This is a genomic window from Microbulbifer magnicolonia (assembly GCF_035117725.1).
GTDB lineage: Bacteria > Pseudomonadota > Gammaproteobacteria > Pseudomonadales > Cellvibrionaceae > Microbulbifer > Microbulbifer magnicolonia.
In genome coordinates this window covers 803,179-918,521 of record NZ_JAYEFD010000002.1, presented here as the reverse complement: position 1 = coordinate 918,521, position 115,343 = coordinate 803,179, and the positions used below count along the sequence as shown (strand labels likewise).

Annotated in this window: 104 protein-coding genes (2 of these 104 only partly in view); 45 read left to right on the top strand and 59 right to left on the bottom strand. The window is 62.1% G+C overall.

Annotation, left to right across the window (positions count from 1 at the left end):
• The 18 genes from RRF64_RS13340 to RRF64_RS13255 all read right to left on the bottom strand — a co-directional run.
• Positions 1 to 1,398: the 5' portion of a GumC family protein gene (locus RRF64_RS13340; protein WP_323846385.1), read on the bottom strand. Its footprint begins 1,095 nt before the window's first position; 1,398 of the gene's 2,493 nt are visible here — the first part of the coding sequence; the start codon lies at positions 1,396 to 1,398; its stop codon lies off the left edge, out of view.
• A complete protein-coding gene (locus RRF64_RS13335) occupies positions 1,398 to 1,973 on the bottom strand; it encodes a polysaccharide biosynthesis/export family protein (RefSeq protein ID WP_323846384.1) in 576 nt (191 codons plus the stop codon). Before RRF64_RS13335 ends, RRF64_RS13340 begins: the two co-directional genes overlap by 1 nt.
• Positions 1,974 to 2,030: 57 nt before the next feature.
• Positions 2,031 to 3,236, bottom strand: coding sequence for an outer membrane beta-barrel protein (locus tag RRF64_RS13330; protein WP_323846383.1), 1,206 nt, complete (start codon positions 3,234 to 3,236; stop codon positions 2,031 to 2,033).
• Positions 3,237 to 3,277: 41 nt separating this feature from the next.
• Positions 3,278 to 4,687 (bottom strand): undecaprenyl-phosphate glucose phosphotransferase, encoded by a 1,410-nt coding sequence (locus tag RRF64_RS13325; protein WP_323846382.1) that lies wholly within the window; start codon positions 4,685 to 4,687, stop codon positions 3,278 to 3,280.
• Between the two features lie 810 nt (positions 4,688 to 5,497).
• Positions 5,498 to 7,156, bottom strand: a complete 1,659-nt coding sequence (locus tag RRF64_RS13320) for an alkaline phosphatase family protein (RefSeq protein WP_323846381.1) — start codon at positions 7,154 to 7,156, stop codon at positions 5,498 to 5,500.
• Positions 7,157 to 7,460: 304 nt separating this feature from the next.
• On the bottom strand, positions 7,461 to 8,627 hold the full coding sequence (locus RRF64_RS13315; RefSeq protein WP_323846380.1) for a glycosyltransferase family 4 protein: 1,167 nt from the start codon (positions 8,625 to 8,627) through the stop codon (positions 7,461 to 7,463).
• Between the two features lie 37 nt (positions 8,628 to 8,664).
• On the bottom strand, positions 8,665 to 10,071 hold the full coding sequence (locus RRF64_RS13310) for an oligosaccharide flippase family protein (protein ID WP_323846379.1): 1,407 nt from the start codon (positions 10,069 to 10,071) through the stop codon (positions 8,665 to 8,667).
• Between the two features lie 19 nt (positions 10,072 to 10,090).
• Positions 10,091 to 12,163 carry a glycoside hydrolase 5 family protein gene (locus RRF64_RS13305; protein WP_323846378.1) on the bottom strand — a complete coding sequence of 691 codons (2,073 nt, stop codon included), beginning with the start codon at positions 12,161 to 12,163 and terminating at the stop codon, positions 10,091 to 10,093.
• A gap of 42 nt (positions 12,164 to 12,205) precedes the next feature.
• Positions 12,206 to 13,600 (bottom strand): hypothetical protein, encoded by a 1,395-nt coding sequence (locus RRF64_RS13300; protein ID WP_323846377.1) that lies wholly within the window; start codon positions 13,598 to 13,600, stop codon positions 12,206 to 12,208.
• A gap of 52 nt (positions 13,601 to 13,652) precedes the next feature.
• Entirely contained in the window at positions 13,653 to 14,447 is a 795-nt protein-coding gene (locus RRF64_RS13295) for a WecB/TagA/CpsF family glycosyltransferase (RefSeq protein WP_323846376.1), read from the bottom strand.
• Between the two features lies 1 nt (position 14,448).
• The gene (locus tag RRF64_RS13290; RefSeq protein WP_323846375.1) at positions 14,449 to 15,642 is read right to left on the bottom strand and encodes a glycosyltransferase family 2 protein; all 1,194 of its coding nucleotides are present in this window, start codon (positions 15,640 to 15,642) and stop codon (positions 14,449 to 14,451) included.
• Between the two features lie 401 nt (positions 15,643 to 16,043).
• Positions 16,044 to 17,066 (bottom strand): glycosyltransferase family 2 protein, encoded by a 1,023-nt coding sequence (locus tag RRF64_RS13285; RefSeq protein WP_323846374.1) that lies wholly within the window; start codon positions 17,064 to 17,066, stop codon positions 16,044 to 16,046.
• 469 nt (positions 17,067 to 17,535) lie between these two features.
• Positions 17,536 to 18,657: a DUF3570 domain-containing protein gene (locus RRF64_RS13280; RefSeq protein ID WP_323846373.1), complete on the bottom strand. Its 1,122-nt coding sequence runs from the start codon at positions 18,655 to 18,657 to the stop codon at positions 17,536 to 17,538.
• A gap of 154 nt (positions 18,658 to 18,811) precedes the next feature.
• On the bottom strand, positions 18,812 to 19,030 hold the full coding sequence (locus tag RRF64_RS13275; RefSeq protein WP_323846372.1) for a DUF4266 domain-containing protein: 219 nt from the start codon (positions 19,028 to 19,030) through the stop codon (positions 18,812 to 18,814).
• Between the two features lie 171 nt (positions 19,031 to 19,201).
• On the bottom strand, positions 19,202 to 19,678 hold the full coding sequence (locus RRF64_RS13270) for a TlpA disulfide reductase family protein (protein WP_323846371.1): 477 nt from the start codon (positions 19,676 to 19,678) through the stop codon (positions 19,202 to 19,204).
• A gap of 22 nt (positions 19,679 to 19,700) precedes the next feature.
• Positions 19,701 to 20,324, bottom strand: coding sequence for an outer membrane beta-barrel domain-containing protein (locus RRF64_RS13265; protein WP_323846370.1), 624 nt, complete (start codon positions 20,322 to 20,324; stop codon positions 19,701 to 19,703).
• 128 nt (positions 20,325 to 20,452) lie between these two features.
• Positions 20,453 to 21,244 (bottom strand): outer membrane beta-barrel protein, encoded by a 792-nt coding sequence (locus RRF64_RS13260; protein ID WP_323846369.1) that lies wholly within the window; start codon positions 21,242 to 21,244, stop codon positions 20,453 to 20,455.
• Positions 21,245 to 21,247: 3 nt separating this feature from the next.
• Positions 21,248 to 23,899, bottom strand: a complete 2,652-nt coding sequence (locus RRF64_RS13255) for an HzsA-related protein (protein ID WP_323846368.1) — start codon at positions 23,897 to 23,899, stop codon at positions 21,248 to 21,250.
• A gap of 239 nt (positions 23,900 to 24,138) precedes the next feature.
• On the opposite strand from RRF64_RS13255, the gene RRF64_RS13250 reads away from it, so the two are divergent.
• From RRF64_RS13250 to RRF64_RS13190, 13 genes are all read left to right on the top strand, one after another.
• Positions 24,139 to 25,365 carry a hypothetical protein gene (locus RRF64_RS13250; protein ID WP_323846367.1) on the top strand — a complete coding sequence of 409 codons (1,227 nt, stop codon included), beginning with the start codon at positions 24,139 to 24,141 and terminating at the stop codon, positions 25,363 to 25,365.
• A 204-nt stretch (positions 25,366 to 25,569) separates the two neighbouring features.
• Positions 25,570 to 28,020, top strand: a complete 2,451-nt coding sequence (locus RRF64_RS13245; RefSeq protein ID WP_323846366.1) for a LamG domain-containing protein — start codon at positions 25,570 to 25,572, stop codon at positions 28,018 to 28,020.
• 278 nt (positions 28,021 to 28,298) lie between these two features.
• Positions 28,299 to 29,873, top strand: a complete 1,575-nt coding sequence (locus tag RRF64_RS13240; protein WP_323846365.1) for a hypothetical protein — start codon at positions 28,299 to 28,301, stop codon at positions 29,871 to 29,873.
• A gap of 50 nt (positions 29,874 to 29,923) precedes the next feature.
• Positions 29,924 to 30,946 carry an FAD:protein FMN transferase gene (locus RRF64_RS13235; protein WP_323846364.1) on the top strand — a complete coding sequence of 341 codons (1,023 nt, stop codon included), beginning with the start codon at positions 29,924 to 29,926 and terminating at the stop codon, positions 30,944 to 30,946.
• A 112-nt stretch (positions 30,947 to 31,058) separates the two neighbouring features.
• Positions 31,059 to 31,607: an AraC family transcriptional regulator gene (locus tag RRF64_RS13230; RefSeq protein WP_323846363.1), complete on the top strand. Its 549-nt coding sequence runs from the start codon at positions 31,059 to 31,061 to the stop codon at positions 31,605 to 31,607.
• Positions 31,608 to 31,613: 6 nt separating this feature from the next.
• Entirely contained in the window at positions 31,614 to 33,665 is a 2,052-nt protein-coding gene (locus RRF64_RS13225) for a hypothetical protein (protein WP_323846362.1), read from the top strand.
• Entirely contained in the window at positions 33,658 to 36,513 is a 2,856-nt protein-coding gene (locus tag RRF64_RS13220; RefSeq protein WP_323846361.1) for a tetratricopeptide repeat protein, read from the top strand. Before RRF64_RS13225 ends, RRF64_RS13220 begins: the two co-directional genes overlap by 8 nt.
• Positions 36,514 to 36,529: 16 nt before the next feature.
• On the top strand, positions 36,530 to 37,153 hold the full coding sequence (locus tag RRF64_RS13215; protein WP_323846360.1) for a tetratricopeptide repeat protein: 624 nt from the start codon (positions 36,530 to 36,532) through the stop codon (positions 37,151 to 37,153).
• The gene (locus tag RRF64_RS13210; RefSeq protein ID WP_323846359.1) at positions 37,153 to 37,416 is read left to right on the top strand and encodes a hypothetical protein; all 264 of its coding nucleotides are present in this window, start codon (positions 37,153 to 37,155) and stop codon (positions 37,414 to 37,416) included. The genes RRF64_RS13215 and RRF64_RS13210 overlap by 1 nt, the downstream gene beginning before the upstream one ends.
• Positions 37,417 to 37,508: 92 nt before the next feature.
• Positions 37,509 to 38,174: a MotA/TolQ/ExbB proton channel family protein gene (locus tag RRF64_RS13205; RefSeq protein ID WP_323846358.1), complete on the top strand. Its 666-nt coding sequence runs from the start codon at positions 37,509 to 37,511 to the stop codon at positions 38,172 to 38,174.
• Between the two features lie 12 nt (positions 38,175 to 38,186).
• A complete protein-coding gene (locus RRF64_RS13200) occupies positions 38,187 to 38,711 on the top strand; it encodes an ExbD/TolR family protein (RefSeq protein WP_323846700.1) in 525 nt (174 codons plus the stop codon).
• A gap of 1 nt (position 38,712) precedes the next feature.
• Complete coding sequence (locus RRF64_RS13195) at positions 38,713 to 39,243, top strand: ExbD/TolR family protein (protein WP_323846357.1); 531 nt, start codon at positions 38,713 to 38,715, stop codon at positions 39,241 to 39,243.
• 1 nt (position 39,244) lies between these two features.
• Positions 39,245 to 40,213, top strand: coding sequence for an AgmX/PglI C-terminal domain-containing protein (locus tag RRF64_RS13190; RefSeq protein WP_323846356.1), 969 nt, complete (start codon positions 39,245 to 39,247; stop codon positions 40,211 to 40,213).
• Between the two features lie 77 nt (positions 40,214 to 40,290).
• Here the strand turns inward: RRF64_RS13190 and RRF64_RS13185 are convergent, their stop codons facing one another.
• Together RRF64_RS13185 and RRF64_RS13180 are read right to left on the bottom strand one after the other, a co-directional pair.
• On the bottom strand, positions 40,291 to 40,662 hold the full coding sequence (locus RRF64_RS13185) for a DUF2237 family protein (RefSeq protein ID WP_479691297.1): 372 nt from the start codon (positions 40,660 to 40,662) through the stop codon (positions 40,291 to 40,293).
• A 13-nt stretch (positions 40,663 to 40,675) separates the two neighbouring features.
• A complete protein-coding gene (locus tag RRF64_RS13180; protein WP_323846354.1) occupies positions 40,676 to 41,278 on the bottom strand; it encodes a DUF2939 domain-containing protein in 603 nt (200 codons plus the stop codon).
• 185 nt (positions 41,279 to 41,463) lie between these two features.
• Here RRF64_RS13180 and RRF64_RS13175 point away from each other — a divergent pair, with 185 nt between their 5' ends.
• The 8 genes from RRF64_RS13175 to RRF64_RS13140 all read left to right on the top strand — a co-directional run bounded on the left by RRF64_RS13175 (position 41,464) and on the right by RRF64_RS13140 (position 50,051).
• Positions 41,464 to 42,210, top strand: coding sequence for a DUF2189 domain-containing protein (locus RRF64_RS13175; protein WP_323846353.1), 747 nt, complete (start codon positions 41,464 to 41,466; stop codon positions 42,208 to 42,210).
• Between the two features lie 33 nt (positions 42,211 to 42,243).
• Complete coding sequence (locus RRF64_RS13170) at positions 42,244 to 42,936, top strand: RDD family protein (RefSeq protein WP_323846352.1); 693 nt, start codon at positions 42,244 to 42,246, stop codon at positions 42,934 to 42,936.
• The gene (locus RRF64_RS13165) at positions 42,933 to 43,976 is read left to right on the top strand and encodes a stage II sporulation protein M (protein ID WP_323846351.1); all 1,044 of its coding nucleotides are present in this window, start codon (positions 42,933 to 42,935) and stop codon (positions 43,974 to 43,976) included. The genes RRF64_RS13170 and RRF64_RS13165 overlap by 4 nt, the downstream gene beginning before the upstream one ends.
• Positions 43,966 to 45,621 carry a hypothetical protein gene (locus RRF64_RS13160; RefSeq protein ID WP_323846350.1) on the top strand — a complete coding sequence of 552 codons (1,656 nt, stop codon included), beginning with the start codon at positions 43,966 to 43,968 and terminating at the stop codon, positions 45,619 to 45,621. The genes RRF64_RS13165 and RRF64_RS13160 overlap by 11 nt, the downstream gene beginning before the upstream one ends.
• The gene (locus RRF64_RS13155; protein ID WP_323846349.1) at positions 45,611 to 46,930 is read left to right on the top strand and encodes a DUF4350 domain-containing protein; all 1,320 of its coding nucleotides are present in this window, start codon (positions 45,611 to 45,613) and stop codon (positions 46,928 to 46,930) included. The genes RRF64_RS13160 and RRF64_RS13155 overlap by 11 nt, the downstream gene beginning before the upstream one ends.
• Positions 46,927 to 47,940, top strand: a complete 1,014-nt coding sequence (locus RRF64_RS13150) for an AAA family ATPase (RefSeq protein WP_323846348.1) — start codon at positions 46,927 to 46,929, stop codon at positions 47,938 to 47,940. The genes RRF64_RS13155 and RRF64_RS13150 overlap by 4 nt, the downstream gene beginning before the upstream one ends.
• The gene (locus tag RRF64_RS13145; protein WP_323846347.1) at positions 47,937 to 49,361 is read left to right on the top strand and encodes a DUF58 domain-containing protein; all 1,425 of its coding nucleotides are present in this window, start codon (positions 47,937 to 47,939) and stop codon (positions 49,359 to 49,361) included. The genes RRF64_RS13150 and RRF64_RS13145 overlap by 4 nt, the downstream gene beginning before the upstream one ends.
• Positions 49,362 to 49,433: 72 nt before the next feature.
• Positions 49,434 to 50,051 carry a 2OG-Fe(II) oxygenase gene (locus RRF64_RS13140; protein ID WP_323846346.1) on the top strand — a complete coding sequence of 206 codons (618 nt, stop codon included), beginning with the start codon at positions 49,434 to 49,436 and terminating at the stop codon, positions 50,049 to 50,051.
• Positions 50,052 to 50,611: 560 nt separating this feature from the next.
• Here the strand turns inward: RRF64_RS13140 and RRF64_RS13135 are convergent.
• The 5 genes from RRF64_RS13135 to cysK all read right to left on the bottom strand — a co-directional run bounded on the left by RRF64_RS13135 (position 50,612) and on the right by cysK (position 53,922).
• Entirely contained in the window at positions 50,612 to 51,172 is a 561-nt protein-coding gene (locus RRF64_RS13135) for an outer membrane beta-barrel protein (protein WP_323846345.1), read from the bottom strand.
• Positions 51,173 to 51,191: 19 nt separating this feature from the next.
• The gene (locus tag RRF64_RS13130; protein WP_323846344.1) at positions 51,192 to 51,485 is read right to left on the bottom strand and encodes a type II toxin-antitoxin system HicB family antitoxin; all 294 of its coding nucleotides are present in this window, start codon (positions 51,483 to 51,485) and stop codon (positions 51,192 to 51,194) included.
• Between the two features lie 148 nt (positions 51,486 to 51,633).
• Positions 51,634 to 51,840 carry a hypothetical protein gene (locus RRF64_RS13125; RefSeq protein ID WP_323846343.1) on the bottom strand — a complete coding sequence of 69 codons (207 nt, stop codon included), beginning with the start codon at positions 51,838 to 51,840 and terminating at the stop codon, positions 51,634 to 51,636.
• Between the two features lie 113 nt (positions 51,841 to 51,953).
• A complete protein-coding gene (cysQ, locus tag RRF64_RS13120; protein WP_323846342.1) occupies positions 51,954 to 52,793 on the bottom strand; it encodes a 3'(2'),5'-bisphosphate nucleotidase CysQ in 840 nt (279 codons plus the stop codon).
• A 211-nt stretch (positions 52,794 to 53,004) separates the two neighbouring features.
• The gene (cysK, locus tag RRF64_RS13115) at positions 53,005 to 53,922 is read right to left on the bottom strand and encodes a cysteine synthase A (protein WP_323846341.1); all 918 of its coding nucleotides are present in this window, start codon (positions 53,920 to 53,922) and stop codon (positions 53,005 to 53,007) included.
• A gap of 173 nt (positions 53,923 to 54,095) precedes the next feature.
• Between cysK and RRF64_RS13110 the strand changes: the two genes are divergently transcribed.
• The 10 genes from RRF64_RS13110 to RRF64_RS13065 all read left to right on the top strand — a co-directional run bounded on the left by RRF64_RS13110 (position 54,096) and on the right by RRF64_RS13065 (position 63,888).
• Positions 54,096 to 54,785: a lysoplasmalogenase family protein gene (locus RRF64_RS13110; protein ID WP_323846340.1), complete on the top strand. Its 690-nt coding sequence runs from the start codon at positions 54,096 to 54,098 to the stop codon at positions 54,783 to 54,785.
• 51 nt (positions 54,786 to 54,836) lie between these two features.
• Positions 54,837 to 55,490 (top strand): GMP/IMP nucleotidase, encoded by a 654-nt coding sequence (gene yrfG, locus RRF64_RS13105; RefSeq protein WP_323846339.1) that lies wholly within the window; start codon positions 54,837 to 54,839, stop codon positions 55,488 to 55,490.
• Between the two features lie 186 nt (positions 55,491 to 55,676).
• Positions 55,677 to 56,054, top strand: coding sequence for an RNA-binding S4 domain-containing protein (locus RRF64_RS13100; protein WP_323846338.1), 378 nt, complete (start codon positions 55,677 to 55,679; stop codon positions 56,052 to 56,054).
• Positions 56,055 to 56,226: 172 nt separating this feature from the next.
• Positions 56,227 to 57,717: a S1C family serine protease gene (locus tag RRF64_RS13095; protein ID WP_323846337.1), complete on the top strand. Its 1,491-nt coding sequence runs from the start codon at positions 56,227 to 56,229 to the stop codon at positions 57,715 to 57,717.
• A gap of 35 nt (positions 57,718 to 57,752) precedes the next feature.
• A complete protein-coding gene (locus RRF64_RS13090) occupies positions 57,753 to 58,196 on the top strand; it encodes a DUF4124 domain-containing protein (protein ID WP_323846336.1) in 444 nt (147 codons plus the stop codon).
• Positions 58,197 to 58,323: 127 nt separating this feature from the next.
• The gene (gene hslO / locus RRF64_RS13085) at positions 58,324 to 59,202 is read left to right on the top strand and encodes an Hsp33 family molecular chaperone HslO (RefSeq protein ID WP_323846335.1); all 879 of its coding nucleotides are present in this window, start codon (positions 58,324 to 58,326) and stop codon (positions 59,200 to 59,202) included.
• Between the two features lie 276 nt (positions 59,203 to 59,478).
• The gene (locus RRF64_RS13080; RefSeq protein WP_323846334.1) at positions 59,479 to 61,026 is read left to right on the top strand and encodes a phosphoenolpyruvate carboxykinase; all 1,548 of its coding nucleotides are present in this window, start codon (positions 59,479 to 59,481) and stop codon (positions 61,024 to 61,026) included.
• 246 nt (positions 61,027 to 61,272) lie between these two features.
• The gene (locus RRF64_RS13075) at positions 61,273 to 61,953 is read left to right on the top strand and encodes a D-Ala-D-Ala carboxypeptidase family metallohydrolase (protein WP_323846333.1); all 681 of its coding nucleotides are present in this window, start codon (positions 61,273 to 61,275) and stop codon (positions 61,951 to 61,953) included.
• A gap of 3 nt (positions 61,954 to 61,956) precedes the next feature.
• The gene (locus tag RRF64_RS13070) at positions 61,957 to 62,685 is read left to right on the top strand and encodes a D-Ala-D-Ala carboxypeptidase family metallohydrolase (RefSeq protein WP_323846332.1); all 729 of its coding nucleotides are present in this window, start codon (positions 61,957 to 61,959) and stop codon (positions 62,683 to 62,685) included.
• A gap of 138 nt (positions 62,686 to 62,823) precedes the next feature.
• A complete protein-coding gene (locus RRF64_RS13065) occupies positions 62,824 to 63,888 on the top strand; it encodes an AI-2E family transporter (RefSeq protein WP_323846331.1) in 1,065 nt (354 codons plus the stop codon).
• A gap of 24 nt (positions 63,889 to 63,912) precedes the next feature.
• Here the strand turns inward: RRF64_RS13065 and RRF64_RS13060 are convergent, their stop codons facing one another.
• On the bottom strand, positions 63,913 to 64,734 hold the full coding sequence (locus RRF64_RS13060) for a bestrophin-like domain (RefSeq protein WP_323846330.1): 822 nt from the start codon (positions 64,732 to 64,734) through the stop codon (positions 63,913 to 63,915).
• Positions 64,735 to 64,833: 99 nt separating this feature from the next.
• The gene (locus tag RRF64_RS13055; protein WP_323846329.1) at positions 64,834 to 65,637 is read right to left on the bottom strand and encodes a bestrophin-like domain; all 804 of its coding nucleotides are present in this window, start codon (positions 65,635 to 65,637) and stop codon (positions 64,834 to 64,836) included.
• A 128-nt stretch (positions 65,638 to 65,765) separates the two neighbouring features.
• Between RRF64_RS13055 and RRF64_RS13050 the strand changes: the two genes are divergently transcribed.
• Positions 65,766 to 66,284: a peroxiredoxin family protein gene (locus tag RRF64_RS13050; protein ID WP_323846328.1), complete on the top strand. Its 519-nt coding sequence runs from the start codon at positions 65,766 to 65,768 to the stop codon at positions 66,282 to 66,284.
• Between the two features lie 43 nt (positions 66,285 to 66,327).
• On the opposite strand, the gene RRF64_RS13045 is transcribed toward RRF64_RS13050, so the two are convergent.
• The 9 genes from RRF64_RS13045 to glnA form a co-directional block, all read right to left on the bottom strand.
• Complete coding sequence (locus RRF64_RS13045; protein WP_323846327.1) at positions 66,328 to 66,855, bottom strand: hypothetical protein; 528 nt, start codon at positions 66,853 to 66,855, stop codon at positions 66,328 to 66,330.
• A 3-nt stretch (positions 66,856 to 66,858) separates the two neighbouring features.
• A complete protein-coding gene (locus RRF64_RS13040; RefSeq protein ID WP_323846326.1) occupies positions 66,859 to 67,017 on the bottom strand; it encodes a hypothetical protein in 159 nt (52 codons plus the stop codon).
• Positions 67,018 to 67,181: 164 nt separating this feature from the next.
• On the bottom strand, positions 67,182 to 67,601 hold the full coding sequence (locus RRF64_RS13035; protein WP_323846325.1) for a hypothetical protein: 420 nt from the start codon (positions 67,599 to 67,601) through the stop codon (positions 67,182 to 67,184).
• 116 nt (positions 67,602 to 67,717) lie between these two features.
• Positions 67,718 to 68,119 carry a hypothetical protein gene (locus tag RRF64_RS13030; RefSeq protein WP_323846324.1) on the bottom strand — a complete coding sequence of 134 codons (402 nt, stop codon included), beginning with the start codon at positions 68,117 to 68,119 and terminating at the stop codon, positions 67,718 to 67,720.
• 41 nt (positions 68,120 to 68,160) lie between these two features.
• Positions 68,161 to 68,841, bottom strand: a complete 681-nt coding sequence (locus RRF64_RS13025) for a hypothetical protein (protein ID WP_323846323.1) — start codon at positions 68,839 to 68,841, stop codon at positions 68,161 to 68,163.
• 249 nt (positions 68,842 to 69,090) lie between these two features.
• Positions 69,091 to 70,503 carry a nitrogen regulation protein NR(I) gene (ntrC, locus tag RRF64_RS13020; RefSeq protein ID WP_323846322.1) on the bottom strand — a complete coding sequence of 471 codons (1,413 nt, stop codon included), beginning with the start codon at positions 70,501 to 70,503 and terminating at the stop codon, positions 69,091 to 69,093.
• A gap of 162 nt (positions 70,504 to 70,665) precedes the next feature.
• The gene (glnL, locus tag RRF64_RS13015; RefSeq protein ID WP_323846321.1) at positions 70,666 to 71,733 is read right to left on the bottom strand and encodes a nitrogen regulation protein NR(II); all 1,068 of its coding nucleotides are present in this window, start codon (positions 71,731 to 71,733) and stop codon (positions 70,666 to 70,668) included.
• A gap of 497 nt (positions 71,734 to 72,230) precedes the next feature.
• A complete protein-coding gene (locus tag RRF64_RS13010; protein WP_323846320.1) occupies positions 72,231 to 72,905 on the bottom strand; it encodes a DUF4124 domain-containing protein in 675 nt (224 codons plus the stop codon).
• 147 nt (positions 72,906 to 73,052) lie between these two features.
• On the bottom strand, positions 73,053 to 74,459 hold the full coding sequence (gene glnA, locus RRF64_RS13005) for a glutamate--ammonia ligase (protein ID WP_323846319.1): 1,407 nt from the start codon (positions 74,457 to 74,459) through the stop codon (positions 73,053 to 73,055).
• A gap of 327 nt (positions 74,460 to 74,786) precedes the next feature.
• On the opposite strand from glnA, the gene thiI reads away from it, so the two are divergent.
• From thiI to rrtA, 4 genes are all read left to right on the top strand, one after another.
• Positions 74,787 to 76,277, top strand: coding sequence for a tRNA uracil 4-sulfurtransferase ThiI (thiI, locus tag RRF64_RS13000; protein WP_323846318.1), 1,491 nt, complete (start codon positions 74,787 to 74,789; stop codon positions 76,275 to 76,277).
• Positions 76,278 to 76,567: 290 nt separating this feature from the next.
• Positions 76,568 to 76,942, top strand: coding sequence for a nucleoside diphosphate kinase regulator (gene rnk, locus RRF64_RS12995; RefSeq protein WP_323846317.1), 375 nt, complete (start codon positions 76,568 to 76,570; stop codon positions 76,940 to 76,942).
• A gap of 374 nt (positions 76,943 to 77,316) precedes the next feature.
• Positions 77,317 to 79,125 carry a translational GTPase TypA gene (typA, locus tag RRF64_RS12990; protein ID WP_323846316.1) on the top strand — a complete coding sequence of 603 codons (1,809 nt, stop codon included), beginning with the start codon at positions 77,317 to 77,319 and terminating at the stop codon, positions 79,123 to 79,125.
• Positions 79,126 to 79,402: 277 nt separating this feature from the next.
• On the top strand, positions 79,403 to 79,990 hold the full coding sequence (rrtA, locus tag RRF64_RS12985) for a rhombosortase (RefSeq protein WP_323846315.1): 588 nt from the start codon (positions 79,403 to 79,405) through the stop codon (positions 79,988 to 79,990).
• Between the two features lie 458 nt (positions 79,991 to 80,448).
• Here rrtA and RRF64_RS12980 read toward each other — a convergent pair whose 3' ends face one another.
• The 4 genes from RRF64_RS12980 to RRF64_RS12965 all read right to left on the bottom strand — a co-directional run bounded on the left by RRF64_RS12980 (position 80,449) and on the right by RRF64_RS12965 (position 90,979).
• On the bottom strand, positions 80,449 to 80,946 hold the full coding sequence (locus RRF64_RS12980; RefSeq protein ID WP_323846314.1) for an energy transducer TonB: 498 nt from the start codon (positions 80,944 to 80,946) through the stop codon (positions 80,449 to 80,451).
• Positions 80,939 to 83,029 (bottom strand): alpha/beta hydrolase family protein, encoded by a 2,091-nt coding sequence (locus tag RRF64_RS12975; protein ID WP_323846313.1) that lies wholly within the window; start codon positions 83,027 to 83,029, stop codon positions 80,939 to 80,941. The genes RRF64_RS12980 and RRF64_RS12975 overlap by 8 nt, the downstream gene beginning before the upstream one ends.
• A gap of 58 nt (positions 83,030 to 83,087) precedes the next feature.
• Positions 83,088 to 85,889 carry a TonB-dependent receptor domain-containing protein gene (locus RRF64_RS12970; protein WP_323846312.1) on the bottom strand — a complete coding sequence of 934 codons (2,802 nt, stop codon included), beginning with the start codon at positions 85,887 to 85,889 and terminating at the stop codon, positions 83,088 to 83,090.
• 77 nt (positions 85,890 to 85,966) lie between these two features.
• Complete coding sequence (locus RRF64_RS12965) at positions 85,967 to 90,979, bottom strand: hypothetical protein (RefSeq protein WP_323846311.1); 5,013 nt, start codon at positions 90,977 to 90,979, stop codon at positions 85,967 to 85,969.
• Between the two features lie 316 nt (positions 90,980 to 91,295).
• Between RRF64_RS12965 and RRF64_RS12960 the strand changes: the two genes are divergently transcribed.
• From RRF64_RS12960 to RRF64_RS12945, 4 genes are read left to right on the top strand one after another with little or no spacing between them, the layout of a single operon-like run.
• Complete coding sequence (locus tag RRF64_RS12960; RefSeq protein ID WP_323846310.1) at positions 91,296 to 92,132, top strand: MipA/OmpV family protein; 837 nt, start codon at positions 91,296 to 91,298, stop codon at positions 92,130 to 92,132.
• Positions 92,129 to 92,500, top strand: coding sequence for a DUF3019 domain-containing protein (locus RRF64_RS12955; RefSeq protein WP_323846309.1), 372 nt, complete (start codon positions 92,129 to 92,131; stop codon positions 92,498 to 92,500). Before RRF64_RS12960 ends, RRF64_RS12955 begins: the two co-directional genes overlap by 4 nt.
• Positions 92,497 to 93,201, top strand: coding sequence for a response regulator transcription factor (locus tag RRF64_RS12950; RefSeq protein WP_323846308.1), 705 nt, complete (start codon positions 92,497 to 92,499; stop codon positions 93,199 to 93,201). Before RRF64_RS12955 ends, RRF64_RS12950 begins: the two co-directional genes overlap by 4 nt.
• The gene (locus RRF64_RS12945) at positions 93,201 to 94,379 is read left to right on the top strand and encodes a sensor histidine kinase (protein ID WP_323846307.1); all 1,179 of its coding nucleotides are present in this window, start codon (positions 93,201 to 93,203) and stop codon (positions 94,377 to 94,379) included. Before RRF64_RS12950 ends, RRF64_RS12945 begins: the two co-directional genes overlap by 1 nt.
• 24 nt (positions 94,380 to 94,403) lie before the next feature.
• Here the strand turns inward: RRF64_RS12945 and RRF64_RS12940 are convergent, their stop codons facing one another.
• The 3 genes from RRF64_RS12940 to RRF64_RS12930 form a co-directional block, all read right to left on the bottom strand.
• Positions 94,404 to 95,696 (bottom strand): M14 family metallopeptidase, encoded by a 1,293-nt coding sequence (locus RRF64_RS12940; RefSeq protein ID WP_323846306.1) that lies wholly within the window; start codon positions 95,694 to 95,696, stop codon positions 94,404 to 94,406.
• 406 nt (positions 95,697 to 96,102) lie between these two features.
• On the bottom strand, positions 96,103 to 97,335 hold the full coding sequence (locus RRF64_RS12935; protein WP_323846305.1) for a TIGR03032 family protein: 1,233 nt from the start codon (positions 97,333 to 97,335) through the stop codon (positions 96,103 to 96,105).
• 256 nt (positions 97,336 to 97,591) lie between these two features.
• Positions 97,592 to 98,110: a macro domain-containing protein gene (locus RRF64_RS12930; protein WP_323846304.1), complete on the bottom strand. Its 519-nt coding sequence runs from the start codon at positions 98,108 to 98,110 to the stop codon at positions 97,592 to 97,594.
• Positions 98,111 to 98,333: 223 nt separating this feature from the next.
• On the opposite strand from RRF64_RS12930, the gene RRF64_RS12925 reads away from it, so the two are divergent.
• On the top strand, positions 98,334 to 99,416 hold the full coding sequence (locus RRF64_RS12925; RefSeq protein ID WP_323846303.1) for a GGDEF domain-containing protein: 1,083 nt from the start codon (positions 98,334 to 98,336) through the stop codon (positions 99,414 to 99,416).
• Between the two features lie 72 nt (positions 99,417 to 99,488).
• Here RRF64_RS12925 and RRF64_RS12920 read toward each other — a convergent pair whose 3' ends face one another.
• The 13 genes from RRF64_RS12920 to RRF64_RS12860 form a co-directional block, all read right to left on the bottom strand.
• On the bottom strand, positions 99,489 to 100,544 hold the full coding sequence (locus tag RRF64_RS12920; RefSeq protein ID WP_323846302.1) for an aldo/keto reductase: 1,056 nt from the start codon (positions 100,542 to 100,544) through the stop codon (positions 99,489 to 99,491).
• Positions 100,545 to 100,804: 260 nt separating this feature from the next.
• The gene (locus tag RRF64_RS12915) at positions 100,805 to 101,365 is read right to left on the bottom strand and encodes a TetR/AcrR family transcriptional regulator (RefSeq protein ID WP_323846301.1); all 561 of its coding nucleotides are present in this window, start codon (positions 101,363 to 101,365) and stop codon (positions 100,805 to 100,807) included.
• Positions 101,366 to 101,443: 78 nt separating this feature from the next.
• Positions 101,444 to 102,580, bottom strand: a complete 1,137-nt coding sequence (locus tag RRF64_RS12910) for a thiolase family protein (RefSeq protein WP_323846300.1) — start codon at positions 102,578 to 102,580, stop codon at positions 101,444 to 101,446.
• 190 nt (positions 102,581 to 102,770) lie between these two features.
• A complete protein-coding gene (locus RRF64_RS12905) occupies positions 102,771 to 103,532 on the bottom strand; it encodes a VIT1/CCC1 transporter family protein (RefSeq protein ID WP_323846299.1) in 762 nt (253 codons plus the stop codon).
• Between the two features lie 26 nt (positions 103,533 to 103,558).
• A complete protein-coding gene (locus tag RRF64_RS12900; RefSeq protein ID WP_323846298.1) occupies positions 103,559 to 103,972 on the bottom strand; it encodes a low affinity iron permease family protein in 414 nt (137 codons plus the stop codon).
• 136 nt (positions 103,973 to 104,108) lie between these two features.
• Entirely contained in the window at positions 104,109 to 104,594 is a 486-nt protein-coding gene (locus RRF64_RS12895) for a GNAT family N-acetyltransferase (RefSeq protein WP_323846297.1), read from the bottom strand.
• Positions 104,595 to 104,639: 45 nt separating this feature from the next.
• On the bottom strand, positions 104,640 to 105,476 hold the full coding sequence (locus RRF64_RS12890) for a hypothetical protein (RefSeq protein ID WP_323846296.1): 837 nt from the start codon (positions 105,474 to 105,476) through the stop codon (positions 104,640 to 104,642).
• A 103-nt stretch (positions 105,477 to 105,579) separates the two neighbouring features.
• Positions 105,580 to 105,945: a hypothetical protein gene (locus tag RRF64_RS12885; RefSeq protein WP_323846295.1), complete on the bottom strand. Its 366-nt coding sequence runs from the start codon at positions 105,943 to 105,945 to the stop codon at positions 105,580 to 105,582.
• A 159-nt stretch (positions 105,946 to 106,104) separates the two neighbouring features.
• Positions 106,105 to 108,015, bottom strand: coding sequence for a DUF885 domain-containing protein (locus tag RRF64_RS12880; protein ID WP_323846294.1), 1,911 nt, complete (start codon positions 108,013 to 108,015; stop codon positions 106,105 to 106,107).
• A gap of 162 nt (positions 108,016 to 108,177) precedes the next feature.
• Complete coding sequence (locus RRF64_RS12875; RefSeq protein ID WP_323846293.1) at positions 108,178 to 108,678, bottom strand: MgtC/SapB family protein; 501 nt, start codon at positions 108,676 to 108,678, stop codon at positions 108,178 to 108,180.
• A complete protein-coding gene (locus tag RRF64_RS12870) occupies positions 108,671 to 109,516 on the bottom strand; it encodes a mechanosensitive ion channel family protein (RefSeq protein WP_323846292.1) in 846 nt (281 codons plus the stop codon). Before RRF64_RS12870 ends, RRF64_RS12875 begins: the two co-directional genes overlap by 8 nt.
• Before the next feature lie 111 nt (positions 109,517 to 109,627).
• On the bottom strand, positions 109,628 to 110,221 hold the full coding sequence (locus RRF64_RS12865; protein ID WP_323846291.1) for a DNA-3-methyladenine glycosylase I: 594 nt from the start codon (positions 110,219 to 110,221) through the stop codon (positions 109,628 to 109,630).
• A 150-nt stretch (positions 110,222 to 110,371) separates the two neighbouring features.
• A complete protein-coding gene (locus RRF64_RS12860; protein ID WP_323846290.1) occupies positions 110,372 to 111,415 on the bottom strand; it encodes an NAD-dependent epimerase/dehydratase family protein in 1,044 nt (347 codons plus the stop codon).
• A 252-nt stretch (positions 111,416 to 111,667) separates the two neighbouring features.
• On the opposite strand from RRF64_RS12860, the gene dtd reads away from it, so the two are divergent.
• The gene (gene dtd / locus RRF64_RS12855; protein ID WP_323846289.1) at positions 111,668 to 112,105 is read left to right on the top strand and encodes a D-aminoacyl-tRNA deacylase; all 438 of its coding nucleotides are present in this window, start codon (positions 111,668 to 111,670) and stop codon (positions 112,103 to 112,105) included.
• On the opposite strand, the gene RRF64_RS12850 is transcribed toward dtd, so the two are convergent.
• Positions 112,012 to 113,112 carry an aminopeptidase gene (locus RRF64_RS12850; protein ID WP_323846699.1) on the bottom strand — a complete coding sequence of 367 codons (1,101 nt, stop codon included), beginning with the start codon at positions 113,110 to 113,112 and terminating at the stop codon, positions 112,012 to 112,014. The two genes, dtd and RRF64_RS12850, sit on opposite strands and share 94 nt — an antisense overlap.
• 118 nt (positions 113,113 to 113,230) lie before the next feature.
• On the opposite strand from RRF64_RS12850, the gene RRF64_RS12845 reads away from it, so the two are divergent.
• The 3 genes from RRF64_RS12845 to RRF64_RS12835 all read left to right on the top strand — a co-directional run bounded on the left by RRF64_RS12845 (position 113,231) and on the right by RRF64_RS12835 (position 114,317).
• Positions 113,231 to 113,488 carry a hypothetical protein gene (locus tag RRF64_RS12845; protein ID WP_323846288.1) on the top strand — a complete coding sequence of 86 codons (258 nt, stop codon included), beginning with the start codon at positions 113,231 to 113,233 and terminating at the stop codon, positions 113,486 to 113,488.
• Positions 113,489 to 113,629: 141 nt separating this feature from the next.
• Positions 113,630 to 113,758, top strand: a complete 129-nt coding sequence (locus tag RRF64_RS12840; protein ID WP_323846287.1) for a DUF3149 domain-containing protein — start codon at positions 113,630 to 113,632, stop codon at positions 113,756 to 113,758.
• Between the two features lie 169 nt (positions 113,759 to 113,927).
• On the top strand, positions 113,928 to 114,317 hold the full coding sequence (locus RRF64_RS12835) for an MliC family protein (protein ID WP_323846286.1): 390 nt from the start codon (positions 113,928 to 113,930) through the stop codon (positions 114,315 to 114,317).
• On the opposite strand, the gene RRF64_RS12830 is transcribed toward RRF64_RS12835, so the two are convergent.
• Both RRF64_RS12830 and tatC read right to left on the bottom strand, forming a co-directional pair.
• A complete protein-coding gene (locus RRF64_RS12830; protein ID WP_323846285.1) occupies positions 114,314 to 115,030 on the bottom strand; it encodes an esterase/lipase family protein in 717 nt (238 codons plus the stop codon). The genes RRF64_RS12835 and RRF64_RS12830 overlap by 4 nt on opposite strands.
• 46 nt (positions 115,031 to 115,076) lie before the next feature.
• Positions 115,077 to 115,343, bottom strand: the end of a protein-coding gene (tatC, locus tag RRF64_RS12825; protein ID WP_323846284.1) for a twin-arginine translocase subunit TatC. Its footprint extends 558 nt past the window's final position; the window shows 267 of its 825 coding nt (coding positions 559–825); the start codon falls outside the window, past its right edge — the gene reads right to left on this strand; it ends in the stop codon at positions 115,077 to 115,079.

Sequence of the window (115,343 nt, the reverse complement as noted above, 5' to 3'; positions counted from 1 at the left end):
AACCCCCTGATACTTCTGCTTTACGCTGTCGAGCTGTCGTTCCAGCGCCCTCACGTTGGCCTGGGCCGCGCGATACTCGCTGTCTACGCGGGCGACCAACTGCTGTGACTCAGATCTTAATTTCGAGCGAATGGTCTCCAGCTCACTCCTTGCTGCGATCATCTTCGGATGCTTTGGCCCGTAGCGAAGCGACAGTTCATCGCGCTTCACCAGTGCGCTGGCCTCGACTGCCTTGATACTTTGAATAACGTTGTTGTCCTGCATCTGCGGCAGAGCGGCAAGCACATTCACGCCCCCATCGCGCTGTCTCAACTCAGCCCGTACACTGGCGATCTCCTGTAACTGTTTGCGCGCCTGCAATAATTGCGTCGTGGTCTCATTCAGTTCCTGTGCGGACAGACTGCGGATGCCCTCCATGTCAACCAGATTCTCCTTCAAGTGAAACTGGTTCAGCTTTTTCTCCGATTCCTCGAGATTCGTCCGCAATCCCTCCAGGCGCTGGTTAAGCCAGTCACTTGCGCGCGCGACGACCGCGCTACCGGCCCGGTCCTGGCTCTCGAGGTAGACGCCCGCTACGGTATTTGCCACCAGCGCGGCAAGATCAGGGTCTCCTGCCGAAAAGGTAACCGCGATCAGTTGCGTATCAGATACCTGTTTGACCGTGAGGCTCTTGGATATCTTGGTTGCTACAATGTCCCGCAACACACGCGTGGCCTGTTGCTGCTTTAGTTCCGTAAGGGTCATCGGTGGCGCGTCACCGGCGGCTGTTGTCTGCGCAGTGCTCTCCGGTGATGCAGATGTCTGATTATCTGCAGCGACTACAGGATCCTGGGCACTCGCATTTTGCGCGATTTCCTCTTCGGCCACCGGTGCCGCATCCTCCATATAGAGATCTGGTTCGGCAAACACGTCGACCGTATCGAATTGTTCGATATCGATCTTCTCATCAGCAGACGATCGCGACTCTAAAAGTGCGTACAACCTGTCACGCATGCTGACTTTATCGGCAGTTAATTTATCTAACTCGATTCCCGCGATGAAATCCGGGTGCCGGGTCAAATCGAGCTTGTCGATAACGCCTTCAATAATCATCCGCGACTTGAGAAGTTCAACCTGGGTCTGCAGGTACTCTTCATTTCTCGAGCCGGACTCATACACCTGCTTTATATCGATAAGATTGGCCTGACCCGTATCGAAGCTGATAGTCGCGGTGGCCTCGTAGCTCGGTTTGGGTACTAGCACGACGACGGCCGCCACGGCACCGAAAACCAACGCGCAGAGTATTACTTTCCACTTATTGTTGTAGATAAGCTTCCAGTACCTGCGCAAATCGATCTCTTCGAGTACCAGCGCATTTTCTGTCGACGTTTCGACATCTTTTGTATTGACCATGCCCATTAGAAGAACCTTTGCTCTACGGTTACGATGTCACCAGGGAGTAGTTCGGTAGAGAGATCAGCCTTGATTTTCTCCCGCACACTTCTGTTACCACGTTCGATATAGATTTTGTTGCGCGATGCCCGCTCGGTGAATCCCTGCGCCAGGGCTGCGGCCTTGCTTATCGTCAAGCCGGGCTGGTAGGGATACCCACCCGGGACCTTCACTTCCCCATCGATAAAGAACGGACGGTATTGCAGAATGGAAATGTGAACGATCGGCTTGATCAGGTAGTCTCCCTTCAGCCCCTTGACAATCACCCCTTCCAGTTCCGACGTCGTAAGGCCGGAGACTTTCAGTTCGCCGAGGAACGGATAGTTGATAACGCCGCTGTCACTCAGCACGGCCTCAACCGTGAGGTCATCCTCACCGTAGACTCGGATATTGATCTTATCGCCAGAACCCAGCTCATAGTCGCCCTCGACCAATTTGCCAGCGGCTTGGAGTTGTACGGAAAAAGTCCAGCAGATCAGCAGAGTTATGTTTGCGAGCAGGCAGCGGAGCAGCACTGCATTGTCCATCGCGCGAAATTTCATGTCGCTCTCCATAGCGTCTTAACAGCGGGGGTTGGGAGTTCAGCCGGCGATCTCGATTTAAATCGATAACTTGAATCCGATATAACTTATATTCCGATCGTAGTTCAGCCTAGCATCTACCGCATCCTGCTGCTGTCTTTCGTAGCCGATACTTAGTGCCAGCCAGTAGCGCATTCTGTAACTGAGGCTGACTGTGCTGCGCTGATAGTCTTCGTCTCGCGGGATTCCCAGCTCCCCGCTGTACTCAGCCTGGTCGAGACTGTGGAGAATCTCGGAAGAAATCAGGTCGCTCCACTCGTGATTCCAGCTCAGCGAGTGGCTCACTATGTCGATATAATCGCCCTCTCCCTGAACCTCTTCGGTTCTTCTGTCCGAGGCAACTTCGATGGTGCTGTAAGTGCGCGGTTTCCAGGCGATGGATCCATCCCACCTGGCTCCGGAAAAGTCCGCTCGCTGGTCGCTGTCGAACTGCTTGCTGCGCACGCCGCCGCGAATGCGCACTACCGTTTTTGCGCCTTCCCAGTTCAGTCCGACAAGATAGTCGGATTCGGTGCTGTCGAGCGTCTGCTGACCGGGCGCCAGGAATTCATACTTGAAACTTCTGTGCGACACTTCGCCGACCAGCTCGGTCTTGGCACCGGTCTTGAAACGCAGCGTCAGAGCACCGAAAGCACTTCTCCTGTCGCGATCCTGGGTCCTGATTCCACCGTAGTAATCGAGCCTATCGGCACCTAGTGAGGTGTCGAGCCGCACCGGGCTGGTATCTGGTCCATAGCTCAGGCTTACCGAGACATCTGAGAGGAGGAAAGTGTCCGGCTCTTCAAGTTCGGCGCCTATGCCCTGGGAGAAATTGCTGCCGCGCCCTTCGTGGGCGCTCTGGTGGCGCCCGTCGACCGCCAATCGCACTGTGTCGCTGAGTTCCCACTTGGCACCGCCCAAGAGGTCGTGATCGAGATAATTGTCTATCTTGCTGTCGAGGTATGCACCCTTCTCTACAGCGTATTCGAGCCTGTAGCTGTCGGCATCGTGTTTGGCCTCGAACAGCATATTGGCTCTGCTGGTTACCACCCAGCTCTGTACGCGCTCGATACTGGCGTTGGTGATATTGTCGTCATGCCGAAACTCCACGAGGGCCGATGGTGAGAAGTCTATGCCGGCGGGCAAGTGGATCGCTGCACCCTGCTCCGTCTCCTCTGCGGACATGGCACTGATGGGAAGAAGCGCGCTCAAGCCACAGATTGTGGATAGGCCGATTTTATTCATGTCGATTTCCGTATTTTCTAATCCGCCTGGCGGATTGCCTTCTAATAAGCATTGGTGCTTACGAATCCTTTAGATAGAGTGAGCATTAGAATGCGCAAATCGAATAGAAACGACCAGTTTCTGATGTAGTGCAGATCGAATTCGACGCGTTTGCTCATCTTGTCCAGCGTATCTGTTTCTCCGCGCCAGCCGTTCACCTGCGCCCAACCGGTAATGCCGGGCTTTACCTTGTGGCGCAACATGTAGCCGCTAACCAGCCCCCGGTATTGCTCGTTGTGAGCGACGGCATGCGGACGGGGACCGACGATCGACATACTGCCCTGTAATACATTGATGAGCTGCGGCAGCTCGTCAAGCGAAGTGCGTCTAAGTAGGCGTCCAAAAGTGGTCACCCTGGAGTCATTTCGGTTGGCCTGCTGGATTTTGTCGCCGTCTTCCTGAACTCTCATCGTGCGAAATTTCCATACGTCGATCACCCTGCCATCCAGGCCGTAGCGGCGCTGCCTGAAAATAATTGGTCCCGGAGAGGTGAGACGGATTCCGAACGAAATCGCCAGCATCAGCGGTGCGAGCGCAATGAGCGCGAGAGAGGCCAGCACCAGGTCTTCCATGCGCTTGAGCCAGCTGTTAAGCCCAACTATCGGTGTGTCATAGACACTCAACAGGCTCGAGCTGCCCAGTTGATACCAGCGCGCATGCAGCATATTCGCGACAAAGAAATCCGGTAACAGGTGCACAGTTGCGGTCGTATCGGCAAATGCCGCCAGTATTTCGGCAATTTTGTCTTCCTCTCGCATCGGCAGTGCGACGTAGACGTAGTCCAGTTGACCCGCACGTGCCAACGCTACTGCGTCGCTCACATCTCCCAATACCTTGATCCGCTCCAGCTGTTCATTCGGCACGACGGAATCGGCGATCTGTGGCACCCGGTAAAAGCCTTCCACCCGAATGCCCAGTTGCGGGTTGGCGTCTATATCGCGGGCGACGCGCAGGCCGGAATTGGTGACACCGATGATGGCGACCCGGCGGATATTGCGGTCGCGCGCGCGGAAGTAACATAGAAACTGGCGCAGCAGCATCCGCCATGACAGCAGCAAGAGCAATGTCAGAAAGAACCAGCTGCCGACGACTAAACGGGAGTAATCCGTACCCAGCTTGCTGAAATAGCCAATCAACAACAGAAAGAGGCACACCGAAATCCACGCAAAGGAACAGGCGCCCAGGAGGCTGAGATAGCTATCGACGCGCCAGGATCGGTAGAGATCCACTGACTCGGCCAGGAACGTAAAGCTCGCGATGGCCAGCAAGGCAACAATGAGCCAGTCCTTACTGACGTCATGGCCCCATATGGTCAGACAGAAAACCAGAATCAAAAAAATAAGTAGGCCATCAAAAAGCCTGTAGAGAGCGGCGAGGCCCCTCTCATGCAGTCGCACCCATCCCTGTTGCATCTACCTCTCCATGTACCGCGCAATCACTTACTTCCACCCCCGCGAGTCTGGCCGGGCATCCCCCAATCTCTGAGAGGCCGTTTAGGCCGACGTGTGACCGGCTTGCCCTTGTCACGGGGTAAATCACCATCGAACGCCCTGCGGTTTATTGCCTTCCGATGGAATTATTCCGCGGGCTTACCTCACTGCACCTGCACTATAGTCCCAGATATTTGAATAGGCAGGTATAAATCTGCCTTTTTTTTGATCTTTAGAGGGAAGCCATGCTGCGCATTAATTGCTTCGGGAAACGCCAGCTGGCAGTAGCGGAACGAGCTGCAGAGGGACTCAAGGGTCGCGATGAACAGGGAAGGAAAATACGTTGCTGTGGAATCAAATTAGAAGACGAGGAAGGGTCTAATGAAAATGCGTGGTCGATTGTCGATGCCTGACCTGACGTCTCGCAACCCGACATGATGCCGATTGGAATTTTCATCCAAGGCTGCAGAGCCAGGACGTTAAATATTGACGACAGCGCTGCGGTGTAAGTTTATCCCACTCAGACGACGGAACTACCTCCGCTGCCGGTTGAGGCTGTTGCTTTCTGGTCACACTGTTGCGCCGCTTGATTTGAGGCATTATTTTGCCCGGCCTAATGACATCCGCTGCCGAGACTCGCCGCAATCCCGCTGCATCAATTCGCGAGTTGGCGCGCGAATGACGCAGAACATTTGTCGCTGCGTTTGCGGGTCAATATGACACGATCATCGACTACATCAGGGCCTCCGGCACGAGCATGACTTCACGAGCGCACAGGTGCTAAGCGAGTCTTCAAAGCGCGGGTGCGCCAACTGAAATCGGCATAACTTTCACAGGTTTTCCCTTCATGTAAGCGGGCGCCTGCCCCCCCATCATGGCAAGGATTGTCGGCGCTATGTCCAGCGCATGACCATTGACGATTTTCGCGTTCTGCGCGGTTCCCTGGCCCGCCATCAACATGAACCCCGTATGCCGGTGACTACCGGCCCTGAAGTGCGGCACCGGCCCTATGCGTCCATATTCGGGGTGACTTACCGCATCGGTGGCGAAGGTCTCCTGCCAGCTGATAACGATATCTGCGTCTGGCAGTTTTTTATCGACTTCGGTTGCGCTTTGCCTCGTCACCAGGACTTTTTTCACCATGGGAGTGCCGGTACGGGCACACTTCAGTAGTTTCAATTCGTTACAGATATCATTCACCACGGCCTGGAAATCAGCGGGTTCTACGATGCCCTCTTTCTCCCGTCCGCGAACGTTGAGGCGAATATAGCCCTCCGAGAAACTCATCAGCGCAAACGCCTTCATCTGTGGCCAGCAATTGCTGTACCACAGCGCCGGCTGCCAGGCTGGCAAATCCGGGTACCGTCGCTCGGCGATAACCGGATTCATTGGCTGACAATGCAATGCCGGCTCCAGATGGGGCGCGACCCGGTCGTAGAGACGCGATGGCAGATGCTTGCGGGCCAGTCTAATCAGAGAATCGCCCTGTGCATTGGTATTCCATACATGGCGGAACCAGGAACCCCACTCCTGTTCGGTAAATGGATCCACCAGGTCGTCAACTTGCCCCAATGCAGCGCGGCCGAAATTCCAGCGGTACATAAACTCCGGCAGAAAGAGCAGCGAGGGCAGATCCATCGTATTTGGGCCCATACCGTGGGGAGAGAAGAGCACGATATTGGCATCCTTGGGTGCGACCTTCAGAATCTCACCAAGCGCGGTGTCGATGGCTTGCATGATATTCCACATCGGTCTCTGCGGAAGCAGTTCGCGCCCCGGGATGGATTCGGTGCACAGGGGGTGCCCCGGCTCAAACTGCCAGAGATTATGTCCACCCCCGTGTGGCTCACCGAAAACCGTCAGAAAAAGATCCCACGGTTCCCTTCTCAGGAGGTCCACGCAGATCTTGCCGCGCCTCGCGATACCCGTCATCAGCCGCTCGTAGACCTTCTTCGTATTGTCCATGTCCAGTGCAACGGCATAGTCGTCATGCAATCCCGGGTGTTCGCCATACTTGGCGATCAGCTGGCGGAACACGTCCGGCACGTTGGACAGTTGCGGAACTTGCGGTGAGTGGGCGCCCCAGGCGTTGAACTGCATGCCGTTTAAAGACTTCTGCAACCGAACCTGCGGCACATCAAAACAACAGACCCGGCGCTTTCTGTCGAGGGCAAAAAACGGTGGATACTCATCGTACTCATAGGCGGCGCGGGTGTGCACTTTGTAATCCCGCGTGTACTTCAGCGGCGTCCAGTAGCCGGTTTCCTCCGGCGGCACCCCAGTCGCAAAAGTGGTCCAGGGCAGCTCGGCCGTGAATATGTCAAAATTCGCCAGCCTCCCGTAGGCACCTCTTTCTCTGACTTTGCGAAAGTTGGGCAACGCGCCTGCCGCCAGCATTTCCTCGAACAGGAATGGATCCGCAGAGTCGAGGCCAATTGCGATAGTGGTCATGTTGAAATTCCTTACTGTCCTTAAAGGTCACTGCATTCCATGAGCTTTCGCTTAAACAGTCTCGTGCATTAGTGGCAATCTACTTTCCAGCCGCCGATTTATACATAGATGACTGTGCACACGTCATATCATTCAAAGATCGAAATTACTCCTTTGAATATAGCCGTAATGCCTCAATACCATGTACAAAATACGCGCATCTTTTTATAGCAGTTTGCCAAGATTATTCCTTCCTGCGCCTCCTTCCTCACCCTGGCATCCCTGGATTGTGATAGGTGTAATGAACTGCTGCATGCGATCGCCGTCATTCTTCTGCCAGCGCTTCGCCCACCAGCAGCTGCGCTCTCGCGACCATGCCTCTGGCCCAGGCACCCCAGGTCAACTTTTCCTCATAAGTACGCCTGGATGACACGGAAAGCCGCTCGTATAGCGCCTGGCTGTGCCAGTAGTGGCGTATCACGTCGGCATATTTCTGCGGCACTGCCGCCACATCGAGCATGCAACCGTTGACGCCATCGGTAATCAGGGAGGGAATTCCACCGACGGCACTGGTCACTGCAGGTGTACCGAACGCATTGGCTTCGGCAATGACCATGGGTGTGCAATCTGCCCTGGTAGGCAAAAGGAGAAAATGGCTCTCCTTTAATAGGTCGTAGTATTGTCGCTGCTCGGAGGCGTCATTTTTATCGAGGAATGGGTATACACGCACCCAGTCAATATTGCGCGCCTCAACCGGATTGGCGCCGACAATTGTTAACGTCAGATCGACGCCGGCTGAACGCAATTGACGGGCGACTTCGAGCGCGGTGTCGCCACCTTTCCGGTGCCAGTCCTTGCCGACAAATAGGATTCGTAAATGGTTGTCGATGTGCTTTGCTGCCGCGCCCTCGACCACGTCCATATTCAGGCCAAACGGTATGAAATCGAATTTTCCGCGTCGACCATCGCCACAGCCGTCGAATTCCATTTTTGCCCTGTCCGCCATATATTGTGATGAATAGACCACCGCACTGGCATTTTTGACGGTCGCCACCTCATTTCTCCGATGGTCTTCCGTAAGCGGCCATTTGTACTCTTCACGCAGGAAGCCATGCGTGGCGTCAGTCACGAAGATAATTGGCGGCAGCTCATCACCGTTTCTAATGGTGCCGATAAGATCCGAAGCTACAGGGGCTACCAACACATCGTAGCGTGAACGCTCGCGGTAAAGGTGTCTGCGGAGGGCCCGCAGATGCTGCTGTTCGACCTTGTCCGCCAGCGTATCGAGCAGCCCGAATGATGGCAGTTGTTTGGACTGCAGTTTGCCCAGCAGCCGTGCGGCCACAGGGCGTCTTCTATGCACTTGCTCGGCAACCAGGCTGACCTCGACATCCGGCTGCTCACACAGGGCCCGAAACATATAGTGGATAGTTCCGCTAAAGCTATTGCGATCATACGGGCTTTCGATGGTCAGGAATCCGATGCTTAACATGTCGTCTGTCCGAAGTTTTCCCGGCTGCGCGAACGGCTCAGCCGAGCACTGCTGTCGAGAAAAATGCAATTACCACGAGTGTCATGAAATCCGTTTTCAAGCACGCAAATCCACCCCGGTATGCCAGCAGCAGGGACAGGGCATAGGATGCCAGCGAGCCTGCACACAAGCCGTAGAGCATGCCGTTGACGCCGGCCAGATAGAATCCTGTCACGGTCCCCAGCGTACGTGACACGGCCATCATGGCCATGACGCAGAAATGACCGCGGCTGTCGCCGCGGGCGAGCTGTACGCTCTGGTAGAGTCCCTGCATGAAATCAATGGCGCCGTTGACTGCGAGAATCGACAGGTAAACGCTGGCTTCGAGGTAGCGGGGATCATAAAGAAATTCGATAAGACCGCCAGCCAGCATGGCCAGCATAAGGAACGCAGTAACGCCGATGACGTTTGTGACCACGCGCAATTGCCTGACTGTGATGTGCAGCCGTTCCGGCTGCTCTCTGACTACGCGGGAAAGTGCCGGAAAGCCGACGCTGGTCAACAACTTGTCGGCCAGCTCGTCGATAGCGGAGACGAACGAAGTGGCAATGGTGAGAAGGCCCAGTGTCGCCATAGATACAAGGTATCCCTGCAACAACGGTTGTGCGTGGCTACCCAGAAAGCAGGCTACGGTCGCAAGCAGGATCCACTTGCCGAAGTGAATTATTTCCATGGCACAGCTGCGATCCAGCGCAAACCGATGGCGGTGGGATGGCAGCATCACATGACTGAGGATGGTGCGGATAATGCCGCCGGCAATCGCGCCGGCGGCCAGCGCCCACACGGACTTCAGCCATAGGGCCAAACCTATGGTGATCAGCGTCGCGATGATGGCCTGTAACAATTCCAGCAGGACGACGCGTTTGAACTGCAGCTGCCGGTTCAACGTGGAAATTGCCGTAGAGGCGAAGCCCTGCACAATCGCCGTGGTAGCGAGTGCGCAGATCAGCGGAAAGAGAACGGCTTCACTGTAGAGCCGCGAAACGGGCCAGGCCACAGCGCAGGCGACCAGCCAGATGGCGAAACCCCTGATTATTTTTATCGACCAGGCTGTGTTGAGGAACAGCTCCTCCTGGCCGCGCTTCTTCTGGACAATCGCCTGGTGGATACCCAGGTCGCTGAACAGCGATATGCCCAGCAAGAAGATGCTGGCGATTGCCATCAGACCGAAGGCCTCCGGAAACAGGATTCTGGTCAAGATCAGGTTAGAGGCGAGTTGCAGCAGCTTCTGGGCGCCGAATCCCGCTGTGGACAGAACGGTCCCTCTCAGCGAGGCCGCCCTTGTGCCGGAGCCCCGCAGGCCTTCCGCGAGTGCGCCGAGACCGGCTGCGAGACCCGCAGGCGACGGCCATCCGGCGCGATTTCTGGAGGATGTCTCTGTCACAGCAGCACCGAGATCTTGCACTGGCAAGTTTCCCTGTCGATCACGGCGACTTCACCAATAGCATCCAGGGGGTAGGCGACGGACCCGGTAGCGCTATTTTCAGCGCCGTCCCGTCGCCCCGAAGACGGATCTCCTGCTGTTTAGTGACGCTCAGTGGTGTGAAGCTGTAGTTACCGCTGGCGGAGATTTCAATGGTCCCATCGACCTTTTCGTTGATGTATTTTTCGCCTTTGTTTTCCGGCACCCGACTGCGGGCCACAGCTGTGATCAGTATCCGCTCACTCTGTGTCAGCGGCCGGTTGTCGAGTGACTGCACGGCGATGGTGGCCGAGTCGTTGCGGATATCGAATTTGACGATACCGACCTGAAGGTTCCGATTGTTGCCGAGGTTGCCGGAAACCACGACAGATTTGCCGGTGTCGATAATATGTAATCCCCGCTGCCAGTCGCGCAAGAGCTCGCCGGTGTCGGACCGTACGTAATTCTGCCCCGCCGGCAGATAATCGCGATCCACATCGGTGATGATCTCTGTGGCGCCATCGCTTTCGCGATCTTCATTGGGCACTTCACTAGCAGTTTCCGGGTGTGCCAGCCAGGGCAGGGTCGCTGAATAGGGCAGATCGATAGTCAGCTTGCTCTGTTCGATCAGCGTTCTGATACTGATCGCGCTCTCCGCATTGATCACCTGCTTAAAGAACTGCTTCTCCGGAACCCTCAGCCGATAGTGTCGCTTCGCCCCGGCCACATGCTGCTGCCGGTACAACAGTGAGGCCGCCGGCATCAGCGCCATCATCTCCGGATCCTTGAACGACGACCAGTTGTTCCCTATGGATTCACTGTGCAGTGGCACCTGCGCATAACCATAGAGCATGAGCGCATCCCAGCCCTGCAGTGAGGCAACGCCGGCCAGCATCATGGGCAGCTGATGGCGCGAGCCGGCGGGGAAATCCCGCAGGTTCCACTCGCTGACCGCAAGCGGCTTGCCGCTGACCTGTGCGCTGCCGATCCAATGCAGTAGGCCCGGACTTTCGCGCGGATTGCGCCCCAGATCGCCGTCGTCGCCGTAACTGTGTACATCGATGAGATCACCGACACTCAAGGCCGGCAGGCTGACAAGCCCCATACCACCCCAACTGTTGGTGGTGGCTATGGGCGCCTTGAATCCGAGGCGCCTTAAGTCTGCGATCATAAAATTATTGAACTGGTATTCCTGGTGATTCAGAAATATCTTGGAGTCGCCCATTTCCCAGGTCTTGGCGGCCCGCTTTTCGTTCAGACCGAGTTGCTCGGTGGCTGCGCTTACCGATCGGATGAATGCCTTGTGATGTTGCGGCACACCCTTGTCGCCGAGCAGCGCATTGCCAAAGTGGTAGGTCAGGTCGTTTTCGTTGGTGATGAGCGCCGCGATAATTGCCGGGTCATTGCGATATTCGATACCGGTATAGTGATTCTTGTGGCTGAGATACTGCCTGTTGAAATCCCGCATTGCCTGCAGGATGTCTCTGTTGTAATAGTTGAAACCTTTCAGTCGCGCGCGATCCTTGCCTTTCGCGGCATCGGCGAAGCCCCTGATGCCATCCCTGCTGGTAAAGGCTCGGCCAACATGCAGGTCCAGCCATATATAGATGCCCTCGTCCCGCAGGCACTTTATCCACAAATCCAACTGCCGCAGTGCCTTGTCATTGAGACGCAGCGTATTGTCTTCGGGAGCGGCAAAAATGTTTGGTTCCACCCATTTCGAGTCGTGGTGGTGAATGCGGACAAGATTGAAGCCCAGTCCGGCAAGTCGTCGCGCGTGCTGTCTGATGTCCTGCTCGCTCGAACTGAACAGCGCATAGGCCTGCATATTGGTACCCCAGAAGCGCGCGGGGGTACCGTCCTCGAATACCAGGGATTCGCCCTGCGCCCGCAGAAAACCACGGGTGCCGGCGGGTTTCTCGTTTAAATCCAGGCCCGCTATTTCCGGGTAGCCAATGCTACCAAGAGGGTCCGGATACCATCCCCGCTCCGGCGACTCTGTTTGGGCGGCGGACGAGACTGAGGCGCAAAGGAACCACACGGCAACAATGCCGCGCAGCGTGCGGTAAGAATTCCAGGATTCGGTATTTGTCATTTTTTCGGCATCATGTTAGTTGAGCATTTTCCCAATGCGGTTTCAGCGGGGCGATCGCGCCATCCTCGGGTAGGCGCTACTCTGTTGCAGTCGTTGGCGACGTGGCAGCGGTACCGCGAGCCGACGGCGGGGAATGCCCAAAGCGCCCCCGGCCAGCAGCCAGAAGTAAGGCGAAAGGGAGCTGTTGGGGACCTGGTCGACCATGAAAAGGGCACAGATCAACAGCAGGCCGGCGTATGCACCCCGCTCACCTCGATTGCTTATAGTCTTCAGTACGCCATAGCCGCGAGTGATGCTTGTCAGCAGTAGACCGGCCTTGGTGAGGTAACCGAGCATGCCGAAGCAGCCGATGATCTTCACCCAGTGTCCATCGGAAACGGAGTTATAGAATTGATTCCTGCCCCAACTGCCCCAGCCGAAACTCAGCTTGCGCGCGGCGTGGTCGAGCAGACGCTCCTCGTGGGAGAAGCGGTAGGCCAGCGACTGGGCCCGGTCCTGACCGAACAGTGCCGCGGTTTCGACAAGCATCTTCTCCGGAATCAGGCCGTTCATCGCCATGAGCGGATAGACGAAGGCGAGCAGGGCGATGAAGGTAGCGACACTGAGGAGCAAGCGGGGCGACAACATGAGCACACAGAGCATGCTGCCGAAGCCGAGCAGCCATGCACCCACCGATTTGCACAGCAACAGCACTATGGCGTAATAGAGCACAAACATACCCACGGGCAGTGACCCGAGCGTGTATTTCTGCTTGTAGAGGGTAGTGGCCGCACACAGGGATACCGAGGCAAACATCGCGACCAGCAGCCCGTGGCCGAGAAACACTACCGGCCGGAAACCGTCAAAGCGCATCTGCTGCGAAAAGTCGTGCGGGAAGAAGCCGTAGACCCACGTATGCAATTGCGGACTCATGCGGACCTCAAAGAGGATCAGCGGTGAGTAGGCGATTGCGGCGTAGAGCAGCAGCTTGAGCAGCCGGACGATATCGGCGGGACTTTTGACGAGCGATAGCCCGATCAGCATTGGCAGCAGTGTCAGGTACATCTGCAGTATGCCGGCCAGGGCATCGTACATTTCCAGCCCGCGTTTTGTTTGGCGGCCGTCAAAAAAGGGCTCCGGATTGGTAATCGTGGAAAGTAGCGGCGCTATGAGTAGCCCCAGGAACAGCCAGCGCTGAAGCCCGCTGTCCGGAAGCAGCTTTATGCGAACTTTTCGTATAAACACGCAGCCGAGCAGCGCACTGAGTGCCGGTATGGACGTCTGGTCCAGCGGCGGCAGCATTGGCAGATCTATTTCCATGGCCGCCGGAAGTAACAGATAGCCGCCAACGATCACCCAAAAGGCCGCACTCAACGTGCTGAGACGGCGGTAGTAGAAAATCAACACCGCGACCAGTGGCCAGCACAGGAGCATTGCGTAAGCGAAGGTGTTTGGCACTGTCTATCGCCTCTGTAAAATTGCGTCTGGATTTGCGACCCACTTGTGGACGCTATACATGGGCGCCTTTCCGTCCGTCGCCATGCACCTCCTTTCTTATCGCGTGTGCGATGAACGGCAGGTGCAACATGTTCAACAGGTAGCGCTTGGCCATGCGCCGAGGGCACTGCGACAGCCGGTACAGCCATTCACAGCGCAGGGTCTGCAGCCATTCCGGCGCGCGCTTTTCCTCCCCGGTGATGAACAGCAGCGAGGCGCCGATGCACAGCGCGACACCGGATTTAGCGGACGCCGCGAGTTTCCTGGCCAGTATTTCCTGCTGCGGTGAACCGACTGCGAGCAGTATGAATTCCGGCTTCGCGGCGCAAACGGCGTCGACAACGGAGCACACTTCAGCGCTTCTTTTTATAAAGCCCATCGACGGATTGACGTGCTCAATCTGCAGATAGGGATACAGATTTCGCAACCTATCGATCAGCGCTGCGCTTCCCCCGACAATAAACAGGCGGCTGCCGGGTTTCAGCACCTCGTCGAACATGCGCCTGGTCAGGTCGCTGCCAGTTACGACCTGCGGTACCCTGGCGCCCGACAGCTCCATCAATTTCTCCAGAATACGGCTGTCGCAAAGTGACAGGCTTGCATTGCGGTAGATGTCACATATTTCCGATTTGGCGCCGGCCTTATACAGGCGCTGCAGATGGTCGATATTAGGCGTGACCACATAGTGGAAGGCGCTGGACCTGGCCAGAGTGCGAATCTGCTCGATGGCTTCACTCATCTTGATCGCATCAATATGGCACAGATTCAGATCTATGCGCCGGTTGGTGAGTAGCTGTGACTGTTCCATGTCATTTTCTCGCGGTTCGAATCCATTCCCGCTGCCGTTGCGTGGTAAAGCGCACGTAGATGTTCACTTTTGCAATCACATGCAGCGCAACCCGGACTAGGTCTCTGGGCCCCAGCAGATCTCGCGCGCTGAGTGCCCAGGCGACGGTAATAACCGAGGCAAAGATCGAGAAAATGACGCAGGATAAGATCAGGGAAATCGGCAGTGGATCGATGAGCGAGAGTCCGAGGCTCAGCACGACATAGGCGCCGATCGCCAGCGCCAGCAAACTGAGCGGCGGGACCGACATATCCATCGCCATCGCCAGAAGGCGGTAGTCCCGCCGACGCAGGGCGTCGATAATCATTGCAGGTCCGGCGGTAAGAATCGTATGCAAGTGGCCGTGCTCCCAGCGCTCCCGCTGGCCCCTCGCCGCATTCGCCGCCAGGGGGAAGGTGCTCGTCACCTGGACGCTGGAACAATAGAAGGGGGGGTCTCCGCGGCTCGCCAGCTCTATACCGAGGGCGAGGTCTTCGACAATATTCGCGGTGGCCAGGCGGGCAGCGCGGATCTGGTGCCAGGGGAATGCCATGCCGGTACCCGCGAGTTGGCAGGGCAGATGCAGCTCGCCCAGGCCGGTGGGACGCAGGCCGTTCTTCATTCGCCATGCGAAATGAGCGATTCGCTGCGGGAGACCCTCTCCGTCGCGAAGCCGCATGGCGTAGTGGCTCTGGACCGGGCGCTGCAGCATCTGCGCGACGGCGGCAAGCCCGGCCGGATTGCCCCGGGTAAATTCGCAGTCCGCATCGAGAATGACGACCACGTCGGGTGGAGATTTTTCCAGTGCCGCCAGTCCGAAGCTCAACGCATAGCCCTTGCCGCGTTGCGCCGACGCGCTGCGCTCGACCACTTTAGCGCCGCACTGGCGTGCGCGCTCGGCGGTCTCGTCATCGCAGTTGTCGGCGATGACCAGCATGTCTCCATCGCCGGTCATGACCTGCTGCAGTTCGCAGATGGTTTTAGCGATATCTGCACTTTCATTGTGCGCGGGGATTAACACCGTGTAGGAAACAGCAACCGGCTCCGGCGTATCTGCCGAGCCAGTTCTGCGCCTCCGCAGCGCCTTGGCGGCTGCGCCCAACTCCACCAGAAGTACAAAACACCAAATAAGAAGCGGCGCACCAATAAGCGCCAGCAGAACGTCAAGCCAGTCCATAAGCTTGTTGGTCGGTTCGCGTCAGTTGTTTATCTCTGGGAACGACAGTTAATTGACCCGATGCGGGTCATCCCTGTCGTTGCGCTGTATAAGTTGCGCTGCTCGGTCGTTTTGTTTACACGCCTTTGCGGCGATAGCCTCGACAACAGGCAGTGGCAAACTTCCACGTAAAGATAGGAGATCGCGCGAAGGTGGGTCGGAAAACACCGCGCCATACTTAAAGATTGGCGCAGGACACAATGCGGATTCTAATTTTATTTTTTTGTGATCTTATTGCGGCTACTGCAGCGGACAGCCAATACCGCAGCGGGCCCGGTCACTGGACGGCAACCGGGCGTTTTTTGATTTTTTTGTGGGTGGCAAGGAGGACTGCTTCGAATCGGTTTGCTTCTTGTGATCGATTACTTGTACTCGATCAGCTGGAATTGCTTCTTCTTTATCAATTGCCGATAGAAGTCGGCCACACCGAGGAGTTGTGCAAATTTTCCGACGACGGTAAGGCCGCTGTGTATTGCCGCCACTTTTCCTGGAATGCGGCTCTCACGAAGACTCCTTCTGTAAATCCTCAGCCAGAGTATCGGGTACAGCAGTAGCAGGGCTGTCGAAACAGCGCCAGTGAACGGCGCTGACACAATAGCGGCGAGCGGCAACAGGGCACCCCAGAACAGAATGCTGAGAAGGTGCCGCTGCTTGAACGCCTTTGCAGCACCCCGGTGTAAATAGTGGCTATGCGCATAAGAGTGACCACACCGGCGGGCCCGGCGCAACAGCTGGGAGAATTTGTCGATATCCGATTCGTGGACTGCCATAGCACTGTCGATGCGCTCGATGGTCCAGCCCTGCTGCTGGAGACGGTAGCAGAGTTCGGGCTCCTCGCCCGCGATCATCATGTCGTTGAACAGGCCCACTTGCTGTAGGGCTTTGATGTTGGCAAAGGAGATACCCCCACAGGACTCGATGACTCCGACCGGCCCCTGCCATTCCAGCTCGCACAGCTGGGTAAAGACGGTCGATTGGGCGTGGCGCTCGTGCAGGTGACCGCACAGGACTGCCAGGCGATCCCTGCCCGCAACCCTATCGTCAAAATAGGCGCGCGCACTTTGCAGCCAGCCCGCTTCCAAGGTGCAATCGCCATCGATAAATTGCACATAACTGATATTCGGCGCTTGTCGCCTCAGCGCCGTCAATCCTTCGTTGCGCGCCCGCGCGGCCGAGAGCGGCTTTGCCGTGTCCAGCTCGAGAACCGGATAGCCGTAACTTTTTGCCAGTGCGACGCTGCCGTCACTGGATCCTGAATCGACATAGATTCTCGGGCAATCCCATGCCTGCAGGGAGATCAGGCAATTGCGCAGTCGCTCGCCCTCATTGCGGCCGATGACAACGATGCCGACATCCGATAGGTCCGGCTGTGGATGCAGATTCATATTTATCAATCAGTTCAGGCTATGGGCGTCGTAGTCGCCGAGCGCTTCAGTTCGCGGGGGAGTCACTGTCAGTGGTTGGCAGCTGATTTTATCTGGGAGCCAATGCATTGGACGCATTACCGGAGTCTCTGCGAAGTAGTGCGGTCGTTGAGGATGGCGCTTCTTCCTGTGCCTCGGGTCGTCGTAGTCGTCTTTACGGGTTCTACGACAGGACAAAAGAAGCATCGAAACGCCCCGTGGCGGCGGCTGCACATGCATTGCTTCGCCACAGGCCAAGGATAGTAGCCATAGCGAACTTGGGTAATGGCGATAGCGCAACTTGTCCTCGGAATAGACGCTGGCGCGCGTTCCAGTTGCGGGGTTTGGTTGGGGCGGGATGCGCGGTGGGCCTCTGCCGGCCGTATGTTGCGCCACGCATCGCCATCGCAAGCCGGAGCGGCGGGATGTCTCCCGCGCGCTCAGAACTTCCTTAGAACCACACGGACCAGAAGAGTCGAATCACATTCGCGCCGAAGCTGTAGGTGGGCTCCTCGCCCGGCGCGATATCGCCGCCATCACCGTGCACGGTGACATCGCGGAAATTGTCGTAGTCGAACAGGATATGGTCCCAGTAGAGATTGACGGTGTTCTTCCGCTCGAACAGTGACCAGCGCTCCGGCAGCAGGTAGCTGACGCCGATACCGAAGGAGATGTTGCTGAAATCGCTCAGCTCCTTGTCCCGGGCCCGGAAGCTGGTGGCATTCAGGTAGGGAAACAGGTCGCTGTAAAAGTCCGCCCCGCTCTGCTGGTAGAAACGCAGCTTGCCCTCGAGAATCCAGCGGTCCTTTTCCTCCAGTGGATGGGTGTAGCGGAACTCGACATTGTCGGCGCGAATTCCCCAGCTGTCAGCATAGTAGCGGTACTCGCCCTTGATCGCCGCCCGGTAGGGCAGGCGGTACTTAGCGCGCAGCGCTACCGCGTCGCTGTTGCGGGTGGTCGGATAGAGCTCCGGCTGGTAACAGAAGCCGAGCGCACAGTCCGCACTGAGGAAGCGCACACTGCGATAGGGGTTGTTGAGAAAACCCTCGTCGGCGACGGTTTCCACGCTCAGCTCGGCGATCAACTTCTGTGTCAATATCTGGTTCCAGCTCAGCGCATAGCGCCGGTGCTCCGCCGCGGCGGCGAAGCTGTCGTCACCGTTGCGGAAGACGTCGTCGCTGCCGTAGCTGACGCGCAGCCCCAGGGTGCTGAGATCGCCGAAAAATGTCTGACTGACACCGAAGGACACCGTCTCGGCCTGGTAGTCGTTCTCCGAACTACTGGTATAACCGACGCTCAGGATTGCCTTGTCCACCAGGTAGTCCGCGCCGAGCGAGTACTCGTCGCGCTGCTCGGAGTAGCGACTGGCGGTGGCCTCCACGTCGATGGAGGCCCCGGAGATCATGTCCACATAGTAGTTGGCAGATAGCGACAGGGAGCTGCCGACATTCTTGCGCACCAGTAGCGAGGGACCGTCGATGGTGACGCCGCCGCCGCTGTAGGAGTGGTACATGGAGTCGGCGCGCTCTTCCGGCAACACCGCGGCACTCGAAAACACCGGGGCGAAAAGCAATATCGCTATCGAGAAAAATTGCCACAAAGCGTCGCGAGCGAACACAGTTTGGTCGCCGCCGGAGCGCAGCAACCGGAGCGCACTTGCAGTGCGTGAGGATTGTGAGCACCGCCGGCGGCCGAAATGCGGAGCGCAGTAGCTTTGTGGTGATTTTTTAGTTACAGCCACAGCCGCCTCCACTGCCACCTTCCGCACCGCGCGCCGCCTCGCGCGCCTCGTAGACGTGGTTCATATATTTGGCCGCCACCGGATCCCGCTCGAACCCCATGATCGGGTCCGCCAGGTAGTGGCGCTCGTAGGGCGCGACCCAGGGCGTTGCCGTGCAGCCGGTAAACAGCGTTGCGGCACAGAGCAGGAACAGCGCGCGGATCATCCTAGAAACCGCAGTTGGGCGCAACAAAGACAGGTGAGATATTGGTGCGCATAGTGAATTTAAAAATCGCGTGGTCACCTTATTGGTGATGAGTCGATTTTTAAGTTTGCTAGGCGCGCCAAGAGCTTGCCTGGACTTTCGTGATCCAACTGTGGTTTCTAGGATCATGGCTTACTCCCGGATCAGTTCCTTGATGATGTTCTTGTAGGCGGCCTCGTCGCCGTCGCGGTAGCCGCGATGGATATGGCGCACATTGCCGTCGCGATCGATAAATACCGTACTGGGCATGGCGTCGATACCGTACAGCTTGCTGACGCTGCCGGTGCTGTCGAACAGAATCGGGAAGTCCACCGGGATCTTGACCAGCATTTTCTCCGCGTCGGCGCGCGCGGAGTCCACGTTTACGCCCCAGACCTGGAAGCCGGCGGCCTCGTAGCGCGCGTGCAGCTCGTCCAGCAGGGGCATTTCCTTGCGGCAGGGACCGCACCAGGAGGCCCAGAAATTCAGCATGATCACGTCGCCGCGCTGCTCTGCCAGGCGCAGGTTGTCGCCCTTGTTGGAGGCGAGCGTGAAATCCGCCGAGGGTTCGGCCGCCAGGGCCAGTTGCGAGGAGAGAATCAGTGCCAGGCCGGCGAAGAGACGAAACATCGCTATATCCTTTTATTGTCGATCAGAAAAACAGGGAGAAACCGAGCTGCGCGGACAGGTTGTTGGTGGTTTGCGCCTCGCCAAAAATCTCGTGTTCAAAGATGTGGTCGCGAAAGTCCAGCCGCAGCGCCAGCCAGTCGTTGGCCAGCACCCGCGCGCCGACCCCGAAGTTGTAGGTGAAGTGCTCCTCGTCGGCGAAGGAGGTATTGCCGACGCCGCCGATCAGGTAGAGGCTGCTGTTCAGCGCCCAGTCGTCAAAAATAAAGTACTCGCCGGGGAACAGGTTCCAGCCGAGGGACAGGTTGTAATAACTGAGCTGGCGCTGCTCGTCGGTCAGCAGGGGCGCGGAGCCGCTCAGGCGCTCAAAGCTGGATTCGCCCAGCTCCGTCTCGCCGTAGGCGGCCTCCATAAACACATCTTCGTTGATGTGGTAGGCCAGTGCGCCACCGTAGAGGGTGTTGGAGCCAAAGTCCTCGACATTGATGACGCCACCGAAAGTGGAGATTTCGATGTTCTCACTGTCGAGTTTCGCCTCGCGGATTTCACGGCGCTCCAGGTCCGGCGAAACGATATCCCCGAGTACATCGTCCTGCGCCTGTGCACCGGCGGCAAATAAAAAGGCCGCTGCTGCTAGAAACGGTTTCACAGCGTAGCGAGCGGGTGCCAGGTGGTGGTCGCCGGAGCGGAGGCGCCGGAGTGTACACTGACGTACATGAGGACGCCGAGCACCGCCGAACGCCGCCTGGCGCACGCGTAGTAGTTGTGAAATCGTTTCTAAAGGTAAACGTCGAAACCGAGCTTCCACTCGACTATCTCCTGATTGTTTTCCCGCGAGGTGAGCAGGTAGTGGTTGGCGTACTCCGCTCTGAGGGCAAAGCGGCGGGACAGATAGGTCTTCACCCCCAGGCCGGTCAGCATGGCCGTATCGCGGCGATCTTCGGTCGCGACGATGGTGGCATTGGGAGAGGTTATGTTGATACCGGTGCCGAGCATAAAGTAGGGCGACAGCTTCCAGCGCGGGAACGGCTGGTGCAGCACCGCCACCTGGTAGGTCTGGCTGTCGGAGAAATCGCCCACGGCCTGGGTCGCGCGCAATTCGACCGACAGATTCGGCGTAAAGCGGTAGCCGAGGGTCGCGCCCATGGAGCTGGCGCCGGCGAAATCACCGTAGGAAAAACCCAGATGGAAGTGCTGCGTATCCAAATCGCTGAAATCCGGCAGCGGCACCCGCACCAGCTCACCGTCCTCGCCGTAGATTTCCTGCAGGTCGGCGATACGCACCCAGCCGGTCTTGTCCCGGCGCGCGGTGACCTTGACCCAGTCGGTGCGGCGCTTCAGCAGCCACAGCTTTTCCCCGTACTCGGCCACATGGAAGATCGGGTAGCCGCGCCCGGGACCGGTATAAATGTTCACATAGGGGCTGCGGACGGTGACCAGCTCCGCGTCCACCGGTACGCCTTCCGGCGGCAGCGTCAGACCCGGCCCCGATGCGGCGGCCGCGGCAGACAGGCCCAACAGCAGCCCGGCACATAGAAAGTGCAAGAAAGTAGAACGAAGACTAAACATGCATCAGTTTACCGGTGCGGCAAAGGGGTCGTTGTAGTACTGCGCACCGATATCCAGCCACTCGGAGATCAGCCTCAGTTCCGCCGGCTCGAGGTAGTCCGCGTGTACCGCACCCGCTTCGAATATCTCGAAAAAGCGACTGCCGTTGGCGGAATCACCCATCAGTCGGTCGACATCGACGGTTACCATAACCGGAATCGGGTTGCCGTCGCTATCGAGTATCGGGTTGCCGTCCTCGTCGGTCTCGAACACCAGGTTGCCATTGTCGTCCCGCTCCTGCACCAGCACCGGGTTGAGCGCGCCGTTCATCAGCTCCTGGGTGGGATTGTCGAACAGCAGCTCGACATAGGAAGTCATCCAGTCCGCATTGGCCGCGGATGCGGCCGAGGTCAGTTCCAGCTGCCCGGCCGGCACCCGCAACATGCCGGCGGCATCGCGGGTGGAATGGCAGGCGGTGCAGGTGCGGTCTTCGATCACCGCGCCGCCCGCGTCGAGAACTTCCCGCGAGCGCTCCCACAACGGTTGTATATGTTCCGGGTAGTGGATCACGCTGCGGCAGCTTGCACTCCAGTCGTCCAGGCAGGTGGCGGCAATCGGAATCGGCGTGGTCAGGTCGGCGTAGGGAATGCTGCTGCTCGGATCCTTGGCGCGCAGCGCCGGGTCCGTCCACAGATCGCTGAAATTGATGTCGCCTTCGAGACCCGCCTCGCCGGCGATGCGCGCCAGCAGCTGCGCCATGGTCTCGCCCATTTCGGCGACCAGTGCAGGCTCGGTGTTCGGGAAGGGAATACCGGATGTGGAGCTGCCGCCCCAGGCGGGGGCCGGCTCCTTGTCCGGGCGGCCGTGGGGCACTTCGCTGTCACCGGTGTGGCAGCCATTGCAGGTGCGCACTTCGCCGGCACGCAGTTGCAGCCAGCTGCGGTGGCGGCCGACGATGCGGCGGCCGTCGGCGTCGACGACGGAGATGGCCAGCGGCATATCCGCCGGCAGCCTGACCCGCACCGAGCCGTCCGGCTGGATCGGCGTGTAGCCGAGAATCTCGCGCATGCCGTGGGCGCGGTTGCGGCCGAAGGCGGAGCGGTCGAAATCCAGTGTGTCGTCGTCGGGAATGCCCGCCGCCTTGACCACGCGCAGGTAGCGCGCCGGGCGCAACTCGGCGCTGGTGGCAGCCGGGTCGGCCAGGCTCGGGATACCCGCCCCGCCCTCGCCCGCAAGAATGTCCGCGCCGTCGAAATCGTAGACGCTGCGGATATCGAGGATGCCCGCGCCCTCCTGCACCAGCTTGTCGTCCAGGTCGACACCGGGCACCGGCGCGGGGATATAGGCGGGCTGGGTGCGCGGCTCCAGGGTGACGCCCTCGGAGATCATCTCGCCCTCGTCGGCGGTGACGATCGGCAGCTGGGTACCCTGCTGATAATCGTAAATCCACAGGCCGTAGAGCGGATCCGCCGGCGCCACTTCTTCCTGGTTCAGCCACTCCTCGGTGCAGGGCCGCGGCAGGTCGGTCTCCGCCTCCAGCACGCGGCACTCGCTCCAGCTGACCAGCAATCGGCTGGTGCCGTCGTAAAAAGGCCAGGCGGAGGCGAAGAGGCCGTGGGGGGACAGGCTGCCGTCGGTAACCACTTCCTCTACCGAAATGGATGACTGGCCCACCAGCTCGCCCTCACCCTCGGGTTCACTGAAAGCTTCCGTGTAATCGACGCTGTTGATGGTCACCAGATCGCCGCCGTAACTGATGCCTTCCGGCGAGCGCAGGTTGATCAGCAGGCGGCCATCGGGCATCTCGCGGGGCTTTACGAAGGCGGCCGCGGTCCTTTCACCATCGGCATTTTCCGTACCGGTCTGCTGGCTGTGGTAACCGTAGTGGAACGCCAGGTCGGTGCCGTCCGGCTCTATGGTGTAGAGACTCAGGTTGTCCACACCACCCATATTATCCCAGCGGTTGAAAAGTATACGGCCATCGTTCAGCACCGTCGGGTGCAGGTCGTGGCTCTGGTTGAAGGAGATCTGCTGTATATCGCTGCCGTCCGCTTCCATTACGTGCAGCACGAAGGCCTCGCTCTGCAGGTCTTCGGTGAGGGCGGAAAACTGTGGTTTGTTGTCGTCCAGCAGCAGCGCGCGGGAACGGCGCTGGCGACTTGAGGAGAAGACGATGCGGCCGTCCGGCAGAAATGCCGGGGCCACATCCTGCCCCTCTTCGGCGATCAGGTCCGACGCGATGACGCGCTTCAGTTCACTGGTTTCGCGATCGTAGAGCCAGATATTCCAGGTGGGCTGCTCGTCGTCATCCGCGTCCTCTATCTCTGGCGCGCGCATCGCGAATACCAGGCGCTGGCCGTCGGCCGAGGTGTTCAGATCCTTGACGTCGTAAGTGCCGTCGAACAATCCCTCGGTCAGCACGGTTTCCGGTGCGCTGGGTGTGGCTCGGTCTTTCAGCACCAGCTCGGCGCCGGGATTGAAATCGGCCGGGGAGTAGATGTCGTCCTGCACCAGGGCGCCATCGTCTTCGAAGGTGAGCTGGCGTCGCACGAAGGCGAGCGGATAGTCGACAACGACAGGATCTTCGGCCTGGTCCCCGCCAGAGGAGGATTCACCACCGCCGCCACTGCAAGCGGTTATCAACAGCAGCACCGGCAGTGCGCGCAATGATTTCATTTTTATTTCTACCCGCAGTCAGCCCAACCCGAATTCCGGAGAAGCTCAAAAAACAGCCAACAGATTGTCGAATTTCTCTATGCGCGACATTTTTCCCGCAAGGCGGAATTCTCTCAAGGCGCGCACAAAAAATTTGCCAACTGGAGCCCAAATATTGCAAGTGTCACAGACAATACCAGGAACCAGGAATTAGTATTTGATGTCACTTGGCTTAGTGCTCATTCCAATCAAATAATTCCATGAAAAATCTACTGCCTCGACTGAGCGGCACCCAACCAAAAGCTGGCTGCTTGCTGCTCGGCGCTTACTTCTGGGCCGGTGCAGCCATCGCCGCCCCCCAGGACCAGGCCCTGCAAATGCACAGTCGTCTGACCGGCGTCATACCCACGGAAAGCATACTGCTCGACATGGCCGAAGATATTGCCAACGGCGATCCACAGGCCGCCGCCTACACGGCGATGCAGAACGACGCCTTCTACAACGTGACGCTGAAAAATCTCGCCACCCCCTGGACCAACCGGGACCGCGATGTATTCGCGCCGTTGAACGATTACACCGCCACGGTCATCGGCATGGTGCGCGACGACGTGGATTTCCGCGAAGTGCTGTCCGGCAACATCCTTTATACGGGCGATGTCTCCGGCCTGCCCGCCTACAGCAACAGCGACAACGACCACTACGAGGCGCTGGAGGCCGGTGGCCATTCGCTCAAGGACAGCCTGGTACAGCGCAGCCAGTCGTCGGTCACCGGCCTGCCGGCGGAGGCGACCGCCGGCGTCATCACCACCCGCGGCGCGGCCAAGTCCTTCTTTATCGCCGGTACCAACCGAGCCATGTTCCGCTTCACCCTGGTGAACCATCTGTGCCGGGATATGGAGCAGGTGCAGGACACTTCCAGAGCTCCGGACCGCATCCGCCAGGATGTGAGCCGCAGCCCCGGCGGTGACAGTCGCGTGTTCCAGAACAACTGCATCGGCTGCCACAGCGGCATGGACCCCATGGCCCAGGCCTTCGCCTACTACGACTTTGCCTACGACGCGGACAATGACCCGGAGGGGGAAAACGGCGCGCTCGATTACAACAGCACCGGTGAATCAGACCCAGCCACTGGCAGCCGCGTGAAGGCGAAGAACCATATCAACAGCGCCAACTTCCCCCACGGCTTCATACTGCCGGACGACCGCTGGGACAACTACTGGCGCGAGGGACCGAATATGCACCTGGGCTGGAGCAGCGCCCTGCCCGGCAGCGGCAACGGCGCCAAGTCCCTGGGCGAGGAATTGGCCAACAGTCGCGCCTTCGCCGAGTGCCAGGTGACCAAGGTATTTCGCCAGGTGTGCCTGCGGGAGCCGGAGAATACGGCCGATCGCACGCGCATCGATGCCATCGCCGACGATTTCAGCAACAGCGGCTACAAGCTGAAGCAGGTCTATGCGGACGCTGCTGTTTACTGCGCGGGGGATTAATTTATGACGAATAGAAAAATCCCCGGCTCCTTTTTCAGTTCAGTGGCGGCCCTGCTACCGGTAGCGCCTTGCGGGACACGCCGTGAATCCATCCCTGGAGGCTTGTCTGCGAGATCCCTCTCGCAGACAGTCCCGCAAGGCGCTACCGGCATCAGGACCTTCGCATCGCGCTCTGCATTTCGTTCGACGGGCTCGTCCTTTGGTTTGATTCTCGCTGCGGCGATACTTTCCGCCTGTAGCGGCGGCAGCGGCCAGGACACCGAGGAACAGCCCAACACCAACCCCGGTAGCGGCGGCGCCAGCTATTCCGGTCCGGCGCCGGAGACCGAGGATGTGCAGCAGTACAAACGCTATATCTGGGACAACCTGGCGGCGGAGAACCGCTGCGGCGGCTGCCATGTGGAGAACAACCAGAGCCCGCAGTTCGTGCGCGGCGACGATATCAATATCGCCTACGACGCCGGCCGCGAACTGGTCAATCTGTCGCAGCCGGCAGAGTCGCGTCTGGTGACCAAGGTGGGCGGCGGCCACAACTGCTGGCTTTCCAGCGCCGACGCCTGTGCGGAAATCATCACCAACTATATCGAGGAGTGGGCCAGAGCCAGCGGCAGCCTGGCAAACACCATCACCCTGACCGCGCCGGTGGAGCGCACCGTGGGTGCGAGCAAGAGCTTCCCCGCCGCCAGCGGCAGCTTCGGCAGCACCGTCTATCCGCTGCTGAGCACTTACTGCGCCGGCTGCCACAGCGAGGACGCCGGCACCGCGCAGCAGCCCTATTTCGCCAGCGCCAATGTGGACCAGGCCTACGAGGCGGCCAAGGCCAGGATGAACCTGGACAACCCGGCCGACTCGCGATTCTCCGTGCGGCTCGGCAGTGAGTTCCACAACTGCTGGGACGACTGTGCGGAGAACGAAGACGAGATGACCGCGGCCATCCAGGCTTTCGCCGACAGCATCCCACTGACCGAAGTCGATCCCAACTGGGTAATCAGCAAGGCGCTGCTGCTGACCGACGGCATTGTCGCCAGCAGCGGCGGCCGCGTGGAGAACAACGCGATCGCGCTGTACGAGTTCAAAACCGGCAGCGGCACCACGGCCTTCGACACCTCCGGTGTCAACCCGGCCATCGACCTGACCCTGTCCGGCGACGTCGAGTGGCTCGGCTCATGGGGCATTCAACTGAAAGGCGGCAAGGCCCAGGGCGCGACGGCCACCAGCCGCAAGCTGCACGAGACACTGACCGCCACCGGCGAGTACACCATCGAGGCCTGGGTGGCGCCGGCGAATGTCTCCCAGGAGGGGCCGGCGCGTATCGTCAGCTACTCCGGTGGCAACGACATCCGCAACTTCACCCTCGGCCAGGCGATGTACAACTACACGTTCCAGAACCGCAGTGACAGCACCGACGCCGACGGCATGCCGGCACTGATCACCGACGATATGGCCGAGCGCGCCCAGGCCACACTGCAGCATGTCGTGGCCACCTACGACCCGATCGGCGGGCGCAAGCTGTACGTCAACGGCGAATTCACCGGCGACGCCGACCCGGCAGCGGCGGAACTGCTCAGCACCTGGGACGATACCTTCGCGCTGGTGCTCGGCAGCGAAGTGTCCAACGACAATAAATGGGAGGGCTCGGTGCGCCTGCTGGCGATCCACTCCCGCGCCCTGTCCGCCGAGGATATCGCCACCAACTACGAAGTCGGCGTCGGCGAGAAATACCTGCTGCTGTTCAAGGTGGAAGAGCAGACCAACGTGCCGCAGAGCTACGTGATGTTCACCGTGCAGCAGTTCGACAACTACGGCTACCTGTTCAGCGAGCCCACCTTCGTCAGTCTCGACGGCAGTGCAGCCCCGACTGGCATCGCCATCGAGGGCATGCGCATCGGCATCAACGGCCGCGAGGCGGAAGTGGGCCAGGCCTGGGCGAACCTGTCCGCGACCATCGACGGCAGCTATGTGCCCGGCGAGGGCCAGCCGCTCTCCAGGCTCGGCACCATCATCACCCTGGACAAGGGCCCCGAGTACGACGAATTCTTCCTGACCTTCGAGCGACTCGGCAGCGAGACCTACACCCGCGTCGAGCCGGTGCCGGCCGTACCCGCCGATCCGGCCGACCTGGAGCCGCAGCCGCGAATCGGCCTGCGCCGCTTCGAGCAGATACACGCGGCGCTGTCCCGCGCCACCGGTATCTCCAGCGCCCATCCGGACATCGTCGACACCTGGGAGAAGGTCAAGCGCCAGCTGCCGGTGGAGAGCGATATCCTGGGTTTCCTCGCCGCGCAGCAGATGGGCATAACCCAGCTGGCGGTGAAGTACTGCAGCACCCTGGTGGATTCACCAGCGCGCGGCAGCTACTTCCCCGGCTTCGATTTCGGTGCACCGATTGCCGACGCGTTTAACAGCCCGGCCAAGCGTGCGCAGGTAGTAGATCCGCTGATCAAGAACCTGCTCGGCCACGAGATGACCTGGCACGACAGCAGCGTCTCGCAGCTGGCCGTGGCGCCGGATCTGGCGGCAGTGGAGACGGAGCTGAACGATCTGATCGACACCATGGAAAACTGCAGCGGCAGCGCCTGTAACGGCCGCACCGCGACCACGGTCAAGGCGGTGTGCGCGGCGGCGATGGGCAGTGCGATGATTCTGATTCACTGAAGACTAGAGAGACCGATCGCGGCCATGGGCGGATGGCCGCCCCGCCGCTCCTACAAATTGTGCGCCCACCTCCTGTAGGAGCGGCCGTTGGCCGCGATCGATATCGAAAAGAACACCGGGCGCCGATGCGCAGGGCCTGATGCCGGGGGCCGTCCGGGAAAGGCGCCTGCGGCTGATGAACAGACCGATGAGGCTTTTTCCCGGACGGCCACCGGCAGCAGGGCCGCCCGACTACCGAAATAATTGCACCGCGGATTAGCAGAATCCGGACAGAAACTATGAGCAAGAAAAAACACTTCGACCTAGACCAGCCGCTGCGCCACCCGGACCACCACCGCCCGGTAACGAGGCGCGACTTCCTCGGCCAGGGCTTCCGCGCCGGCCTGGCCACGGTGCTCGGCGGATCCATGTTCAGCCTGTTCGCCAACCCGCGCATGGCCCACGCGGCGCTGTCCTCCGACCTGGAAGCGCTGCGCGGCCCCTGCGGCATCAGCGCCGCCGGCGGCGCCGGCAAGATTCCGTTTATCTGCTTCGACCTGGCCGGCGGCGCCAACATCGCCGGTTCCAATGTGCTGGTGGGCAAGCAGGGCGGCCAGCTGGATTTCCTCAGCACCGCCGGTTACGGCAAGCAGGGCCTGCCCGGTGACATGGTGCCGTCGCTGACCGACGCCGCCGGCAGCCCCTTTATCAACACCGACCTGGGCCTCGCCTTCCACAGTGACAGCGGCATGCTGCGCGGCATTCTCGACAAGATCGGCGCCGGCACCGCCTCCGCCATCAACGGCGCGGTGATCCCGGCCCGCTCGGAAAACGATACCGGCAACAACCCGCACAACCCCATGTACGGCATCAACCGCGCCGGCGCCAACGGCGAACTGCTGGCGCTGATCGGCTCCAGCTCCAGCGAGTCCGGGGGCAATTCCATGGCGCCCATGGCGATGATCAATCCGGAAGTGCGCCCCACCAAGGTGGACAGACCCACGGACGTCACCGGCCTGGTCGACGTCGGCGACCTGGTGGGACTGCTGAGCCAACAGGACACGGTTGCGGTAATGGAATCCATGTACCGCATCTCCGATGCCAAGCTGGGCAAAGTAAATACCCGGGTCACCGCCGACGCGGTGATCAAGGATATGATGCGCTGCGGCTATATGAAGAGTGCCGACCTGGCGGATCGCTTCGGCAATCCCGCCGACCTGGACCCGGTGGTGGACCCGGATATCGTCGGTCCCGCCGGCATCTTCACCAGTGCCGAATTCAACAACGACCGCGAATTCCAGAAGACCGCCTCGGTGATGAAACTGGTGGTCAACGGCTACGCCGGTGCCGGCACCGTCACCATGGGCGGCTACGACTACCACACCGGTGACCGCGCCACCGGCGAGATCCGTGACCTGCGCGCCGGCCGCTGTATCGGTGCCTGCCTGGAGTACGCCGCGCGCCGCAACCAGCCGCTGATGATCTACGTGTTCAGCGACGGCTCGGTTTTTTCCAATGGCATGATCGACGACTCGGTAGAGGGGCGCGGCAAGGGTGTCTGGACCGGCGACAACCAGCAGACGGCGGCCTCCTTCTTCCTCGTCTACAACCCGGCCGGACGTCCGCAATTGCTCGGCGGCACGATAGACGAACAGGCGCGGCACCAGCAGCTGGGCTATATGCGCCCGTCCGGCGATGTGGAAACCGCATCCAGCCCGGCGGCGAACAATGTTAACCTGCTGGTAGAAACCATCGTCCTGAATTACATGGCCCTGCACGGCGATCAGGGCAATTTTGCCAGCCTGTTCCCCAATCACGGCCTCGGCAATGCCAGCCTGATGGACAGCATGACCGCCTTTGCACCGATTATCTGATGTTTAAGACCCTGTTCCGTAGGGTGCGCCACGCGCACCAATCGATACCTATGAGCGTTCTCGGTGCGCAGGGCGCACCCTACGTGTTTCTATCGCTGCTGTTTGCTTCCTCCGCCAGCGCCGAATGGCACTACGAACAGCAGGCCATTATGGGCACCGAAGTAACGGTGCAGCTGTGGCACGAAGACGACAAACAAGCCGAGCAGCTGATCGGCCAGGTGATGGCGGAATTCCGCCGCCTGGACGACCAGCTGTCGCCCTACAAGGAAGACAGTGAACTGTCGCGGGTCAACCGCGAAGCCGCCAAGGGTCCGATAAAGCTCTCGGGAGAACTGGCGGCGCTGATCGACAAGTCCCTCTGGTACAGCCAGTTGACCGACGGCGCCTTCGATATCAGCTACGCCACGCTCGGCAAGCACTACGATTTCCGCAAGCACGAACAGGCTGACGAAGCGCTCACCGCATCGCTGCTGGAAGCATTGAACTACCGCCACCTCGAGTTCGACAAGCGCGCGCAGACCCTGCGCTTCGGCCACGAAATGACCAAGATCGACCTGGGCGGTATCGCCAAGGGTTATGCGGTGGACAGGGCCGTGGCGATACTGGAGGACGCCGGTGTCTGCTGCGCCAGTGTCAGCGCCGGCGGCGATGCGCGCATGCTGGGAGACAAGCGCGGCCAGCCTTGGCTGGTGGGTATCCGCCACCCGCGGGACAAAAGTAAGAGCGCTGCGGTGATTCCACTGACCGATACAGCCATCTCCACCTCCGGCGATTACGAGCGCTTTTTTATCGACGACCACAACGCGCGGGTGCACCATATTTTCAACCCGGCGACCGGCAAGCCGGCGGACACCGCGGCGGGAGACAGCGACAAACTGATCAGTGTCAGCATTATCGGCCCGCGCGGTTTCGATACGGATCCGCTGTCAACCAGTGTGTTTGTGCTGGGGAAAGAAAAGGGCCTGGCGTTGATTGACCGGCTGCCCGGCTTCGAGGCAGTGGTGATCGACAGCAATAAACGGCTCTACTTCAGTCGCGGCCTAAACAATCCACAAACTGACCTGTCGAAGTAACGTTGCGCTCATCATAAAAATTGCCAACCGGATCACAACAGTTACATGATCCCCTGAGATAATTCACGATAATCGGCATCTCCAGTGCTGAAGCTAATTGAAAGGCCGCCCCATGCGACGCTGTATCCGATCCCTGATTCTTTCACTCGCCCTTTTTTCGGGCACAGTTGCATGTGTTGTCGCTGGCGCGCCGGCTCTGGCCGAAAGCGAGGCCTTTCCCGCAGACAAACTGGAAGCCCTGAAGCGCGACGTTCTGAAACTGAACCGCGACCTGCTGATCCTGGAAGAGGATCTGCTGTACCCGGCACAGAGCCAGGTGGCGTTCTATGTATCCATGGACGTAGGCGAATACTTCACGCTGGACGCCGTCAAGCTGCATATCGACAACAAGCTCACCGCCAGCCACCTGTACACGGAACACCAGCGCGATGCGCTGATCCGCGGCGGCATACAGCCGCTGTTCAAGGGCAACCTCAAATCCGGCAACTACACCGTCTCCGCCTTCTTTACCGGTTTCGGTCCCGCGGGCCGCGAGTACAAGCGCGCGGCCACGCTGGAGCTGGAAAAAACTGACGAGCCGGCGGTGGTAGAACTGCGCATCTCCGACTCATCGGGCAAGCAGCAGCCGGAATTCGAACTGGTTGAGTGGCCGGCGCCCTGATCCGCGATGCTGTACCGCAACTTTCCCCGGACCTTTCCCCGCGCATTCTCCCTGACGGCAGCCCTGCTGGTTGCCGCGCCCACGCTCGCCGCTGACGAACCCGAAAAAGATGCGCCGCAGAAGTACCGCCAGGCACAGGATATGTCTTACGGTGCTGCGCTCTACGACTATTTCCAGGGCAATTACTTCGACTCCCTGAGCACACTGCTGGTGGCCGAGCAGCGCGGCGCAATCCAGACCCACCGCGACAATGCCGCCCTGATCGAGGGCGGCATCAGCCTCGGCTTCGGCCTGCACCAGCGTGCGGCGGAACTGTTTGAGCAGCAGCTGCAGCAGAGTGACGGCAACAGCGAAGTCCGGGCCAGGCACCGCAAAATTGCCTGGCTCAAACTGGCGGAGCTGAACTACCTGCAGGGCAACTGGCCGCTGGCCGAGGCACAGCTGCAGAAGTCCGGTGCCGCGCAGGAGTCCGCTCTGGACCTCAACCTGGCATTGCGTACCGGAGATTATTCGGCGGCGGTGACACTGCTCCAAGTGGAGGCACTGCCGCTCGAGCAGCGGGTGCTGGGCTATATCAACCTGGCCGCGGCGGTAGCGCGGGAGGGAGAACTGCCCGCGGCTGTATTGCACTACCGCAAAGCGGCCGACCTGGCGGCCGGGCAGGAAGACTCGTCAGTAGAGCTGCAGGTGCTCGCCGACAAGGCCCATATCGGTGCGGGTTACGTCTACACCCTGCAGCAGCGCTATACCGAGGCGATGGACGAATTCCGCCGGGTGCGCCTGCACACGCCATGGGCCAGCAGGGCCCTGCTGGGGCTCGGCTGGTCGGCCATCAACAGCGGCGACCACCAGTCAGCGGTAAACGCCTTGCAGTTCCTGGTGAACACCGATAGCGATTCGGCCGCCGCGCGCGAGGCGATGGTGGCGCTGCCCTACAGCTACGAAAAACTGCAGCGCCCGGGCGCTGCACTGGCCGCCTACCGCCGCGCCGAGGGGCACTATCACTCGGTCCTGATCCAGCTGGAACTGCTGCAGAAGGATATCGAGGCAGTGGAGTTTTCCCCCGCAGGTGACGCCACTGCGCAGCGCTATGGCTGGCTGCAGCTGGCAGAAGCGCCACAGCTGATGCACGACAACCAGCGCTACCTGCAGCCGATACTGCAGAGCGACAACTTCCAGCTGCGCCTCTCCGAACTGCGCGACCTGCGCCAGCTGGCGCAGGTCATAGAAAATTGGCAACAGAAACTGCCACAGCTGGCGCAGCTGATCGACGAGCGCAGGCTGCGCCGCAAGTCGATAGTGGAGAATTACCAGAGCGCCCAGTTCGACCAGCAGGTGGAGATCGCCGCGCAGCAGTACCGCGAACTGGAGGAATCCCTGGCGCGCATCCAACGGGAGCGCGACGCCCTGGCCCTGCTGGCCGCCGGCGCCGAGGAGGGTGAGAGCGCAGAAATGCTGTCGCTGCTGAAGCGCGCAGAAGGTCGCTACCAAATACTGGAAGACCTCGGCCAGGCGCGGGCATCGCAGCAGAAGACCCTGCAGCGCGCCCGCGGCCTGCTGCTGTGGCAGGCGAGCGAGCAGTACCACGACAAACTGTGGCAGCAGCGCGAGCAGCTGCAAGCGCTCGACGAGCAATTGAAGGACGCCGAGCGCCAGCGCCGCGAAACCGATCTCGTCGCCCTGCGCGCGCCGCAGCTGAACCAGCTGCGCGCTGAACTTACCGCGGCCGCGCCGGAACTTGCCGCACAGCAGAGCGCCATTTTCGGGGCCAGTAATCTTATCGAGGAATCCATTCGCAGGGATGTGATCGCCGAGCTGGGCCGCGAGCGCGACCAGGTCCGCCAGTATGTGGCACACAGCCGCCTGGCCATTGCGCGCCTGCAGGATGCGGCCATGCAAGGCGCCGTGGCGCCGGCGCAGAACCCGGCGGCGGGAACCCCGGACACAGAAAGCGCCGCCACTGAGAGTTCGGCCGCTCAGAATTCGGCCATAGAAAGTACCGAGGAGCGCACCGCCAATCGGACAGCCAGCGAAGGTACGGGCGGTGTCCATGAATAAGTTGATCCGCCGGCAGAATCTGGCCGGCAAAAAGGCGCTGGCACTGGCGATCTGCTGCATCGCCGCCTCCTGCAGCAACAATTCCCCCCAGACGCTGGCAGACCTGCCGACGGCGTCGCTGCCTCCGGAGTCCGCCGGCCCCGCGATCGAGGCGCCCAGGCCGGATATCGCCGCGCTGCAGCAGAGCTATCAGCAGGCGCTGGCGAGCAACGAGGATCCGCGAACCCGCCGGCAGATACGCCTGCGCCTGGCCGACCTGGAAATGGAGCGGCTGGAACAGCAGCAGGCGGACAGCCCGGATGTGGCCGTCTCCTATTCCAGCGCCGTGCGCCAGTATGAGAGCCTCGCCGGGGAGACGCCGGGCGACGACTATATTCTCTATCGGTTGGCGCGCGCGCGCGCGCTGGACGGCCGGCCGCAGGAGGCGTTGCAGGCACTCGAAGGCATTGCCGCATCCGCACCCGAATCGCCGTTTATCACCGAAGTGCTGTTCCGCCGCGGCGAGGCGGCCTTCAACCGCAAGGACTATACGACGGCGGCGCGTGATTTCCGCGCACTGTTGCAGCAGGGCGACAGTCCCTTTGCCGACAACGCGCGCTATATGCTCGCCTGGTCCGAGTTCAAGCTGGCCAGCTACCGCAACTCGATCCAGACCTTCCTGCAGCTGCTGGACCAGCTGCACCAGCGGGCGCCCTTCGAGGCACTGCCCCAGGGACAGAAGCGCCTGGCCGACGACAGCCTGCGCGGCCTGGCCCTGGGTTTCAGCTACCAGGGCGGTGCGGCGGTTATCGAATCGTTTAATGCGGAGGGTGAAGTCCGCCCTTACCAGCACCACCTGTACCGCGCCCTCGGCGACTGGTACCGGGAAAAGGAGCGCTTCCGGGACAGCGCCGATACCTACCTGACTTACGTCAAGCACTATCCGCAAAGCGTGGAAGCGCCCGCTCTGCACCTGAGTGCAATCGAAACACTGCAAAGCGCCGGCCTGCACGGCGAGGTGCTGCCGGCCAAGCGCGAATTCGTGCAGCGCTACGGCATCCGCAGCCAGTACTGGCAGCTGGCGGACGCGGCGCAGCGGCAAAAGCTCGGCGGCTGGTTGCGCCCCTGGCTGGCGGAGCTGGCCAAGTACGACCACGCCCGCGCCCACGCACTGGCGGCACAGTCTGAAAAGATTTCGACGAAAGAAGTCCGTAGTAAACGGCAGCTCGAAGCGGATTCCCGCAGCGCCTACCTGGCCGCGGCGGAACTCTACCGCCAGTACGCGGACACCTTTCCCGAGGATCCGAGCACACCGCCGCTGGTGTTCCTGATGGCGGAGTGTCTGGAACAGGCCGGCGACTACGCCGGCGCCTGGCACGCCTACAGTCAGGTGGCCTGGGAATACGGCGACAAAAACCACGGCGCCGAAGCCGCCTACGCGGCCGTGCTCACCTCGGCGCAGATGTACAAACAACTGGCCGACAGCGAAGACACAGAGCAGCAAGCCCTGTGGCAGGAGCGCAATATCGCCTCCAGCCTGAAATTTGCCGACGCCTGGCCCGGGGACAAGCGGGCGCTGCCGGCCTTGCTGAGCGCCGCCGACAAGCTGCTGCAACAGTCCCGCTACCCGGAAGCGGTTATCGCGGCAGAGCGCGCCGAAAAATGGCAACCGCCGCCCAGCCGCAGTCAGCAGCTGAACATCGCCATGATCCTCGGCCACAGCCAGTTCGAACTGCAGAATTACACCCTGGCAGAGCAGGCCTATGCCCGCGCGATCGCGCTGGCCGGCACCGATAGCGCTGCTCGCCCGGATATTTCAAAAGTCGCGCAACAGCGACTGCAGGCGGCCATCTACCGTCAGGCGGAACTGGCGCTGGCCCAGGGCCCGAGCGAAGAGGGCCTGCAGCATCTGCTGCGCATCCGCGACAGCGGCCGCACCGAGATCGCCGCCACCGCCCAGTACGATGCCATCAACTATCTGGTCGAACTGCAGCAGTGGCAGAAAGCCAGCGCCGAGCTGGCGGATTTCCGCCGCTATTATCCTGCCCACAAGCTGACGCCGACGCTGGCCGCCAAGGCGGTGGTCATCTTCCGCGCGCTGGAAATGCCCGGCGCCGCCGCCGGTGAACTGCTGCAGCTGTCCCTGAGCGACCCGGACAGCGAAGTGCGCCGCCAGTCGCTGTACATGGCCGCGGAGAGCTTCCAGCAGGCGGGCGACCACAATCAGGCCATCGATGCCTATCGCCGCTACAGCGAACAGTGGCAGCAACCGGCGGAGCAGCGCCTCGAGGCCCAGTACCAGCTGGTGCAGCTGTTTGCGGAAACCGAGCAGCAGCGCGAGCGCAACCGCTGGCTGCAGCAGCTGGCCGGAAACGCCGTGGCCGCGCCGCGCGGCCGCTATCTCGCCGCCTATTCCCAGAGCGAGCTGGCAGAGCAGAGCTACCGGTCGTTTGCGAGCCTGCCACTGCGGCTGCCGCTCAAGCAAAGCCTGGCCACCAAGAAACGCGCGCTGGACGCCACCGTGGCCGATTACCGCAAGGTGCTGAACTTCAATATTGCCGAATTCACCACCCAGGCGAATTTCCGCCTGGCGGAAGTCTACCGCCAGCTCAGCCGCGACCTGATGGAATCCCAGCGACCGAAGAACCTGAATGCGCTGGAGCTGGAACAGTACGAGATTCTGCTGGAAGAACAGGCCTACCCGTTCGAGGAGAAGGCGATCGAACTGCACGAGGCGAATATTCTGCGCACCAGCGACGGCATCTACGACAAGTGGGTCAGGCACAGCTTCGATTCCCTCGGCAAACTGCTGCCGGCACGCTACCTGAAACAGGAGAAGACCCTGGCGTGGAGCGAGGCACTGCACTGACATGATTGCGGAAAAAATGACAAACCGGGGCATTAAATATTTGCTGCTGACCGCGACGGTGGCACTCCTCAGCGCCTGCGCCGCTACCGGCGGACCGCAGCAACCCGCAGAAGGCGATGAAGGCGAGCGCGTGCTGACTGCCAATCCCTACCTGGCGCAGGCGGACGAGGCGCCGGCTGCGGCCCGCGCGGGAATGGAAATTGCAAAACAGGCCTTTGATGCCGGCGATCTCGCCACCGCTGAGGCGGAGTTAAAGAAACTGACAGAATCCTGGCCCAAACTGTCGGGCCCCTGGTTCAATCTTGGCATCGTTCAGCAACGGACTGGCAATACCGAAGCTGCGGAGCAGAGCCTGCGCCAGGCAATTATTGTCAACGACAGCAATGTGTTCGCCTGGAATCAGCTGGCGGCCCTGCTGCGCGATGCCGGTCGCTTTGACGAGGCACTGCAGTGTTATAAAGAGGCGCTGGCGCGCTGGCCGGACTATGGCGATGCGCACCGCAACCTGGGCATACTGTTCGACCTCTACCTGCACCAGCCGGAGAAGGCATTGCAACACTACCGCGCTGCGCAGGAAGTGGGCGGGGAACCGGACAAGCAGCTGGCCGGATGGATCGTCGACCTGGAGCGCAGACTGTGATGAAAAAAATTTTCCCGCTGCTGGCGGCCCTGTGCGTCGCCGCCCCCGCAGGGGCGGAAGAGGTTATCACCCTGGAGTCCACGGTGATCGGCAGCCAGGAACAGCCCAAGGTGCTGTATATCATTCCGTGGAAGCAGGCAGACAGCCTGCAGCGGCTGGACAGCGTGCTGCCGCAGACGGTCGGCGATGTGTTCAGGCACCAGGAATATTCGGAACTGCAGCGGGAAATCAAATTGCTGCAAAATGATCAGGAAAAACAATAGCAACTTTTTAAGCGATTCTGCTGAAGGGTGCGACGCACCTTACGGCACAACCCATTTAAGAGCACAATTATCTTTTCTGCGGAGATTGCATTATGGAATTCACCCAGGCGCTGCTGCGTTTCTTTCAAAACGGCGGTCCTTTCATGTACCCGATCGCGCTGGTACTGGTCATAGGCCTGGCGATGGTCGTTGAGCGCTGGATCTTCCTGTCCCGCGCCAAGAGCGCCAACCGCCGCGCCTACCAGCAGGTGCTGCCGATGTTGCAGAAACGCAACTACCAGGGCGTGCTGCAACTGGCCCGCGAAAACAAGGCGGCCATGGGCCGCATCGCCGCCGCCGGTATAGGCACACTGCAGTATGCCAAGCGCGACGAGAATATCGCCCTGGCGATCGAGGAGGGCATCCTCGAGGCGGTACCGCGCCTGGAGAAGCGCACCAGCTACCTGGCCACCCTGGCGAATATCGCCACCCTGCTGGGCCTGCTCGGCACCATCATGGGCCTGATCGCCGCCTTTACCGCGGTCGCCAGCGCCGACCCGTCCGAGAAGGCGACCATGCTGTCCACCAGTATTTCCGTGGCGATGAACACCACCGCCTTCGGCCTGATCTCGGCGATTCCGCTGCTGCTCTTCTACTCCATGCTGCAGAACAAGACCAACGAGATCATCGACAGCCTGCAGATGGCCGGGGTCAAGTACCTGAACCTGCTGACCATGGGCCGCGCACAGATGGCGGAACAGAAAGCAACTAAAGGCTGAGCCATGCTCAAACTGAATATTCGCCGGCGCACGCACCAGGAGGGCGAGCTGGACATCACCTCGTTTATGAGCCTGATGACCATTCTGGTGCCGGTGCTGCTGCTCAATATGGTGTTCTCGCAAATCTCGGTGCTGAAGCTGAACCTGCCCGGGCTCAGCGATGCCAGCGCTGCCAGCCAGGAGGAGAACCGCCAGCTGGAGATGGTGCTGCGCGAGGCCCATATCGATATCAACTACCCGGCCGGTATGCGTGTGAAGCGCATTCCCCATGTGGAAGGCGAAGCGGATTTCGCCACAGTGTCGATCGTGCTGCAGGAAGTGAAGCGGCAGCTGGGGGAGAAATCCATCGACAAGAATGACCTGGTGATCCTGTCGGAACAGGGCACGCCCTACAAGACACTGGTCACCGCGATGGACACGGCGCGCAGCTACCGCGCGGTGGTGGCCGCCTCGGTGGTGGATGCGGAACTCTTCCCGCAGATTTCCCTCGGCGACGCACCCCGGGAACAGAAGCTGCAGACGGCAGCGGGGCAATAGTATGAATCTGAACGTAGCCGCCAAGCTGCAACAAAGGAAGCAGCGGCAGCAGAAGCAGCAGTCGAAACTCAACCTGGTTTCGCTGATGGATATTTTCACCATCCTGGTATTTTTCCTGCTGGTGAATTCCTCGGACGTGGAAGTACTGCAGACCGACAAGACCATCAAGCTGCCGGAATCCACTTCACAGCAGAAGCCGGAAGTGACCACCGTGGTGCGCGTCAACAACGCACAGCTGTTTGTCGGTGACCGCTTGATTGCGCAGGTCGCAGAGATCGATTCCGAGGCGGAAAATATCGGCGCGCTGCTGCAGGAGCTCAAATACCGCGCCGACCGCGCCGGCGAACTGCCCGCGGACAAAAAGGCCCAGGGGCATCCCGTGACCATCATGGGCGACGAGCAGGTGCCCTACCAGCTGCTGAAGCAGATAATGCAGACCTGCGCCGCCGCTGACTTCCGCGATATGTCCTTCGCCGTCAGCCAGACAGCGCCGGGCGATGTTTCGGTGACCGGGCAGGGGGCCGACAGCTGATATGGCGAATACTGTCTATGCGCCCTGGCAGCTCCAGGAAACAATTCTGCCCTGGTCCGCCTCCGTCGAAGAGGATCAGCGCTTTGCCCGCTTCCTGCGCCACGGCCTGATTGCCTTTGCGGTTCTCGGTATCGCGGTGGCGCTGATTCCGGTGCCGGAACTGACCCGCGAACAGGCGGAGCGGATTCCGCCACAGCTGGCCAAGGTGATTCTGGAAAAGAAAGAGCTGCCCAAGCCGGAACCCAAACCCAAGCCGAAGCCGGTGGAGAAGAAGAAGCCGGAGAAAAAACCGGAGGAAAAGAAAGCGGAGCCGATTAAGCCGGAGCCCAAGCCCGCGGTCAAGGAAAAGCCACCGGCGGCCAAGGTTGAACTGGCGCGGGAGAAGGCCGCCAACAGCGGTTTGCTGCAGATGCAGGACGACCTGCTGGCGATGCGCGAGAGCATCGACGTGGCCGAGGTCAGCACCGGCCAGCTGGCGGCGGGCGCGGCAACCGCCAGCAAGATCGACCGCAGCCTGATCAGCGACAGGTCCAGGACCGCCAGCGGCGGCGTAAACACCGGCCAGCTGAGCCGCGATACCGGCGGTGTCGCACTGGCCGCGCGGGAGACCACCCGCGTCGAGAGCACCCAGGCCAGCGGTGTCGCGCGCGAAGTGGCCAAGCAGGTACAGCGGGAGAAAACGGCGCGCGCCGAGGACGCCATCCGCAGCGTGATGGAGGCCAACAAGGGCGCCATCTATGCAATCTACAACCGCGCCCTGCGCAACGACCCGACCCTCCAGGGCAAGGTCACGGTGCAGCTGGTGATCGAGGCGAACGGCGCGGTGTCGGGCATCAAGCTGGTCGGCAGCGAGCTGGCCAGCCCGGATCTGGAGCGCAAACTACTGGCGCGGATCCGCCTGATCAATTTCGGCGCGGCCAACGTGGATAAGACCACGCTGAATTACTCCATCGACTTCCTGCCGTCCTGATCGGCACCGTTTTTTGCAGGAACGGCGGGGTGGCCATCCGCCCCGCCGCTCCTGCAAAACATGCCCGCACTCTTGCTTCAGTTAAGGTCCACCGCGTACTGGCGCAGCAGTGCCAGCGGGGCAATTTCCAGCGCCTTTATATGGGTGCGCTGCAGGTAGACCCGCGGCGCGCTGCCTTGCTGCTGCGCCTCCAGCCAGCGGGCCGCACACAGGCACCAGCGATCGCCGGCCTGCAGGCCGGGAAAACCGTACTCCTCGGCCGGCGTGCTCAGGTCGTTGCCGCGGCTGCGGGAGAATGCCAGAAATTCCGCCGTGACCTCGACGCAAACAGTATGCGAGCCAGCGTCCTGTTCGCTGGTATTGCAGCAGCCGTCGCGGAAGAAACCGGTCATCGGCTCGGTACCGCAGGCCAGCAAAGGATCGCCGAATACATTTAACGAAGCTTCCATCTGCATTTTCCGCTCACTCCCGCTTTTCACCTTGTAACAATTCCAGATCCACCAACTGCCAGCGCAGACCGCGGCGCGCCAATATCAGGCGCAGGTCCGCCTGGCCGCGCTCGCCATAATCGGCCACCACCCGGTCGATACCCGCGAAACGCCAGCGCAACCGCTGCCAGCCCGAATCCCCACTGGTCTCCGGCTCCCGCAACTCGGTGGCCGCCGGCGCGCCCTGTTGCCGGTACAACTCGCGCTCGAATTCGCGCAGGTTCCTGCCGCCGCGCAACAAGTCGGCGATGCCCGCGGGTGTGACCAGCTGCTGCAGCAGCGGCCCGATAAACAGGCTGGCGCCGGCGCTGATCAGTTCGTCAAATTCCGCCGGCAGGGCATCGCCCATGGATTCGCGCAGCCGCTGCTGCAGGCGCAGCTTCAAATTGTCACGCAATACGGGAAAGTCGACGTAGTGCTGTAGCGTCTCGACGCCCTGCCGGCGCACGCTCTGCTGTTCGGCACTCGCGTCCTGCGCCGCCTGTTCCAGCTGCTCGAGGGAGTATCCCGGCAGCGCGACATAACCCGCAACCAGCAGCGTCAGTGACAACAGGGCGATCCACAGCAATTTCTTCATCGGTCCGGCTTCCTGATTCTTTCGCCCTGATTCTTTCGCCCGCATTTTATCGCCTGGCCTTAACATCGCCTAATCCGGCTGCGCTCCCCTTTGGCGCGGGATTGTCCATCGGCGACTGCTGTGCGATATTGCTCCCTTATGGCTCTGTACCGACAAAAAATGGAACTGCGAAAGGACATCAGACGATGAGCGATATTTACAAGGCCCCGGAAGCGCAACTGACCACCGGCGAGGAGAGCGGCAGCTACGGCTCGCTGGAAAGGGGCATGGCCGGAGACTACGCCATTTCCATTGGCGAGATTTTCAGCGAGGCCTGGCGCCGCACCAAGGGCAACAAGGGCACCATCTGGCTGGCGCTGATTCTGTATGTCATCGCCTTCGTAATCGTCAGTTTCGTGGCCGGTATGATCACCGGTTACTCCGCCTTCGATATCGAGCAGCAGGCGAGTGTCTCCTTCGGCTCGATGATTTCCTACCAGGTACTGGTGAACCTGGTCGCCGCACCGCTGACTGCCGGCATGATGATGATCGGCATCAAGATCGCGCGCGACGAAAAGACCTCCGCTACCGAGGTCTTTGCCCACTTCGACAAGCTGCTGCCGCTGGTGGTGGCCAACATCATCTTGTCCATCCTGGTGACCGTCGGCATGTTCCTGCTGGTCTTGCCGGGCATCTACCTGGCGGTCGCCTATATGCTGACCTTGCCGCTGATCGTGGACCAGAACCTGGGCCCCTGGCGGGCGCTGGAGACTTCGCGCAAGGCAATCACCAAGCACTGGTTCGCGTTCTTCGGTTTCCTGATCGTGGCCATACTGCTGTACCTGGCCGGCGCCCTGCCGCTGTTGATCGGTCTGATCTGGGTGCTGCCGCTGCTGGCGATTGCCTTCGGCATTGTGTATCGCAATATTTTCGGCGGCCCCGAGCAGGCCTGATTCACCCTGCCCTGACTTGATGGGAGCGGTGGTTTGCTGGACACCACCTATAACGTCGAGACTCCGGAGGGGATCGATCTGCGCGCACAGGCCGCCGGGCCAGTGCCGCGCATTCTCGCCTACGGCGTCGATGTTTTTTACCGCACGCTGATACTCACCGGGCTCGGCATCGCACTGGCGTTTGCCGACCGCGCGGGTATGGGTCTCTGGCTGCTGTGCTCCTTCCTGCTCGAGTGGTTCTACCCCGTCTATTTCGAGGTGCTGCGCGGCGGCCAGACGCCGGGCAAGAAAGCCTTCGGCCTGATGGTGGTCAACGACAATCTCACCCCCATTTCCTGGGGCGCGTCGCTGCTGCGCAACCTGCTGCGCTTCGCCGATTTCCTGCCGTTCGCCTATGCCGCCGGCGTCATCTGCATGACCCTCGGCCGCAACTTCCAGCGCCTCGGCGACCTGGCCGCGGGCACGCTGGTCGTCTACCAGCAGCCGCAGAGAAGCCACACTTCCCTGCCCGAGGTCTCCCCACTGGCGCCGCCCCGCGGCCTGCAACTGCAGGACCAGCAGGCGCTGGTCAGCCTGACTGAGCGCCACGCCGAACTGAGCGAGGCGCGCCAGTGCGAACTGGCCGATCTGCTCGAGCCGATCACCGGCAAAAGGGGCAGGGCGGGGCTCGATTATCTGCGCGCCGTCGGCAGCTGGCTACTCGGAGGCCAAGGGGCGGGCAAATGAAGCAGATCGACTTCGAAAACCGCTATCGCGATAGCTGGGAGCGGCTGGAACAATGGCTGAAAGCCGGCGGCGGTGCCGATGAGTCCGCGGCGCTGGACCTGCCCGCGCGCTACCGCGTCCTGTGCCAGCAGCTGGCGGTGGCGAAGGAGCGCCAGTACACCAACCAGCTGATCGACCGCCTTAACCAGCTGGTGATGGCCGCGCACCACCGCGTCTACCGGCAGCAGACGCTGCGCCGCAACACCTGGCTCTGGTATCTGCTGGCCGGTTTTCCCCGCGCGGTGCGCGCGCAGATCCGCACCGTGTGGCTCGCCACCGCGCTGTTTGCGCTGCCGGCGCTGGTGCTCGGTATCGGCAGCTACCAGAATGATGCGCTGATCTACGCGGTGCTGTCGCCGGAGCAGGTGCTGCAGTTCGAATCCATGTACGATCCCGGCAACCGGGTGCTGGGCCGCGAGCGCGGCTCCGACTCGGACCTCCTGATGTTCGGCTTCTATATCACGAACAATATCGGCATCGCCTTCCGCACCTTCGCCGGCGGCGTGCTCTTCGGCCTGGGGACGGTCTTTTTCCTGGTCTTCAACGGTGTCTATCTGGGTGCGGTTTTCGGCCATATCACCCGCGTCGGTTTCGTGTCGACTTTCTACCCGTTTGTGATCGGCCACGGCGCCTTCGAGCTGACCGCAATCGTGCTGGCCGGTGCCGCCGGGCTGCACCTGGGCCGGTCGCTGGTGGACCCGGGCCACCAGCGCCGCCAGGTGGCGCTGCGCCGCGCCAGTGTCGAGGCGATGAAGATCATGTACGGCACTTTTTTGATGCTGGTGATCGCCGCCTTCCTCGAGGCCTTCTGGTCTTCCAGCACGGAAATCGCCATCGGTGTGAAACTGGCGGTTGGCGCGCTGCTGTGGCTGCTGGTGTTCGCCTACTTCGCCCTGGCCGGACGCGGAGCGGCGCACCTCGAACAAGCGGCGCACCTCGAACAAGTGCCGCACCTTGAACAAGCGGCGCACTCGGGAAGCGGGGTGCGGCGTGGAGCTTAATCGACTGGCCGTGCGCGCGCGGCTGCGCTCGCCGTGGGAATCCATCGACCTGGGCATCGCCCTGGCGCGGCGGCACTGGTGGCCGCTGTTTCTGGTCTGGCTGCTGCCGGCGGCGCTGCTGTTCGGCGCATGCTACTGGCTGTTGCCGGATTCCCCCGGCCTGTCGATATTACTGGTCTGGTGGCTGAAGCCGGTGTTCGACCGGTTGCCGCTGTTGATCGCCAGCCGCGCGCTGTTCGGCGAGCCGGTGTCCGCGGGGGCCGCGCTGAAGCAGTTCTTCGCCCAGAACCGCCGCGACTGGTTTGCCTGGATCACCTGGCGCCGCCTCAGCGCGACCCGCGCCTTCGATATGCCGGTCACCGTGCTGGAGCAGAGCAGTGGTGCCGCCCGCGCCGCGCGTATCGGCGTACTGCACCGCAAACACGCCGGTGCCGCCACCTGGCTGACACTGACCAGTTTTCATGTGGAGACTTTCCTGCTGATCGCACTGCTGGTGCTCGTCTACCTGTTTGTGCCCGAGCAGGTACAGATCGACTGGCTGCCGCTGCTCGGCAGCGATGTGCTGTGGCTCGAGTGGGGCATCAACGCGCTCTCTCTGCTGGTGATGGCCGCGGTGGCCCCCTTCTATATCGTCAGCGGCTTCTGTCTCTATATCGGCCGCCGTATCGAGCTGGAGGCCTGGGATCTCGAGATCCAGTTCCGCAACCTGCGCGACAGACACAGGCGCGAGCAGCAGCGCAGTGCAAGACAGCGCGCGCGGGCGCCGGCCACGGCGCAACTGATGCTGCTGTGCGCACTGCTCGGCATCATGGCCGCCCCGCCGCAACAGGCCCGCGCACAGGCGGTGGACACGCCGCAGCAGGCGCGCGAGACCATCGACGAAGTCCTCGCCGGCGAGGATTTTCATCGAGTCGAGGAGGTCAGCGGCTGGCGCCTGAAGGAGATCGACTGGAAACAGAGCGCGTTTCCCGAGTGGCTGATCGCCTTCCTCGAGTGGCTGGAAAGCCGCCCGGCCGACAGCGACGACGAGTCGGAGTGGGGGCCCTTTATCGGCATGCTGATCGAAGTGTTGCTGTGGCTCGCCGCCGCCGGGCTGCTGGTTTACCTGCTATGGCGCTACCGCGTGCCGCTCCGCCAGAGCCTGCAGTGGCGCACAAAGCCAGCGCCGCGGAGAGCCGCACCGGAAACCCTGTTCGGCCTCGACGTGCGCCAGTCCAGCCTGCCGGCAGATGTCTGCGCCGAGGTGCTGCGCCTGTGGCGAGGCGGCGACCAGCGCGCCAGCCTGGGCCTGCTGTACCGGGCCACCCTGGCGCACCTGATCGAGACCTACCAGTTCGAGTTCGGCGACCAGCTGACCGAGAGCGAGTGCGCACAGCTGGTGCAGTTGCGCCAGCGTCGGTCCGAACAAGCGCCGCGGCCTTCCGAACAAGCACTGCAGCCATCTAAAAATTCGCCGCAGCTTTCGGGAGAAGTACTGCGGCCGCCTGGCGATGAACCGCGGCCGGTCAGCGCCGCGCTCAGTGGTTTCGTGCAGCAGCTGACGGCCTGCTGGCAGCAGCTGGCCTACGCTCACCGCGTGCCGGAAACCCTGCGCGTAGAAGCCCTGTGCGATCAGTGGCGGGAGGCGTTCGGCCATGACGATTAAGCGCCTGCTGCTCGGCCTGTTACTGCTGCTGGTCGCGGCCCTGGCGGCCCTGTTCTTCGCATTCTTCGAGCGCTATACGGAAGAGGTGGACCGCGGCTGGGGCGCGGAGGCCTGGCGCAATCCCTACCTGGCCGCGGAACAGTTCCTCACCAGGGCGGGCGTACAAGCCCGCCGCGCGGACAATATCGCCGTGCTGGCGGAACTGGCGCCCGACGACACCCTGTTCCTCGCCAGCTCCAGCCAGGTGTACAACCCGCAGCGGGCGCGGGAACTGCTCGACTGGGTCGAACGCGGTGGCCACGCGATCGTGGTCGCCCACACGGCGGGCTACGAGGAGCGGGACTGGCTGCTGGAACAGCTGCAGGTCACGCTCGCGGAGGGCCGCGAAGATTACATTTTCGAGCACCCGTTCCAGCAGCTGCTCGGCGACGATGGCGCAGAGTACCGCGGCAAGAGTGCCAGCGAGATACTGCGCGAGCACAACCGCAGGCTGCGCGAGGGCGACAGCGGCGCGGGCACAGAGGAAGACGCGCCGGCGGAGGAAGCCAAACCGCCGCGCAACCCGGATGTGGACCCGCAGGACCTGATCACCCTCGCCAGCGACGACGGCGGCTCCTATCAATTGCACTTCGATGCCAGCTATCTGCTGCAGCACCCGGCCCTCGGTGGCGGAGAAGAGACCGTGAAATCCGGCGCCGAACCGGTGTTCTGGGCCAGGATCTGGCGCGACGACGCCGGCGTGCCCTTTATGCAGTTCGAGCGCGGCGAGGGGCTGATCACGCTGCTGGCCGACGGCGGAATCTGGCGTTCGCGGCGTATCGGGCATTTCGATCACGCCTATTTCCTCGCGCTGCTGGCCGCCGATGGCGAGTTCGTGTTCCTGACCCAGCCGCGCTTCGCCTCCCTGTTCGAGCTGGCGCGCCGCTACGCAAGAGAGTTTTTCCTCGCCGGCAGCCTGGCCCTGCTGGCCTGGTTGCTGCTGCGCGCGCGCCGCTTCGGCCCGCTGGCGCCGGCACCGCAACCGGCGCGGCGCTCGCTGCTGGAACATATCGCCGCCTGCGGTCACTACTACTGGCGCGCGGACAGGTGCGAACGGCTCCTCCACTCACAGCGCAGCGCCATGCTGCGGCGCCTGGGCGGCGAGCACGCCAGCAAGGCGACCCGGCGCCAACTTTGTATCGAGCTCGGCAATGCCACCGGGCTGAGCGAATCCAACATCGCCGCCTGCCTGTGGGGCGACCTGCCCCGCAGCGAAGAGGCGTTCACCGCGCACATGCGCAACCTGCAGCAGATCGAGGCAGCCCTATGAGCGACACGACTTTTCCGGCGGACCTACAACGAGACGAGGCCGCCATTTCTGCAACAGACTGGAAGGCGGCATCCGCGCAACTGGCGCTGTTGCGCAATGCGATCAACCGGCTGCTGATCGGCCAGGAGCAGGTGGTCGACCAGGTGCTGATCGCGCTGCTGGCGTCCGGCCACGTGCTCTTGGAGGGCGTGCCCGGTCTCGGCAAAACCCTGCTGGTGCGCGCCCTGGCCAACTGCTTCGGCGGCAGCTTCCGCCGCATCCAGTTCACCCCGGACCTGATGCCGGCGGACGTCACCGGCCACGCGATCTACCACATGGGTGAGAGCCGTTTCGAGGTGCGCCGCGGCCCGGTATTCACCAACCTGCTGCTGGCGGACGAGATCAACCGCGCACCGGCCAAGACCCAGGCCGCGCTTTTGGAGGTGATGCAGGAGAAGCAGGTCACCATCGACGGCGAGGCGCTGCCGACGCCGCGGCCGTTTATGGTGCTGGCCACCCAGAACCCGATCGAGCAGGAGGGTACCTACCCGCTGCCGGAGGCCGAGCTGGACCGCTTCCTGCTCAAGGTACTGATCGACTTTCCCAGCCTCGAGGCGGAACTGAAACTCGCCGCGGCGGCCAGCAGCGGCCGCATAGAGAGACAACTCGAACAGGCACCGCCGGGGCAGATGACGGTGGAACAGCTGCAGCAACTGCAGGCGCTGCTGCCACAGATAGCGCTGGACCAGCAGGTGCTGGACTACGCCGTGCGCCTGGTGCGCGCCACCCGCGAATCCGCGCAACTGCGCCGCGCCGCCGGCCCCCGCGCCAGCATCGGCCTGCTGCAGGCGGCGCGCGCGCTGGCGCTGCTGGCCGGGCGGGAATTCGTGCTGCCGGACGATGTCAAGGCGATGGCGATTCCGGTGATGCGGCATCGCGTCGGCCTGTCGCCGGATATGGAGATCGACGGCGAGACGCCGGACTCGGTGCTGGCGCAGATCATCGATACCGTCGAGGCGCCGCGGCTGTGACCCCCAGCCCTGAGGCAGCGGCAAACAGCCCCGCCGCCGCCCGGGACGGCGACGCGCCCGCGCCGGCACAGGTGGGCCGCACCGGTCCCGGCCCGCGCCTGGTGCGGCTGCTGGGCTTCTGGTGCCTGGCGGCGCTGGCGGTCAGCGCCGCGCGTATCTGGCAGCCGCAGGGCGCCGCCGCGCTGGAGAATCTCTGGTGGCTCGCCGGCGCGCTGCTGTGCGCTGCGGCGCTGCTGGATTTCCTCACCGGGCGCAGTGTCGCGGGCCTCGAGGCGGAGCGGCGACTGCCGGGCAACCTGGCGCTGGGCGTGGCGAACCGGGCACAGCTGACATTGCGCAACAGCGGGCCGCGGCCACTGCTGCTGACCGCGTGCGACCGGGTGCCGGCTGAACTCACCGCCTCTGACCTGCCGCGCCGCGCGCGGCTGGACCCCGGGCAGGAAGTCGCCATCGACTATCCATTGGTGCCTCACCGGCGCGGGCGCGCGGATTTCGGCCGTATCGAGGTGCTGGTGGATTCCCCCTGGCGCCTGTGGCAGTGCAGAGTGCTGCTCGGCCGGCCGCAGTCGGTCAAGGTGTACCCGAACTTTCTCGGCATCTCCTCACTGCAGTCACTGTCCACCGAACAGAGCCTGCGCTTCCTCGGCCTGCACCAGCAGCAGCGCCGCGGCGAGGGCATGGACTTCCGCCAGCTGCGCGAGTACCGGGAGGGGGACAGCCAGCGCCAGGTGGACTGGCGGGCCAGCGCGCGGCTGCGCAAGCTGATCAGCCGCGAGTACCAGGACGAGCGCGATCAGGAGATCGTCTATATGCTCGACTGCGGCCGCCGCATGCGCGCCAAGGACGGGGAGCTGAGCCACTTCGACCACGCGCTGAATGCGCTGCTGCTGTCCGCCTATGTGGCGATCAAGCAGGGCGACGCCGTGGGCCTGCACGCCTTCGCCACCGACGGCGACAGCACCGGCGGCCGGCTGCCGCCGGTCAAGGGCGAGGGCGGCATCAACCTGCTGCTGAACTGCGTCTATGAACTGCACTCGGGTACCGCCAATGCGGATTTCAGCGGCGCCGCCCAGCAGCTGCTGGCGACGCATCCGCGCCGCGCACTGGTGATCCTGGTCACCAATCTGCGCGACGAGGACAGCGACGAACTGCTGGCGGCGGTGCAGCTGTTGTCGCGCCGCCACCTGGTGATGGTGGCCAGCCTGCGCGAAACCGCGGTGGACCGGCTGCTGCAGCGCGAGGTGCAGCACTTCGGCGATGCGATCGAGGCCGCCGCCGCGCGGGATTTTTTGCGGCGCCGCGCGCGCCTGTTGCAGCAATTGCGCGCCCGCCATGTGCTGGTCGTGGATTCGGCGCCGGAACAGCTGCATATGGCCCTGGTGGAGCGCTACTGGCAGCTGAAGCGCAGCGGCAGAATCTGATCGGCGTCATGTGGGCAAAAGGCCGACCGGCGTATAATGCCACCAGCCAATCTGTGCAGGACCGACAAGACTATGACAATGCTAAATATCACCGGCCTGGCATCCGTCCCGGTAAAATCCGCACCCTTCCCGCACTTCTATCTGGAGCGCTCGGTCAACCCGGACCAGCTCCAGCCGCTGATTGCCGACTTTCCGCAACTGCGGCAGGGCGGCAGCTTCAATATCGAGGATGTGGAGACATCGACGCGTTTCCGCCAGTTTGTCGACCAGTTCGACAGCGACGAAGTGCGCCAGATCCTCGGCGACAAGTTTGCCATCGACCTGCAGGGCAAGCCGATGTTGGCCACCCTGCGCGGCTACTCGCGGGCCAAGGACGGCCGCATACACACCGACTCCAAGACCAAGCTGATCACGGTGCTGATCTACCTGAACGAGGACTGGCAGCCCGCGACGGGGCGCCTGCGTATTCTGCGCAGCGGTACCGATATGGAGGATTACGCCGATGAACTGCTGCCGGGCCCCAGCTCGCTGGTAGCCTTCAAGGTGACCGACAACTGCTGGCACGGCTATCCGAGCTTCGAGGGCAAGCGCCAGTCCATCCAGATCAACTTCCTCACCGGCGAGGGCGTCAGGGCCAAGCACCAGTTTTTCCACAAACTCAGTGCCAGACTGAAAGCCCTGTTCCGCTGAGCGGCCTTGTATTTACCCCGTCGCTGACCGCCGGCGGCCACTATGCCCCCGCCAACAGCGGTCGCCATAGCTATCACCGGGGCAGCGGGCGCTCGGGAGATTTGCCCCAGCTGATGATTCACGCGGGCGGTGACAACTGCGCCGATACCCCCTGCCGCTCGGCGGCGGCGGTGCGCGTATCGCCTGTGGCGTAATACCCTGATCGGCATTGGTCTCCTGACAAGCTCTTAAGCCTCGCGCGGCGTTCGGGCGGAGTCCGGTGTAATCGCCGTACTCCGCAACGCGTATCCGCAAACTTCGCCCGCCAGCACCAGGAATCAATTGGCGATGCGCCAACTGAACGGACTGAGGCCACGCAAAGTCGCGCCAGCCCGGCAGAGCCGGGCACTAACCATGGTGGTGAATTGGTGGAATACGGACTGGACGCCAAGCTGTTGGATCAGCAGGGAGCGCTCGCTAATAGGCCGAACATCGGCCTGTGTTACACCTGCTGATTAATCGGTACCTGACAAGGCGGTCGCGGCACATGGCCGCGATCTATATTTCCGCTACGGAGAAACTCAGAAGCGATAGGCAAAATTTACCGTCAGCGAGCGCAGGTGACCCAGGTCGAAATCCGTCACCCTGTCCACGTCGTTGTAGTTGTATTCGATGGAGGTGTCGAAATCCCGGGTCCACATATAGCGGTAGCCGACGCCCGCGTTCCAGTAGTCGTCGCTGCCGTCGTCGTTCACAACGAAAATGGTGTCGCGCCACTCGATGGTGCCGACGTCGAAATCGCCGTAGTTCCAGCCCGCCATCCAGTAAAGGCACTGCACTTCGCAGTTCAGGGTGAAATCGACTTTGAAATTGACGCCCCACTGGTCGACGGAGACGCGGCCGTCGTCAAAATTTGAATAGCGCAGTTCCACCTGCCACAGACCCACTGCGGGTGTGATACCGACACTGGCGTAACCAAAAAAATCCTGGTCATCATTGATCTGCAGCTCGCCCACGCCGAGGCCGAGCGTGGTAATCACGCGGTATTCGCCGAGACAGATGCCCTCGATTGGATTGTTCCACTCCACGGCGGCGGCCGTCGTCGAACACATCAGGGCGAGAGCAAACAGAATTTTCTTCATTGCGACCTTCCTTGGAACACTATTTTTTTCGTGCGGCGTTCGGCCCCGGGGAACTTTGGGAATGGGCCACATCAATAATGGCCCAGATACCGCCGGCAAAAGCGGGGTTGCTGCGCAGGGTTTCGAGATCGCCCGGAAAAGGCGGCGGATGGCCAGCGGCCCGCAGCTCCTCAAGCCGCTGCATAATAGTTTCCGCCATCTTCTGCAGGGTTGCGTCAAGACTGTCGGCGTGGCAATGGCAGTGGGGCAGATCCGGCGCAATCGCGCCGAAGCCTGCGTATTCGATGTTGTGAACCACAACCGGATAACGCATCGAGAGTTACTCTTATCACATTAACTCACCAAGCGTAGACGGAATTTATTTTTTCGTGGCCCGGAAACGCGAAAAAATGGCGCGCGGGGAAAGTGCGCAGAAGGGAGAATCTATTTGCGTTCGCGGCGGTGCAGTAAAACTACTTTCCTCAGCGCGGCATGCGGCCGAGCAGGGCGCGGCGCGAATAAATCATTTCCTTGTAGGTCTGCTGCAGGGACAGGTCCAGCTCGGACTGGGCCCCGCCCAACTCTTCCATCTGACGCTGCAACCAGGTGATTTCAATTTCCAACTGCTGGCGCAATCGGCGAATTTCACTTTCACTGATATTGATATGTGCGCTGCGGAGACTGGACATAGCTCTACCTCAACCGGAATCCGCGCCGGCCGGCGCGGATTGCTTCAGTGGGTTCCCAAGGCCCGCCGGCGGTGCGCAGGCGGAGCATAGGGTAAAGCTTAGTCTAATGACGTTTATTTGGTGAGTAATTCGCGCCAATCGTAGGAAGGGTCGCCAATCACGTAAAAGAACGGGTTCAGCAGCGAGTCCTTGCGGTTGTAGCGCAACAGTTCGAACTGCTCGTCGACGACGATACCGCCGGCCGCCTCCACCACCGCCTGCGCCGCCGCGGTGTCCCACTCGCAGGTGGGCGCCAGGCGCGGATACAGGTCCGCGGCGCCCTCGGCGACCAGGCACAGTTTCAGGGAGCTGCCCATATTCTTGCAGGCCACCGTCCCCAGGTCGGATTCGATGCGCTCCACCAGCCTGTCCACCGCGCCGGCACCGTGGCTGCGGCTGGCGACCAGCTCCACGGCCTCGCCGGCGTTTAGACGAGGCTGCAGCCGGCGCGCGCGAATCTCCCGCTCGCCCTCGGCATCGCGCTTGAAGGCGCCGTTGCCGCGGCTGCCGGCGTAGGTGATATTCAGCACCGGCACATGCACCACCCCCAGCACCGGTTCGCCGTTTTCGATCAGCGCCACGTTGACGGTGAACTCGCCGGTGCGGCGAATGAATTCCTTGGTGCCGTCGAGCGGGTCGACGATCCAGTAGCGCTGCCAGCGGCTGCGCTCTTCGAAGGACGGCATTTCCTGTTCTTCCGACAGCACCGGCACGCCGTCGAGCAGCTGCGCCAGCGCCGGTGCCAGTACCGCGTGCGCGGCCAGGTCCGCGGCGGTCACCGGCGAGTCGTCCGCCTTGGTGTCCACCTCCAGCTCGGCGCTGCTGTGATAAACGTCGAGGATCGCCTCGCCGGCGCGGGCGCAGATCCCGATGACCTGCTCCACCAATGTCTTTTTGTCTAGCGCTGTGTCCATCATTTTCCCCTGATTTCGAGCGTCGCATTATACGCACTCGGCCGCGCCGGGCCACGGCGCCGGTTTACTCGATGCATCTGTTAGAAACTGACGGATCGATCGCGGCCATGGGCCGCTCCTACAGGCTTCCAGAAATGCCTTTGTAGGAGCGGCGGGGCGGCCATCCGCCCTTGGCCGCGACTGGACTATGCGCAGTCAGTGCGGGTAGACACTAGGCGGGAAACAGGTCGTCGATGGAAAGATAGCGCTCACCGGTGTCATAGCTGAACACCAGCACGCGGCTGCCGGGGTCGAATTCCGTCTCGCGCCGCTTCACCGCCGCCAGGCTGGAACCGGAGGAAATGCCGACGAAGATGCCCTCCTTCAGCGCACACTGGCGCGCCATCTCGAAGCTTTCCTCCTCGCTGACGAGGATGGTGCCGTCCAGGATTTCAGTGTTCAGGATTTCCGGCACGAAACCGGCCCCTATGCCCTGCAGCCGGTGCAGGCCCTTCTCGCCGCCGCTGATCACCGGGGATTTTTCCGGCTCCACCGCGAACACCTGCAGTCCGGGCAGTTTCTCTTTCAGCACCTCGGCGCAGCCGGTGATATGGCCGCCGGTGCCGACGCCGGTAATGAGATAGTCCAGCCCCTCGGGGAAGTCGGCGAGAATTTCCCGCGCGGTAGTCTCGCGGTGTACCTTGACGTTGGCCGGATTGCGGAACTGCTGCGGCATCCAGCTGTTTGCGTGCTCCTTGAGCAGCTCCTCGGCCTTCGCGATGGCGCCGGCCATGCCTTTCTCCTTCGGCGTCAGCACCAGCTCCGCGCCCATCGCCTTCATCACCTTGCGCCGCTCCACCGACATGGATTCCGGCATGGTCAGAATCAGCCGATAGCCCTTCACCGCGGCCACCATCGCCAGGCCGATGCCGGTGTTGCCGGAGGTGGGCTCGATGATCACGCCACCGGGCCGCAACTCGCCGCTGGCCTCCGCCTCGGCGATCATCGACAGGGCGATGCGGTCCTTGATGCTGCTGCCGGGATTGAAGCGCTCGACCTTCATCCACACCTCGATGTCCGGGCGGAACAGCTGATTGATCCTGACGTGGGGGGTATTGCCGATGGTTTCGAGAATATTGGCTGCCTTCATGCGCGAAGCTCTCCCTTATATGTTCGACGTTGCGGAATTCACTCTAGCGGTTTGTAGCGGCGGCGGGCGATTGCACCGCCGCCAGCTTTGCCGAATACTGGCCGGGTCTGACCGAATCGGTCCACTCATCCACTCGAGCAAACCACAAAAACCTAAAAATCGCGAGTAAAGTCATGACCATCACCCACAACAGCGCCAGTTCCACCGCGCTGCAGCAGACCGGTTTCCGGCTGCCGGTCGTATTTGTCGCCTTTGCCGCCATCTATATGGCCCTGGATGCGACTGGTCTGCGCGGCCCCTGGATGGCCTCGCTGAAGATAGTACCCATCGCGATCCTGGCGCTGATCGCGCTGCGCGACCTCGCCGGCCTCACCCGCACCCTGACGCTGGCGGCGCTGGCCCTCTCGGCCCTCGGCGACGTACTGCTGGCGCTGCAGTTCCCGAACCAGTTTGTCTTCGGTCTCGGCGCCTTCCTGCTGGCGCAGCTGATCTACGCCGGCAACTTCCTGCGCAGCGCCGCCCGATTGGAAGACTGGCGCAACCGGCGCACGCTGCTACGGGGCCTGCCGGTACTGGTCGCGGCGCTGCTGCTGGCGCTGCTGCTGCTGCCGGCGGCAGGCGCACTGGCGCCGGCAGTGCTGGTCTACCTGGTGGCGATCGTGGCCATGGCGCTCAGCGCGGCCGCTCATCGCGGCGACTCGGCGCTGCTGTTCGCCGGCGCCGTGACCTTTATGGTGTCGGACACGCTGATCGCGCTGAACAAGTTTATCGCCCCGCTGCCGCTGGCCGGCACCGCCATCATGCTCACCTACTACGGCGCCCAGATGGCGCTGCTGTACGGCATAGCCCGCGCTCGGGCATAATAGGTGGCTGAAATTTAACCACCCTTCCCGGACGCGAGGTACATCAGGCCCATGCTCGATTGGCAAAGCGTCGACACCGTGCTGCTGGATATGGACGGCACGCTGCTCGACCTGCATTACGACAATCACTTCTGGCTGAGCCACCTGCCGCGGCGCTACGCCGAGATCCACGGACTGACTCCAGAGCAGGCCCAGCAGCGGCTGCATGTGGAGATCGAGGCGCGCCGCGGCACCCTGGAGTGGTACTGCCTGGATTTCTGGACACGCGAACTGAAAATCGATATTGCCGCGATACTGCGCGAGATCGAGGACCGCATCGCGCTGCGCCCGCAGACGGAATCCTTTCTCGCCGGGCTGAGACAACTGAACAAGCGCACCCTTCTGGTCACCAATGCCCACCGCCGCGGCCTGGATCACAAGCTCGAGATTACCGGCATCGACCGCTGGTTCGACGGCATAGTCTCGTCACACGATTACGGTCACGCCAAGGAGAGCGGACATTTCTGGCGCGCGCTGCGCGAGCAGGTCGACTTCGACCCGGCGCGCACCCTGTTCGTCGACGACAACGAGTGCGTGCTCGCCGCCGCGCGCGACTACGGCATCGCCCACCTGCTGTGCATCCGCCAGCCGGACAGCCGCGGCCCCCTGCGCGAGATCGCCGACTACCCGGCGATTCATCTGTTCGACGAGATTATGGCTTTCTGACGCCGAGGATTCGGAATCGCCACCGATTTGGCTAGCCTCCCGGCGTTGTAGGATGGCACATTGCGAGGTCCTGCTGCCGGTGGCCATCCGGCAAATATTTACCGATGAGGTTTTTTGCCGGGTGGCCACCGGTAGTAGGGTCGATCGGAGCCCACTGTTACTGAGCAAACAAGCAACCGAGAATTGATGGATAAAGTACGCATCGACAAGTGGCTCTGGGCCGCGCGCTTCTACAAGACCCGCAGCCTCGCCAAGCAGGCCATCGAGGGCGGCAAGGTGCACGCCGACGGCCAGCGGGTCAAAGCCAGCAAGGAGATCACCACCGGCATCACCCTCAGCATCCGCCAGGGCTGGGACCAGGTGGAGGTCGAGGTACTGGCGCTGTCCGACCAGCGCCGCGGCGCCGATATCGCCCGCACCCTCTACCAAGAGACCGAAGCCAGCGCGGCCAAGCGGGAGCAGGCCCGCGCCGAGCGCCAGGCCAGCAACGCCGCTTTGCACAGCGAGCGCCCCAACAAGAAGCAGCGCCGCCAGATCCACCGATTCATTCGTGAACAGGAATAGGGAGCACTTGCATTTCGTCATCCCGGACCCGGTCCGGGATCCAGTATCTGCGTTCCCCTGAGACACTGCGCCGGCATGACGAACCCGGGGTTAACCACGCAACAATTCACCCGCCAGCTCGGCCGCAGCTGCTAAACTGGCCCCACATTATTCGATAGCGACACCGCCGACGATGAAAAGACTTTTCGCCCTCGCCCTGCTGCTCCTGCTCACCGCGCAAGGCGCCAGCGCCGACAGCCGCGAACACGAGCAGCTGAAGCGCTCGATCATCAAGATCTATACCACTGCCGCCGCGCCGGACTACTTCAACCCCTGGGCGCTGCTGAACGCCAAACAGCTGTCCGGCTCCGGTGCGGTCATCAGCGGCAAGCGAATACTCACTAACGCACATGTCATCGCCAACGGCAGCTTTATCCAGGTGCAACGCCACGGCGACGCGCAGAAGTTTCTCGCCCGGGTGCAGTTCGTCTCCCACGAGGCGGATCTGGCGCTGCTGACGGTCGAGGACGACGCCTTCTTCGAGGACACGCGCCCGCTGGCGCTGGGGGAACTGCCGGACCTGCAGGAAGAGGTCACCGTCTACGGCTACCCGATCGGCGGCAAGTCCCTGTCCATCACCCGCGGCGTGCTGTCGCGGGTGGAGCACCAGTATTACGCCCACGCCGAGAGCTACCTGATGGCGGGCCAGATAGACGCCGCCATCAACCCCGGCAACAGCGGCGGCCCGGTCATTTCCAATGGCCGCATCGTCGGTGTGGCCATGCAGACCAACCAGGGCGCCGAGAACCTGGGCTACTTCGTGCCGCCGAGCGTGATCGCCCATGTCCTCGAGGATGCCAAGGACGGCGTGCACCAGGGCTTCCCCGAGCTGGGCGTGGTCACCCAGAGTCTGGAGAGCCCGTCGATGAAACAGGCTGCCGGCCTGAGCGAAGACCAGGACGGCGCGCTGATCGTCAAGGTATTCGACGACTCCCCCGCCGCCGAGGTGTTCAAGCCGGGTGACGTGCTGCTAGAGGTGGACGGCTATCCGGTGGCCGCGGACCGCACCGTGGAGTGGCGCGAGAACCAGCGCACCAACTATCACTACGCGGTGGACCGCCGCCACGTCGGTGAAAAGCTGCCGGTGCGCTTCTCCCGCGACGGCCAGGTGCAGAGCGCGGACGTCACGCTCGCCGCAGCGCCGCCGTCGCGCTCGCTGGTGCTGGGCGAGCAGTTCGACCAGCAGCCGCGCTACTACATTTACGGCGGCGTGGTGTTCGTGCCGCTGAACATGAACCTGATCAAACGCTGGGGCAGCAACTGGCACTCCAAGGCGCCGGTCGACTATCTCTACGCGCGCAACCAGTGGAGCGACGACGCGCGCCGCGAGCTGGTGGTGGCGCTGAAGGTGCTGCCGGCGAACGTCAATCTCGGCTACCACGACTGGAAGAACTGGATCATCGATTCGGTGAATGGCCACGGCGTGGCGGATTTCGACGAGTTCGCGCAACTGATGGAGAGCAACGAGGAACCGTTCGTCGACCTGCGCGACCAGTCCGGCTACCGCATGGTGCTGGATGCCGCCGCCGCGCGCGAGCAGGAACCACTGATTCTGCAGACCTACCATATTCCGCAGCGCCACTCGCAGGGACTGTTCAGCACCCTGGCCAATAAGGAAGAATAGGGCCCGAAACCACTTACAAAGCGGAAGGGAAGTCCATGAAATCTGTATTGGGGGCACTGTTACTGGGCGGACTGCTGCTCTCGGGCGCAGCCGCCTGCGCCGGCGAGCTGTACCGCTGGGTCGACGCAGAGGGCAAGGTGCACTTCGGCGACCGCCCGCCGCTGGAGGCCAGGGCGGAAAATATCGGGGGCGAGCTGCGCCCGATCAATTCCGCCGACGCCCCGGCGCCGCAGCAGACCGCGTCCCGGCGGCAGCAGCTCAACCCGGAACGGGAATACGACAACCGCCAGCGCCAGCGCGAGCTCCAGCAGCAACAGCAGATGACCCGCGCCTGCAATGCCGCGCGCCGCGATCTGCGACTGCTGCAGGGCCGGGTGGCTGTTATCGACGCGAACGGCAAGGAAATCAAAATGACCGAGCGCGAGCGCCAGGAGCAGGCCGACCGGTTGCAGCGGGAAATCGCGCGCGTCTGCGGTTGAACGGTCGCTCCTGCACCGGCGACACCAGCGACACCGCCGGCCGATGGCATCCGCCGCAACTGCGGCGGCTACCATTTACAGATAGGCACCGCTAAAATCCCGCGTTTTTTCGCCCAGGTTCTCGTCTATGTCCGATCAGCTGGAACGCTTTATCTTCTCCCGACACGACATTCGCGGACAGTTGGTGACCCTCACCGATTCCTACCGCGCCGTGCTGGGAAACAACCAGCTGCCGCCGCCGGTGGCGCGGCTGCTGGGCGAGTTTCTCGCCGCCGCCTGCCTGCTCTCCACGACCCTCAAGTTCGAGGGCCTGCTGATGCTGCAGGCACGGGGCGAGGGGGACGTGCCGCTGGTCCTGGCCGAATGCACCCACCACAGCGACCTGCGCGGCATCGCCCGCGTGGCCGAGGGGGCGCAGATCGACGGCGACGCCAGCCTGCGCCAGCTGATCGGCAACCGCGGCGCCCTCGCGATCACCGTGGAGCCGGAGCAGGGCGAGCGCTATCAGGGCATAGTGCCGCTGGAAAAAGACACCCTGGCCGAGTGCCTGGAGGACTACTTCACCCAGTCCGAACAGCTGGCCACCCGCTTCTGGATCGAGTCGAGCCCCGACACCGTCGGCGGCATCATGCTGCAGGTGCTGCCGGGCAACAACGCCGCCTCGGAAGAGGAGAACCGGGACGCCTGGGAGACGGCGCAACACCTGGCGGAGACGGTCACCGCCGAGGAACTGCACTCGCTGCCCCACGACCAGCTGCTGCACCGCCTGTTCCACGAGCTGCAGCCGGCCGCACTGGGCACCGCCAATATCCGCTTCAAGTGCAGCTGCTCGCGCGAGCGCAGCGCCCGCGCCCTGATCGCACTGGGCCCCGAGGACGTCTACACTCTGCTGGAACAGCAGGGCGGCGAGATCACCGCCGACTGCCAGTTCTGCAACACCCAGTACCGCTTCGACCGCGGGCAGATAGAAACTCTGTTCAACGCCCCACCGCCCACGGTGCACTGAATGCGCGCCCGCGGCCTCTGCGGCGGCGGAAGACAGGCGGGGCAAGCGCGCGGACGATATTCATAAAATTAATGCGGTTGTCAACAGCCATAGACGGGACAAATCCTGTAGCACAAAATTTCAACCGACAACGCTGTCATTGGTTGAAAAATAACCTCTTTTGCTGTCCCGCCAAATTGAAGTTTGCCATAATGCGCGCCCCGAATTTGCCCGGCCGCTGCTTTCTGCAGCGGCCCGACTATTTTCTATTGATCAACTTTCACGGGTAATCGACGAATGGCACAGATCGACGACACCGCGCAGGTCTACAAGAACCTGGCGTCGGCGCAATTGGTAGAAGAGGCGCTGGTGCGCGGCGAGGGCAAGCTGTCCGACACCGGCGCACTGGTAACCGAGACCGGCGCGCGCACCGGCCGCTCTCCGGCGGACCGCTTCGTGGTGGAAGAACCCTCGTCCGCCGACAGCATCGACTGGGGCAACGTCAACCGCCCTTTCCCGCAGGACAAGTTCGACGCCCTGTGGGATCGCGTCGAGGATTTCGTCGCCAGCCACGACCGCTTCGTGCAGCAGCTGCACGTGGGCCAGGACGAAGACCACTACCTGCCGGTGATCGTCACCACCCAGACCGCCTGGCACAACCTGTTCGCGCGCAACATGTTTATCCGCGCCGAGAAGTACAACCCCAAGGGCAAGGAAGAGTGGCGCATCCTGCACGCGGCCAACTTCGTCTGCGACCCGGAGCGCGACGGCACCAACTCCGAGGGCTGCGTGATCATCAACTTCGGCGCGCGCAAGGTGCTGCTGGCCGGCATGCGCTACGCCGGTGAGATGAAGAAGGCGATGTTCTCCGTGCAGAACTTCCTGCTGCCGGAGAAGGACGTGATGCCGATGCACTGTGCCGCCAACGTCGGCAAAGACGGCGACACCTGCCTGTTCTTCGGCCTGTCCGGCACCGGCAAGACCACCCTGTCCGCCGACCCGGAGCGCTACCTGATCGGTGACGACGAGCACGGCTGGGCCAGGGGCGCCGTGTTCAATATGGAAGGCGGCTGCTACGCCAAGACCATCAACCTGAGCCGCAAGAACGAGCCGGTGATCTGGGACGCCATCCGCTTCGGCGCCATCATCGAGAATGTGGTCATTGACGAGAAGCGCACCCCAAACTACGACGACACCAGCCTGACCGAAAACGGCCGCTGCTCCTACCCGCTGGAGCACGTGGAAATGCGCCAGCTGGAGAACCGCGCCGGCGAACCGAAGAACGTGATCTTCCTGACCTGCGACGTGTCCGGCGTGCTGCCGCCGGTGGCCGTGCTGTCCAAGGAAGCGGCCGCCTACCACTTCCTGTCCGGCTACACCGCCCGCGTCGGCTCCACCGAGCTGGGTGCGGAGGCGGGCATCCACCCGACCTTCTCCACCTGTTTCGGCGCGCCATTCATGCCGCGCGCGCCGCGCGAGTATGCCGACCTGCTGATGAAGCGCATCGACGACTTCGGCTCCAAGGTCTACCTGGTCAACACCGGCTGGACCGGCGGCTCCGGCGACAAGGGCAAGCGCTTCCCGATCCCGGTGACCCGCGCCGTAGTCGCGGCCATCCAGAGCGGCGCTTTGGAGGGCGCCGAGACCGAGCACCTGGATATCCTCAACCTGGATATTCCCAAGGAAGTGCCGGGCGTCGACAAGGCCTACCTGAACCCGCGCGCAGCCTGGGCAGACAAGGCCGCCTACGACGCGCAGGCCGGCAAGCTGGCCAAGCTGTTCGGCGAGAATATCGAGAAGTTCAACGTCGGCGACGACGTCAAGGCCGCCGGCCCCCAGGCGTGATAACTCCAGTACCGTAGGAGCGGCCGTTGGCCGCGATCAGTCTATTCGGACATCGATCGCGGCCATGGGCGGATGGCCGCCCCGCCGCTCCTACTGGAACCGAAAACCCCCGCGGCGCAAGCCCCGGGGGTTTTCTTTTTGCGCCGGCCAGGGGCCTGCTATTTGCGACTATAGTGAGTAAAGAGGCGCCGGCGGTCGACATGTCGGTGCCGGATAATCCCCGAGTGCAGCAGTCGCGAACCGAGTATGTCCGCAGGCAACTCCTATTCTCCGTTTGGCACCCGCTACCCGCAGCTGCCGCGCGGCCGGCGCACCAACCGCGTGGTGGTAGCCGGCCTGGCGCTGGTGCTGCTGCTGGTGGTGATCGCCCTGTGGCTGTATCTCTACATTAAATCCCTGGAAAAGCCCTACTTCGAACTCAAGGGCTATCGCGTCGCCACCATGCAGAGCTTCAACAACTTCCTGCGCCGCGACGGCAATCGCGCGCGCGTCACGGAGCTTGCACGCTTTCTGCAGGAGCGCGGCGTCGGCGATGTGACCGCGGTGCAAAACCTGCTGCGCCAGGGCACCGACTGGCTCGATATCGACGAACCCGCTTTCGCCATACCCCCCAGTGATCAGTGGCGCAATATCATCGGCACCCTGACCCTGCTCCGCGACGAGGTGGAGCCCAACATCGGCCCCGTGGACGTGCTCTCCGCCTACCGCACCGACAACTACAACCGCAAGTCCGGCGGCGCCGAGAGCAGCAAGCACCGGGATTTCTGCGGCCTCGACCTGGTGCCGAAATCCAACATCAGTCACAAGGAGCTGGTGGAGGAGCTGCGCAGCCTGCACGCGCGCCTGGGGCCGAAGAGCAATATGGGCCTGGGTATCTACAGCAATGTGCGCTTTCACATAGATACCTGCGGCTACCGGGCCTGGTGACTTATGGAAATCCATGAAAGCGAAGATCACGAATATATCGACATTCACATCGAGCGCCGCCGGGTCATCTGGATCAGCGCCCTGGTACTCGCCGGTATCGTCGCGCTGCTGGTGATGACCATGGACAGGGTGCGCGAGCTGGGCGAGCGGATCGTCACGCCGCGTGAAATTGTGCCGGCAAAAACAATCCCCAAGGGCATCGAGATCCCCGATGTCTACGAGATCAAGGGCTACGCCGCGGCGTCCCCCAAGGCCTTCGATGACTTTCTCGCCAAGCAGGACTTCCGCGAAATCTTCGCCCGGCTGCAGCACTTTCTGTACATCAACAAGGTCGACGGCGTAGTGCCTTCCTTTCAACTGCTGCGCCAGGGCACCGACTGGCGGCAGATCGATGAGCCGCCGTTTGCACTGCCGCCGGAGGACAACTGGGGATCCATGGTGAATACGCTGCGTCTACTGCAGGAAGAGATCGTTCCCCGTATCGGCCCCGTAACCGTGCTGTCCGGCTGGCGCACCGACAGTTACAACGCCAAGGCGGGCGGCTCCAAGCGCAGCAAACATATGCACTTCTGCGGCCTGGACGTGGTCCCGGAACGGGACATCACCCGCGAGGAACTACTGCCCATCCTGCGGGGCATACACCGCAAGCATGGTAAGAGATGGAATATGGGCCTGGGCATTTACCGGGGTGTCCGCTTTCACGTCGACACCTGCGGTTACCGAAGCTGGTAATCACCGGCGGCTACTGGTAAGCGCCTGCGGCTACTGGTAAAAGACACCCGCTTCTGCTTACATAGGCGCGACGCGAAACCCCGCGACCTGAAAGCTGTGACCGCTGTGCGGGGATAACAATAATTGAGGATTATGGCAGTGCATGAAAAGCTGGAAAGACGCTCATTTATTCTTTCATTGCTGCTGGTAACGCTGGCATTTGTACTGCTGCTGAAGCCCTTCTTTACGCCGATCTTCTGGGCCTGTGCCATCGCCCTGATTTTCTTCCCGGTGTACCGCTACCTGCTGAAGCACTTTCCAAAGTGGCCCAACCTGATGGCACTGCTGACCCTGTTATTGTGCACCGTGCTGGTGGTGATACCGGTATTGCTGGTGGCCAGCTCATTTGTCAATGAGATGGTGACACTTGTGCAGAAGGCGCAGACCGGCCAGATCGATCTCTCCCGGCAGATCGAACAGGTGCGCAGTGCCTTTCCCGGCATCAACGCCCTCATCGAGCGTATCGGTATCGACTTCGACGAGCTGAAGCAGCGCCTGCTCGGCGGCGTTATGAGTGCCGGCAGCTTCCTCGCCAAGAATGCGCTGGCGGTGGGGCAGAACACGCTCAACTTCTTCCTGATGCTGGGCCTGATGATCTACCTGACCTTCTTCCTGCTCCGCGACGGCGAGAAGCTGGTGGACCTGCTGATCCGCGCCATGCCCCTCGGCGACGAGCGCGAACACCTGCTGCTGGCCAAGTTCGCCGAAGTCACCCGCGCGACCATCAAGGGAAACCTGGTGGTGGCGGTCACCCAGGGCACCCTGGGCGGACTGATTTTCTGGGCCCTGGGTCTGCCGGCGCCGCTCTTGTGGGGGGTGATGATGACGCTGCTGTCGCTGCTGCCCGCGGTCGGCGCCGCGATTATCTGGTTTCCCGCCGCCCTCTACCTCTACGCCACCGGGGAAATCGTCAAGGCATCGATCCTGATGGTATTCGGCGTGGTGGTGATCAGCCTGGTGGACAATATCCTGCGCCCAATCCTGGTCGGCCGCGACACCAAACTGCCGGACTATCTTGTGCTCTTCTCCACCGTCGGCGGCCTGTTTATGTTCGGTATCAGCGGTTTCGCCATAGGCCCGCTGCTGGCCGCGCTGTTTATCGCCTTCTGGGAGATTTTCATGCGCGAGTTTGTCTCCCCGTCGGGTAGCCACGGCAAGCAGTAAGCGCACCGGCGGACCCACTCTCGCTCAGTTGCCCGGCCGCTTCACGCTCGCCCGCGCCCGCTCGGCTTCCTGCAGGCGCGAGTGCAGCTCCGCCATGGGGCTCTGGTCCACCAGCAGCGTACCCTCGGTGGGCCGGTCCAGATCGGCGATCAGCAGTATCGCCGTGGAAAAGGTCAGCGCCAGTGCCATGCCCACCTGCCGCGAGCCGCCGCGGGCCACGCCGAACTGAAAACCGATCGCCAGCATCGCCAGTGCGGTCATAAAGTACAGCGCCAGCCAGATGGCCCCGGGGATGCGGTATTCCAGGCCGACGGTGATGCGCGCATTGTGATCGTTGATCACCACATTGAGTGGTTCGACGAACTGGCGCAGATAGCCCGCGTCGTACCCGGCGCGCACTTGCTCATCCACCAGCGCCCACAGCTCGCGGTGAATCTCGCCACCGCGCTGTAAGGCGTGCGCGCGCGCTTCACTTATGGTCGGATGGAAATCGCGGATCGCCGCATATTCCGCCAGTAGTTCCTTAGCCAGGCCGGCGACATCTTGCGGCAGAAAATCCGCCCGCAGATAGGCGCTGTTGATCGCGTTGACCTCGTCCAGCAGCAGCGCCTTGCGGTCGTTGAAGCGGTTTGCCGTCATATTGAAGGTAAACGCCAGGATGAATGCCAGCAGGCCGAGGGTGGCCGCAACCGCGCTGCCGATCGAAGAGTCCTTGATCGTTTCGTGGGTTCGCAGAAATCTGCGTCCGAGCAGCATGCCTAGCGCGAGTGACGCCATTACCAGCAGGAAGGTCAAGGCGTAAACGACCAGCAGGGGCAACGCGTGAAAGATGGTATTCAGAGTCATGGGGCTTGGCGCGGGCCGCCTTGTTTCCGTGGCGGAACTCAGTTCCGCTCGCAACCCATTCACTATAGACACGGCCCCGCTGCGGCTGCGGCGGCGGTGTTAGTCCGGCGGCACTTGGCTGCGCTCGCGCAACAGGCGCTCATGCAGCTCCGCCATCGGCCGCTGATCCACCAACAGGAAGCCCTCGAAGCTGCGGTCGAGGTCGGCAATTAACAGGATAACCAGTGAAAATGCCAGCGCCAGCGCGACCGCCACCTGCGGCGAGCCCCGCCGGCTGGAGCCCAGCTGAAAGCCGATGGCAAACATCGCCAAGGCCGTGATGGCGTAGAGCGCCACCCAGATCGGTGTCGGGATCTGATACTGCATGCCGATCACCACGCGGGAGTTGTGCGAATCGATGACGCTATTTAACGGCTCGTAGAAATCCCGCAGCCTGACCGGGTCATAGCCCTCGGCACTCAACTGTGCCACCAACGCCCAGAGATCCGCCTGGATGACTTCGGTGCGCTGCATGCGCGACGGGAAGTCGCTCAGGTCGCGCAGATTGATATCCCGCAGCGCAGCGTACTCGGCCAGCAGCGCGCGCGCCCGCTCGCGTCGCCGCGGCTCCAGCAGGTCCGCGCGCAGGTAGGTGGTCCCGATAGTGTTCGCCTCCTCGAGCACCAGCGCCTTGCGCTGCGCGTAGCGCTCCGCCACCAGATTGAAAGTGAAGGCCAGCATGAACGCCAGCAGGCCCAGCGTCGCGGCCACGGCACTGCCGAGCGATGCGTCGCTGACATCGCCCTTGCGCGTCGACCGCCGCCCCAAGAAATGTCCGATCGCCAGCGAACCCAATACCACCAGTATGGAGAGCCAATAGATCTGGAACAGAGTGAGTGTGAACAGGGAATCGGGCGCATCCATGGCGGAACTCGGCGTTTACCATGCAGTTTGGCCCATGGTCACGATAATTGCCGTGGATTCGGGCAGGGCCGGCGGTTAGCATAGGGCCGACGCAGTTAATCAAGAACGGACCTGATACGGACTACCCCATGATACGCATACTCGGATTTCTGCTGGCGGCGTTCGCCAGCCTGCCACTGCTGGCGCAGGAAGTCGGCCAGCCCGCGCCCGACTTTTCGTTGCAGGCCTCAGACGGCAAGACCTATTCCCTGGCCGCCTTCAAGGGCAAACAGGCGGTCGTCATTGCCTGGTACCCGAAGGCCTTCACCAAAGGCTGCACCATAGAGTGCAAGTCGCTGGCCGAGAACGGCCACCTGATCCGCGAATACGACGTCAGTTACTTTATGGCGAGCACCGATGAGGTGGAGGTGAATACCAGGTTTGCCACCGAGCAGGGCGCCGACTTCCCCCTGCTGAGCGACCCCGAGGGCGCGGTGGCCAAGGCCTACGGCGTGTTGATCCCGGTGATGGGCCTGGCGAAGCGCGCCACTATCTACATCGGCAAGGATGGCCGCATCCTGAAGATCGACAACGAGATTCACCCCGCCACCAGCGCCGAGGATATTGCGCGGACGCTGGATGAACTCGGCATTGCGCGCAAGAGCTGAAAAACGGCAAGCTGCTCCGGCGGGGACCTTGCCCCGTCGGATACTACGACGGCGCGGGAATTTCCGGCCTGGCAGTTGTGGGCGCGCGCCCCACGGCATCGATGCCGTCGATGGACGCAAAAATGCCGGCACATTTATACCTCGCCCATGGATCGCGGTAGAGCGGGCTGGACGGATCCGAGTAGGCCGCGGGCATGGCTCTTTGCAGGCCACACGCATTCAATTTCTGATCTTCTTCAGGCGTGACTTTTACGATCACCAATGCCTCGGCGAGATAGTCGCGAATAGACGCCGCCAGCTTGTCCCGGTCTCCACTGACATCCAGAGCAAGCAAATAATTCATCACCTCGTTTACCGGGAAAAGATGCTCCTTAATCGCCTTTTCGCCGTCTGCGAGTGACCTGGAACAGTAGACAATCTGCCGCCCCTCGCGCATAAGCGGCTCACTAAATTTCCTCACCAGGTGATTGATGACTACCTTGCAGTCATTGACCGTCCCCAGCCTGTCCAACTTGAAGGTTCTGATCGATGCGATTATCTGGTGGCAGATACCGAGCGTGGACAGCGGCATAAATCAGCTCTTTGTGCCGCTGCGGCGCAGCAGTCGGACCCAGAATATGCCTTCGAGGACGATGCCCAGAACAACAAACAGCGCCCCACCTGCCGGAACCCCAAATATGTAGCAGGCCAGTGCGGCCAGAAGACATAGAATTGTAATTAAATGCTTTTTCATTGATCTCAATATTCTTTTCTAGTGAGATGTCTACTATTCGTGGGTAAGTCTTACACATAACGCCGCGCTCAGGGGCGGGCAATGCTATGCACCTTTGTGCGAAAATGGGAGCGTAGCGACCAGCACAAAGGTGCATAGCGTTGGCCGTCCCTTGCAGCGCTTTGTTAACCCTCGGGCTCGTGCCGATTCCTGGTGACAGGATTGCACGGATACGCTCTCTCTAAACCTTTTCTTACCAGCTCATGGAAATTTGCATCTTTTGATTCGCCGTGGAACTTCACCTCATTAGTTGCTAGGCGATCCACTAAAGCTGCATCAATTTTTTCATAAGCTTCTGGGCAATATATATACATACCTTTCCCTGACGCACTGTAATCACCGTAATTAAGGGGGCGAAATACAAAGGCTCCACCAGCAAGCCCCTTCATGTACGCCTGCACAGTGCTAGGATGTGTAATTTTTAGCCGCTGAATCTCTTCATAGGTATAAGCTGTCTCTTTTAACTCAACAGGCCTGCTGATATACAGAGCAGTAGCTGCAAACGCCAATACCAGTGCAAAGAAGAAAGCGATCTGTTTTTTCATTGCTTGCTGACTCAAAGGGTTAACATTTGATTCGTGGTCATGGTTATATCTGGGCGTATGGGCATACATGACCATGCATGCCCACATCTAGCCATAGATGAACAGATATAGCCATACTAGAGCTCCAGGCTCGCATCGATATCGGTGCATTCTTCAACCAGCCCTTCCACAATGCGGTGGCCCAGCCCCAGGGTGATTGCGCTCTCCCGGCGCATAACCCACCCCTTACCGGCTTTGCTCCAGCGGCCGCCGGACTGTTTAATCAGGCGCCGCATCGCCTGCTCTTCGTAACCGACACAGACGGCTACGGGCTCCGCCTTGCGATAGGCGTTGACGGTGGCAAGGGAAGTGCCCGGTGATGGCTTTTCGCGTTCATCGATGACCAGTTCCACCGTGGTCAGTATCTTTTTTCCACAGCCGGACTCCCGGTAGCGCACCGCACACAATCGCTTGCCAAAGCGGCGTTCGAAGCGCCTGGAGCCCAGCTGCCCGGGGCGGATGGTCTTGATCACGTTCATTTTCCCCTCCATGGGAATTTTTGTAGGTCCGCAGCTTTTCTTTAGTCTGAAGTCGCCCCGCCCTGCTTTGCGGCCTGTATTAAGAGTTTCATGATGTTGGCGGTCACCTGTTGGCGATGGGCGATCCTCAGTTCTTTCATGTACTCGGATTCATCCGGGACTATCAGTTCAGGCAGAATTTCAGCAACGGACTGGTCGCCGCTCCAGGGGACAGTTGCGCGGCTGTCAAAACTGGTGCGGAACTTGATGAACTTGTCCTTCTGCATAAACACGTAGGCATTCGAATGGTAGGTGACTTCGTCCTTGCTTTTTAGCTCAAAGGAAGACTTCAGGCCATTGAATGTCTTTTCTCCTTGTGGAACACCGAAGGTTTCCCGCGATTCTTCCGTCCTTGACGCGTAGTAACCGTATTCGACCGCGCTATCGATTTCGGCAATCACCTTGTCCATTTCGCGCTTCAGGGTGTTCTCGGCATCTTCCCAGTCGTAGTGATCAATCGGGTAGATATAGAGATCGATATTGTCATCGGGGTACTGTTTATTGGTGTATTCCAGCATGGTTCCGAGCATCGGCTCATCGAATACTTTTCTTGCGGTGAGGACAAAGTTCTTGGTCTCTTCCGGGGCGACCAGACTCAATTCGTAGTTTGTCGCAGTGCCCGGCCTGACCGAGGCACAGGAAGCAGTTAAGACACAGGCAATCAGTATTATGATTTTTTTCATTATTCTTATCCTTTTTTCCGCATTCACCTTCGGATAGGTCGCTGCGCCTTTTTAATCCATCAGTATCGGGACTGTTTATAGCGAATTACGGATAGAGTGTATAGCGCACCGGTGCTGGGCCCCGTCAGCTGCCGGCAATTGCAGTCTGCGAGATGATCATAGGCGGACAGGGCGGACAGGAAGCACAGGGAGGGAGAGCCGATATCCCGTGGCGGGATATCGGTATAGAAGAGGAAAGCTGGCAGTCGCTCAGTCGTCGTCGCCGTTCATATCCAGTTCCTTGAGCTTGCGCGTCAGGGTGTTGCGCCCCCAGCCGAGCAGTTCGGCCGCGTCGCGCTTGCGCCCGGCGGTGTGCTTGAGGGCGATTTCGATCAGCGCGCGCTCGAAGGCCGGTACCGCCTCGCTGAGAATTTCGCGGCGGCCGGTGGCGAGGGCCTGGTCGGCCCAGAGACGCAGGGATTTCTGCCAGTCCTGCGGCGTTTCGCCGACGGCGGCCTGCTGGTGCAGTTCCTGCGGCAGGTCCTCGATATGCACTTCGCGGCCGGAGGCCATCACCGTGATCCAGCGGCAGGTGTTTTCCAGCTGGCGCACGTTGCCGGGCCAGTCGAGTCCGGCGAGGTAGTCCTCGGTTTCCTTGAGCAGGATTTTCGGCTCCACCCCCAGGTCCTTGGCGGCGGCGTTGAAGAAGTGGCGCACCAGGCGCGGGATGTCCTCGCGGCGGTCGGCGAGCCGCGGGATATGGATGCGGATCACATTGAGGCGGTGGAACAGGTCCTCGCGGAACTTGTGCTCGCGCACCAGCCGCTCCAGATCCTGATGGGTGGCGGCGATGATGCGCACGTCGACCTTGACCGGTGTGTGGCCGCCGACGCGGTAGAATTCGCCGTCGGCGAGCACGCGCAGCAGGCGCGTCTGGGTCTCCGCCGGCATATCGCCGATCTCGTCCAGGAACAGGGTGCCGCCATTGGCCTGTTCGAAGCGGCCGGCGCGCTGGGAGCTGGCGCCGGTGAAGGCGCCCTTCTCGTGGCCGAACAGTTCGGACTCCATCAGGTCTTTCGGAATCGCGGCCATGTTCAGGGCGATAAACGGCTGGCTTTTGCGCGGGCTGTGATTGTGCAGCGCCTGCGCCACCAGCTCCTTGCCGGTGCCGGATTCGCCGTTGATCAGCACGGTGATATTAGAGTGGGACAGGCGGCCGATCGCGCGGAACACCTCCTGCATCGCCGGCGCCTCGCCGATGATTTCCTTGCTGCCCTTGCCGCTCTCCAGCGCCACCTGTTCATCCGCGCGCTGCTCGCTGGCATGCGCCAGGGCGCGGCGGGTGACGGCCACTGCCTCGTCGACATCGAAGGGTTTCGGCAGGTATTCGAAGGCGCCGCCCTGGTAGGCGGCTACCGCGCTGTCCAGGTCCGAGTGCGCGGTCATGATGATGATCGGCAGCGCCGGGCGCTCGGACTGGAAGCGCTGCAGCAATTTGAAACCGTCCGAGCCGGGCATACGGATGTCGCTGATCACGACGTCGGGCGAATCGCTGTAGAAGTCGTCCAGCGCGCGATCGCCGCTCTCGTAGCACTTGGTCTCGATGCCCTCCCGCATTAGCGCCCGCTCCAGCACCCAGCGGATCGACCGGTCGTCGTCAATAATCCAAACGCGATTGCTCATGCTCTAGGTTCCCGTCAATTTCGAATTCAGTTTATTGCGGCACACGGATGTGCCGCCGCTGGCCAACGACCAGCGCGAGCCCGCGAAATACCAACAGATCGACGCATCTGTGTGCGTATTTCGCGGGCGACGATCAAATAAATCACGCATGATTTATTTGATCTAAAGGTCACCAGAAAGGGGCAGGTAGATCTGGAACACGCTCTGCCCGGGGCGGCTGTCGCATTTGATCAGCCCCTGGTGCTGATTGATGATGTTCTGCGAGATGGAAAGCCCCAGGCCGGAACCCTCGGCGCGCCCGGAAATCATCGGGTAGAAGATGCGCTCGCGGATGTCCTCGGGAATGCCCGGGCCGTTGTCCTCGATCTCGATGCGGCACACCAGCGCGCAGTGGCGCCGGCCGATGGTGAACTGGCGCTGGATGCGAGTGCGCAGAACAATTTCACCGCTGGCGAGGCCGATGCTCTCGTCGATCGCCTGCATGGCGTTGCGGGCGATATTCAGCAGCGCCTGGATCAGCTGCTCGGCGTCGCCGGGAATATCCGGGATCGAGGGGTCGTAGTCGCGGCGGATATGCAACTCGCCGTCGCACTCGGCGTCGATCAGCTGCGCCACCCGCTCGAGGATCTCGTGCACGTTGGTGGGTTTCAGCTGCGCCGGCTGGCGCGGGCCGAGCAGGCGGTCGACCAGATTTCGCAGGCGGTCGGCCTCGTCGATGATGATCTGCGTGTACTCGGCCAGCTCCTCGTCCGGCAGCTCCCGCTGCAGCAGCTGGGCCGCGCCGCGGATGCCGCCGAGCGGGTTTTTCACTTCGTGGGCCATGCCGCGCACCAGGTTGCGCGTGGTTTCCTGGGCGCTGATCAGCGCGTCCTCGCGCGCGATGCGCAGCAGCCGGTCCATGGACTGCACCTCCAGCAACAGCAGCCCCAGCTCCGGTACCGGGCTCACCGAGTAGTCCACGGTGGCCGTTTCCAGATTGTGCAGCCGCCAGGTGGCGCGGCGCACCGTGTATTTCTCGCCGCTGGCCAGGGCGCTGCGCATCGCCTTTTGCGCGGCGGTGGATTCGTGCACCACATCCGCCAGCGGCTGACCGCTGACGCGCGCGCTGGACGCGGCGAGCAGGTCCTCGGCGGCGGAGTTGAGGTAGCAGAGCAACAGGCTGTCATCCAGCACCAGTACGGCGGAGGTCAGACTGTCGAGCAGCTGGCGCAACTGGCGGTCATTGAGCATGCAGTAGTTTCCGGTTCAATCGCGGGCAATGAGCGGACTTGCGGTCCGCAGGCTGCCAACTTCGGTCAATAGGCCGTTGTATTCAGTCAGTGCAAGAAGCAAACCAAAATGGCGCACAAAAATGCCGGGAGCATTTTTGGTCAGCTTCAGCTGACCCCGTAAGGGGCGGGGCCCACGGACGGGCCCCGCACTAAAATGCCGGGAGCACTTTTGGTCAGCTTCAGCTGACCCCGTAAGGGGCGGGGCCCACGGACGGGCCCCGCACTAAAATGCCGGGAGCATTTTTGGTCAGCTTCAGCTGACCCCGTAAGGGGCGGGGCCAAAGAGGGGACCCGCCCCTATCGGAACGCGGCCGGTGCAATATCGGGCCGGCACGCGAGCGTGCGCACCATTATGGTGCGTAGATCAAAAAAACGCCAGCTTGGATGCACCGGAAAGGTGCCGGACGGGGATATAAAAGGGGAGAGGGGCCGGGCGCGCCGGCCCGGCGGTGGGGTTCAGTCTCCGCGGCGCCGCTGCTGTTGCTGCTGGGGCAGGCCGGGGGCCACCGGCGCCTGGGGTGCCTGCGTCGCCCGCGGCGCGGCTATGTCCGGCAGGGTGCCGCCGGGGCGATGCACGTAAATGGTGATGATCTGCGACTGCGCGAGGACGTTGCCGCGATCGTCGGCGAGTACGGCCTGTACGCTGTGGCTGCCGCGTTCGAGCGCGGAGATATCCAGGCTGGCGCCGGAAGAGCCGCCGCGCCAGGGCTGGCCGTCGATCACCGCGAAGAAGTGGGAGCCCTCCGGATAGACCGGTCTTACGTCCACCTGCAGCGCGATTGCGCGCTGGCCCGGCGGAATGGTCTCACCGTCCTGCGGACTCACGATGGCGATGTCCACGGGACCCTGGAAGCCGCGGTCGGCATCGCTGTCCCTGTCCGCATCCCGCGGCGACAGCTTGCGCACCGGCAGCGGCCGCGGCAGGGCGATGGGCTGCACATTGGTGGGGCCTATCCGGACCTTTTCCGCCTTGCCGTCCACCGGCGGGGTGTCCGTAAATACCACGCGGCCGTCCGGGCCGACGGTCTTGTAGATGGTGCTGCCGCCCTGCGGCTCGTCCGCGCCGTCGCCGCCGGCGATGGCGAGAAGAGGGGCCAGGGTCAGTGCCAGTAGCAGTGATTTTCTTTCCATGTGTATCGATCGCGGCCAACGGCCGCTCCTACAGGGGCTACAGGAGGTGGTTGCAACACACCGTTCAGTAGAGGCTAGTGTACCCGCAATAAAAAAGCCCGCACCAGAAAGGTGCGGGCTTTTTCGCAGACGCTGTGTACTTCCGGATTATACGGAGTAGTACATGTCGAACTCGACCGGGTGCGTGGTCATCGCCAGGCGCTCGACTTCGGCGCGCTTCAGGTCGATGTAGGCGTCGATGGCGTCGTCGGTGAACACGCCGCCCTCGGTCAGGAAGGCGCGGTCCTGATCCAGTGCGTCCAGGGCCATTTCCAGGCTGGAGGCGACGGTCGGGTACTCGGCCAGCTCTTCCGGCGGCAGGTCGTACAGGTCCTTGTCCGCGGCATCGCCCGGGTGGATCTTGTTCTTGACGCCGTCGAGGCCGGCCATCAGCAGCGCGGCGAAGGCCAGGTAAGGGTTGGCGGTCGGATCCGGGAAGCGGGTCTCGATGCGCTTGCCCTTGGGGCTCGGCACAAACGGAATGCGGATGGACGCAGAGCGGTTGCGTGCGGAGTAGGCCAGGATCACCGGCGCCTCGAAGCCCGGCACCAGGCGCTTGTAGGAGTTGGTGGAGGCGTTACAGATGGCGTTCAGTGCGCGGGCGTGCTTGATGATACCGCCGATGTAGAACAGCGCGGTCTCGGACAGGCCTGCGTAGGCGTCACCTGCGAACTGGTTCACGCCGTCCTTGCTGAAGGACTGGTGCACGTGCATGCCGGAGCCGTTGTCGCCGACCAGCGGCTTGGGCATAAAGGTCGCAGTCTTGCCGTAGGCGTGGGCGACGTTGTGCACCGCGTACTTGAGGATCTGCACCTCGTCGGCCTTCTTGGTCAGGGTGTTGGCGGCAACGCCGATCTCACACTGGCCGGCAGTGCCCACTTCGTGGTGGTGCACTTCCACACGCAGACCCATCTGCTCCATCGCGGTACACATGGCGGCGCGCACGTCGTGCAGGGAGTCGACCGGCGGCACCGGGAAGTAGCCACCCTTGACGCCCGGGCGGTGGCCGATGTTGCCTTCGGCATAGCTGGCACCGGAGGACCAGGCCGCTTCCTCGGAGTTGATCTTGTAGAAGGCGCCGCCCATTTCGGCACCCCAGGTGATGTCGTCGAATACGAAGAACTCGGGCTCCGGGCCCATCAGCACGGTGTCACCCAGGCCGGTGGACTTCAGGTATTCCTCGGCGCGCAGCGCGATGGAACGCGGGTCGCGCTCGTAGCCCTGGCCGGTGATCGGGTCCACGATGTTGCAGCGGATGATCACGGTGGTTTCGTCGGTGAAGGGGTCGAGGAAAGAGGTTTCGTCGTCCGGCATCAGGATCATGTCGGATTCGTTGATGCCCTTCCAGCCAGCGATGGAGGAGCCGTCGAACATCTTGCCTTCTTCGAAGAACTCGCCGTCAATTTCCGACACCGGAATGGATACGTGTTGTTCTTTACCCTTGGTGTCGGTGAAGCGCAGGTCGATCCACTTGGCTTCACTCTCTTTAATCAAACCGAGCGTTTTAGCTGACATTGCTGTCCTCCAGGTCTTGAAAAGTAATTTGTCGCTTTGCCGTCGAACGGCATTCACTCCCTTCCTGGCGTGGAATAAAGCAAGGAGTGTGCCAAATTGGGGCAGCGGCGCCGCAGCTGCGATTGCGGCGTGCGCTGGCAGTTTCGCGGGGCCAACTGGAGCAGAATAGATGCGGTCTGGCGGGTCGGCCACCATTATCTGCACCAAAATGGCGCGCAATGGGCCGCCAGTGCACGAATAGGGTGCGCGACCAAGTTGTGCCCGGCGGGGGCTCCCTAGCTTATAATGCCGCACCCCCTATCAATACGCGGTACCCGACGGATTCCCATGCACTTTGTCGTCAAGTTTTTCCCCGAGATCACCATCAAGAGCAACCCGGTGCGCAAGCGCATGTCGCGCCAGCTCAAGGACAATCTGCAGCGCCTGCTGAGACAGCTGGACGACCGCATCGTGGTGCGCAAGGACTGGGAGAAGATCGACGTGATCGCCCCGGACGCGGTCGCCCATCTGGGTGGGCGCATCGAGGAGGTGCTGGCGCACACGCCCGGTATCGCCAACTTTTCCCGCGTGCGCCAGTTCCCCCTCGGCGACCTGCAGGACATCTACGAGAAGACCCTGTCGGTGTGGGGCGAGCACCTCGCCGGCAAGACCTTCTGTGTGCGCGCCAAGCGCACCGGCCAGCACGACTTCAAGTCCCTGGACGTGGAGCAGTATGTGGGCGGCGGCCTGAACCAGAATACCCAGGCCGCCGGCGTGAAACTCAAGGACCCGGACGTCACCGTCAAGCTGGAGGTCCGCCACGACAAGCTGTACGTGATCGAGGCGCAGCACCCCGGTCTCGGCGGCTTCCCGCTCGGCACCCAGGATCCGGTGCTGTCGCTGGTATCCGGCGGCTTCGATTCCACCGTGGCCAGCTACCTGACCATCAAGCGCGGCATCCGCACCCACTACCTGTTCTTCAACTTGGGCGGCCGCCAGCACGAGCTGGGCGTGAAGGAGGTGGCCTACTTCCTGTGGAACAAGTACGCCGCCTCCCACCGGGTGCGCTTCGTCACCGTGCCCTTCGACGAGGTGGTGGCGGAGATCCTCGAGAATGTCGACAACTCCTACATGGGCGTGATCCTGAAGCGCATGATGCTGCGCGCCGCCACCGCCATCGCCAATGAACTGGAGGTGGACGCGGTGGTGACCGGCGAGGCCATCGCCCAGGTATCCAGCCAGACGCTGAAGAACCTGGCGGTGATCGACAGCGTCACCGACACCCTGGTGCTGCGGCCGCTGATCGCCAGCGACAAGACCGACATCATCCGCACCGCGCGGGAGATCGGCACCGAGGAATTCGCCGCGAACATGCCCGAGTACTGCGGCGTGATCTCGGTGAAACCGACCACGCGCGCCAAGATCGAGAAGGTGGAGAAGGAGGAGAACCGCTTCGACTTCACCATCCTCGACAGGGCCATCGGCAACCGCGTGATGCAGAACATCGACGAGGTGATCGAGGAGGTGAACGGCGAGGCGCCGGACGTGGAAATCCGCGAGGAGCCCGGCGACGCCGTGGTGATCGACATCCGCCACCCGGACGAGGAGGAGCTGGACCCGCTGGAGCTCGAGGGCAAGCCGGTGGAGACCATCCCCTTCTACCGCCTCAACAGCGCCTTCGCCAAGCTGGATCAGGAGCGGGAATACCTGCTCTACTGCGCCCGCGGCGTCATGAGCCGCCTGCACGCGTCCCATCTGCTGGACGAGGGCTATCGCAATGTGGGGGTTTACCGGCCGCAGAAGCGCCACGCCAAAGCGCCGGAAGACACACAAACCTGACCTTCCGGGGACCTCGCCGCCCCCCGGCCAGCCCGGGCTCTACCCTGAGTTCCGGCTGGCCGCCCGCGGGGATAGCAACCGGGCGCAAAAGTGGTATGGTTGCCCCATGATCAACCGCTCAACTCCAGCCGCAACGGCTCCGAAACACGCCGCACGCGCCCCCTTCCCGGGGCGTGCGCTTTCCGCTGCCTTGCAGCCGTAAGCCGGGTTTCCATTCGCGCGAGGGAACCCGGCCCCTCCTCCCAGCGCCCCTCCTGAAACCGGATTCACCCACTTGTATTGGAGAAGCTATGTCTACTCTGCCCCCTATCACTGTATCCCGTAAGGATCGCGATCGAATCTACAAGCTGCTGGACAACATGCCCGCGCACAACGAGGTGGCCGAAGGGCTGTACGATGAGCTGGATCGCGCGGAAATCCTCGAAGAACAGGACATGCCTGACGATGTGGTAAGGCTCCACAGCAAAGCGCATTTCACCAATGAGGCATCCGGCAGGGTTTACCAGCTGGAACTGGTAATGCCCGCGGATATGGCCGGCGATCATTGTGTCTCACTGCTGAGCCCGGCCGGTGCAGCGCTGCTCGGCCTGAAAGTCGGCGACAGCATCGAGTGGCCGGTGGCCGGCAAGCCGCTGCGGCTGCGTCTGAATGCCGTGGAGAAATAGCGGGCGGCACGGCACAGGCGCCAGCTGCGCCAATGCCCCGGCAGAACCCCGCGGGATCGACAGGAAGCCCGTTCACCCCAGGGGATCCGGCGGGGCAACACCACAGGGCCCGCGCGCCACGCCGGTTGCCGCCCCGGCCGGAGTGGCGTTAACCCTCACGCCGGGCCGGGCCAGGGCCTGAACATCCTCATTTACACCCTCACGGGCGGCCCGCCGCCCGGTTTGCGGCGCAAATCGTCGATTTTTTACTCAAAAATCGCTCCCAATTGTCACGCGGCGCCCCTATAATCGCCGCCTTTGGCCGGACCTCCGCTGTACCAACCCCACAGCCCCCGCCCCCACACCATTTCACGCGTTACGCCCAGAGGCACCCAGTGATAGAGAATTTGCGCAATATTGCGATCATCGCCCACGTAGACCATGGCAAGACCACCCTGGTGGACAAGCTGCTGTCCCAGTCCGGCACCCTCGACCGCCGCGACGCCGGCGCCGAGCGGGTCATGGACTCCAACGACCAGGAGCGGGAGCGCGGCATCACCATCCTGGCCAAGAACACCGCCATCCGCTGGAACGACTACCGCATCAACATCGTCGACACCCCCGGACACGCCGACTTCGGCGGCGAGGTGGAGCGCGTGCTGTCCATGGTTGACTCGGTGCTGCTGCTGGTCGACGCGGTGGACGGCCCCATGCCGCAGACCCGCTTCGTGACCCAGAAGGCGTTCGAGCAGGGCCTGAACCCGATCGTGGTGATCAACAAGATCGACCGCCCGGGCGCGCGCCCGGACTGGGTGATGGACCAGGTATTCGACCTGTTCGACAGCCTCGGCGCCACCGACGAGCAGCTGGACTTCCCGGTGATCTACGCCTCGGCGCTGAACGGCATTGCCGGCCTCGACGACACCGATATGGCGGAGGATATGACCCCGCTGTTCCAGATGATCGTCGACAAGGTACAGCCGCCGAAGGTGGACCTGAGCGGCCCCTTCCAGATGCAGATCTCCGCACTGGACTACAACAGCTACGTGGGCGTGATCGGCGTCGGCCGCATCAAGCGCGGCACCCTGAAGCCGAATCAGCAGGTCGTGATCCTGGACCGCGAAGGCAAATCACGCAAAGCCAAGGTACTGCAGGTGATGGGCTACCTGGGCCTCGAGCGCGTGGAAGTGGAACAGGCCAGCGCCGGCGACATCGTCTGTATCACCGGCGTGGGCGAGCTGAACATCTCCGAGACCCTGTGCAACCCGGAACACCCGGAGGCACTGCCGGCGCTGACCGTGGACGAGCCCACCGTAAGCATGACCTTCCAGGTGAATGACTCCCCGTTCGCCGGCCAGGACGGCAAGTTCGTCACCAGCCGCAATATCAAGGAGCGCCTGGACCAGGAGCTGATCCACAACGTGGCGCTGCGGGTGGAGCAGGGCGATTCTCCGGATAAATTCAAGGTTTCCGGCCGCGGGGAGCTGCATCTTTCCGTTTTGATCGAAAACATGCGCCGGGAAGGTTTCGAACTGGGCGTATCCCGCCCGGAAGTGGTGCAGAAGGTGATCGACGGCGAGATCCAGGAGCCCTACGAGCAGGTGGTGATCGACGTCGAGGAGCAGCACCAGGGCGCGATCATGGAAGAGCTGGGCCTGCGCAAGGCGGACCTGACCAATATGGAACTGGACGGCAAGGGCCGCGTGCGCCTGACGTTTATCGTGCCGTCCCGCGGCATGATCGGCTTCCGCAACCAGTTCCTGACGCTGACCAGCGGCTCCGGCATCATGACCAGTATCTTCGACCACTACGGCCCGGTGAAACAGGGCGAAGTGGGCAAGCGCATCAACGGCGTACTGGTCAGCATGGTGAAGGGCAAGACGCTGGCCTACGGCCTCTACGCACTGCAGGACCGCGGCCGCCTGTTCCTGGGCCACGGTGAAGAAATCTACGAAGGCCAGATAGTGGGCATTCACTCGCGCGGCAACGACCTGGTCGTGAACCCGACCAAGGCCAAGCAGCTGACCAACATCCGCGCCGCCGGCACCGACGAGGCCCTGACCCTGACCCCGCCGATCCGCCACACCCTGGAGCAGGCGCTGGAGTTCATCGAGGACGACGAGCTGGTGGAAGTGACCCCGAACCACATCCGCCTGCGCAAGAAGATCCTGCAGGAGAACATGCGCAAGCGCGCGAAGAAATAAGCGCACTGCCGCCAAAAAGAAACGGGCCCATCGGGCCCGTTTTTTTGTTGGCGCTACGCCACAGTCCGTCATCCCCGACCCGATCCGGCATCCGGTTGCGCGGCGCCCAGAGCACTCCGCATCCCTGGATACCGGCCTGCACCGGCATGACGAAACCCTGACCATCGGTGTCTTCAGTCCCGTCGGCTGACAAGCCCCGGCCTTACGGGCGTGGCCCTGGCGACCGCCCTGTGGAATAATTGCGCAAAAAACAACCGAACAAAATCGCTTCAACTGCATGAACAGATTCGATTTTCGAGGCCTCGGCGGTCCTTTCCTGCTGTTTGCGGGCCTGCTTCTGTGCGCCGTCGGCGCGCCGCTGCTGGAAGCGCATCTGGTCTACGAGCGGGCGCTGGTCACACAGGGCGAGGTCTGGCGGTTGCTGACCGCGCACCTCACGCACACCAACCTGCAGCACCTGCTGCTGCTGTGGATACTGCACGGCCCCCACTACCGCACCAGGACCTTTCTCGCCGCCACCGCGGTGACCGCGCTGGCGACCGGCGCCTGCCTGCACCTGTTTTCTCCGCAAACTGACGTCTATCTCGGCCTTTCCGGCGTGCTGCACGGCCTGATTATCTGGGGCGGCTGCCTGGATATCCGCGCGCGCTGGCGCACCGGCTACCTGCTGGTGGCGGGAACCTGGATCAAGGTGGGCCTGGAGCAGTGGTTCGGCGCCAGTGCGGATACCGCGCAAATGATCGGCGCAGAGGTGGCCATAGACGCGCACCTGTGGGGCGCGGTGGCCGGCACTTTATGGGGATTACCGACACTGATTCGGTCGGCGGGCAGAGCCGGTGGTGCAGGAGTGGCCGAGCCATCCTGACCCCCAACGGAAATCAGATAATCACAGGTGTTCGGCGCTGTCCGTGAAAGTTGAACCCATTTCAGATTCAACTTTTTCCATAAGTGGGTTTCCTTTTATTTCTATACGAGCTTTATTGCTTTTTGTTCAGAATCCTTGAGTGCAATGCAACACTCAACACCAGACCGAAAACCGCCGAGCTGAGCGCTAGGTCGGGCAATGTACGCCGAACAACAAACTCGAATAAATTGAGCAAGGTGTATATAGCCCCTTCGATACCGAGAAACAGTGTTAGCAGAAAATAGAGTGGGTGGTTTTTAGCGAAAATGCGAAGCAACTGCTTCCGTGACTGACTCATGTTGCATCCGACTGCTGACGTCGCAGGCCCGATAAAAAAGCCCGGCATTGCTGCCGGGCCAACTGGGGTTGCCAGCAGCTAAAGGGGGTGCTGCTGGACTGTCTCGACCAAGAGAGTTCTGTTATTTATCGGAATCGGCCTTGCTGTCGCATTCCTTTTCTTCGCCCTTTTCGCACTCGTCCTTCTCGAACAGGAAGGCAAATCGCCACTCCCGATCCGGCTTCCTGGTATCCGTGGGCACAAACTGCCAGTTGCTCACGGCAGTGATTATCGGCGCCGCGTAGACGGTGACTTCGTCCGATGACTTGTCCTTGAGTACTACGTTGGAAACACTGCCGTCCCGCTCCACCGTAAAGGAAACCAGCAGCGCGCCCTCCAGCTTGTCATCGAGCGCCTTCTGGGCCGCTTCGTTGACCGAAAAATCCGGGCGCTCGTAGTACCAGAAGGACAGACCCTCGTCGCGAAACTCGTTCTGCTTGGCCTGACGATAGTCGTTCTGCATCGCATTGAAGCATTCGCTTTCCCGCTGGTACGCGGCGCAGTCCGGGCGCTGCCAGTCCAGGGCGGACGCCTGGCCGGCGGCGGCGAGGGACAGTACGATCAACAAACTCTTAACCACGCGCAGCCCTCTCGTAGTATTCGTACTCCAGCCCGGTGGCGCCCTCAGGAACACAATCCTGTGCCGGCGGATCGGTCGGCTTGCGATCGCCGATATGGCGGTCGAAGAAGTCGATCATGCGACAGTAGATTTCCTTTTGGCTGTCATGCTCGCGCGCGCCGTGGGACGCCCGCGGTGCCACCAGGGTTTCCAGCGGGTGATTGCGTTCTGCCAGCGCATCGCGCATGGCGATGTAGTGATCCCAGTGCACGCGCACGTCGCGCATGCCCTGTACTAGGAATACCGGCACCTTGATGCGATCGGCTTTCTGCAGCGGGGACTGCGCAGCGCGTTTCTCCGCGGTACTGCCCAGTGCTTCGACTTGATACTTCCGCCCCGCCTCATGCAACTGGACGTCACCGGCGTTCATAAAGATATTCAGGTCGTAGACACCGACGTAGCCGATACCGCATTTATATAGATCCGGTTCCTTGGCCACCCCCATCATAGAGGCGTAACCGCCATAGGAGGCACCATAGATACAGATGCGGTCTTTGTCGGCGATGCCGGATTTGATGGCCCAGTAGGTGGCATCGGTCAGGTCATCCTGCATCTCCAGGCCCCAGTGGCCGTACCAGTCGTACTCGAAGTCGCGGCCGTAGCCACCGGAACCGCGGAAATTCACGTGCATCACTGCATAACCGGCGTTGGCAAAGACGATACGCTCCTTGTTATAGCCCCAGTAATCCCTTGGACCGTGCGGGCCGCCGTGCGGCAGCACGATCAGCGGCAGGTTCTTTGCCTCTTTGTTCACCGGCAGGGTGAGGTAGCCATTGATCTCCAGGCCGTCGCGGGCGGTGAAGCGCACCGGATGCGTCGCCGGTATCAGGGCCGGATCTATCCAGTTCGCCTGATTGGCGAGGAACTTGAGTGCGCCGTCGAACTGGTTGTACAGGTAGTAGTTGCCGGGGTGGCGGTCCCCCCCCACGTGCACCACCCATTCGTTGCCGTCATCGGTGCGGTTCAATATCCGCACATAGTGATTGGTGAAGGTACCCTGCAGGCGCTTGTGCGTCTGCGCATAGTGGTTCTCCTCATCCAGGTAGACCACCTGCGGGTAGTCGTAATTGATTACCGCGCCCCAGGGATTGCCATCGTCGTCGAAGAAGATGGTGTCGTAATCCACCTTCGGGTGGCGGTAGACCAGCTTCTTCTCGCCGGTTTTCACGTTGACCTTGTACAGGCCCTTGGTGGATGCCTCGAGGGTGTCCGTGTACCACATCCAGTCCTCTTCCTGGGTCCAGGCGACGGGGATGAAAGCACCCCTGGACAGGTCGTAGACGTCTTCGCTCCAGTCACCACCCGTGGTCTGTGTCGCCACCACCGTGTGCTTGAAGCTGGACGGCAGGCTGCCCACCCAGTGTGTGATGTCGCCGTCTTTATTGAAGATTGGCGACCCGCCGCGGACCGGTGAGCGCGCTATGCGGGCGTTCTTGCCACTGTAGATATTCAGCTTGTAAAGATACTGATAGGGAAACTTCATGCCGGCGCCCGACGGGTAGACGGCAACGCGGTAGTGTTCGTCGTCGATCTTGTCGAGCAACATGGCCCCCTCGTTGCCACCGTAGTCATCGCTGCCGCGCCACAGCATTTCCTGGCGACTGCCATCCACATTCATACCGGCGATACCGAAGGCGCCGCCGTCTTCAGAAGTGGCCGAGCTGAAACTGAAACTGAACAGCACCCGCTCTTTGTTGGCCCAGCGGATATTGGAAACACCGTAAGCGCCGGCCATCTGCAGTACGGACTTAACCTGCATGGTCTTGCGATCGATGATGACACCGTCCATCTGGCCGTCATCGCGCACCTTGCCGGCGGCAAAGTGTCTGCCATCGGGGGAGATGCGGATGTTGGAATAGGCCAGCGGGCGGAACAGATCCTCGTAGGGCACCGGGGAGCCCGCCATGCTGGCAAAGCTTTCGCCGCCCTCGGGCTGATCTGCGGACTTCTCCACATCGCCCTGTTGTGCCAATGCGGCAATCGAACTGCAGGCGGTGAAAATACTCGCGAGCAGGGCAGTGAGCAGGGATTTCTTGATATTCATTATGCAACTCCTGTGGCCGGCCCCGCGCAGGGGGACCGGCCGCTACTTCGGTACCGGCTTAGTCACTCAGGTAATAATTGACGGAAAAGCTCACCGCGCGGCCCAGCGGGCTTTGCAGGTGACTCCAGTAGTAAGGCCAGAGCGGGTTGGTGGCGTCGGTAGTGGGCATGGCGTTGGTCAGGTTCTGGATGTTCAAGCCCAGGTTCAGGCGAGGACCTACCTGGTAATTGCCAGACAGGTTTACCGTATAGTGGGGCTCCAGCGCCTTGCTGAGGGCGTAGTTGTCCACGCGGCCCTGGCGCTGGATAGTCAGGCCGGTACCGACAGATTTGAAGCCAGTCAGCGGGTTGCTCCAGTACAGGTGCAAGTTGCTGCGGGTAGCCGGCACCGACTGGCCCGGGAAGCCGGTGCGGATATCGAACACCTGGTCGCCGGCGAACTGCTGGAACTCGTGTGACAGGGTGTTGGTGTATTCCGCTCCAACATAGAAGTTGCCGTATTGCGCGGATTCGAAATTCGCACTCGCGCGCAGATCCAGGCCCTCGACCTCGAGGAACTGCTGGTTTTGCGGCTGGATGATGATGGAGTCCACCTGTCCGGTTGCGTCGCGCTGAACCCGCTCCTGCACGCTCTGACAGAACTGGCTGCCGCTGGGCAGGCCGCCGGTGGCACACTGCCACTCGTAGGACATCAGCTCGTAAGCGCTCTCGGTCAACACCAGGTCATCCAGACGCACCCGGTACCAGTCCGCGGAGATATTGACGTTGTCGGCCGGCGTGAACACCACACCGAAGCCGATGTCCTTGCCTTTTTCCTCTTCCAGTTCCGTACTGCCGCTGCGTATCGACGTCACCGTATAGGCGGGGCAGCTTCCGGTAATCTGCTCGCCGTCGAAGCAGTCGCCACCGAGCAGGTCGATCACGTCAGAATAGCCGGTGGACTCGCCGTAGATGTTGAACATATCCGGTGCGCGGAAAGTCTGTGCGATATGGCCGCGGAACTTCAGCAGGTCGAACGGGCTGTAGACGAACTTCGCGGAGGAGGTGTTGCGCCCGCCGATCGCGGTGGAGTCATCGTAGCGGTCGAAACGGCTGGCCAGGGTCAGCTCCAGATCCTCGAATACCGGGATCTGGAATTCGGCACCGATGGCCTTGCGATCGCGGCTGCCGCTAGCCTCCACGGCACCCAGGTTCAGCCAGCCATTGCCGTTGCGGTTGAGGGAGCGCTCGTCCGGATCGATGCCCGTGTCCTGGCTCGACCACTCGACGGCGATCGCCATGGTCACCGGGTTGTAGAACACACCGAAATCGCCGATTTCGCCCACCACCTTGCCGGTCAGGGATTGCGCGCCGGAGTCGGCGAAGGTCACAGCGTGGCCCAGTAACGCATCGCGATCGGCGGAAGCGTTGCGGTAGATGTTGTCCACCAGGCCGTTGGCGAAGAACTCGTCGCTGACCTGGTAGAGATCGGGCGCGAGGATCTCGAAATTGCCGGCACCCTCGAACAGCCAGTCGCGCAGCACATCCTCGCGCATGGCGGCGTTCTTCTGTGTCATCTGGAATCTGGCCCGGGAGTAGCCTACATCCCAGTTCCAGCTGCTGCCGCCCAGGTCGATTTCGCCCTCCAGGCCCAGCATCAGGGTCCACATTTCCTGGTCCATGCTGGATTCGCTGTAGCCCAGGTCGTGGGCGAAGGAGCGGGTTATGGATGCCACCTCGCTGAAGTCGGCGTTGTAGACGGCACCGCGCCAGAAGTTGGCGGCAACGGAGCTGGCTACATCCTGCTTGGAGCCCAGTACCGTGGCAAAGCCGTTGATGGTGTCGGTTATCTGGTAGCGGCCGTCGACAAAGATCGATGTGCGATCGACCTCCGACGCCATGGCAATGCCGCGCGAAGCATCGAAATTACACCCGAGACGGCCGTCCTCACTGCTGCCGGCGGCGACCATGCCGTTGGCGGCGCAGTCGTAACCCGCCGGCGAGACGAGCCCGCCGCTGCCGGGATTGTTCATGTCCTCCCGGATCACCGAGATACCGTTGACGAGGAATCTGCGATCGTCGAGGAAGCTGACCTCGTCCGCGCTGATAGGCGCCGCCGAGTATTTCTCCAGGCTGAAGGTCACCGAGCCGCGATCGAAGGCGGTGCCGGTGACAAAGGAGGTGATGTTGGTGAGGCCGTTGCCGTCCTCGAATGCACCGGTGACATGGGAGATCGAAGTCTGTTCCATGTCGCGTTTGGTGATCATGTTGACGACGCCGCCGACCGCATCGGAACCGTAGATGGCGGAAGCGCTGCCGCTCAGGACTTCCGTGCGCGCCAGGGCGGCACCGGGTATGGTGGCCACGTCGGTGCCGTTCTGTTCGCCGCCGAAGGGCATCGGGTAATCGGCGATGCGACGGCCGTTGACCAGCACCAGGGTGCGCCCGGTGCCGAGGCCGCGCAGGTTCACTTCCGACGCGCCGACGGTAAAGCCGGACAGCAGGTTGCCGGACTTGCCCTCGCGGTAACCGGTATTCTGCGACAGGGAGTCGACCACATCGGCGACGGTCAGCAGGCCGCGCTTCTTCATATCCTCTTCATCGATCACGGTCATGGGATCCGGACCGTCGAAAGAGGTGCGCGGAATCAGCGAACCCGTCACCACGATATTCTCGATGGTGCTGTCTCGTTCCGATGCGCGGGCGACAACACCCGTGGTCTGCTCCGGGGTCTGCTCCGGGGTTTGATCCTTGGTTTCCGGGTTGCGGTCCGCGGTTTCCTCTTGCCGGTCTTCGCCGGCCTCCTCCGCGTACAGGGGCATGGAGGCACAGAGCCCCAGTACTGCCGCCACGCAGATGGAAAGCTTATTTTTCTCAAACATATTCATTTCCTGTGGGCTCTGGCCCAAATGAAAACCTTCGACACAAGGGGGCGCCGGGCGCCCCCTGCCTGCGCGACTTAGAGACTGCGGGAGAAGGACAGGTGGCCGCTGAGGCCGTTCTTGTCGACATCGCCGCTGTGCACACCGAGGCCGCCCTTCACGATCCAGTTGCGGTATTCGCCCTCTGCGCCGAAGTCGATCTGCATACCCTCGCCGGAGACGTCACTGCCGAAGGCCACACCGTTGGAGAACAGCTGGTGATTGTTGGCGTTCTGCATGCTCACCGCACTAAAGGTGACGTAAGGAGCGACGAAGCCATCGCCCACTTCGAACGACTTGCTCAGGTTGAGGCCCAGACGGGCGCGCTTGCTGTTGCCCAGGTCGTAGGCGTAGTCGAAGTTGCCGTCGGAGGAGGTAAACGCATCCATCACCACCTTGACGTCACTCCACTGCGCAAACGGGGTCAGCGCGATGCCGGACTCCGTCGAGTAGGTCCAGCCGCCCTCGACGCTGAAGCCCTCGGCCTTGCCCGCAGTTCTGGCGCGGGAGTCGTAGGCGCTGATGCCGGCGTCGAACTCCATGCTCTGCACCATGGCGCTCACGTAGAAGTCCGACAGGCTCCAGCTGGCGCTGAGCGCCAGGGTCTCCGCATCCAGTGCCGCGCCGGACTGCTGCTCCAGCTGCGCACCGTCGGCGGCACCCATGCCCACCATCGGGCTGATGCTCAGCCAGCTGTTGCCCAGCTTGGTGGCGTAGGTGGCACCGGCGATGGAGCCGCTCAGCAACTGGCTGAAGCCGAGATCCTGTTGCGCCAGGTCACCCTGGCTGGCGATGTCGCTGTCGGTGTGGAAACCCATGGTCCATAGATGCAGGCCGGACTCGCGACCGAGCTCGGTGGCATTGGCGCCGCGCTCGCGATCCTGGAACGCGGTGGCGGAGCGCAGCCAGAAGCTCTCGGCCAGGTGGGAGACGGAGCTGGCGGCCGCGCCCAGAGCGGACAGGCCGGAGGTGTAGGTGACCATCCACTGACCGCTGCCGTCCTGTACCAGGTCGGCGCTCAGCACCGTATCGGCGAATGCGCCGCCGATGGCGGTGAGCACCATTTCCTCTGCGTCGGAGTCGCCGTTCACGGTCAGGATCGGGCCGCTGGTGTGCTCGCCCTTGCCCTGATCGACCACGTTGACGGCCAGGCCCAGTGCGGAGGCGGCGCTGGCCTCACCCGTGCGCCCGCTGGCGAGAACGGCGAGGTCGCCGTTGATCACGATCCGGTCTGCAGCTGCGCGGCCGACATCGACCATCAGCACGCCATTGCTCTGTATGGAAGTGAAGTTGACGTCGCCGTCGATGGTCAGCGTGTCGCCGGCGCGGCCGTTGACACCGGAGATGGTGACGTAATTGCCGTAGACGGAGTAATTCTTCATGGATCCGCCGGCGCCGAGACGGATGGCGCTTTCGCCGGAGAAGACGATATCGCCCGCCTCATTGATAAAGGTATTGGTGCCCGCGCCCAGATCGATAAATGCATCGTGCAGTTCGATGCGGCCCGCGGCGACGGGGTCGCCCGCCTCGTCCACGCGCACCGTGTTGAGCAGCACATCGTTGCCCCCACCGGTCACGATCGAGCCCCGGATGTTGCCGGTGTTGACGATCTGCACGTCGAAGTCCTGGGTGGACTCGATGGCAATGCCGCCCTCGCCAGTGCTGATGCTGCCACTGTTGTATACGCTGCCGGCGTAGCGCAATACTTCGCCGGTTTCGGGGTCGGTGGTCTCAACGTAAGCGGAAGACAGACGCACACCAATGCCATTGTCACCGGTGGTGACGATGCCAGTGTTCACGACGGAACCCAGGCTGCCGAAAGCTTCCAGGCCGATGGAGCGGTCGCCAACGGTGACCGAGCCCTGGTTCTGCACCGAGGCCGAAGAGTAGCCGACCGCAAGCATGCCCACCGTATCGTCACCCAGTTCGATAGAAGCGCCTTCGGTCTGCGCCGCCAGGGCATAGACGGCCTGGGAGTAGATGCCGGTCACCTGGTTGCCGCCGCTGATCTCGCCGCTGTTCACCATGACCGACTGCAGACCATCGCTATCCAGGTTCTTCATGCCGGCCGCGCGCTGAACATTGGTGTTCACCTGCATGTCGCCGCTGCCGATGGAGATGCTGCCGTTATTGACACCGCTGGACAGATAGCCCTTCACCACCATGCCACTGGAATAGTCGCCGGTAGTGATAACACCGTTGTTGACGGCCACGGCGGTATAGACGCGCTCGTTGAGCTCCGGGGTCAACAGAAGGCCGTTGGTGAAGATGTTGGACACCACCATGCCATAGGCGCGATCGCCCGTGCTGATTTCGCCGTTGTTCTGGGCGGCGGCGTAGGCGTTCATGCCGCCGGCGCTGATGGAACGGATACCGGCCGAGTTGATGCCGTGGTCATAAGCCTCCAGCTGCAGGAAGCTGCCATTGCCGACGGCGATACTGCCGTCGTTGACCACCACGCTGGAGCCGTGCCAGCTGTTGGAATCCATACCCACGGTCAGGTCGCCGGCGACGATATCGCCGCTGTTCAACAGGAAGTTGTCGGAAAAGCCCTCTACCGGCCAGTTGGTGGCGACCATGCCACCCGGATTGAACCAGGTCAGTCCGCCGCCGGCGAACTCCCCGTGGACACCGTCGCCGATGGTGATGGTGCCGCGGTTTTCCACCGTCACCTGGCCGTACTTGGACAGGGCAAAGATGCCATTGCTCATGTCGGCCACGTGAATGTCACCGGTGTTGAGGACATTCAGATCGTAGAGTTCGATGTCCGGGTCGAAGTACTCGCCCACGCCGATGTATTCGGCCACATCCTGCCCGTACTGGCTCCAGGGTGCGCTGCCGTTGCTGACCAGGTTGGAGCCCAGCGCGTAGATGCTGATCCCGTCGCCGCCGGCGGCGACAGACGTCAGCTCACCGCTCTCGTTGCGCTGAGTCAGGTGGCTGTTGTCCGCCGCGGAAATAGTGCCCTCGTTGACAACGGTGATATCGCCGTTATGGAAGCCCTTGAACTTTGCGACGGTGGCCTCGTCGCTACCGATGCCGTACATCTCCACAGCGTCGAACTGGCCCGGCCAGGCGTCGACTCTGATACCGATGCCGCCCTCTTCGCCCATCTGGATGTGGCCGCTGTTGCCGACCCACTTCTCACCCACACCCGCGACCTGGATGCCGGCACCCTGCACGCCGACGAGAATATCGCCGCTGTTGTTGATGGTGGTGTCGCCGTGCCCCATTGCGGCAATGCCCGCGCTCTGCGCGCTGCGGGACATATCTATATTGCCGCTGTTGGAGATGACGATATCGCCGACGTCGTCGAAGTAACCGGTCCCTTTCGTCTGTTGTGTTTGCGTATAGTGGCGGGTGGACTTGGACGTGTATTCACCGGTGGCCACTGGATAACTACCGGAATAATCGAACACCGGCACCAAGTGGTTGTAGTAAACGCCACCCTGGTTGTGATCGGTGGTGTAGCCGTAGCGGCTAGTGAGGCCGTTCTGTACCCGCTCCGGATCCGCCTCGCCCTCGGCAATGTAGCGGTAACTGCTGGTATAGGTCGTCTCCAGCTTGGTTTTCAGACCCGCGGCGGTGGACGCATAGATGCCGGCACCGCCGCTGCCGCCTTCGACGACGATATCGCCGGAGTTCTCGATAACGATCCCGGCACCGGAAGGGTTTTCCGCGTGGATACCGGTGGAACCGGCGCCCACGGTGATACTGCCGCTGTTGTCGATGGCGATAACGCTGTCGGTAGTGTCTACCTGGTGGGCGTAGGCGCTGTACTCGCGGTAGAAGTGGGTGTAGCTGGGAGCGCTGCCGAAGAAGCCGGGATTGTACTCCACCGCGTAGGCGCTGCCCGATGCGTAGGCATAGCCGCCGACTTGCTGGGTCTGCACGTCGCTGCTGGCGTGGATGCCGAAGGCGTTCTCGCCCACCGCAATATCGCCGCTGTTGGTGATGCTGATGTCGCCTTCCACCGTGTGCGCCACCATGCCGCGGGACACATCGCCGGCGGAAATACTACCGGCGTTGTCCAGCGTGATATTGCCGCTGGTGGTGTCCGCGGCGATACCCGCGGTGGCAATCGTGGCCTCGCGAATCTGGCTGTCGTAAACGGCGACCTGCTTCACGCCGCCATATACCTTCAGGTCATAGACGCCGTCGCCATCGGTGTCCACACTGTTCCAGAGCTGGCCGGACGGAAGTACGTTCAGATAATAATCTGTGTAATAGGTAATAGCCGCACCGCTGCCGACACTGAGGTCGCCGGTGTTGGTAATGGCGATATCGCCGGCCTGGGTCTCGGCGGATACCGCCGCCAACACCGCGTTGTCGAAAGTCCCTTCCGGCGCAACGACAATGGTCAAATCGTCAATCAGGCCCCCGTTGGCGGGAAGTAGCTCCGGCGCGATACCCAGCTGCTCCGCGGCCTCCCGCCCCGACAGCTTCCCGCCGAGACTGTAGACTTCGCCGCTGGCGATATATCTGGTTCGGGTGTAGCCGTAGTCATCCACATACGACTCTGGTTCGATAGCAACCGCGGAATCAAAGTAAACCCCACTCTGCCAGTCCCAGTTGATGCTGCGCCCGAAACCCGACATATCCTTGACCAGGCTGGGATCGATGGCGATGCCCTCCTGATCGCCGCCCTGCACGATATCGGCGCCGTTTTCGATCGTGATGGAACCGGTGGCCTCCGGGTTGCCGCCGGCGGCGGTCACCGAAGAGATGGCAATACCGGCGGCGCTGCTGCCCTCGGCCACCACCACGGTCAGGTCGCCGGGCGATACCAGCGTTGCGCCGCTGGTCTCATCCACCAGCGTCATGTCCGCCACGTCGTAGTTGATGGTTTCGTCGAAGGCGCCGGTGCAGGTCACCGAGTCGCCGGCGACGGGTGCGCCCAGCTGGCCCGGAATGCAGTTGACGTCCGCCGCCACTGCATGCCCGGGGGCAGCGACGGCGATGGCGGTGGCGGCAGCCGAACTGAAGAGCACTTTGCGCACGGCCAGTGCCAGCTGATTCTGGCCACTGGGAAAGCCTGATTTAACGGCCATGGTTCTTCTCCCCAAAAGAGGTTTATTTTTATTCGACCGTTTTTATTTATCCGGTCGCGTCGTTGAGAGTTTTGAGAGAGGGGATGGAACCATGGCCGTTGCAACGCCGGCCACGGCTTTCACGTAACAGTTTGTCAACGGTGGTGACGGAGGGGCGACCGAGCGCAACAGGCGCAAAAGGGCTTCGTGCTGGAGAGGGATATCCGGTCGGCAGAGTTTTGTAACAGTTTGTCGCGTTTTGCCAATATCGATGGCCGGCGCAGGGTGGCCTGTGATATACCAATGCACCCGATAACTGACAGCAGTTCATCGTCAGATGTGCAGAATATTAAAAATAATAACGACCCTGCTGGCACTGCTCGCGCATGCCGGCGCAATGGCCGACGAGATCAGCGTACCCGCGTGGAAACTCGCGGTCGCCTCCGGTCGGGGCGTTTTGGAAAATCCTCTCGCGGGTCGCGGAAAACAAGAAACTTTTTTGCTGCCAGCATTTAGTTATTACGGCGAACGTTTCTTTATCAGCAACCTCACCGCCGGCTACAACCTGGTCGAGGAAGACAGCTTCTATATCGACCTGGTAGCGCGCCCCAACGAAGACGGCCTCTACTATCTGGCGGGCGATGTCCGCGTTGTTTCCCTGACTTCACTGCTCGGTCTTGATCCGTACGGCGGCGACAACGAGCCGATTAAAGTTGAACGGAATGTCTCCATCGTCGCTGGCCCTAATGCGACCCTGGTCACGGACCCAGTCGACATTTCTTTCTCTTATTTTCACGATATTACCGGTGTCCACAACGGCAGCGAGACGCACCTGAGTTTCAACAAGCGCTATCGCCTTTTCGGCGGCGCCATCTCCTGGGGACTTGGGGTCGTCAATAAAGACGCAGATCTGGTGGACTACTACTACCGCCTGCGCGATACAGAGATGGGTTTCAACTCCTCTCTGTGGTTTAACCAGCCGGAACAGGATGACGTCACCGACCACTACACACGCCTGAGTTACGCCTACCCGCTGACAAAGAATGTCGAGCTGCGCCTCGCGGCCAAGTACAACCGCTTCGACATGGATGGGCGACATGCGCAGCTGATGGAAAAATCGGAAACCCTGAGCTGGTTTGTCGGCATCCAATACAGCATCGGTAGCGAACAATGAAGACTCGACTCTCTTGTTTGCTGTTGGCGCTGTGCGTTTCGAATGCCGGCAACGCCGCGGAACTGAGAGTGACTCCGTCGCTGTGCGCGATCAATGACGACGACAGCCGCTGCGATATTCCGGTCAAGGTCCTGTTCTCCAGCGACGACCCAGCGCGTTTCTGCCTGTCCATTTCCGGCCGCGGACTGATCCGCTGTTTCGACGGCGGTGCCGCACGGGAGCTGCAGCTGTATGTCAGTGCGGAGGAAGATGTCCTGTTCCGGGTCACCGAAGAGGTCAGCGGCAAGGACGTCGCCACGGCATCGCTCAAAGTCGCGCGCTACCGCCCCAAGCGCCACCGACGCCATTACGGCTGGGGGCTGCTGTGAAAACCGCCGAGGGTTACCGCATTCTGCTGCTGGAGGATGACGCGCGGCTCGCCGGCCTGATCGGCCGCTTTCTGCTGCAGCGCGGCTGCACCGTGACCCACGCGGAGAATGGCGCCGCCTTTATGAAGGCACTGCACCACCGTGACTACGATCTGGTACTCGCCGATGTCGTCTTGCCGGATGCGAGTGGTTTTCTACTGCTGGAACAGTACATCAGCCAGTTGCGCTGCCCGGTAATTTTTCTCAGCGCGCTCAGTTCGGTGAGCGACCAGATCAAGGGGCTCGAACTAGGCGCCTGCGATTATCTGGTCAAACCCGTAGCCCCGGAATTGCTGTGGGCCAAGATCGAGGCGAAGTTGCGCCGCGGTCCCGGCACGGCGCCATCCTCCAGAGACTTCCACTTCGGACCCCTGCGCATACAGCTGGAAAGCCGCGCGGCAACCGTGAGTGGCGAGCCGCTGCCGCTCACCGACAATGAATTCGAGTTGCTGCTGATCTTTGCCGAACAACCGTCGCGGCCGCTCAGCCGTGAATACCTGTTCCGGCGGGTGATGGGGCGCGAATTCGACGGCCTCGACCGCGCCGTGGACATGCGTGTGAGCCGCCTGCGCAGAAAGCTCGACGCCACTGCCGACAATATCGCCATCCGCTCTATCCGCGGCCGCGGCTACGCACTGCACACCACTGACGGAAGCCGCTGATGCGCCAGCAGATGTTCCGCCTGCTCAGCATGATGGCGCTGGCACTGGTTATCGTGTACATGGCGGTCAGCGCCCTTTACCAGCTTTATTCCGATCCCCCGGGTGAATACACCATCAGCGCCGCGCAGCTGGCGGAAGCACTCGAGCGGGGTGATGCGCCGCTGGCACAGAACTACCCGCTGGACGCGGTGTACTTTCCCGATGACCTGATGGCGCGCCTGCGTTCGGGAGAGATTGTCGGCCTGGACGCCGGCAGCGAGCAGCTGCTGTTCTACCGTCTGACCGACAACGGCGTACTGCAGATCGGCCCCTTCCCCCAGCACCGGAGCGAAAGCATTACCCATTGGCGACTGCTGCTGATCGGCGCCATGCTGGTGGTGTTGATGCTGTTGCTCTGGCCGATGTTTCGGGATCTGCACGAACTGCAGAAGCGCGCCATCCGCTTCAGCGAGCGGCCGTTCCGGATGCCCGCCAACACCCGGCCCGGCTCGGCGATCTATTCCCTGACGGAAACTTTCCGGCGCATGGCGAATATCGTGCTGGATTACTGCCAGATGAATCAGGACCTGGCCCGCACCATCGCGCACGAAGTGCGCACGCCGCTCGCGCAGATCAAGTTCCAACTGGCGCTGATGCCGCCGGATCCGGACAACCGCCTGATTGCGAGCTCCGTAAACAGTATCGAGCAACTGGTGGACCGCTACCTGAACTTCGCCCGCCTGGAAATCCAGGAAAAATTCATCGCACGCAAATGGATAAACGTGGAGGACTTCTTCGGCGATCTGGCCTCGACGCTGGAGTCCCAGTGCCCGAACCTGAAGATCGGCTACTACTTCCCGAACGGCCAGGCCTGCCTGGAACCGGATTCACTCGCCATTGCGATACAGAACCTGGTCACCAACGCGAACAAGTACGCCGACGACCGCGTGGAGCTGCGCTTCGATATCGGCGAGGGACGCTGCGTCCTCACGGTGGAGGACAACGGCCCGGGCCTCGCCGGTGATGCACTGGAACTGACCGATGCCTTCACCCGCTCGGCAACCGACGAGCAGGGTTACGGGCTGGGACTCTATATCGTCAAGAAGGTGATGATGTGGCACGACGGCGAGCTGCGCCTGGACCGCTCACCCAAACTGGGCGGCACCCGCGCCACCCTGAGCTGGCCCAACTACCCCTGATGCTGTTGGCCTAATGCTACTGGCCTAACGGCCGGTATCAACAGGCGCGGTGTTGAACTGCCCGGTTTCGCGCTTCGCCCGATCCAGCTGCTGAAAACGTTCAAGTATCTGCGGGTAGATACCGCGCATATCCTCGGCAATCTTGCTGCGCCAGCGATCCGACGTCGGGTAGAACATTTCCTGATAGCGGCGCTGTACCTCGGCGCGATCCTCCGCCGACTGGAAGCCGTGAAAGTGACCCTGGTTCTCCAGCAATGTCCGGTGCAGTGACTCCACCCCACCTTTGGTGGCCAGGCTATCCATGGTGCCGAATTCCAGAATAATCGGCACAAAGCGCTTTTCCCCGGCCAGCAGTTTGCCCGCAAAGCCAATCAGGTCTCCCCGGATCGGGAAAAACCCAGACGCCTCGGAAGGCCACACCATGTCGTAGTCCTGAAACACCCACGCCATATCGCGCTTTATCTGCTCTGTGGCTGGATTGCCCGGGTAGAAATGGGTTTCGCCGCGCGAGCCAAAGCCGGTATGCAAATCGACAAACAGAATACTTTGGTAGGGCGCCGTCTTGTCAGCAAGAAGTTGCTGCAAAAATGCCTGCTGCGGCTCGAAGCTGTCACCACCGTAGTAAAATCCCTGTGGGTACTGATACTGTCCGCTGAGTGCGGCTTCCTGAATTGCATCGCGGCTGTTGCGCACCAGTTTCAGCGACAAGCGCTCGGCAAAAAACCGGTTTTCCCACTGGCTCAAATCCACCGGATTTTGCGGCAAGAGAAGGTCTCGCAACTGTGTGTAGCCCTGATTTTCATTCGCAAACAGGGTGGTGGTTGTATCCAGGTTGCGATTCAGGTCGACATTGTTTTCCGTTGCCCGTCGACCGTACTTGAAACCAAACGGATTGAGCGCGTGCAGCATCAATACATCAAAGTCGCCTGGCAGTTGGCCAGCGCGCAACAAATCCACAAACAGGAACTGCATTGCCGCGCCGGTTGGCGCCTCCATGCCGTGTACGCCGCTCACCAGGACTACCAGGCGCGGCGCATCGCTACTGAGATGCAACCAGTCCACGGTCAGGTCATCATCCGAGGAAGGTACCCTGAATAGCCCCTGCTGCACCTGATACCGTTGCGGCACCAGGGTGTGCAGCTGTCGAAACTGTTCGCGACTCTGTACGTAATTGCCCGGAAAATAGCGCAAGTTCTCCGGATCTACCTCTAGCTCCTGCAACGCCTCTGGCTGGTATCCCTGCTGCGGCAATAGCGCCCTGTCGGCGAGCCATACAGCCGCCAACAACACACCGAGAACCAATGCAAAGCGCTTCATATTGCCTTCCTGCCGACAAAAAAATTTGAAAGCAAAATCATCGCACACAAAAGAGCCCGCTGCATGCAGCGGGCTATCCCTGTGAGGCGGGAATTAATCTGGAGGTCAAACCACAATTACACTTTGGCGGTTTCCGGGATGGCCTCTGGCCTTTTCAGGTTCTCGGTCACGAGCTCGTCAGACTTTCGCGCATAAACCAAGTCGCCGTTATATTCGGCTCCGGTTTCACATTCTCTGTTTGGCAAGTATGGAAGAGGTAGCGGTGCTGTTCCGGGAAGGGCAATGGATAGGGGTGCCAGCGCAAGCGCGCCACGCTGAGCTGGCCCAATTCGCCCTGAGCGGGCAGCGACCCGAGAAAATAAAAAGCGCGCGGCCACCGGGACCGCGCGTTTTGTTGCAGCGCAAATCAGACTTCTGCTTCGCTCTGCGATTCCTGCTGTTCCGCCTCTGCGACTGAGGTTTCTTTTGCGCCGGTGGCATCCTCGTAGGTCACCATGGTCAGGTTTTCCCGGCTCTGCTGGCCGATCCCCATCGGGCAGCGCACACCGGGCAGCACGGTGAGATCGAACAGTTCCGTCACCGGACCGTCGAGGCGGATCCACTGCTCGACGTTGCCGCTGGTCAGGTTGATAAACTGCACACCGCACCAGGCCTCGGAGTCTTTCTCGGTGAGGTTTTTGTCCAGCTCCAGACCCTCGAAGCGCTCGTAGCGCGGCTTGGACAGGCCGACGATGGCGTAGTTGCCGTAAATGGCGAGACCGCGCATAAAGCCGGGGCAGAAAGTGTGCGGGACGAATTTGCGGTGCTCGAAATCGACGTAGCCGAGATAACCGGTGCCGCTGTTCAGCACCCACAGTTTGCCGTTTTCCCAGCGCGGCGAATGGGGCATAGACAGCCCTTCGCAGACGATCTCGTTGGTGTCGACGTCGATGATCACGCCGCCGTTGTCGCGTCTTTCGCGCCAGCCGTCGATGGTGTCCGACTTGCACACCGCGGTGACATACTTCGGCTTGCCGTCCACCATCGCCAGGCCGTTCAGGTGGCAGCGGTCCTCGGGGGCGATCTTGCTGATGAAATCCGGTTTCCAGATGGCGCGGAAGCTGTGTCTGAGGCTCAGCTCCGCCAGGCAGTTGTACTTGGTGTTGACGAAAATAACCTTGCCGTCTTTCTGGATGCCCAGCTCGTGAATGTCCACCTCGCCTGTGAACTGCGCGTTGCGCGGCACGTAACAGGCGTCGAACATCTTGTTGGCCACCTGCCCCGGCTGCAGCACATTCTCGAAGCGCCACACCTGGTAGAGTCCGCCCATGTAGATGCGCCTGCGGTTGCCGACGATGCCCATGGCGCGCTGGAAGATGCGCTCGTGGAACGACAGCTTGCCGCCGGCCTCGGCACCCACCATATACACGCGACCGGACTGGTAAGAGGTGAAGGCGACGGAAAGCTGGTTCTGCAGCATCCAGCAGGAGAGACCGGGCGAGCAGGATTTGCGCACCGGTTCGGGTTGTTGCTGCGCCTGTTTCGCCTCAGCTTCGATCTCCTCGCCCGCGGTAGGGTCGATGACTGCGCTATCTTCCGTCTCGGCGCCCTGTGCTTCTGCCGCTTCTGCGCGCGGCTCGACCACTTCTGATTCACTCATATTCTGTACCACCCGACTCACTTCTTCGCGCCTGCACTCAGGCCGCATTTCGTTATTTTGCTCGGCCCCGGGGCTGCGCCGGAGCCTGTCGAGTTGGCACTGTAACCCGCGCCGAGCACACCGCGGGGCGGAGGTTTGTAACAGTTTGTCTCAGCCGCGACGGGGTTCGGAGGCATCCGCCGGGATTTAAAATTTTGTTTTAACTGGGCCCGATTTGCTCAAAACTTATTCCGGCTGGCCAAGGGAGCGTCCGGATTCAATCGGCGAAGAAGCGCCTCTCCACCCGCCGCCACTCGGCCAGCGCCGCCGGCGTGTGCAGGCAGACAGTCAGCTTGTCGAAGCCTCTCCCCTGTTCGCGCAGTACTTCCAGCGCCTGGTGCGCGGCGATGGCGTGGGGAAAACGGTTGGTGCCGGCACCCAGGGCCGGGAGCAGCAGGGTCTTCAGGCGGCTCTGCATTGCCAGCGCCAGCACGCTCTCGTAGCAGCGCCGCAGCTGCACCAGCGCCTGGGCGCCCCACTGGTCGCCGCTGCTCCACTGGGGCGTCACCGTGTGCAGGAGGAAATTGACCGGCAGGCCGTAGGCGCATGTGATCCTGGCCTCGCCCACGGCGCATTCGGGCTGCTGTTCGCAGGCCGCCGCCAGCGCGGCGCCGCCGCGGTCATAGATCTGCGCAGACAGACCGCGCCCGCGGATCAGGTGTTTGTGGGCCGGGCACACCAGCGCATCGCCGTTCAGCGCCAGGATATCGCCGCAAGTCAGCTCTATTTGTGTCACGACTTCTCATTTTTGCGATTTCGGATACTGATACTTTAGCGCGGTACTTTGGTGCCCGTGTGAACCTCAATATACTGACCGCCTCGCCACTGCCGCGGCGGTTATTACAACGGCCCCCGCAGGTGCTGGAAAGCCAGAGACAGAAGATAAAAAGAAGCCGTGCCCCGCTGCGCGGCTCCGGGCCGGACGGAGGTTGGTGGCCCGCACTAACGTAGGGACACCCATGTATTCAGGGTATGACAATCAAAACCTGGGCTTTCGCGACCCCGTGGAGGAAGCGCGCCAGATAGAGCTGCGCCGGCGCATTCAGGCGTCCGGCTATATGCTGATCTTCTCCATGGCGATTACCGGCGCCATGGCGGTGATCGCGCTAACCGGTGGCGATCTGTGGCAGGCCACCACGCTGTTCGGCGTGGCCGCGGTGATCCTCTCCGCCTATATCACCATCAACCTGGCCGGTCCCAGCCGGGCAACGCCGGCGCTGGTGGGCGCACTGCTGCTGGTGCTGTATTTCTACCTGTTGTTGTCCGGCGGCGTGAACAACACCGGCCTGATGTGGGCGGTGATGCTGGTACCCGGCTTTATCAATCTCTACGGCTACAAGCGCGGCACAGGCGCGCTGCTGGCGATCGGCGGCGCCACCGCGCTGATCCTGTTCTACCCGGACTTCCCCGGCCTCACCGCCGACTACGACACCGCCTACCGCGCGCGCTTTATCGCCGTGTTCGGCGCCCTGACCGCGCTCACCGCACTGCTCGACAGCAGCCGCCACCAGACCCAGGAGTTGCTGCACCGCCTGGCGCAGGAACTGGAAAGCCGCGCCTCCACTGATGCACTGACCGGCCTCGCCAACCGCCGCGAAGCCTACCGCGCCATCGACGAACTGGAGCGGCGCAACCGCCACCTGGCCGGGCGCTATGCGGTGCTGATTGGGGACCTGGACAATTTCAAGCGCATCAACGACACCTACGGCCACGCCTTCGGCGACCGCGTGCTGCAGGACGTGGCGCAGACGCTGCGGGACAACACCCGCGCCGACGACATAGTGGCGCGCTGGGGTGGCGAGGAATTCCTGGTGCTGCTGCCGAATACCGACCTGAACGGCGGCGGCATACTGGCGGAAAAGCTGCGCGGCAGGGTGGAGGCGCTGAGCGGCAACTACGACCCGCCGGTAAAGATCTCCATCAGCTTCGGTGTCGCCGAGGGCGATCCCGCCTGCGCCACCCACGGCCAGCTGCTGGCCGAGGCGGATGCGCGCATGTACCGGGCCAAGGACGGCGGGCGCAACAAGGTGGTGGCCGTTTAGGCCCACTATCCCTCACAAAAAAGCCGGACCGGCATTCCCGCCAGTCCGGCCCCAATCTATAAGCACACAAAATCAGGCAATCGGCTGCGACGGCAGGTCCAGCAAGCTGAACTTGCCGCCGGCGAGGGCCTCGCACTGTTCCAGCAACTGTTCGTGTGGCACGCCGAGCGGAATGCGGCTCACTGCCTCCAGGCGCTGCAGATGTTCTTCGCCCAGGGTCAACTGCAGTGCCTCCAGCGGCGCCTCGAGCTGTGCGCGCGTGCGCGGTCCGAGAATCGGGATCAGGCTGGTGGCCGAACGCGCGGCGCGGTGGCGCAGCCAGGCGATCGCCACATGGGCCGGCGTGACCTGCAGCGCGGCGGCGATCTCCAGCAGCGCGTCGACGATGGCGGTTTCGCGCGCGGACCTTTCCGTGTGTACCAGCGTGCCGAGGCCGGTCAGGCGCCCCTCGTCGCTGTGGCGATATTTGCCGGTGAGCAGGCCGCCGCCGAGCGGCGACCAGGTAGTGGCGGCGAGACCGAGCGCCTCCGCCATCGGCAGAAGTTCCCGATCCGCACTGCGCTCCACCAGACTGTATTCGAACTGCACCGCAGCGAGGCTCGCGCTGCCGGTCAGCTCCGCGCGCAGATCGGCCCGCGCGACCTTCCACGCGGGGAAGTTCGACAGGCCGGTGTAGAGTACCTTGCCGGCGCGCACCAGCTCCTCGAAGCCGCGCAGTATCTCGTCGATCGGCGTCATGCCGTCGTCCATATGCGCCCAGAACAGATCGATGCGATCGGTGTTGAGGCGCTTGAGGCTCTCCTCCACCGAGCGAACCATGTTCTTGCGGCTGTTACCCGCGCGCGCTATGCCGGCATCGGCAGAGTCCGGCAGGCTGTATTTGCTGGAGAGCACAAAATTGTCGCGCTCCGCCGCGATGAACTCACCCAGCATCACTTCAGACTGGCCGGCCTGATAGACGTTGGCGGTATCGACAAAATTGCCACCGGCTGCGGCGTAGGCATCGAAGATCTTCTTCGCCTCGTCGCGCTCAGCGCCGTATCCCCAGCCGGTACCGAAATTGCCGGTGCCCAGTGCCAGTTCGGAAACCCGCAGGCCGGTTTTGCGACCCAGTAGTTTGTATCTCATAGCGACCTCTCTGGATAAATCATCACGTTAAGATGATGACTATAATATAAAAAGGAATCGGGAAACGTTAATCACCTTTCGGTATATCTCTAAAGGATTTGAAAGTTTTGCCGGAAGCGGATTTGCCCCGAATTTAGGCCGCCGCTGGCAGCCGCCAGCTTCGCCGCCTATCCGCACACGAGACGGCGGCGCGGCGCATAGAGAATCATAGAGAATCAAAAAAAGCGCCGGCAGATGCCGGCGCGGACGAGAGAGAGAGGTTAGTGTTCCGCCATTTCTTCCAACAGCCGGCCGCTGGTCTTCAGGATACGGTCGGACAGGCGCTTGCTCTTTACGCTGCGCGACAGTTGCAGGGCGCCGACCATCGCCGCCAGCACCAGCACGCTGCGCTCGTCGGCATCGTCGCCGCCGAGACCGGCGGCGATCTGCTCCAGGCGCTTCTTCACCAGCTGATCGGTGGTGGCGCTGGGCTCGCCGCGCTGGCCGAGTTCCGCGGCCATGGTCGGCAGCGGGCAGCCCTGTTCGGCGTGTTTGCGGTGCGCCGCCGACAGATACTGCTCGATCAGCGTCTGCAGCGGCTGCGCAGAGGCCATGTACTCGTCCACCGCCTCGTTGCGCTCCTCGACGGCGTGCTGCAGCGCGGTTTCCACCAGGTCGTCCTTGGACCCGAAGTGGGCGTAGAAGCCGCCGTGGGTCAGACCCAGCGCCTTCATCAGCGCCTGCAGACCGGTGGCGCCGATGCCGTCGCGGCGAAAGCGCCGCGACGCCTCCTCGACAATCCGCTGACGGGTCTGGGCCTTGTGCTCTTTGGAATAGCGCATAAGTCTCTCGCTTCAGATGGCAAACATCATATTAACGTCGAAATCGCGCCGCACAAGTTGCCGATTTTATTGCAGCGTTTACGAATCGACCCGCTCCAGCAGGGTGGCGACGCCCTGGCCGCCGGCGATGCACTGGGTGGCCACCGCGTAGCGCTCGCCGCTGTCGCGCAGCAGCGCCGCGGCCTTGCCGGTAATGCGCGCGCCGGTGGCGCCCAGCGGGTGGCCGAGCGCAGTGGCGCCGCCGTGCAGGTTGACCCTGGCCATATCAAGCCCCAGTTCGCGCGCACAGGCGATGGACTGGCTGGCGAAGGCCTCGTTGATTTCCACCAGGCCTATGTCGGCAACGGCCAGGCCCGCGCGCTCGAGCAGCTTGCGCGTCGCGTGCACCGGGCCCATGCCCATGATTTCCGGCGCACAGCCGGCGACCGCCACGGCCTTGATGCGCGCGAGAATCTCCAGTCCGCGGCGACGCGCGTAGGACTCGGTGCACACCAGCAGCGCCGTGGCGCCGTCGGTCAGTGGCGAGGCGGTACCCGCGGTGACCGTACCGTCGAACGCCGGTTTCAGTTGCGCCAGCGCCTCTGCACTGGTGCCCGGGCGGATGCAGCCGTCCTCGCTAATGGAGCCACTGGGCGTGTCCACGGCGATGATTTCCGCGGCCAGCAGGCCCTGTTCGCGTGCAGCGGCCGCCTTCGCGTGGGACGCCACGGCAAAGGCCTCCTGCTCAGCGCGGCTGACGCCGTAGCGCTCCGCCACGGCTTCGGCGGTGTGGCCCATCGACATATACACCTGCGGGAAGGTCTCCAGCAGGGTCGGATTCGGGGAGATATTGAAGCCACCCATGGGGACCCGCGTCATCGACTCCACCCCGGCACAGATAAACGCCTCGCCGGCGCCCGCGGCGATCTGGCCGTAGGCGTAGTGCACCGCACTCATGGACGAGCCGCAGAAGCGGTTGATGGTCATGCCGCCCAGATGCTGCGGAAAGCCGGCGCGAAAGCTGGCGATGCGCGCTATGTTCATGCCCTGTTCCGCCTCGGGATAGGCACAGCCCATGATCACGTCCTCGATTTCCGCCGGGTTCAGATCCAGGGATTCCACCAGCCCGCGCAATACCTGCGCGGCCAGGTCGTCCGGGCGCACATCGACCAGCGCCCCCTTGCGCGCGAAGTGAAACGGCGAGCGCTTGTAACCCGCGATAACGATAGATTGCATTGCTTTGCCCCTCTGGCAAGTGAATCAATGGTCGGCAAATCGCCTGTCCGGACGTCATATTATAGTCATCATTCAATATCGCAAATAGATGTCGGTCATAATCTTATAACCGGAGCGAAGGGAGAAGGACTGGTTATGAACAGCGACGGGGCGGCTCCGCTTGAACTTCTGGAGCCCTGGCGGCACTCGATCAGGAAACGTCGACGCCGAACAGGTTTCGCAACAGATAACCGGTAAGGAAGGCCAGGCCGGCGGCGGCGCCGCCGAACAGGAAGGTGTTCAGTCCGGATCGCAGCACTGGCTGCGAGTAGACCAGGCTCTTCATCATGCCGATGGCAAAGAACATCAGGCCGGCCAGCAGGGTGCTGACGGTGAATTGTGTCTGCAGGGCGAGTTGTGGAATCAGGAACGGGATCAGCGGCACGGCGCCGACGGTGACGAACGCGGCGAAGGTCACCAGCGCCGAGGCCATCGGATTGTAGCGCGTCCGATTGAGACCGTATTCCTCCGTGAGCATTGTCTCTATCCACAGCGAGCGGTTGGCAGTGATGGTGGCGACGATTCTCTGCAGGGTTTCACCGCTGAAGCCCTTGTTGGCGAATATCTGCCGCACCTCCTCGCGCTCGCCCTCCGGCACCAGTTCGATATGCCGCTCTTCGGTGCGCTTGGCGACCTCGCGAAATTCGCGCTCGGCACTGACCGCCTCGTAATTGCTCACCCCCATGCTGAAACCGTCCGCGAGCAGGTTGGCGAAGCCGAGCACCAGCACCACCGCGGGCGAGAAGCCGGCACCGAAGGCGCCTGAAACTACCGCGAAAGTAGTGACGCAGCCATCTATAGCGCCGAGTACAAAATCGGAAACCTTCTGCGACTTGGGCTTCTGCCGCAGGCGCCGGGCGATGTTTTCCGGCCGGTGCTCCCGCAGCAGGTCTTCTCGATTCAACTGACTCACGTTAGATCGTCTCCCGGGACGTTGCTCTAGCCTGCCTCCGGCGTGCCGGTATCTTCCTGGCCTTTCCTGAGCGCTTCGCGCGCAGTGCGGGCGAGTGCCTCGTAGCGCCGGCGGAATTCGTCCAGGCGCTCTTCGTCCAGCTCCTCCAGATCCAGCAGTGCATTGTGCGCGCCGCGGGTGGCCCGTATCAGCTCATCCAGCTTCAGCTGTATGGCCTCGGTATCGCGGTTTTGCGTGTTTTGAATTATGAAGACCATCAGGAAGGTTACCGTCGTGGTGACGGTGTTGATGACCAGCTGCCAGGTGTTGCTGAAGTGGAACAGCGGGCCGGAAATCGCCCATAGCAGAATAATGGCGACGGCAAACACGAAGACTCTGGGGCGGCCGCAGAAGTGCGCAGACGCCTTGGCGAATTTGGAATACCAGGTAAGCCTGCGCATGGCTAGCAGTCCTCCCGCAGGTTGGCGTGATCTGTGCGGAGAGTCGGCGCGCCGATCTCTCCACATTTTTGCAGAGTCTAGTCTGCCCAGACCGACAGGCGACGCCGACTTAACTGGCCAGCTTGCGGAGTCGCAATTACTGCAGGAAGCGGTGCATCACGTAGGCGTCCACCAGCCCCCGCTGCGGATCGCGGCAGGCCATGGGCAGGGTTTCGATGATTTCGAAGCCCAGCTCCTCGTACAGGGTCACCGCCGCCCGGTTGCTGCTGGGCACATAGTTGAACTGCATCTCCAGGTAGTCCGCGTCCTGCGCGCGGGCAACGCTGTGCTGCACCAGGGCGCGGCCGACACCGCGATCGCGCACCTCCGGGCGCACCAGGTAGCTGGCACTGGCGACATGCTGTTCGAGGCCGGGGAAGTTGGCGCCGAGCTTGTAGATGCCCAGCTGGTGCACGTCCTCCTCGGCCACACAGGTCAGCAGGCCGTCGCTGAACCACTGGCACTGGAAGGCATCCCGGTCCAGCTGTGCGGAGAAAGGCAGGGCATCGCCGCCGGCCTGCACCGCGCGAAAGATGCCCCACAGGGATTCCAGGTCCTCTTCCACCGCCTCGCGGATATGCATGACTCCACTCCCGCCCGCGGCCTCGCGTCACTGTGGCCCGGCGATTTACTTGACGATAAAGCTGCCGCGGTCGACACCGGTATTGCCGGTCTTCGGGTCGTAGGCGTAGACGAGCAGTTCGTAAACGCCCGCTGCCGTGGCTTCCACCGGTGCGCTGAAGGTGTTCATGGTGTCCTGCATCCGCAGCGGCACCGTCTTGTAGGGCTCGCCGTCCCGCTTGATGATGGCCGCCACCTCTATCTGGCTGCCGTCCCAGAGGCCGCCGGCTGTCAGCGGACAGCCGCACATCATCACCACATTGGCGCGGATCTCAAACGGGCTCTTGTCGGCCGAGGTGTAGAAGTGCGTCTGCGGGCTCAGCAGATCGACCACCATGCCCGGTATCTCGACGATCAGGCCGTCGCCGCCGATCGGTTTGCCCGGCACCAGCCAGGTCTGGGTCTGCGCCAGCACCCGCGCCTGCCTCTTGATATGGGGCGCCAGTACTTCCACCGTCAGGAAAACCGGCTCGCTGATATCGAGTGTAGCCTCGAACCTGGCCGCGCCCTCCGCGATGGAGTCGTAGCGGCTGTGGGGCTTCTCCATGATGACTTCGGTATTGCCGGTGCTGCCGCGCGTCAGCCCCTCGGCGAGAATTCTCCCGCTGTCCGCCTCGCGGATGCGCACCATGGCGCCACCGATGGAGCTGCCGATAAACTTGGCGTCCTTCGCCTTGGCGCGCACGACGATATCGGTGGGAATTTCCTTCGCCGCCGCCGGCAGCGCGGCGAGTGCCAGCAGGATGGCGCAAATCAGGTGGTTCAGGGTTTTCACGGGGATTGCCTCCGGTTGTGCGGGAAAGCCGGCCGGCAATTCGTCGATACCGACGAACAGCCAGAACAATGGGCCGGGCCATCCATAGAAAATGTTACGCGTGAACTGCTCTTACCGGCAGCGGCGCGGCTATGAAGTGATCCAAGGCTGCTTAGCCATTTGCTATCAGCCATTAGCCACCGCTCAACACAAACGCGGGCGCCGCCGCCAAAAGAGCCAATATATAGAGCAGATATGCCCCGCCGGCCAGCAGTGCGGTCTTGCCGCCGCTGAACTGCCGCGTCTCCAGCGCCACTATCTGCGCTATTTCCACCCGCTCGTTCTTGCCGAATATTGTTGTGGCGCTTATTTCGGTGACCCTGAACTCGTGCGTCTTCCCGTCCATTGTCACCGCCTTTATGCGGTCGCCGACCTGCACGACCTGGCTTTGTTTTATCTCCGCGTGCAGCTCCTGCGGAGTCATTTCCACCGGTTTCAGCGAAGTGCATCCGGCCAGTAACAGTGCAAGAGCACAGACACAGGCGAGCAGTTTTTTCATGCATCCCTCCGGGGGAGTCAGGATACCTCTGATTTTATTGAAACCGCGAACTCGCGGAGATTAACCCGGAAGCAGAGCCGGGAGAATACCGCAACGCCTAACGCAAAAAGGCCGGGCAATGCCCGGCCTTTTTGCTGGATGGAAATCCCTCGCGGCGGATTAACCGCGCTTGACCTCCTCGACCCAGCGGTTAATCCGCGCCTCCAGCATCGGCAGCGGCAGGGCGCCGCCGCCGAGCACGGTGTCGTGGAAACCGCGGATATCGAACTTGTCACCGAGCGCCTCTTTCGCCTGCTCGCGCAGTTCGAGGATCTTCAGCATGCCGATCTTGTAGGAAGTCGCCTGGCCCGGCAGGGTCAGGTAGCGGCGCACCTCGGAGCGCACGGCGCTCTCGGGAATGGCGGAGTTATCCAGGAAGTACTCCACCGCCTGGTCCTGGGTCCAGCCCTTGGCGTGCATGCCGGTGTCGACCACCAGACGGATGGCGCGCCACATTTCCGCGGTCAGGCGGCCGAAGTCCTTGTAGGGATCCTGGAACTGGCCCATCTCCTTGGCGAGTTTTTCCGAGTAGAGCGCCCAGCCCTCGATATAGGGGGTGAAATGCGCCTGGGTGCGGAACTGCGGGATGCCCTCCAGCTCCTGGGCGATGGAGATCTGCATATGGTGGCCGGGGCTGCCCTCGTGATAGGTCACCGTCTCCATGTCGGTCGTCGACAGGGCGCTCATGTCGGACATGTGCACGTAGTAGGTGCCCGGGCGGGAGCCGTCGGGGGTACCGGACTGGTAGTGCTGGGCGCCACCGGGTACTTCGCGGAAGGGTTCGACCCGCTTCACCACCAGCTTGGCCTTGGGCAGTATGCCGAAGTATTCCGGCAGCTTCTGCTCGATGTCCCCGAGGAAACCGCGGGTCTCGGCCAGGTAGCCTTCGCGCCCCTCGTCGGTGTTGGGGTAGTAGAACTGCTCGTCTTCGCGGATGAAGGTGAAAAACTCCTGCAGGTTACCTTCGAAGCCCACCTGCTCGCGGATCGCATCCATCTCCTTGCGGATACGCGCGACTTCGTCGAGACCGATCTGGTGCACCTGCTCGGCGGTCAGGTCGAGGGTGGTGTAGTTGGCCAGGCGGTTGTTGTAGTAGGCCTCGCCGTTCGGCAGGGTCGAGGCGCCCTTCGGCTCCTCGCTGGCATTCTCGCGGTCCGCCTGCAGCCAGGCGATGTAGGCGCCGAAGGCCGGCTTGAAGTTTTCCTTCAGGCTCTTTCCCACCTGGGCCTGCAGCTGCTCGGCGGTTTCGGCATCGATCTTGCCGTCTTTCTTCAGCGCGGCGATCTTGCCCTTGGCGTCAGAATAGAGCGGGGCCTCGCCCTCACCCCCGAACGGGGCGCCGGCGGAGACCTTCTGTGCGCGCTCGATCGCCAGGTCGTAGGCGAAACGCGGCGGACGGATACCATCTTTGGCGGAGAGCTGGGCGCGCTCGAGCAGCTGCCCCATGGCGCGGCTGATGCCGTCGATACGGGCGATATACGCCTGCATATCCTCGACAGAATCCACCTTGTGGATATTGATCAGGAAATTGGGCAGGGAGGCCTCCGGACCGCCCAGCTCGCCGGCGAAATAACCGTGGCGCTTGAACGGCTCCGCCGCCTTCGCCTGCTCGTACTGGAAGACCCACAGGTCGTAGGATTCCTTGCCGGCGGTGGTCAGCTTGTCGTAGTCGAAGTTCTTTTTCAGGTCCTCGACGGTCTTCGCCTGCCAGGCCAGCTGGCGCGCCTCCTCGGCCTCGCTCATGTCGTCGACCTGGTCGTAGAGCTCCTTGCGGCCGAGGTATGACAGCTGAATCGGGCTGAACTGCAGTTGCTCCTCGTAGCGCTCGTTGAACCATTCGGTCAGGCGCTGGGTCTCGGCGGCCGGATCTAAGGCCTCGACGCCTGCGACAACGGCGGCATTTTCGGCGGCCTGCGCGCTGGCGCTGATCTGGGTGACTTCATCGCCCTGGCATCCGCTGAGGATGGCGAGGGCCAACAGGCTAGGGATGAGAGGCGCCCGGCGTAGCGGGTTGTGCAGATTTATTGGCATCTTCGGTTTCCGGTCAATTTCTGTACAAAAAAACGGCGATTACTTTGACACGAAAATGTCAGGGTGTCGATTCGGGCGCCCCGCCGGCGCGGCGCCTTTGCGCCGAGCCGATATAAGGGTGAGACGGTGAGACGGTGACTGGCCGGAGCGGCCCGGCGGGCTTCAGTTCTCGCTCGGGTCCGCCGGGCTGAGATCGCGCCGGCGGCGCCAGCGCTTGTAGCGTGCGTGCACGCCGCGGGTCAGCAGCGAGGAGTAGTTCTCCAGGACATCGACCCCGAGCAGTACGAAGATCACCAGCATCGCCAGCGTCATCGCGGTACCCGGTGCGCCGAAACCGATCAGCGTGCCGATGGCGGCCTGTACCCAGATGGTGGCCGCCGAGGTGACGCCCACCACCACGCCGTCGCGGGCTAGCATCACGCCGGCGCCGAGAAAACCGATGCCGGTGATGATCTGGCCGAGTACCCGGGCGCGGTCGGCGCCGCCGCCGATGGAGACCGCCAGCGCGGTGAACGCATAGGTGCCGAGCACGATCAGGATCGAGGTGCGGATACCCACCGGCTTGCCGCGGAACTGCCGTTCCAGGCCGATGGCGCCGGCGCAGAGCATTGCCGTCACTACGCCGCTCCAGGTCAGCGGCGCTATTTCGAACCAGTTATTCACCCTGCAGCTTCTCCAACACCTTTTTCTTTTCCGGCTGGCTGATGATATGCAGCTCCCGCTGCGGGAAGGGGATGGTCAGCCCCTCGGCCTCCAGCGCCGGTTTCAGTTTCTTCATCATGCCCCAGTAGATGTCCCAGTACTCGTCGTTGCGCGCCCAGGCGCGCAGGTGCAGGTTCACGGAGCTGTCGGCCAGGGCCCGCACCGCGTAGGCGGGTTCCGGCTCCGGCAGTATGCGCGGCTCCTCCGCCACCAGCCGGCGCAGCACCGCCATGCCTGCCTCGATATCGTCGCCGTAGGCAATGCTGGCGATGATCTCCAGGCGCCGGGTGGCGTTGCGGCTGTAGTTGATCAGGTTCTGGCCCCAGACATTGCTGTTGGGGGCGGAGATCCGCAGCCCGTCGACGGTATCCAGCTGGGTGGTGAAGAGACCCACTTCCACCACGGTGCCCATGGTGTCGCCGAACTGGATCATGTCGCCGACACGGAAGGGCCGCAGCCCGAGCAGGATAAAGCCCGCGGCGATATTCTGCAGGGTATCCTTCAGCGCCAGGCCGACGGCGATACCGGCGGCACCGAGCAGCGCCACCAGGCTGGTGGTGTTGACGCCGAAGCGGTCCAGTATCACCAGCAGGCCGACGATATAGACACCCCAGACGACGATATTGCTGAGCACCGGGATCAGCGTGGCGTCGAGCTTCGACGACAGCCGGGCGACGCCGCGGCGGGCGATTCCGGCGGCAATCCAGGTAATCACCAGAATCGCGATGGCCGCCCCGACTTTCAGCGCCAGCCCGACCAGCTGGGGGCCGTACTGCTCCAGCAATTGGTTAAAGTCCATTACACATCCCTCCTGTCAGAGATACCCGGAAACGGGGTTGGCTTGCAGCATAAGACAAAAGCCGCTGACCTTCATCGGCGAATGATGCCCGGCGATCCAGCGCAGGTCGCCTCAGAGCAGCCCGAGCGCCGCGGCCTCCCGCTCGCACTCGAAGTGGGCCGGGCAGGTCACCAGGTGGTCGTTGACCATGCCGGTGGCCTGCATGTGCGCGTACATGATGGTGGAGCCGACAAAGCTGAAGCCGGCCTTCTTCAGCGCCTTGCTCATCGCATCGGATTCGGGCGTGCTGGCCGGCACCTGCTTGAGGCTGCGGCGGCGGTTCAGGAGGACCCGGCCATCGGTGAACTGCCACAGGAATTCCGCCAGGCTGGTACCCGCATCCCGCAGGGCCAGCGTCGCGCGGGCGTTCTTCACCGCCGCCTCCACCTTCAGGCGGTTGCGGATAATGCCGGGGTCCTGCAGCAGACGGTCGATCTTTTTCGGCGTGTAGCGGGCGATTTTTTCCGCATCGAAATCGTCGAACAGCCGGCGGTAATTCTCGCGCTTGTTCAGCACCGTGATCCAGGACAGCCCCGCCTGGGCGCCTTCTAAAATCAGAAACTCGAACAGGGTCGTATCGTCGGTGACCGGGCGGCCCCACTCCTCATCGTGATACTGCTGGTAGAGCGGCGTCGACAGGCACCAGCCGCAGCGTTTTTCCACCATTGGGTTTCCTTTTGGCCAGTAGGGTGCGCCGCGCGCACCGGAATTTCATCGGCGCGCGCGGCGCACCCTACGGAGCGGAGAAGAAATAGTGCTGGATCAGCTGCAGCACCAGCAACAGCATGACGAGCACAAACACGATATTGCCGCGGTTCATGCACGCTCCTCGACGGCGGCCGCGGGCGCTTGCAGCAGTTCCTGTTGAATCAACCAGTCGCGGCACTCGCGCAGCATGGCGTCGAGCTCCATACCGGATGCATAGCCCAGCTCGCGCTCCGCCTTGGCGCTGCTCGCCACCACGCGGCGGGTGATCAGCGCGGCCTTTTCCGGTGTGATGACCGGCTCGCGACCACTGACTCTCGACCAGAGGTCGGAGAACACCGCCAGGGTGCGGATAGCGAATGCCGGCGTGGTGCGCCCGGGTACCGGCTTGCCCAGCAGCGCCGCGATCCTGCCGAAGAATTCCAGGAAGCTGGCGTCGGTACCGGCGAGGATATAGTTCTCGCCGCGGCGCCCCTGGTGAAACGCGTTTATATGGGCCCGCGCCACCGCGCCGGCGTGACAGAAGGAGCCCCGCCCCGGCGGCACACCGGGCAGCTGGTCTTTCTGGATCATGAAAAAAGTCTGCGCCCAGTTGCCGGTATCGTACTTGCCGACGATGGCGCAGGGGTTCAGGAACACCGCATCCAGGCCGCGCTCTATTTCCGCGCGCACCGCCTGCTCCGCCCGCTTCTTGGTGTACAGATAGTGATGGCGCGGATCATCGGCCAGCTGCGGACTCTCCTCGGAAATCGATTCGCGATGATAACCGTAGGCGGAAATGGAGCTGGTGACGATCAGGCGCCCGGCTGTTTTATTCCGGTTGAAGGCCTGCCGGGCGAAGGTCTCTCTGGCCACCTTGGCGATATTCGCCGAGCCCTCGACGTTGTCGCGCCACTGCTGGGCGTTGCCGCCGCGCCACATATTCGTGTTGGCGGCCAGATGGAATACCGCATCGATATTGTCCGGCACGGCCGCGTGCAGGGAATCGATATCGGTCAGCGAAGCCTCGACCAGCTCCGCACCCAGCTGCCGCGGCAGCTGCGTGTTGGAGCCGCGGCGGTGCATGGCGGTCACCCGCCAGCCGTCGGCGATCAGCTGCTCGATCAGATTGGCACCGAGAAAGCCGGTGCCGCCGGTGACGAATGCGTGATTCATCTTGCTACCTCTGGCCTGTCGTATCTTGCTGGTATTCGGAAAGTCATAGAGGGGAGCGGTGGCGGCCCTCCGGGAAAAAAACCTGATCGGTAACTATTTCCCGAAGGGCCAGCACCGCTCCTGCACACTTCGGCGTAGCATCCGGTTACCAGTGCCGGCACCCGCACTATTATGCCGGCGCCGCCGGTTTCCCGTCGCCGATCTGTCGGCTAATCTAGGCGATTTACCCGCGCATGGCTACGGGAGGTTTGTGTGAAGGGTCTGATTCAGCGAGTGCGCCACGCGCGCGTGGAGGTGAATGGCGAGTCGGTGGGGGCCATCGACCACGGCCTGCTGTTGCTGCTGGGCGTCGAGGCGCGGGACGACCGCGACAGCGCGGACAAGCTGTTGCACAAGGTGCTGCACTACCGGGTGTTCGGCGACGAGCAGGGGCGCATGAACCTGAACGTGCAGCAGGCCGGCGGCGGCCTGCTGGTGGTGAGCCAGTTCACCCTGGTGGCGGACACCGCCCGCGGACTGCGGCCCAGCTTCAGCCGCGGCGCCACGCCGCAGCAGGCCGAGGAGCTGTACGAGTATTTTGTCGAGCGGGCGCGCGCTCAGTTGACGGCGGTGGCCTGCGGCGTGTTCGCCGCGGACATGCAGGTGTCGCTGCTGAACGACGGGCCCGTGACGTTTTTACTGGAAGCATGAGCGCTGGAGGCCTGATAGCGCGCAGCCAGCTGTTTCAGCTGCTGTTTGCGGGCGTCCTTGTCCAGTTCGCCCAGCCGCTCCGCCGCGTCGTAGAAGGCTTCCCAGCCGCCGCTGTCCAGGTACAGCTGGCGGAAGGCCGGCACCTGCGACTCATATTCGGCCGCCAGCGCCAGGGTGGCGTTGTTGGTCTTCTCGATATAGGCGCGGTAGCGCTCGGGATTGGGCCAGTCCGCGGACAACTGCCGGTAGCAGTAGCGCAGCCGGGCGAGCACGGCGGCCTTCTGCGCGCGCTTTTCCGCATCCGCAATATCCGCATCGTAGATCGGCTCGAGCCGCTTGCGCGTCGCCGTCATCAGGTGCCTGACCGCCAGCGCCTGCGCCCTGGCATCCGCCGAGACGCCGGTCAGCCCCTGGCGGCGGCGCCAGTCCGGCAGCGCGATCTCCGACACCGCGGTGGCGAAACTCTCGTTGAACTGGGTGTCGCCGGAAATATACACGCGGCGGTGGGCCAGTTCGTGAAACAGCAGTCCCGCGAGGCGCTCCGGCGACCAGCTGACGAAACTGGACAGCACCGGGTCGTCGAACCAGCCGAGCGTGCTGTAGGCGGGCACCGGCCCCAGGTAGACGTCGTAGCCCTCGTCCAACAATTCCTGTGCCTTGCCGCGCGCGGCGTCCTTGCGGAAGTAGCCGCGGTAGCTGGCACAGCCGGCGACCGGGTAACACCAGCGCTTCGGTGACAGCGAAAACTCCGGCGCCGCCAGCACATTCCACACCGGGTAGTCGTCACCGAGTTTCACATAGGCGCCATAGGCCCTGCCCACCGGCAGACGCAGCTCGCCGTCCGCATAGGCGCGGATCGACTGCACCAGGCGCAGTTGTTGTTGCAGCTTCTCCTCGGTATCCGGCGCCGCAACCACCGACTCGATCGGCTCCCGCGCGGCCAGAATGCGCCACTGGCCCGTGACCGCCTGGGTGTAATAGCCGGCGGTCTCACAGCCGCACAACATCAGCAGCAAAAATGCCGCTGCGGCAGTCCGTATTTTGGCCGCTGCGATTGGGTTTCCGATGCTGATATACACTCTTATTCCTATGATGGGTTTACACGATTCGCTAGAGGATTAGGGCATGGAGTCGGCAGCCGTTGGTACCGGTATGGCGCCAGTCGCCGCCGTTCTGACAGTTTTCGCGCTGGTCTTCGCCTTCCTCTGCTGGCTGCGCCTGCTGCGTGTCAGCTTTCGCGAAGACCTGCTGCTCGGCATCGTTGCCGTCCTGCTGCCGCCGCTGGCGCTGTTGTTCTTCCTGTGCAGGTGGCCGCAGGAGCGCGAGATGATCCTGCTCGCCGCGGCTTCGCTGGTGTTCATCGGCGCGGCGCTGACGCTCTGAGCACTGCCCGGGACTGCCAACATTCTAGATGCTTCAGGCGGGCCCGGCCGCGATCGGCGCTGCACTTGATCCAGGTCAAGGTAACCGCGCCGCCGGCCCCTAGACTGGCTTCATTCGGTCGTTGTCAAAGTGGAGCCTGTGATGGACGCGTTAATCGATCTGTTTACCAGCCTTTCCGGCCTGCTGAGCCTGGGCATTATCGGCTTCGTCTGCCTGATGGCGGCGTATTTTATCCGCCTGGCCCTGCGCAACATGACACAGGGGCGCTGAGCGACACCCCGGGAAAATGCTGGCGCCGCGCCGCGATTTGCCGGCCAGCGGATAGCGGCGACAGAAGAAGCACTCAGGTGTCAGGTTGCGGGACGCGCGGAATTTTTTCTGCGCGGCGTTTTCCAATAGCCGGTAACCGCTCGATGTACTTTTGCGAGGACAGGCCAGTATGACGCCGTTGAAAGTAGCCGCTCTCACCGCCGGTATTTGCGCGATCTTGTCGACCGTCGCCTGCGAGCAAGAAGCGGGCAAGTTCAGGGCCGAAGTGAAAACGGTCGACTACCGGTGCGAAAACGGCGAGCGGCTGCAGTTGAAATACGTGATTCCGACGAGCGGCGAGCCGAACCTGGCCACACTGAGCTACCGCAACCAGCTGATCCCGATGCACCAGGAACCCGCCGCCTCCGGTGTGCTCTACGTCGCCGACAAGGGACAGCCCGGTTATCGCTGGCATACCAAGGGGGATGAGGGCATTCTCCTGATGCACACGCTGGGTAACGGCGAAGTGAAGACCATCCTGCAGGACTGCCGCTCCGTCACACAAGCGCCGCAAGACTAGTCCGCAGCACAGTCAAACTGTTCGGCACCGGCCCCGCTAAAATAGCCGCGCTGCAGATACTGCACCGCTTGAGAGATTGCCTGCTCATCCCCGGCAATGCTGCCGTGGGTGTGCGGCAATACCAGGAAACTGCACATCCCCTCCAGACGCGCGCTGTCCACCGCAATGCGACCGTCGTCCGCACCCGACAACAGTAGTGAGGCTATCGGGTTATAGGATCGGTTCCCGGCGATAATGCCCAGATCGAACCTGGCCGGTCCCAGCTGTCGGGGCACACTGCCGGCACCGGTACCGAGCTGGCGGCCCGCGGGACCATTGACGTCCTTGATGATGGGGATGCAGCTGAGTATGTCGCCGACGCGGCTGCCGTTATTCGGCGGTGCCATCATCACGACGCGGTTCACCCCCTGCGGCGAATGCTGTTCAAAATAGTGCCGCACCAGCAGGCCGCCGAGGGAGTGGGTGACGAAGTTGACCGGCGCGGCATTCACCCGCGCGCATTGCTCCAGACCCGCCTGCACCGCCTGCTCTGACAGTTCGGCAATGGGCCTTTCCCGCGACGGGTAATCGATATTCACTGTGTAATAGCCGGCGTCGACCAGCTGCCGCTGCAGCGGGCGCATGCTGCGCGAATCTTTGGTGAGGCCGTGCAGCAGAATCACACACTGGGTAGCGGCGCGCGCGGACACGGTGGAAAAGGCAAAAAATAGCATGGAGGCTGCCGCCAGGGGCAGCAGCCCGCGCGGCGTCTGCGCCGCCCTAGGCACTCTCTTCTTGGGGCCGGGATTTGACCCAGCGCCCGAGGATAAGCCCTATCTCGAACAGCAGCCACATGGGCACCGCCAGCAGCGACTGGGAGATCACATCCGGCGGTGTCAGCAGCATGCCGACGACAAAGCAGGCGACGATCACATAGCCGCGCTTCTGGGCCAGCGACTTGGCATCCACCGCGCCGCTCCAGATCAGCAGCAGGGTGGCGATGGGAATCTCGAAGGCAAAGCCGAAGGCGAAGAACAGTTTCAGCAC

Coding starts and splice junctions, on each gene's coding strand:
- RRF64_RS12925 (WP_323846303.1), top strand. CDS start 98,334: ATGTATTCAGGGTATGACAATCAAAACCTGGGCTTTCGCGACCCCGTG.
- RRF64_RS13035 (WP_323846325.1), bottom strand. CDS start 67,601: ATGAAAAAACAGATCGCTTTCTTCTTTGCACTGGTATTGGCGTTTGCA.
- RRF64_RS13205 (WP_323846358.1), top strand. CDS start 37,509: ATGGAATTCACCCAGGCGCTGCTGCGTTTCTTTCAAAACGGCGGTCCT.
- RRF64_RS13060 (WP_323846330.1), bottom strand. CDS start 64,734: ATGACTCTGAATACCATCTTTCACGCGTTGCCCCTGCTGGTCGTTTAC.
- RRF64_RS13010 (WP_323846320.1), bottom strand. CDS start 72,905: ATGGAAAGAAAATCACTGCTACTGGCACTGACCCTGGCCCCTCTTCTC.
- RRF64_RS13320 (WP_323846381.1), bottom strand. CDS start 7,156: ATGACCACTATCGCAATTGGCCTCGACTCTGCGGATCCATTCCTGTTC.
- RRF64_RS12885 (WP_323846295.1), bottom strand. CDS start 105,945: ATGAAAAAACTGCTCGCCTGTGTCTGTGCTCTTGCACTGTTACTGGCC.
- RRF64_RS13180 (WP_323846354.1), bottom strand. CDS start 41,278: ATGAAGAAATTGCTGTGGATCGCCCTGTTGTCACTGACGCTGCTGGTT.
- RRF64_RS13220 (WP_323846361.1), top strand. CDS start 33,658: ATGAATAAGTTGATCCGCCGGCAGAATCTGGCCGGCAAAAAGGCGCTG.
- RRF64_RS13150 (WP_323846348.1), top strand. CDS start 46,927: ATGAGCGACACGACTTTTCCGGCGGACCTACAACGAGACGAGGCCGCC.
- RRF64_RS12830 (WP_323846285.1), bottom strand. CDS start 115,030: ATGCTATTTTTTGCCTTTTCCACCGTGTCCGCGCGCGCCGCTACCCAG.
- RRF64_RS12835 (WP_323846286.1), top strand. CDS start 113,928: ATGACGCCGTTGAAAGTAGCCGCTCTCACCGCCGGTATTTGCGCGATC.
- RRF64_RS12840 (WP_323846287.1), top strand. CDS start 113,630: ATGGACGCGTTAATCGATCTGTTTACCAGCCTTTCCGGCCTGCTGAGC.
- RRF64_RS13080 (WP_323846334.1), top strand. CDS start 59,479: ATGGCACAGATCGACGACACCGCGCAGGTCTACAAGAACCTGGCGTCG.
- RRF64_RS12955 (WP_323846309.1), top strand. CDS start 92,129: ATGAAGACTCGACTCTCTTGTTTGCTGTTGGCGCTGTGCGTTTCGAAT.
- RRF64_RS13040 (WP_323846326.1), bottom strand. CDS start 67,017: ATGAAAAAGCATTTAATTACAATTCTATGTCTTCTGGCCGCACTGGCC.
- RRF64_RS12870 (WP_323846292.1), bottom strand. CDS start 109,516: ATGGACTTTAACCAATTGCTGGAGCAGTACGGCCCCCAGCTGGTCGGG.
- RRF64_RS13190 (WP_323846356.1), top strand. CDS start 39,245: ATGGCGAATACTGTCTATGCGCCCTGGCAGCTCCAGGAAACAATTCTG.
- yrfG (WP_323846339.1), top strand. CDS start 54,837: ATGCTCGATTGGCAAAGCGTCGACACCGTGCTGCTGGATATGGACGGC.
- RRF64_RS13155 (WP_323846349.1), top strand. CDS start 45,611: ATGACGATTAAGCGCCTGCTGCTCGGCCTGTTACTGCTGCTGGTCGCG.
- RRF64_RS13140 (WP_323846346.1), top strand. CDS start 49,434: ATGACAATGCTAAATATCACCGGCCTGGCATCCGTCCCGGTAAAATCC.
- thiI (WP_323846318.1), top strand. CDS start 74,787: ATGCACTTTGTCGTCAAGTTTTTCCCCGAGATCACCATCAAGAGCAAC.
- RRF64_RS13125 (WP_323846343.1), bottom strand. CDS start 51,840: ATGTCCAGTCTCCGCAGCGCACATATCAATATCAGTGAAAGTGAAATT.
- RRF64_RS12895 (WP_323846297.1), bottom strand. CDS start 104,594: ATGCATATCCGCGAGGCGGTGGAAGAGGACCTGGAATCCCTGTGGGGC.
- RRF64_RS13130 (WP_323846344.1), bottom strand. CDS start 51,485: ATGCGTTATCCGGTTGTGGTTCACAACATCGAATACGCAGGCTTCGGC.
- RRF64_RS13235 (WP_323846364.1), top strand. CDS start 29,924: ATGAGCGTTCTCGGTGCGCAGGGCGCACCCTACGTGTTTCTATCGCTG.
- RRF64_RS13335 (WP_323846384.1), bottom strand. CDS start 1,973: ATGAAATTTCGCGCGATGGACAATGCAGTGCTGCTCCGCTGCCTGCTC.
- RRF64_RS13095 (WP_323846337.1), top strand. CDS start 56,227: ATGAAAAGACTTTTCGCCCTCGCCCTGCTGCTCCTGCTCACCGCGCAA.
- RRF64_RS13230 (WP_323846363.1), top strand. CDS start 31,059: ATGCGACGCTGTATCCGATCCCTGATTCTTTCACTCGCCCTTTTTTCG.
- cysQ (WP_323846342.1), bottom strand. CDS start 52,793: ATGGACACAGCGCTAGACAAAAAGACATTGGTGGAGCAGGTCATCGGG.
- RRF64_RS13050 (WP_323846328.1), top strand. CDS start 65,766: ATGATACGCATACTCGGATTTCTGCTGGCGGCGTTCGCCAGCCTGCCA.
- RRF64_RS13285 (WP_323846374.1), bottom strand. CDS start 17,066: ATGAATCTGCATCCACAGCCGGACCTATCGGATGTCGGCATCGTTGTC.
- RRF64_RS13275 (WP_323846372.1), bottom strand. CDS start 19,030: ATGATCCGCGCGCTGTTCCTGCTCTGTGCCGCAACGCTGTTTACCGGC.
- RRF64_RS12845 (WP_323846288.1), top strand. CDS start 113,231: ATGGAGTCGGCAGCCGTTGGTACCGGTATGGCGCCAGTCGCCGCCGTT.
- RRF64_RS13210 (WP_323846359.1), top strand. CDS start 37,153: ATGAAAAAAATTTTCCCGCTGCTGGCGGCCCTGTGCGTCGCCGCCCCC.
- RRF64_RS12945 (WP_323846307.1), top strand. CDS start 93,201: ATGCGCCAGCAGATGTTCCGCCTGCTCAGCATGATGGCGCTGGCACTG.
- RRF64_RS12860 (WP_323846290.1), bottom strand. CDS start 111,415: ATGAATCACGCATTCGTCACCGGCGGCACCGGCTTTCTCGGTGCCAAT.
- RRF64_RS13305 (WP_323846378.1), bottom strand. CDS start 12,163: ATGACAAATACCGAATCCTGGAATTCTTACCGCACGCTGCGCGGCATT.
- RRF64_RS13045 (WP_323846327.1), bottom strand. CDS start 66,855: ATGCCGCTGTCCACGCTCGGTATCTGCCACCAGATAATCGCATCGATC.
- cysK (WP_323846341.1), bottom strand. CDS start 53,922: ATGAAGGCAGCCAATATTCTCGAAACCATCGGCAATACCCCCCACGTC.
- RRF64_RS13240 (WP_323846365.1), top strand. CDS start 28,299: ATGAGCAAGAAAAAACACTTCGACCTAGACCAGCCGCTGCGCCACCCG.
- RRF64_RS13185 (WP_479691297.1), bottom strand. CDS start 40,662: ATGGAAGCTTCGTTAAATGTATTCGGCGATCCTTTGCTGGCCTGCGGT.
- RRF64_RS13070 (WP_323846332.1), top strand. CDS start 61,957: ATGGAAATCCATGAAAGCGAAGATCACGAATATATCGACATTCACATC.
- RRF64_RS13215 (WP_323846360.1), top strand. CDS start 36,530: ATGACAAACCGGGGCATTAAATATTTGCTGCTGACCGCGACGGTGGCA.
- RRF64_RS13175 (WP_323846353.1), top strand. CDS start 41,464: ATGAGCGATATTTACAAGGCCCCGGAAGCGCAACTGACCACCGGCGAG.
- RRF64_RS13030 (WP_323846324.1), bottom strand. CDS start 68,119: ATGAACGTGATCAAGACCATCCGCCCCGGGCAGCTGGGCTCCAGGCGC.
- RRF64_RS13290 (WP_323846375.1), bottom strand. CDS start 15,642: ATGGACTGGCTTGACGTTCTGCTGGCGCTTATTGGTGCGCCGCTTCTT.
- glnL (WP_323846321.1), bottom strand. CDS start 71,733: ATGCTCAATGACCGCCAGTTGCGCCAGCTGCTCGACAGTCTGACCTCC.
- RRF64_RS12900 (WP_323846298.1), bottom strand. CDS start 103,972: ATGCGCAGGCTTACCTGGTATTCCAAATTCGCCAAGGCGTCTGCGCAC.
- rrtA (WP_323846315.1), top strand. CDS start 79,403: ATGAACAGATTCGATTTTCGAGGCCTCGGCGGTCCTTTCCTGCTGTTT.
- RRF64_RS12975 (WP_323846313.1), bottom strand. CDS start 83,029: ATGAATATCAAGAAATCCCTGCTCACTGCCCTGCTCGCGAGTATTTTC.
- RRF64_RS12865 (WP_323846291.1), bottom strand. CDS start 110,221: ATGGTGGAAAAACGCTGCGGCTGGTGCCTGTCGACGCCGCTCTACCAG.
- RRF64_RS13135 (WP_323846345.1), bottom strand. CDS start 51,172: ATGAAGAAAATTCTGTTTGCTCTCGCCCTGATGTGTTCGACGACGGCC.
- RRF64_RS13325 (WP_323846382.1), bottom strand. CDS start 4,687: ATGCAACAGGGATGGGTGCGACTGCATGAGAGGGGCCTCGCCGCTCTC.
- RRF64_RS13270 (WP_323846371.1), bottom strand. CDS start 19,678: ATGTTTCGTCTCTTCGCCGGCCTGGCACTGATTCTCTCCTCGCAACTG.
- RRF64_RS13055 (WP_323846329.1), bottom strand. CDS start 65,637: ATGGATGCGCCCGATTCCCTGTTCACACTCACTCTGTTCCAGATCTAT.
- hslO (WP_323846335.1), top strand. CDS start 58,324: ATGTCCGATCAGCTGGAACGCTTTATCTTCTCCCGACACGACATTCGC.
- RRF64_RS13315 (WP_323846380.1), bottom strand. CDS start 8,627: ATGTTAAGCATCGGATTCCTGACCATCGAAAGCCCGTATGATCGCAAT.
- RRF64_RS13225 (WP_323846362.1), top strand. CDS start 31,614: ATGCTGTACCGCAACTTTCCCCGGACCTTTCCCCGCGCATTCTCCCTG.
- RRF64_RS13110 (WP_323846340.1), top strand. CDS start 54,096: ATGACCATCACCCACAACAGCGCCAGTTCCACCGCGCTGCAGCAGACC.
- RRF64_RS12880 (WP_323846294.1), bottom strand. CDS start 108,015: ATGCCAATAAATCTGCACAACCCGCTACGCCGGGCGCCTCTCATCCCT.
- RRF64_RS12910 (WP_323846300.1), bottom strand. CDS start 102,580: ATGCAATCTATCGTTATCGCGGGTTACAAGCGCTCGCCGTTTCACTTC.
- ntrC (WP_323846322.1), bottom strand. CDS start 70,503: ATGAGCAATCGCGTTTGGATTATTGACGACGACCGGTCGATCCGCTGG.
- RRF64_RS12915 (WP_323846301.1), bottom strand. CDS start 101,365: ATGCGCTATTCCAAAGAGCACAAGGCCCAGACCCGTCAGCGGATTGTC.
- RRF64_RS12940 (WP_323846306.1), bottom strand. CDS start 95,696: ATGAAGCGCTTTGCATTGGTTCTCGGTGTGTTGTTGGCGGCTGTATGG.
- RRF64_RS13330 (WP_323846383.1), bottom strand. CDS start 3,236: ATGAATAAAATCGGCCTATCCACAATCTGTGGCTTGAGCGCGCTTCTT.
- RRF64_RS12970 (WP_323846312.1), bottom strand. CDS start 85,889: ATGTTTGAGAAAAATAAGCTTTCCATCTGCGTGGCGGCAGTACTGGGG.
- RRF64_RS13165 (WP_323846351.1), top strand. CDS start 42,933: ATGAAGCAGATCGACTTCGAAAACCGCTATCGCGATAGCTGGGAGCGG.
- RRF64_RS13295 (WP_323846376.1), bottom strand. CDS start 14,447: ATGGAACAGTCACAGCTACTCACCAACCGGCGCATAGATCTGAATCTG.
- RRF64_RS13025 (WP_323846323.1), bottom strand. CDS start 68,841: ATGAAAAAAATCATAATACTGATTGCCTGTGTCTTAACTGCTTCCTGT.
- RRF64_RS13090 (WP_323846336.1), top strand. CDS start 57,753: ATGAAATCTGTATTGGGGGCACTGTTACTGGGCGGACTGCTGCTCTCG.
- RRF64_RS13195 (WP_323846357.1), top strand. CDS start 38,713: ATGAATCTGAACGTAGCCGCCAAGCTGCAACAAAGGAAGCAGCGGCAG.
- glnA (WP_323846319.1), bottom strand. CDS start 74,459: ATGTCAGCTAAAACGCTCGGTTTGATTAAAGAGAGTGAAGCCAAGTGG.
- RRF64_RS13075 (WP_323846333.1), top strand. CDS start 61,273: ATGTCCGCAGGCAACTCCTATTCTCCGTTTGGCACCCGCTACCCGCAG.
- RRF64_RS13255 (WP_323846368.1), bottom strand. CDS start 23,899: ATGAAATCATTGCGCGCACTGCCGGTGCTGCTGTTGATAACCGCTTGC.
- RRF64_RS12920 (WP_323846302.1), bottom strand. CDS start 100,544: ATGAGATACAAACTACTGGGTCGCAAAACCGGCCTGCGGGTTTCCGAA.
- RRF64_RS13260 (WP_323846369.1), bottom strand. CDS start 21,244: ATGTTTAGTCTTCGTTCTACTTTCTTGCACTTTCTATGTGCCGGGCTG.
- rnk (WP_323846317.1), top strand. CDS start 76,568: ATGTCTACTCTGCCCCCTATCACTGTATCCCGTAAGGATCGCGATCGA.
- RRF64_RS12935 (WP_323846305.1), bottom strand. CDS start 97,335: ATGAGTGAATCAGAAGTGGTCGAGCCGCGCGCAGAAGCGGCAGAAGCA.
- RRF64_RS13100 (WP_323846338.1), top strand. CDS start 55,677: ATGGATAAAGTACGCATCGACAAGTGGCTCTGGGCCGCGCGCTTCTAC.
- RRF64_RS12965 (WP_323846311.1), bottom strand. CDS start 90,979: ATGGCCGTTAAATCAGGCTTTCCCAGTGGCCAGAATCAGCTGGCACTG.
- RRF64_RS12960 (WP_323846310.1), top strand. CDS start 91,296: ATGTGCAGAATATTAAAAATAATAACGACCCTGCTGGCACTGCTCGCG.
- RRF64_RS13250 (WP_323846367.1), top strand. CDS start 24,139: ATGAAAAATCTACTGCCTCGACTGAGCGGCACCCAACCAAAAGCTGGC.
- RRF64_RS12850 (WP_323846699.1), bottom strand. CDS start 113,112: ATGTTGTGCGGCTGTGAGACCGCCGGCTATTACACCCAGGCGGTCACG.